Annotated in this window: 105 protein-coding genes (1 of these 105 running past the window's edge); 51 read left to right on the forward strand and 54 right to left on the reverse strand. The window is 62.9% G+C overall.

What is annotated here, in order from left to right; translation table 11 throughout:
• The 3 genes in view from Mame_RS03445 to Mame_RS03455 are tightly spaced (each overlapping or abutting the next) and all read left to right on the forward strand, a layout consistent with a single transcriptional unit that may run on beyond the window.
• A protein-coding gene (locus Mame_RS03445; protein ID WP_018065747.1) for an FGGY-family carbohydrate kinase crosses the window boundary here: on the forward strand, positions 1–839 show its 3' portion. 691 nt of this gene lie to the left of the window's left edge; the window shows 839 of its 1,530 coding nt (coding positions 692–1,530); its start codon lies beyond the left edge, outside the window; its stop codon occupies positions 837–839.
• Positions 836–1,612, forward strand: a complete 777-nt coding sequence (locus Mame_RS03450) for a DeoR/GlpR family DNA-binding transcription regulator (RefSeq protein ID WP_018065748.1) — start codon at positions 836–838, stop codon at positions 1,610–1,612. Before Mame_RS03445 ends, Mame_RS03450 begins: the two co-directional genes overlap by 4 nt.
• Positions 1,609–3,279, forward strand: coding sequence for a glycerol-3-phosphate dehydrogenase/oxidase (locus Mame_RS03455; protein WP_033410486.1), 1,671 nt, complete (start codon positions 1,609–1,611; stop codon positions 3,277–3,279). The genes Mame_RS03450 and Mame_RS03455 overlap by 4 nt, the downstream gene beginning before the upstream one ends.
• Positions 3,280–3,392: 113 nt before the next feature.
• Here the strand turns inward: Mame_RS03455 and Mame_RS03460 are convergent, their stop codons facing one another.
• A complete protein-coding gene (locus tag Mame_RS03460) occupies positions 3,393–4,322 on the reverse strand; it encodes an IS110 family RNA-guided transposase (protein WP_079920684.1) in 930 nt (309 codons plus the stop codon).
• Positions 4,323–4,762: 440 nt separating this feature from the next.
• On the opposite strand from Mame_RS03460, the gene Mame_RS03465 reads away from it, so the two are divergent.
• The gene (locus tag Mame_RS03465) at positions 4,763–5,701 is read left to right on the forward strand and encodes an IS110 family RNA-guided transposase (protein ID WP_079920685.1); all 939 of its coding nucleotides are present in this window, start codon (positions 4,763–4,765) and stop codon (positions 5,699–5,701) included.
• A 127-nt stretch (positions 5,702–5,828) separates the two neighbouring features.
• Here the strand turns inward: Mame_RS03465 and derI are convergent, their stop codons facing one another.
• Genes derI through Mame_RS03480 form a run of 3 tightly spaced genes read right to left on the reverse strand, consistent with a single transcriptional unit; the run spans position 5,829 to position 7,857 of the window.
• Positions 5,829–6,293 carry a D-erythrulose-4-phosphate isomerase gene (derI, locus tag Mame_RS03470; RefSeq protein ID WP_018067716.1) on the reverse strand — a complete coding sequence of 155 codons (465 nt, stop codon included), beginning with the start codon at positions 6,291–6,293 and terminating at the stop codon, positions 5,829–5,831.
• A 28-nt stretch (positions 6,294–6,321) separates the two neighbouring features.
• Positions 6,322–7,086: a triose-phosphate isomerase gene (locus Mame_RS03475; RefSeq protein ID WP_018067717.1), complete on the reverse strand. Its 765-nt coding sequence runs from the start codon at positions 7,084–7,086 to the stop codon at positions 6,322–6,324.
• Positions 7,087–7,089: 3 nt separating this feature from the next.
• Positions 7,090–7,857 (reverse strand): DeoR/GlpR family DNA-binding transcription regulator, encoded by a 768-nt coding sequence (locus Mame_RS03480; RefSeq protein ID WP_018067718.1) that lies wholly within the window; start codon positions 7,855–7,857, stop codon positions 7,090–7,092.
• Positions 7,858–8,089: 232 nt separating this feature from the next.
• Here Mame_RS03480 and Mame_RS03485 point away from each other — a divergent pair, with 232 nt between their 5' ends.
• Positions 8,090–9,670 carry a GMC family oxidoreductase gene (locus tag Mame_RS03485; protein ID WP_018067719.1) on the forward strand — a complete coding sequence of 527 codons (1,581 nt, stop codon included), beginning with the start codon at positions 8,090–8,092 and terminating at the stop codon, positions 9,668–9,670.
• Positions 9,671–9,951: 281 nt separating this feature from the next.
• On the forward strand, positions 9,952–10,962 hold the full coding sequence (locus tag Mame_RS03490) for a LacI family DNA-binding transcriptional regulator (protein WP_018067720.1): 1,011 nt from the start codon (positions 9,952–9,954) through the stop codon (positions 10,960–10,962).
• Positions 10,963–11,225: 263 nt separating this feature from the next.
• Here Mame_RS03490 and ispG read toward each other — a convergent pair whose 3' ends face one another.
• From ispG to Mame_RS03510, 4 genes are all read right to left on the reverse strand, one after another.
• Entirely contained in the window at positions 11,226–12,482 is a 1,257-nt protein-coding gene (gene ispG, locus Mame_RS03495) for a flavodoxin-dependent (E)-4-hydroxy-3-methylbut-2-enyl-diphosphate synthase (protein ID WP_026173974.1), read from the reverse strand.
• A gap of 53 nt (positions 12,483–12,535) precedes the next feature.
• Complete coding sequence (locus Mame_RS03500; RefSeq protein ID WP_018067722.1) at positions 12,536–13,714, reverse strand: MFS transporter; 1,179 nt, start codon at positions 13,712–13,714, stop codon at positions 12,536–12,538.
• Positions 13,711–14,496, reverse strand: coding sequence for a DeoR/GlpR family DNA-binding transcription regulator (locus Mame_RS03505; protein WP_018067723.1), 786 nt, complete (start codon positions 14,494–14,496; stop codon positions 13,711–13,713). The genes Mame_RS03500 and Mame_RS03505 overlap by 4 nt, the downstream gene beginning before the upstream one ends.
• Before the next feature lie 98 nt (positions 14,497–14,594).
• Positions 14,595–15,077 carry a MarR family winged helix-turn-helix transcriptional regulator gene (locus Mame_RS03510; RefSeq protein ID WP_018067724.1) on the reverse strand — a complete coding sequence of 161 codons (483 nt, stop codon included), beginning with the start codon at positions 15,075–15,077 and terminating at the stop codon, positions 14,595–14,597.
• 78 nt (positions 15,078–15,155) lie between these two features.
• On the opposite strand from Mame_RS03510, the gene Mame_RS03515 reads away from it, so the two are divergent.
• Positions 15,156–16,037: an EamA family transporter gene (locus Mame_RS03515; RefSeq protein WP_018067725.1), complete on the forward strand. Its 882-nt coding sequence runs from the start codon at positions 15,156–15,158 to the stop codon at positions 16,035–16,037.
• Between the two features lie 268 nt (positions 16,038–16,305).
• Here Mame_RS03515 and pyc read toward each other — a convergent pair whose 3' ends face one another.
• The 3 genes from pyc to Mame_RS03530 form a co-directional block, all read right to left on the reverse strand.
• The gene (gene pyc, locus Mame_RS03520) at positions 16,306–19,767 is read right to left on the reverse strand and encodes a pyruvate carboxylase (protein ID WP_018067726.1); all 3,462 of its coding nucleotides are present in this window, start codon (positions 19,765–19,767) and stop codon (positions 16,306–16,308) included.
• A gap of 159 nt (positions 19,768–19,926) precedes the next feature.
• Positions 19,927–21,195: an MFS transporter gene (locus Mame_RS03525; RefSeq protein ID WP_018067727.1), complete on the reverse strand. Its 1,269-nt coding sequence runs from the start codon at positions 21,193–21,195 to the stop codon at positions 19,927–19,929.
• Between the two features lie 74 nt (positions 21,196–21,269).
• A complete protein-coding gene (locus Mame_RS03530; protein ID WP_018067728.1) occupies positions 21,270–21,809 on the reverse strand; it encodes a gluconokinase in 540 nt (179 codons plus the stop codon).
• A gap of 147 nt (positions 21,810–21,956) precedes the next feature.
• Here Mame_RS03530 and Mame_RS26510 point away from each other — a divergent pair, with 147 nt between their 5' ends.
• The 11 genes from Mame_RS26510 to Mame_RS03580 all read left to right on the forward strand — a co-directional run bounded on the left by Mame_RS26510 (position 21,957) and on the right by Mame_RS03580 (position 30,370).
• On the forward strand, positions 21,957–22,271 hold the full coding sequence (locus tag Mame_RS26510; protein WP_155122018.1) for a hypothetical protein: 315 nt from the start codon (positions 21,957–21,959) through the stop codon (positions 22,269–22,271).
• A gap of 81 nt (positions 22,272–22,352) precedes the next feature.
• Entirely contained in the window at positions 22,353–22,928 is a 576-nt protein-coding gene (locus Mame_RS03535; protein ID WP_051085188.1) for an ActR/PrrA/RegA family redox response regulator transcription factor, read from the forward strand.
• Positions 22,929–23,107: 179 nt separating this feature from the next.
• Positions 23,108–23,527, forward strand: coding sequence for a DUF2852 domain-containing protein (locus Mame_RS03540; protein WP_018067581.1), 420 nt, complete (start codon positions 23,108–23,110; stop codon positions 23,525–23,527).
• 135 nt (positions 23,528–23,662) lie between these two features.
• On the forward strand, positions 23,663–24,388 hold the full coding sequence (locus Mame_RS03545) for a M48 family metallopeptidase (protein WP_018067582.1): 726 nt from the start codon (positions 23,663–23,665) through the stop codon (positions 24,386–24,388).
• Between the two features lie 38 nt (positions 24,389–24,426).
• The gene (locus Mame_RS03550; protein ID WP_018067583.1) at positions 24,427–25,083 is read left to right on the forward strand and encodes a phosphoribosylanthranilate isomerase; all 657 of its coding nucleotides are present in this window, start codon (positions 24,427–24,429) and stop codon (positions 25,081–25,083) included.
• A 12-nt stretch (positions 25,084–25,095) separates the two neighbouring features.
• Complete coding sequence (gene trpB, locus Mame_RS03555) at positions 25,096–26,316, forward strand: tryptophan synthase subunit beta (RefSeq protein ID WP_018067584.1); 1,221 nt, start codon at positions 25,096–25,098, stop codon at positions 26,314–26,316.
• A 3-nt stretch (positions 26,317–26,319) separates the two neighbouring features.
• Positions 26,320–26,601, forward strand: a complete 282-nt coding sequence (locus tag Mame_RS03560) for a hypothetical protein (protein WP_018067585.1) — start codon at positions 26,320–26,322, stop codon at positions 26,599–26,601.
• A gap of 11 nt (positions 26,602–26,612) precedes the next feature.
• Complete coding sequence (locus Mame_RS27600) at positions 26,613–27,077, forward strand: hypothetical protein (RefSeq protein ID WP_018067586.1); 465 nt, start codon at positions 26,613–26,615, stop codon at positions 27,075–27,077.
• A complete protein-coding gene (trpA, locus tag Mame_RS03570; RefSeq protein ID WP_018067587.1) occupies positions 27,074–27,913 on the forward strand; it encodes a tryptophan synthase subunit alpha in 840 nt (279 codons plus the stop codon). The genes Mame_RS27600 and trpA overlap by 4 nt, the downstream gene beginning before the upstream one ends.
• 42 nt (positions 27,914–27,955) lie before the next feature.
• Positions 27,956–28,903, forward strand: coding sequence for an acetyl-CoA carboxylase, carboxyltransferase subunit beta (gene accD / locus Mame_RS03575; RefSeq protein ID WP_026173959.1), 948 nt, complete (start codon positions 27,956–27,958; stop codon positions 28,901–28,903).
• A 123-nt stretch (positions 28,904–29,026) separates the two neighbouring features.
• The gene (locus tag Mame_RS03580) at positions 29,027–30,370 is read left to right on the forward strand and encodes a bifunctional folylpolyglutamate synthase/dihydrofolate synthase (RefSeq protein ID WP_018067589.1); all 1,344 of its coding nucleotides are present in this window, start codon (positions 29,027–29,029) and stop codon (positions 30,368–30,370) included.
• 6 nt (positions 30,371–30,376) lie between these two features.
• On the opposite strand, the gene Mame_RS03585 is transcribed toward Mame_RS03580, so the two are convergent.
• The gene (locus Mame_RS03585) at positions 30,377–30,880 is read right to left on the reverse strand and encodes an MmcB family DNA repair protein (protein WP_018067590.1); all 504 of its coding nucleotides are present in this window, start codon (positions 30,878–30,880) and stop codon (positions 30,377–30,379) included.
• A 162-nt stretch (positions 30,881–31,042) separates the two neighbouring features.
• On the opposite strand from Mame_RS03585, the gene Mame_RS03590 reads away from it, so the two are divergent.
• Positions 31,043–31,684 carry a L,D-transpeptidase gene (locus tag Mame_RS03590; RefSeq protein WP_018067591.1) on the forward strand — a complete coding sequence of 214 codons (642 nt, stop codon included), beginning with the start codon at positions 31,043–31,045 and terminating at the stop codon, positions 31,682–31,684.
• Positions 31,685–31,786: 102 nt separating this feature from the next.
• Here Mame_RS03590 and ahcY read toward each other — a convergent pair whose 3' ends face one another.
• The 10 genes from ahcY to gyrB all read right to left on the reverse strand — a co-directional run bounded on the left by ahcY (position 31,787) and on the right by gyrB (position 45,339).
• The gene (ahcY, locus tag Mame_RS03595; RefSeq protein ID WP_026173961.1) at positions 31,787–33,187 is read right to left on the reverse strand and encodes an adenosylhomocysteinase; all 1,401 of its coding nucleotides are present in this window, start codon (positions 33,185–33,187) and stop codon (positions 31,787–31,789) included.
• Between the two features lie 142 nt (positions 33,188–33,329).
• Complete coding sequence (locus tag Mame_RS26515) at positions 33,330–34,163, reverse strand: transferrin-binding protein-like solute binding protein (RefSeq protein ID WP_155122019.1); 834 nt, start codon at positions 34,161–34,163, stop codon at positions 33,330–33,332.
• Positions 34,164–34,292: 129 nt separating this feature from the next.
• The gene (locus tag Mame_RS03605) at positions 34,293–35,870 is read right to left on the reverse strand and encodes an FGGY family pentulose kinase (RefSeq protein ID WP_018067594.1); all 1,578 of its coding nucleotides are present in this window, start codon (positions 35,868–35,870) and stop codon (positions 34,293–34,295) included.
• A 28-nt stretch (positions 35,871–35,898) separates the two neighbouring features.
• Positions 35,899–36,573 (reverse strand): HAD-IA family hydrolase, encoded by a 675-nt coding sequence (locus Mame_RS03610; protein WP_018067595.1) that lies wholly within the window; start codon positions 36,571–36,573, stop codon positions 35,899–35,901.
• A gap of 19 nt (positions 36,574–36,592) precedes the next feature.
• A complete protein-coding gene (locus tag Mame_RS03615) occupies positions 36,593–38,074 on the reverse strand; it encodes a mannitol dehydrogenase family protein (RefSeq protein ID WP_018067596.1) in 1,482 nt (493 codons plus the stop codon).
• 80 nt (positions 38,075–38,154) lie between these two features.
• Positions 38,155–39,153, reverse strand: coding sequence for an ABC transporter ATP-binding protein (locus tag Mame_RS03620; protein WP_018067597.1), 999 nt, complete (start codon positions 39,151–39,153; stop codon positions 38,155–38,157).
• A gap of 11 nt (positions 39,154–39,164) precedes the next feature.
• Entirely contained in the window at positions 39,165–39,995 is an 831-nt protein-coding gene (locus Mame_RS03625; RefSeq protein WP_018067598.1) for a carbohydrate ABC transporter permease, read from the reverse strand.
• A 2-nt stretch (positions 39,996–39,997) separates the two neighbouring features.
• Positions 39,998–40,870 (reverse strand): carbohydrate ABC transporter permease, encoded by an 873-nt coding sequence (locus tag Mame_RS03630; protein ID WP_018067599.1) that lies wholly within the window; start codon positions 40,868–40,870, stop codon positions 39,998–40,000.
• Positions 40,871–41,095: 225 nt separating this feature from the next.
• On the reverse strand, positions 41,096–42,409 hold the full coding sequence (locus Mame_RS03635; protein WP_018067600.1) for an ABC transporter substrate-binding protein: 1,314 nt from the start codon (positions 42,407–42,409) through the stop codon (positions 41,096–41,098).
• A 494-nt stretch (positions 42,410–42,903) separates the two neighbouring features.
• The gene (gene gyrB / locus Mame_RS03640) at positions 42,904–45,339 is read right to left on the reverse strand and encodes a DNA topoisomerase (ATP-hydrolyzing) subunit B (RefSeq protein WP_018067601.1); all 2,436 of its coding nucleotides are present in this window, start codon (positions 45,337–45,339) and stop codon (positions 42,904–42,906) included.
• Between the two features lie 471 nt (positions 45,340–45,810).
• Here gyrB and osmF point away from each other — a divergent pair, with 471 nt between their 5' ends.
• From osmF to Mame_RS03660, 4 genes are all read left to right on the forward strand, one after another.
• A complete protein-coding gene (gene osmF, locus Mame_RS03645; RefSeq protein ID WP_018067602.1) occupies positions 45,811–46,728 on the forward strand; it encodes a glycine betaine ABC transporter substrate-binding protein OsmF in 918 nt (305 codons plus the stop codon).
• A gap of 231 nt (positions 46,729–46,959) precedes the next feature.
• Positions 46,960–48,150, forward strand: a complete 1,191-nt coding sequence (locus Mame_RS03650; RefSeq protein ID WP_018067603.1) for an ABC transporter permease — start codon at positions 46,960–46,962, stop codon at positions 48,148–48,150.
• Positions 48,147–49,085, forward strand: a complete 939-nt coding sequence (locus Mame_RS03655; RefSeq protein ID WP_018067604.1) for an ABC transporter ATP-binding protein — start codon at positions 48,147–48,149, stop codon at positions 49,083–49,085. The genes Mame_RS03650 and Mame_RS03655 overlap by 4 nt, the downstream gene beginning before the upstream one ends.
• 8 nt (positions 49,086–49,093) lie before the next feature.
• Positions 49,094–49,822: an ABC transporter permease gene (locus Mame_RS03660; RefSeq protein ID WP_412768657.1), complete on the forward strand. Its 729-nt coding sequence runs from the start codon at positions 49,094–49,096 to the stop codon at positions 49,820–49,822.
• 31 nt (positions 49,823–49,853) lie between these two features.
• Here Mame_RS03660 and Mame_RS03665 read toward each other — a convergent pair whose 3' ends face one another.
• The 5 genes from Mame_RS03665 to acs form a co-directional block, all read right to left on the reverse strand.
• Positions 49,854–50,630, reverse strand: coding sequence for a pyrroline-5-carboxylate reductase (locus Mame_RS03665; RefSeq protein ID WP_018067606.1), 777 nt, complete (start codon positions 50,628–50,630; stop codon positions 49,854–49,856).
• 249 nt (positions 50,631–50,879) lie between these two features.
• Complete coding sequence (locus Mame_RS03670; protein WP_018067607.1) at positions 50,880–51,455, reverse strand: NADPH-dependent FMN reductase; 576 nt, start codon at positions 51,453–51,455, stop codon at positions 50,880–50,882.
• Between the two features lie 90 nt (positions 51,456–51,545).
• Positions 51,546–51,923, reverse strand: a complete 378-nt coding sequence (locus Mame_RS03675) for a winged helix-turn-helix transcriptional regulator (RefSeq protein ID WP_018067608.1) — start codon at positions 51,921–51,923, stop codon at positions 51,546–51,548.
• 267 nt (positions 51,924–52,190) lie between these two features.
• Complete coding sequence (locus Mame_RS03680) at positions 52,191–53,267, reverse strand: ISAs1 family transposase (protein WP_079920686.1); 1,077 nt, start codon at positions 53,265–53,267, stop codon at positions 52,191–52,193.
• 176 nt (positions 53,268–53,443) lie between these two features.
• Positions 53,444–55,402, reverse strand: a complete 1,959-nt coding sequence (gene acs / locus Mame_RS03685; protein ID WP_018065390.1) for an acetate--CoA ligase — start codon at positions 55,400–55,402, stop codon at positions 53,444–53,446.
• 303 nt (positions 55,403–55,705) lie between these two features.
• On the opposite strand from acs, the gene Mame_RS03690 reads away from it, so the two are divergent.
• Positions 55,706–56,404 carry a DUF1013 domain-containing protein gene (locus Mame_RS03690; RefSeq protein ID WP_018065389.1) on the forward strand — a complete coding sequence of 233 codons (699 nt, stop codon included), beginning with the start codon at positions 55,706–55,708 and terminating at the stop codon, positions 56,402–56,404.
• Positions 56,405–56,494: 90 nt separating this feature from the next.
• Here Mame_RS03690 and Mame_RS03695 read toward each other — a convergent pair whose 3' ends face one another.
• Positions 56,495–56,833 (reverse strand): winged helix-turn-helix transcriptional regulator, encoded by a 339-nt coding sequence (locus Mame_RS03695; protein WP_018065388.1) that lies wholly within the window; start codon positions 56,831–56,833, stop codon positions 56,495–56,497.
• Between the two features lie 145 nt (positions 56,834–56,978).
• Between Mame_RS03695 and Mame_RS03700 the strand changes: the two genes are divergently transcribed.
• The gene (locus tag Mame_RS03700) at positions 56,979–58,109 is read left to right on the forward strand and encodes an NADH:flavin oxidoreductase (protein ID WP_018065387.1); all 1,131 of its coding nucleotides are present in this window, start codon (positions 56,979–56,981) and stop codon (positions 58,107–58,109) included.
• 69 nt (positions 58,110–58,178) lie between these two features.
• Positions 58,179–58,400: a DUF1413 domain-containing protein gene (locus tag Mame_RS03705; RefSeq protein ID WP_033410389.1), complete on the forward strand. Its 222-nt coding sequence runs from the start codon at positions 58,179–58,181 to the stop codon at positions 58,398–58,400.
• A gap of 6 nt (positions 58,401–58,406) precedes the next feature.
• Here the strand turns inward: Mame_RS03705 and Mame_RS03710 are convergent, their stop codons facing one another.
• A complete protein-coding gene (locus Mame_RS03710) occupies positions 58,407–59,072 on the reverse strand; it encodes a YggS family pyridoxal phosphate-dependent enzyme (RefSeq protein ID WP_018065385.1) in 666 nt (221 codons plus the stop codon).
• A gap of 165 nt (positions 59,073–59,237) precedes the next feature.
• Here Mame_RS03710 and leuS point away from each other — a divergent pair, with 165 nt between their 5' ends.
• The 3 genes from leuS to holA are packed head-to-tail and all read left to right on the forward strand — an operon-like array spanning position 59,238 to position 63,468.
• Entirely contained in the window at positions 59,238–61,868 is a 2,631-nt protein-coding gene (gene leuS, locus Mame_RS03715) for a leucine--tRNA ligase (RefSeq protein WP_018065384.1), read from the forward strand.
• Positions 61,855–62,415, forward strand: a complete 561-nt coding sequence (locus Mame_RS03720; protein WP_018065383.1) for a hypothetical protein — start codon at positions 61,855–61,857, stop codon at positions 62,413–62,415. The genes leuS and Mame_RS03720 overlap by 14 nt, the downstream gene beginning before the upstream one ends.
• 12 nt (positions 62,416–62,427) lie before the next feature.
• Complete coding sequence (gene holA / locus Mame_RS03725) at positions 62,428–63,468, forward strand: DNA polymerase III subunit delta (RefSeq protein WP_018065382.1); 1,041 nt, start codon at positions 62,428–62,430, stop codon at positions 63,466–63,468.
• 55 nt (positions 63,469–63,523) lie between these two features.
• Here the strand turns inward: holA and Mame_RS03730 are convergent, their stop codons facing one another.
• The 8 genes from Mame_RS03730 to hemE form a co-directional block, all read right to left on the reverse strand.
• Positions 63,524–64,396: a ParB/RepB/Spo0J family partition protein gene (locus Mame_RS03730; protein WP_026173574.1), complete on the reverse strand. Its 873-nt coding sequence runs from the start codon at positions 64,394–64,396 to the stop codon at positions 63,524–63,526.
• A 22-nt stretch (positions 64,397–64,418) separates the two neighbouring features.
• A complete protein-coding gene (locus Mame_RS03735; RefSeq protein WP_026173573.1) occupies positions 64,419–65,213 on the reverse strand; it encodes a ParA family protein in 795 nt (264 codons plus the stop codon).
• A 14-nt stretch (positions 65,214–65,227) separates the two neighbouring features.
• Positions 65,228–65,845, reverse strand: coding sequence for a 16S rRNA (guanine(527)-N(7))-methyltransferase RsmG (rsmG, locus tag Mame_RS27105; protein WP_018065379.1), 618 nt, complete (start codon positions 65,843–65,845; stop codon positions 65,228–65,230).
• 3 nt (positions 65,846–65,848) lie between these two features.
• Complete coding sequence (gene mnmG, locus Mame_RS03745; RefSeq protein ID WP_018065378.1) at positions 65,849–67,696, reverse strand: tRNA uridine-5-carboxymethylaminomethyl(34) synthesis enzyme MnmG; 1,848 nt, start codon at positions 67,694–67,696, stop codon at positions 65,849–65,851.
• Positions 67,697–67,828: 132 nt separating this feature from the next.
• Entirely contained in the window at positions 67,829–69,139 is a 1,311-nt protein-coding gene (gene mnmE / locus Mame_RS03750) for a tRNA uridine-5-carboxymethylaminomethyl(34) synthesis GTPase MnmE (RefSeq protein ID WP_018065377.1), read from the reverse strand.
• A gap of 336 nt (positions 69,140–69,475) precedes the next feature.
• Positions 69,476–70,741, reverse strand: coding sequence for a transcription termination factor Rho (gene rho, locus Mame_RS03755; RefSeq protein WP_026173571.1), 1,266 nt, complete (start codon positions 70,739–70,741; stop codon positions 69,476–69,478).
• Positions 70,742–70,940: 199 nt separating this feature from the next.
• Entirely contained in the window at positions 70,941–71,471 is a 531-nt protein-coding gene (hemJ, locus tag Mame_RS03760) for a protoporphyrinogen oxidase HemJ (RefSeq protein ID WP_018065375.1), read from the reverse strand.
• Positions 71,472–71,496: 25 nt separating this feature from the next.
• Entirely contained in the window at positions 71,497–72,522 is a 1,026-nt protein-coding gene (hemE, locus tag Mame_RS03765; RefSeq protein ID WP_018065374.1) for a uroporphyrinogen decarboxylase, read from the reverse strand.
• Between the two features lie 408 nt (positions 72,523–72,930).
• Between hemE and Mame_RS03770 the strand changes: the two genes are divergently transcribed.
• The 5 genes from Mame_RS03770 to dnaQ are packed head-to-tail and all read left to right on the forward strand — an operon-like array spanning position 72,931 to position 76,572.
• Positions 72,931–73,752: a pyruvate, water dikinase regulatory protein gene (locus Mame_RS03770; RefSeq protein WP_018065373.1), complete on the forward strand. Its 822-nt coding sequence runs from the start codon at positions 72,931–72,933 to the stop codon at positions 73,750–73,752.
• A 19-nt stretch (positions 73,753–73,771) separates the two neighbouring features.
• Positions 73,772–74,386: a Maf family nucleotide pyrophosphatase gene (locus Mame_RS03775; protein WP_018065372.1), complete on the forward strand. Its 615-nt coding sequence runs from the start codon at positions 73,772–73,774 to the stop codon at positions 74,384–74,386.
• On the forward strand, positions 74,379–75,239 hold the full coding sequence (locus tag Mame_RS03780; protein WP_018065371.1) for a shikimate dehydrogenase: 861 nt from the start codon (positions 74,379–74,381) through the stop codon (positions 75,237–75,239). The genes Mame_RS03775 and Mame_RS03780 overlap by 8 nt, the downstream gene beginning before the upstream one ends.
• Positions 75,236–75,859, forward strand: a complete 624-nt coding sequence (coaE, locus tag Mame_RS03785; protein WP_018065370.1) for a dephospho-CoA kinase — start codon at positions 75,236–75,238, stop codon at positions 75,857–75,859. The genes Mame_RS03780 and coaE overlap by 4 nt, the downstream gene beginning before the upstream one ends.
• Complete coding sequence (dnaQ, locus tag Mame_RS03790) at positions 75,859–76,572, forward strand: DNA polymerase III subunit epsilon (RefSeq protein ID WP_018065369.1); 714 nt, start codon at positions 75,859–75,861, stop codon at positions 76,570–76,572. Before coaE ends, dnaQ begins: the two co-directional genes overlap by 1 nt.
• Positions 76,573–76,796: 224 nt before the next feature.
• On the opposite strand, the gene Mame_RS03795 is transcribed toward dnaQ, so the two are convergent.
• Positions 76,797–77,687: an NAD-dependent epimerase/dehydratase family protein gene (locus Mame_RS03795; RefSeq protein ID WP_018065368.1), complete on the reverse strand. Its 891-nt coding sequence runs from the start codon at positions 77,685–77,687 to the stop codon at positions 76,797–76,799.
• A 236-nt stretch (positions 77,688–77,923) separates the two neighbouring features.
• Here Mame_RS03795 and Mame_RS03800 point away from each other — a divergent pair, with 236 nt between their 5' ends.
• The 3 genes from Mame_RS03800 (at position 77,924) to Mame_RS03810 (ending at position 81,419) form a co-directional block, all read left to right on the forward strand.
• Complete coding sequence (locus tag Mame_RS03800) at positions 77,924–78,877, forward strand: sugar-binding transcriptional regulator (protein WP_018065366.1); 954 nt, start codon at positions 77,924–77,926, stop codon at positions 78,875–78,877.
• 144 nt (positions 78,878–79,021) lie between these two features.
• Positions 79,022–80,116 (forward strand): carboxynorspermidine decarboxylase, encoded by a 1,095-nt coding sequence (gene nspC, locus Mame_RS03805; protein WP_018065365.1) that lies wholly within the window; start codon positions 79,022–79,024, stop codon positions 80,114–80,116.
• 58 nt (positions 80,117–80,174) lie between these two features.
• Positions 80,175–81,419 (forward strand): saccharopine dehydrogenase family protein, encoded by a 1,245-nt coding sequence (locus Mame_RS03810; protein ID WP_018065364.1) that lies wholly within the window; start codon positions 80,175–80,177, stop codon positions 81,417–81,419.
• A 42-nt stretch (positions 81,420–81,461) separates the two neighbouring features.
• Here the strand turns inward: Mame_RS03810 and Mame_RS03815 are convergent, their stop codons facing one another.
• Entirely contained in the window at positions 81,462–81,926 is a 465-nt protein-coding gene (locus Mame_RS03815; RefSeq protein WP_018065363.1) for a GyrI-like domain-containing protein, read from the reverse strand.
• Positions 81,927–82,131: 205 nt separating this feature from the next.
• Here Mame_RS03815 and coaBC point away from each other — a divergent pair, with 205 nt between their 5' ends.
• Positions 82,132–83,331 carry a bifunctional phosphopantothenoylcysteine decarboxylase/phosphopantothenate--cysteine ligase CoaBC gene (gene coaBC, locus Mame_RS03820; RefSeq protein ID WP_018065362.1) on the forward strand — a complete coding sequence of 400 codons (1,200 nt, stop codon included), beginning with the start codon at positions 82,132–82,134 and terminating at the stop codon, positions 83,329–83,331.
• A gap of 27 nt (positions 83,332–83,358) precedes the next feature.
• On the opposite strand, the gene Mame_RS03825 is transcribed toward coaBC, so the two are convergent.
• A complete protein-coding gene (locus Mame_RS03825) occupies positions 83,359–84,645 on the reverse strand; it encodes an ActS/PrrB/RegB family redox-sensitive histidine kinase (protein ID WP_018065361.1) in 1,287 nt (428 codons plus the stop codon).
• Positions 84,646–84,658: 13 nt separating this feature from the next.
• Positions 84,659–87,121: an ATP-dependent helicase HrpB gene (hrpB, locus tag Mame_RS03830; RefSeq protein ID WP_235726824.1), complete on the reverse strand. Its 2,463-nt coding sequence runs from the start codon at positions 87,119–87,121 to the stop codon at positions 84,659–84,661.
• Between the two features lie 407 nt (positions 87,122–87,528).
• On the opposite strand from hrpB, the gene Mame_RS03835 reads away from it, so the two are divergent.
• The gene (locus Mame_RS03835) at positions 87,529–87,723 is read left to right on the forward strand and encodes a hypothetical protein (protein WP_018065358.1); all 195 of its coding nucleotides are present in this window, start codon (positions 87,529–87,531) and stop codon (positions 87,721–87,723) included.
• Positions 87,724–87,783: 60 nt separating this feature from the next.
• On the opposite strand, the gene Mame_RS03840 is transcribed toward Mame_RS03835, so the two are convergent.
• The 3 genes from Mame_RS03840 to Mame_RS03850 form a co-directional block, all read right to left on the reverse strand.
• Positions 87,784–88,998 (reverse strand): sensor domain-containing phosphodiesterase, encoded by a 1,215-nt coding sequence (locus tag Mame_RS03840; RefSeq protein ID WP_033410337.1) that lies wholly within the window; start codon positions 88,996–88,998, stop codon positions 87,784–87,786.
• Between the two features lie 123 nt (positions 88,999–89,121).
• Entirely contained in the window at positions 89,122–90,237 is a 1,116-nt protein-coding gene (locus tag Mame_RS03845; RefSeq protein WP_018065356.1) for a Gfo/Idh/MocA family protein, read from the reverse strand.
• A gap of 11 nt (positions 90,238–90,248) precedes the next feature.
• Positions 90,249–90,956, reverse strand: coding sequence for a GntR family transcriptional regulator (locus tag Mame_RS03850; RefSeq protein WP_018065355.1), 708 nt, complete (start codon positions 90,954–90,956; stop codon positions 90,249–90,251).
• Between the two features lie 74 nt (positions 90,957–91,030).
• Here Mame_RS03850 and Mame_RS03855 point away from each other — a divergent pair, with 74 nt between their 5' ends.
• Genes Mame_RS03855 through smoA form a run of 3 tightly spaced genes read left to right on the forward strand, consistent with a single transcriptional unit; the run spans position 91,031 to position 93,655 of the window.
• Positions 91,031–92,188 carry an LLM class flavin-dependent oxidoreductase gene (locus Mame_RS03855; protein WP_018065354.1) on the forward strand — a complete coding sequence of 386 codons (1,158 nt, stop codon included), beginning with the start codon at positions 91,031–91,033 and terminating at the stop codon, positions 92,186–92,188.
• Positions 92,188–93,078: an aldo/keto reductase gene (locus Mame_RS03860; protein WP_018065353.1), complete on the forward strand. Its 891-nt coding sequence runs from the start codon at positions 92,188–92,190 to the stop codon at positions 93,076–93,078. Before Mame_RS03855 ends, Mame_RS03860 begins: the two co-directional genes overlap by 1 nt.
• 52 nt (positions 93,079–93,130) lie before the next feature.
• Positions 93,131–93,655 carry an NADH-dependent FMN reductase SmoA gene (gene smoA, locus Mame_RS03865; protein ID WP_026173568.1) on the forward strand — a complete coding sequence of 175 codons (525 nt, stop codon included), beginning with the start codon at positions 93,131–93,133 and terminating at the stop codon, positions 93,653–93,655.
• 20 nt (positions 93,656–93,675) lie between these two features.
• On the opposite strand, the gene Mame_RS03870 is transcribed toward smoA, so the two are convergent.
• The 4 genes from Mame_RS03870 to Mame_RS03885 form a co-directional block, all read right to left on the reverse strand.
• Positions 93,676–94,623, reverse strand: coding sequence for a hypothetical protein (locus tag Mame_RS03870; protein WP_018065351.1), 948 nt, complete (start codon positions 94,621–94,623; stop codon positions 93,676–93,678).
• A 172-nt stretch (positions 94,624–94,795) separates the two neighbouring features.
• Positions 94,796–95,425: a riboflavin synthase gene (locus Mame_RS03875; RefSeq protein ID WP_018065350.1), complete on the reverse strand. Its 630-nt coding sequence runs from the start codon at positions 95,423–95,425 to the stop codon at positions 94,796–94,798.
• Between the two features lie 115 nt (positions 95,426–95,540).
• Positions 95,541–95,885 carry a TfoX/Sxy family protein gene (locus Mame_RS03880; protein ID WP_018065349.1) on the reverse strand — a complete coding sequence of 115 codons (345 nt, stop codon included), beginning with the start codon at positions 95,883–95,885 and terminating at the stop codon, positions 95,541–95,543.
• Positions 95,875–96,741, reverse strand: coding sequence for an SDR family NAD(P)-dependent oxidoreductase (locus Mame_RS03885; protein ID WP_018065348.1), 867 nt, complete (start codon positions 96,739–96,741; stop codon positions 95,875–95,877). The genes Mame_RS03880 and Mame_RS03885 overlap by 11 nt, the downstream gene beginning before the upstream one ends.
• 210 nt (positions 96,742–96,951) lie before the next feature.
• Here Mame_RS03885 and Mame_RS03890 point away from each other — a divergent pair, with 210 nt between their 5' ends.
• Positions 96,952–98,172, forward strand: coding sequence for an argininosuccinate synthase (locus Mame_RS03890; protein WP_018065347.1), 1,221 nt, complete (start codon positions 96,952–96,954; stop codon positions 98,170–98,172).
• 72 nt (positions 98,173–98,244) lie between these two features.
• Here Mame_RS03890 and Mame_RS03895 read toward each other — a convergent pair whose 3' ends face one another.
• From Mame_RS03895 to Mame_RS03905, 3 genes are all read right to left on the reverse strand, one after another.
• The gene (locus Mame_RS03895; RefSeq protein WP_018065346.1) at positions 98,245–98,934 is read right to left on the reverse strand and encodes a hypothetical protein; all 690 of its coding nucleotides are present in this window, start codon (positions 98,932–98,934) and stop codon (positions 98,245–98,247) included.
• A gap of 76 nt (positions 98,935–99,010) precedes the next feature.
• On the reverse strand, positions 99,011–100,306 hold the full coding sequence (locus tag Mame_RS03900) for a multidrug effflux MFS transporter (RefSeq protein ID WP_018065345.1): 1,296 nt from the start codon (positions 100,304–100,306) through the stop codon (positions 99,011–99,013).
• 14 nt (positions 100,307–100,320) lie between these two features.
• Positions 100,321–100,758, reverse strand: a complete 438-nt coding sequence (locus tag Mame_RS03905) for a MarR family winged helix-turn-helix transcriptional regulator (protein ID WP_018065344.1) — start codon at positions 100,756–100,758, stop codon at positions 100,321–100,323.
• Between the two features lie 138 nt (positions 100,759–100,896).
• Here Mame_RS03905 and Mame_RS03910 point away from each other — a divergent pair, with 138 nt between their 5' ends.
• Complete coding sequence (locus tag Mame_RS03910; RefSeq protein WP_018065343.1) at positions 100,897–102,954, forward strand: M3 family metallopeptidase; 2,058 nt, start codon at positions 100,897–100,899, stop codon at positions 102,952–102,954.
• Between the two features lie 16 nt (positions 102,955–102,970).
• On the opposite strand, the gene Mame_RS03915 is transcribed toward Mame_RS03910, so the two are convergent.
• Both Mame_RS03915 and Mame_RS03920 read right to left on the reverse strand, forming a co-directional pair.
• Positions 102,971–103,897 (reverse strand): carbohydrate kinase family protein, encoded by a 927-nt coding sequence (locus Mame_RS03915; protein ID WP_018065342.1) that lies wholly within the window; start codon positions 103,895–103,897, stop codon positions 102,971–102,973.
• A 29-nt stretch (positions 103,898–103,926) separates the two neighbouring features.
• On the reverse strand, positions 103,927–104,622 hold the full coding sequence (locus tag Mame_RS03920) for an orotate phosphoribosyltransferase (protein WP_018065341.1): 696 nt from the start codon (positions 104,620–104,622) through the stop codon (positions 103,927–103,929).
• A gap of 390 nt (positions 104,623–105,012) precedes the next feature.
• Here Mame_RS03920 and phoR point away from each other — a divergent pair, with 390 nt between their 5' ends.
• The 7 genes from phoR (at position 105,013) to phoB (ending at position 112,537) form a co-directional block, all read left to right on the forward strand.
• On the forward strand, positions 105,013–106,248 hold the full coding sequence (gene phoR / locus Mame_RS03925) for a phosphate regulon sensor histidine kinase PhoR (RefSeq protein WP_018065340.1): 1,236 nt from the start codon (positions 105,013–105,015) through the stop codon (positions 106,246–106,248).
• 126 nt (positions 106,249–106,374) lie between these two features.
• On the forward strand, positions 106,375–107,418 hold the full coding sequence (locus tag Mame_RS03930) for a PstS family phosphate ABC transporter substrate-binding protein (protein ID WP_018065339.1): 1,044 nt from the start codon (positions 106,375–106,377) through the stop codon (positions 107,416–107,418).
• Positions 107,419–107,487: 69 nt separating this feature from the next.
• Positions 107,488–108,969: a phosphate ABC transporter permease subunit PstC gene (gene pstC / locus Mame_RS03935; RefSeq protein ID WP_026173566.1), complete on the forward strand. Its 1,482-nt coding sequence runs from the start codon at positions 107,488–107,490 to the stop codon at positions 108,967–108,969.
• Positions 108,966–110,294 carry a phosphate ABC transporter permease PstA gene (gene pstA / locus Mame_RS03940; protein WP_018065337.1) on the forward strand — a complete coding sequence of 443 codons (1,329 nt, stop codon included), beginning with the start codon at positions 108,966–108,968 and terminating at the stop codon, positions 110,292–110,294. Before pstC ends, pstA begins: the two co-directional genes overlap by 4 nt.
• A 1-nt stretch (position 110,295) precedes the next feature.
• Complete coding sequence (gene pstB / locus Mame_RS03945) at positions 110,296–111,099, forward strand: phosphate ABC transporter ATP-binding protein PstB (RefSeq protein WP_026173565.1); 804 nt, start codon at positions 110,296–110,298, stop codon at positions 111,097–111,099.
• A 12-nt stretch (positions 111,100–111,111) separates the two neighbouring features.
• Positions 111,112–111,831: a phosphate signaling complex protein PhoU gene (phoU, locus tag Mame_RS03950; protein ID WP_018065335.1), complete on the forward strand. Its 720-nt coding sequence runs from the start codon at positions 111,112–111,114 to the stop codon at positions 111,829–111,831.
• A 22-nt stretch (positions 111,832–111,853) separates the two neighbouring features.
• Positions 111,854–112,537, forward strand: a complete 684-nt coding sequence (gene phoB / locus Mame_RS03955) for a phosphate regulon transcriptional regulator PhoB (protein ID WP_018065334.1) — start codon at positions 111,854–111,856, stop codon at positions 112,535–112,537.
• A 105-nt stretch (positions 112,538–112,642) separates the two neighbouring features.
• Here the strand turns inward: phoB and Mame_RS03960 are convergent, their stop codons facing one another.
• Positions 112,643–114,247, reverse strand: coding sequence for a flavin-containing monooxygenase (locus Mame_RS03960; RefSeq protein WP_018065333.1), 1,605 nt, complete (start codon positions 114,245–114,247; stop codon positions 112,643–112,645).
• Between the last annotated feature and the right edge of the window lie 22 nt (positions 114,248–114,269).

Raw genomic sequence — 114,269 nt, forward strand, 5'->3', positions numbered from 1 at the left:
CCGGAACGCCGGTGGCCGCCGGCCTGCATGACGTAACGGCCTCCGCGCTCGGCATCGGCGCGCATAAAAGCGGCGTCATGGGCGTCGTCGCCGGGACCTATTCGATCAACGAAATCGTCTCGGACAGGCCGCTCACCGATCCGCGCTGGTTCTGCCGCAACGCCATCGAACCCGGCCAGTGGAACGCGATGTCGATTTCGCCGGCCTCGGCCGCCAATTACGACTGGTTCCTCGACACGCTCTGCCAGGGCGAGCACGACAAGGCCGCTGCCGGCGGACCGCCGATCCATGAGGCGCTTGCCGGCGACATCGAGGCCGCGATCGCGCGCCCCTCCAGCGTGCTGTTCCACCCCTATCTGTTCGGCTCGCCGCACGGGGGCGCAAGCAGCGGCTCCTTCGTAGGCCTGCACGGCTGGCACAATAGCGGCGACATGCTGAAGGCGGTGCTGGAAGGCATTGCCTTCAACCATCGCGAACATGTCGACGCGCTGGAAGACGGGTTTCCGTATGAGCAGGTGCGGCTCACCGGCGGCATTTCGCGCAATCCCGCCTTTGCGCAGATGTTCGCCGATATTCTCAACCACCCGGTCACCGTGACCGCGACCGAGGAGGCCGCCGCATGGGGGGCCGCCCTTTGCGCGGGTGCGGCCGTCGGCCTTTACAACAGCCCGACCGACGACCCCCGCGATCTCGATGCCATCAGCCGGACATTCCGGCCGGATGCCGAAAGGGCTGCGGCCTATGACCGCCGCTTCGCCGTCTACCGGGATATATCGGAAGCGCTCAAGCCACACTGGGCGAAGCTCGAAGCGCTTGGCGACAGGGAGAACGGACAATGACCACGGCAGACAGCCGACGCGAGGAAATCGCGGACTACGTCATCGCCCACGGCCAGGTGCGTATCGACAAGCTGGTCGAGCATTTCGGCGTGTCGCGCATGACGATCCACCGCCATATCGACCAGCTTGCCGCCAAGGGCGTGCTGCGCAAGCTGCACGGCGCGGTGACCGCCCAGCCCTCCGGCATCTATGAAAGCCTCCACCGCTACCGCGCCACCGTCGCCACCACTGAGAAACAGGCGCTGGCGAAAGCCGCGCTCGCCCATATCGAGCCCGGCCAGGTGATCTTTCTGGATGATTCCACCACCGTCGGCGCGATCGCGCCGTTTCTGAACGAGATCGATCCGCTGACCGTGATCTCGAACAGCGTGGCGGTCGCCAACGCGCTTGTCGATGCCGATGTCGTCGATTTCATCTGCCTTGGCGGCCAGTATCACCGCACCTATAACGCTTATATCGATCACATCTGCCTGCGCGCGATCGAGGCCTTGCGGGCCGATCTGCTGATCTGTTCGGCCTCCGCGATCGAGGGCACGACCGCCTTCATTCAGGATCAGCAGGTCGCGCGCGTCAAGCAGACCATGGTCGCCTCCGCCAGCAAATCCATCCTGCTTGCCGACCACACCAAGTTCGGCAAAGTCGCCCTCAACGTATTCGGCGATCTCACCGATTTCGATACCGTGATCGTGACCGACAGCCTCGATCCGGCTGAAGCCGCGCGGCTTAGCGCGGCAGGGGTCAATCTCCAGATCGTGAAGGGTTCATCCCGATGAGTAGTGAAGATACGCCTGCCGCTTTCGACGTGGTGATCATCGGCGCAGGCGTCAACGGCGCCGGCCTGTTCCGCGACCTCTCGCTGCAGGGCGTCAACTGCCTGATCACCGAGAAGGCCGATTTCGGCGCCGGCACCAGCGCCGCCCCCTCGCGGCTGATCCATGGCGGGCTGAAATATCTTGAGACCGGCGAGTTCGGCCTCGTCGCCCAGTCGACGCTGGAGCGCAATCTGCTGTTGCGCAATGCGCCCCATTGCGTCGAGCCGCTGCCGACCATGATCCCGATCTTTTCCTGGACCAAGGGTATCTGGGCCGCACTTCGCACGCTGTTCGGCTCCACCAGCGCGCCGCGCAGCCGTGGGGCAATCCTGGTGAAGATCGGGCTCTGGCTCTACGATTTCTACGGCGCGCGCCACCGGGTGATGCCGCGCCACAAGCTCGTCGGCAGACGCCGGGCGCTGTCCGACATGCCGGGGCTGACGGATACGATCGTCGCCGCCGGCACCTATTATGATGCCCGCATCACCCAGCCCGAACGCCTCGTCATGGAAATGATCCGCGACGGGCTCGCCGCCAATCCGAGCTCGTCGGCGCTCAACGCCACGACCATTCGCGCGGCCGATGCCGACCGGATCGTCTTCGAAACCGAGGCTGGCGAAACCCTCTCCGTCAAACCCGGCCTGGTGGTCAACGCCGCCGGCCCCTGGATCGATCACGTCAACGCCATGCTCGGCTTTCAGACCAAGCTGATCGGCGGCACCAAGGGCTCCCATGTGCTGCTGCGCAATGATGAACTGGTGAAGCGGCTTGCAGGCCGGATGATCTATTTCGAGGCCGATGACGGCCGCATCTGTCTGGTCTACGAATATCTCGGCCTCGCCCTGGCCGGCTCCACCGATATTCCCGCCGACAACCCCGACGACGTGCGCTGCGAGGATGACGAGATCGCCTATTTCATCAACAGCCTCAAGGCGCTGCTGCCCGGCCTCGAAATCGGCGAGGAGCAGATCGTCTACGCCTATAGCGGCATCCGCCCGCTGCCGGCCTCCGATGCCGATATTCCGGGCCTGATCAGTCGCGACCATTCCGCCCCGGTTCTGGAGGCCGACGAGGCGCGGCGTTTCGCGATCATCCCCCTGATCGGCGGAAAATGGACGACGTTCCGGGGCTTTGCCGAAGAGGTCGCCGATACAATTCTCCAACGGCTCGGCCGCGACCGGCGCATCTCCACCGAGAAAAGCCCGATCGGCGGCGGCAGGGATTTCCCGACCGACGCGGCGGCGCGGCGGGCATGGATTGCCGACGCGGCGCAAACAACCGGCCTTGCCGAAGCCCGGATCGACGAACTACTGACCCGCTACGGCACCACGGCGCGCGCAATCGCCGCCTATGAGGCGAGCTTCGGCAATCAGGAGCGCCTGCCGCAGGCCAGCGAATATTCGGTGGCGGAAATCGACTGGATCACCCGCAACGAATTCGTCACCCACCTCGCCGATATCGTGATGCGCCGCACCACGCTCGCCATCACCGGACGGCTGCACAAGAGCGATATCGAGCGGATTGCGGAAGTGACCGGAGATGTGCTCGGCTGGAGCGCGGAAACCCGCGCGGCCGAAATCGCGGCGGTGGAAGAGCATCTGCACACGGTAAACCGGGTGCGGCTGTAGTCGCGCTTTGGCAACCCGAAGACGGCGCAGCCAAAGATGGCAGTCCATGACAAGGGCTGTCGCATAGCCCCCCAATCCTCTCGCCCCGGAGGGGAGAGCGACTGTCTTGGCCGTCAAGCGCTTTTCCATGGTTTTTGATCCCGGATTATGGCGTTCAGGATGGTGAGCAGTTTTCGCATGGTTGCCACGATGGCGACGATCTTGGGCTTTCCGGCGGCGACGAGGCGTTCACGGAAGGCCTTGAGAACGGGGTTGTGACGGCTGGCCACGAGCGCTGCCATGAAGAGGGCCGAGCGCACCTTGCCCCTGCCGCCGCCGGTGAAGCTCTTGCCTTTCCAAGAACCCGATTGTCGTGTCCAGGGCGCAAGGCCGGCAAGCGAGGCGATCTGCCGCCGGTCGAGACGACCGAGTTCGGGCATCTCGGCCAGGAGCGTACGGGCTGTTGCCGCCCCCACCCCCGGCACCGAGGTCAGCAGGCTTTCGCGCACCCGCCACAGCGGCGACTTGCGGATGTGATCGTCGAGATCGGCGTCCAGGCTTTCCAGCTCGTGCCGCAGCGCACTCAGCAGGCGCCTGATACTCTTCTGCGTCTCCTTGGCCAACGCCATGCGTGCCCGGTTTTCCTCGGCCACGATCATTTGCACGATCTGCCGGCGACGCGCCACCAGAGCCGACAGCGCTTGGGTCTCCGCATCCTTGAGCGGCCGAAGCGTGGGCCTGGTGGCCATCACGAAGGCGGCGATCAAGGCCGCGTCAATCGGGTCCGTCTTGGCTTTGCGGCCGATCGCGTGGGCATAGGCGCGAACCTGGGCCGCATTGACCACGATGACGGACAATCCCGCCGAGGACAGCCCCGCCACGGCAGGCGTCTCGAAACCGCCCGTCGCTTCCAGCGCGACGACGTCGGCCTTGACCGACTGCAGGCGTGCTACCAGCTCATCGATCCCGGCTTGTGTATTGACAACCGCAAACGCCAGGCCGGACGGCGCCACGGCCACATCCAGACGATCTTTCGAAACATCGATCCCAACGACGATATCCATCTTCACCCATCCTTGCTTAAACGGACTTTGCTTGCGCAAGCGGCCCTGGCGACTGTTCGGGTTCGATGGAACGGCGGATGGAACCCCTCGCTCTCCCACGGGCTTGGTGTCCCGGATGCCGTTCGGCTTTCCATCCGCCACCGCGGGTGAAACAATATCACACGCAGCCGAATTCAAGTTACAAGATGTCGCGAAAGCGACAGTGAGGGGGGAGACCATCCTCGCGATCGCCCTCGCGGACTGAAAAGCTGCTTCACCCTTGTAACTTCGAATCCGCTGCTTGTGGTATAGAGCAGGTTGCGGTGGCGGACGGGAGACCGGTCACCCTGAGGGACACCAAGCCCGTGAGTGAGCAAGGGTCCTCGTCCGCCGTTCCATCGAACCCGAACAGTCGCTTGGGCCGCTCGAAGCGAAGCCCGCTTAAGCAAGGATGGGATCGGATGGACGCTCTTAACATCGGTATCGACGTCTCCAGGGATCGTCTGGATGTCGCCGCCAACACGTCTTCGATGGCCCCTTTTCATGTCCCGCGCGATCATGACGGGCTGGAGGACCTGATCGCGCGGCTGAAGCCGCTCGGGGCCGCACGGATCGCCATTGAGGCCACCGGCGGCTTCGAAACCGTGGTCGCGGCGGCGCTGGCTTCGGCCGGACTGCCGGTTGTCATCGTCAATCCGGCGCAGGTGCGGGCCTTTGCCCAGGCGCTCGGCAAGAGGGCCAAGACCGATCCGATCGATGCAGCCGTGATCGCCCGTTTCGCCGAGGCCACAAGGCCCGCCCTGCGGCCGCTGCCGGACGCCGAAACCCAGGCCCTGGGTGATCTCGTCGCTCGCCGGCGGCAGATCATCGCCATGATCGGCGCGGAAAACCAACGCCTGAAGCGATCGTCTCAGCGCACGGCCAAGAGCATCAACCGGCTCCTCAAGGCGCTGCAGAAGGAACTCACCGACATCGATCAGGACATTGACGACAGCATTCGCCGATCGCCCCATTGGCGGGCCAAGGTCGAGCTCATGAAGTCTGTCCCCGGTATCGGTGACCAGATCGCCCGCACCCTGATCGCCGAACTGCCGGAACTCGGTACGCTCGACCGACGTCAGATCGCCGCTCTCGTCGGTCTGGCTCCATGGACGCGTCAGTCCGGCCAATGGCGCGGAAGGAGCTTCATCGGCGGAGGACGCGCCGGCGTCAGAACGGCGCTCTACATGGGAGCCCTCGTTGCAGCGCATCACAATCCAAGCCTCAGGGCGTTCAGGGATCGTCTGGTCGCTCATGGAAAACCTAAACTCGTGGCCATCATCGCAGTCGCACGAAAACTCATCACCATCCTCAACGCAATCCTCCGGGACAATCATCCATGGCGCGAACAAAACGCTTGACCAGAAAGACAGTCGCTCACTCCCCCTTTCGGGGGTATCTCTCCCGCAAGCGGGAGAGAATATTGGGAGCACGCCGCAAGGACTGTGCGAATCGCTGCGCCGTCAGGGGCGCGTCGCCCGCTGGAGATCAGCCCTTCGCGTTATACTTCGCGTCCAGATCGTTGATCGCTTGGACATTGCCGGCGGAGCGGCCGTTGGGGTCGAACTCGCAGGCCAGATAGGCGTCGGCGATCGACTTGGCGAGTTCGGTTCCGATCACGCGCGCGCCCATGGTGATGACCTGGGCGTTGTTGGAGAGTGCTGCACGTTCCGCCGAATAGGTGTCGTGGGTCTGGGCGGCGCGGATGCCGGGGACCTTGTTGGCCGAGATCGCGACGCCGATACCCGTGCCGCAGCAGAGGATCGCCCGGTCATAGGTGCCGTCCAGAATGCCGGCGGTGACCCGGTCGGACAGGTTGGCGTAATATTCGTTGCCATTGTCGGGCGGGGTGCTGAGTTCGGAAACGGTGAACCCTTCGCGGCCGGCCAGATGCTCGGCGATGACCTTGGCGAGCGGCGCGCCTGCGCTGTCTCCTGCGACTGCAATTTTCATGGTATTTTCCTTTCGAGAGAATATTGGTTCAGATGACCTTCGCGACCCGCTCCAGAATGTCGAGATAGCCCTCGACATGCCAGGCAGAACGGCCGATGAACAGCCCGTCGACATGGTCGCAGGCGATCATTTCGGCGCAGTTTCCGGGGTTGACGCTGCCGCCGTAAAGGCACGGCAGTTCGCGGCCGGTCACAAGCCGCGTGGTGTCGATGATCTTGGCCTGCCGCGCTTCGGCATAATCGGGCGTGGCCGGATGTCCGCGCTCACCGATCGCCCAGACCGGCTCATAGGCGAAGATGATCTCGGCCTGTTTCTGCTGATCGTCAAGCCGCGAAAGCGCGGCTTCGACCTGGGCATGCAGCACATCATCGGCCCGGCCGGCATCCTTTTCCGCCTCGGTCTCGCCGATGCAGATCAGCGGGATCATGCCGTGGCGCACGGCCGCCTCGGTCTTCAGCCCGACAGTCTCGTCGGTCTCGCCGAAATTGGCGCGCCGTTCCGAATGGCCGAGCTCGACGATATCCATGCCGCAATCGGCAAGCATCACCGGGGAGATCTCGCCGGTCCACGCGCCGTGATCGTTCCAGTGCATGTTCTGCGCGCCGACCAGAACATCGGCATCCGAAAGCCGCGCCTTGACCTCGCGGATGGCGGTGAAGGGCGGAATGACGAAGCGCTGGATGCGGTCGTCGGCCTTGGCGACGGCGAGCGCATCGGCATAGGCGACGGCCTCGGACAGTGTCTTGTTCATCTTCCAGCTGGTTCCGACAAAGAACCGGTCAAACCGTGCCATCGCTCACTCTTCCTCTGCGAAATACAATTCTATGCCCTGGCTTGTGAGCTCCGCGGCCTGTTCTTGCGGCAGGGCGCGGCTGGTCACCACGCCGGCGAAAGCATCGAGGTCCGCCAGCCGGTGCAGGGCGGTGCGGCCGAACTTGTTGTGGTCGGCCATCAGATAGGATTTCTGCGCGACTGCCATCATCGCGCGCTTGACCTGCAGCACCTCCTGATCCTGGTGGCAGGCGATGCGGCCGTGGATCGAGGAACTGGTGATCAGCGCGATATCGGCGCGCAGGTCGGCAAGCGTGGCGGTTGTGATCACGCCGAAGAAGCCGTTGAATTTCTTTGAAAAATCGCCGCCAAGCGCGATCAGGCTAATGCCGCCCTGCCCCGAAAGCCCATTGATGATCGAAAGATTGTTGGTGATCACCGTCAACGGTCGTTTCTCGATCAGGAACGGGATCACCGCTTCCGACGTCGAGCCGTCATCGACCATCACGCTCATGCCCGGCTCGATGAAATCGGCGGCGCGCCGCGCGATCGCGCTTTTCAGCGCCGGCGCCATCTTCGCGCGGTAGCGATAATCGCTTTCGAACTGGCCGCTCGCCTCGATCGTCGCCCCGCCGCGCACCTTGCGCAGCAGGCCCTCGGCTTCGAGATCGTCCAGATCGCGGTGGATCGTCATCTTCGAAACGGCGAAGCGCGCCGCCAGATCGTCAAGCGAAACCGTGCCTTCCTCGACCAGCAGATCAACAATATCCCGACGGCGGTCATCAAGCTTCAACGGACGGCCCCTCGCATCTCATGAGCGGTGACTAACATCGCGATCTCTCATAATCAATCATTGTGAAGATAATATGTTATCTTTTAATGTGATTTTGCAAGAGCCGTCCAGTTGGGTGCGCAGGTGCGTTATTCACGGCAGTTCGAGAGCCATCGATCATCCCCGCCTGCGCGCGGAATTTATTTGGAACGTTCCTAAACATGTGCTAGATCGCCCTCGGGAGGATCATTGCATGGTCTATGATTTCATCATTGTTGGCGGCGGTTCGGCCGGGTGCGTGCTCGCAGCAAGGCTTTCCGAGAACCCGGAGGTTAAGGTTCTGCTGCTGGAAGCGGGCGGCGGGGACCGGCATCCGTTTTATACGCTGCCGGCCGGATTCGCCAAGATGACCAAGGGCATCGGCAGCTGGGGCTGGCACACCGTGCCGCAGCGGCATATGAACGACATGTCGATCCGCTTCACCCAGGCCAAGGTGATCGGCGGCGGCTCGACCATCAACGCCCAGATCTATACCCGCGGCAACCGGCTCGATTACGACGAATGGCGGCAAATGGGCTGCACAGGCTGGGGCTATGACGATGTGCTGCCGTTCTTCAAGAAGGCCGAGGACAACGACACCTACGACAACGACTATCACGGCAAGGGCGGGCCCCTTGGCGTTTCGAAGCCTTCGGCGCCGCTGCCGATCTGCGAAGCCTATTTCCGCGCGGCCGGCGAACTCGGCATACCCTTCAACCCGGACATGACCGGCGAGAAGCAGGACGGCGTCGGCTATTATCAGTTGACCCAGAAGCATGCGCGACGCTCCTCCGCCTCCAAGGCCTATCTCGGCCCGGCGCGCCATCGCGCAAACCTCACCATCCGCACCGGCGTCGAGACCCGCCGCATCCGGATCGAGAACGGCCGGGCGACCGGCGTGGAAACCGCCGCCGGCGAGGTGCTGACGGCGGGCCGCGAGGTGCTGCTGTCATCGGGCGCGATCGGCTCGCCGCGTCTGCTGATGCTCTCCGGCATCGGTCCGGCCGCTCATCTGCGCGCGGCCGGCATCGAGACGGTCTTCAACCATCCGGAGGTTGGCGAGAACCTGCAGGATCATCTTGATCTCTTCACCATTCTCGAATGCGCCGGCGATTTCACCTACGATAAATATGCCCGCCCCTTCTGGTCGGCGGTGGCCGGCCTGCAATATGTGCTGACCCGCAAGGGCCCTGTCGCCTCCAGCCTGTTCGAAACCGGCGGCTTCTGGTATGCGGAACAGGATGCGCGCTCGCCGGATATCCAGTTCCATCTGGGCCTCGGCTCCGGCATCGAGGCGGGCGTGGAGAAGATGATCAATCCCGGCGTCACGCTGAATTCCGCCTATCTCCGCCCCCGCTCGCGCGGTTCGGTGCGGCTGAAATCGGCCAATCCCGCCGATGCGCCGCTGATCGACCCGAATTACTGGGCCGATCCCCATGACCGGGACATGTCGATCCGCGGGCTGAAGCTGGCGCAGGAGATCATGCATCAGGACGCGCTGAAACCGTTCATCAAGCGCGAGATGCTGCCGGGGCCGGCGGTGAAGACGGATGACGATTATTTCGCCTATGCCTGCCGCCACGCCAAGACCGACCACCACCCCGCCGGCACCTGCCGCATGGGCGCGGACGAGCGCGCCGTGGTCGATCCCGAGCTGAAATTCAACGGCATCAACGGCCTGCGCGTCGCCGATGCCTCGATCATGCCGACTCTGATTTCCTCCAACACCAACGCCGCCGCCATCATGATCGGCGAAAAGGCCGCCGACATGATTGCGCGCGAGCATGGGTTGTGAGGGCTTGCGGAGAATACGGAAAGGCGTCATGACGGGCTAAAGCCAGTCAATGGCTACCGTCTTTCATGGCCTTTCCTTTCGGGAAGCCTTGCCGCCACCAATCTCCCCCCTTGAGGGGGAGATGTCGCGAAAGCGACAGAGAGGGGTAAAGGGCATAAGCAGCAAGCGCTGTGCTCTCGGAGAGGGTTCACCCCTCTCTGCCCCTGTCGGGGCATCTCTCCCTCAAGGGGAGAGATTACTTGTGGCGGGACGGAAGCCGATTGCGACAAAGGGAACAGGAAGTGGCGAAACGACCGACGATCATCGATGTGGCCCATCATGCGGGTGTGTCCAAATCGACGGTATCGCTCGTGCTGCAGAATTCGCCGCTGGTGAAGAAGGCAACCCGGACCCGCGTCGAGGAATCGATGCAGGCGCTGAACTATGTCTATAACCGCACCGCCGCCAACCTGCGCGGGGCGGAGGCCGGGCTGATCGGCCTCGTCATCAACGACCTGCGCAACCCGTTCTTCGCCGAGTTCGCGGCGAGCGCCCAGATGACCTTCGCCGAGCATGGCTTCGCCACCGTGATCGCCAATACCGACGAGGATATCGACATCCAGGCGCAGGTGATCGCCTCCATGGTGGAACACGGCGTGTCCGCGCTGATCATTTCGCCGGCCTATGGCGATGAGGGCGCGGTGTTCGAGCGGATCGGCCGCGCCGGACTGCCGGCGCTGCAGGTGCTGCGCATGGCATCTGCCGATACCGCCCGCTTTCCCTTCGCCTCGCTCGATTACGAGGCCGGAAGCCTCGAGGCGGCGCGCCATCTCGTCGAGAGCGGCGCGCAGAAGATCGCCTTCGTCGGCGGCCTGCCGGACCGGGCGGTAACGCAGGAGCGCATGGCGGGCTACCGCGCCGTTCTCGGCGATCGCCAGCCCATAACCCTCCTTGGCCGCCCGACCCGCGCCTTCGGCCGCGAGGCCGCGCTGAGGCTTTCCGCCGACCGTCAGGGCATCGATGCCGTGCTCTGCTTCAACGATCTGGTGGCGCTCGGCATGATGGCGGGCTTTGCCGAAGCCGGCATCGCCGTCGGCCGCGATATCGCGCTGATCGGCTTCGACGACATCGAGGAATGCGCCCTCGCCTTTCCCAAACTCTCCTCCGTCCATTGTGATATCGGCGCCTTCGGCCGCGATGCGGCTGCCACCATGCTCGCCTGGCTGGAAACCGGCGAGCGCCCGCCGGAACGGCATCTGTCGCCGGTGACGCTGATGGTGCGGGAGACGAGTGGGAGGAAGGTGATTCCGTAGACAGAACCTCGCCGCCCACCATCTGCCCTTGAGAGAAATCAATGGCCTTGGGGCTTGCACCCAATACTCTCTCCCGCTGGCGGGAGAGATGCCCCGAAAGGGGCAGTGAGGGTGGCGCAGCATTTCATGTCGTGAGGGCGTTCGCGGTGACAGACTCCCCCCTCACTGTCGCTGTCGCGACATCTCTCCCCTCTGGGGCGAGAAGGTTTGCGGGCTGTGCGGCCAGGCCAAGACGCGTATTTTAAGGCCCGCAGATAACCTCGCTATTCAGCCGCCTGCTTGCCCGCGCCGAAGCGCTGCTCGATATAATCGGCGACCATCGCCTCGAAATCGGCGGCGATGTTGGGGCCGCGCAGCGTCTTCGCCTTCTTGCCGTCCACGAAGACGGGGGCGGCGGGGGTCTCGCCGGTGCCCGGCAGCGAGATGCCGATATCGGCATGCTTGCTTTCGCCCGGACCGTTGACGATGCAGCCCATCACCGCGACGTTGAGCGCCTCGACACCTGGATATTTCTCGCGCCAGACCGGCATGTTCTTGCGCAGATCCGACTGGATCTTGGAGGCGAGTTCCTGGAATACGGTCGAGGTGGTGCGGCCGCAGCCGGGACAGGCGGCGACCACCGGCACGAACTGGCGGAAGCCCATGACCTGCAGCAGTTCCTGCGCTACCTGCACCTCGCGGGTGCGGTCACCGCCGGGCTCCGGCGTCAGCGACACGCGGATGGTGTCGCCGATGCCGTGCTGCAGCACATAGCCCATGGAGGCGGAAGACGCGACGATGCCCTTGGTGCCCATGCCGGCCTCGGTGAGGCCGAGATGAAGGGCGTGGTCCGAGCGTTCGGCAATCATCGAATAAACCGCGATCAGGTCCTGCACCTGGCTGACCTTGGCCGAGAGGATGATGCGGTTCCTCGGCAGGCCGATCTCCTCGGCAAGCTCGGCGGACAGCAGCGCCGACTGGACGATCGCCTCGCGGGTGACGTCGCGCGCCGAAAGCGGCGAGCCGGCGTCGGCATTCTCGTCCATCAGCCGGGTCAGCAGTTCCTGGTCGAGCGAGCCCCAGTTAACGCCGATCCGGACCGGCTTGTCGTAGCGGATCGCCATCTCGATGATATCGGCGAACTGCTTGTCGCGCTTGTCCTTGAAGCCGACATTGCCGGGATTGATGCGGTATTTGGCCAGCGCCTCGGCGCAGGCCGGGTGATCGGCCAGCAGCTTGTGGCCGATATAGTGAAAATCGCCGACGAGCGGCACGTCGAGGCCGAGATGTTCCAGCCGGTCGCGGATCTTCGGCACGGCGGCCGCCGCCTCGTCACGGTCAACGGTGATGCGCACCAGTTCGGACCCGGCCTTGGAGAGGGCGGCGACCTGGGCCACCGTCGCGTCGATATCGGCGGTGTCGGTATTGGTCATCGACTGGACCACCACCGGCGCGCCGCCGCCGACGATCACGCCGCCGACATCGACGGCCACGGAAGCGCGGCGCGGCAGCGGGTCGTAATTCGGACGGGCGAGCGACATGGTCTTCTCCGGATATTCCATTGCCCTTCAGGTGGTACAATGCCGCGCGCTTGTCAACTCTCGCGCTCGCGCTCGGCATAGCGCGCCAAGGGCGCCATGAAGAACACGATGACATGCAGCAATGACAGGCCGGTGAAGATCGGCGCGAAGCCGATATGCTCGGCGATGAAGCCGATCAGCGACGGCGCTGCCAGAATGCCGGAATAGCCGAGCATTGTGGTGACCGAAAGGCCGATGCCGGGCTGCAGCCCCGGCAAATTGCCCGCCGCCGAAAACGCCACCGGCACAAGGTTGGAAATCCCCGCCCCCGTGATCGCAAAACCGATGATGACCACCGCCATGTTGGGCGCAAGCCCCGCGCAGAGCAGGCCGGCAACCGAGGCGGCGGAACAGAAGCGCACCGTGTTGACCGCGCCGAAGCGATCGCGCACATGGTCGCCGGCAAAGCGCATGATCGTCATGGTGAGCTGGAACGCGGCATAGCCGAAACCGGAGGCGAACAGGGTGATGCCGAGTTCGTCGCGCAGATAGACTGCGCTCCAGTCCAGCACCGCGCCTTCCGGGATCATCGAAAACAGCGCCATGATGCCGATCAGCCAGGGCAGCGGCGACCGCGGCAGGCGAACCTTCTGCCGCCTGACGCTCTCCTCCGGGGCGTCGCCCAGAATCTTCGGAAAGGCGATCGCAAGCAGGAGGATCGCGATGACGGTGACGGCCAGCGCGTGGCCGAGCGGGCCGATGACCGAGAGCAACAGACCGCCAAGGCCTGCGCCCAGCAACCCGCCCAGGCTCCAAAACGCATGGCAGGACGACATGATCGCCCGGCCCTCGGCCTTTTCCACCGCCACGGCGTTGCCGTTCATCGCCACATCCATCGCCGCCATCAGCCCACCGAAGATGAACAGCGCAAGCACGGATAGCGGGATGGTGCCGACCAACGTCAGCAGCAGCAAAGTCGGCGTGAAGATCACCGCCGCGATCTTGACGGTCTGGGCGGAACCGAGTTTCGCGATCAGCACCCCGGTGAACGGCATCGCCAGGATCGAGCCGATGCCGAAGGTCAGGATCATCAGACCGAGTTCGCTTTCGGACAGGCCGAGACGGTCGGCAAAGACCGGAATTTTCGGCGCCCAGGAACCCATCACGAAGCCGTTCATCAGGAACAGCAGCGAGGTCGCAAGCCGCGGCTTCGACATGTAGCGCGGGCGCGGCGCGATGGTGGACATGGTCATCTGGCGGCTGTTCCGTGTGTCGTTTCAATCAGGTTCACGCCGGCCTGCAGCAGCGCGGCGCGGCTTTCGGGCTTCAGGCCCGGGCTTGTGACAAGGCCATCCAGCGCTTCCAGCGCGATCACGCTGCAGGGCGCGCGGGTTTCAAGCTTGTCGGCGGTCACCGCGGTGATCACCCGGCGCGCATGGAGCGCGATCTCGCGCTTGAACAGCGCGTCGTCATAGTGAAAGCAGGTCAGCCCCGCCTCGATATCGAGGCCGCAGGCGCCGATCAGGCAGAGATCGAAGTGGAAGCGCTCAAGCTCGGCGATTGCCTTGGCTCCGATCGCGCCACCGACCTCGGGGTGGATCATGCCGCCGATCATGATCACCGTCTGGCTTTCGCGCCCATCGAAGACGGTCGCGATCGCCGGCGCATTGGTGACGACCGTTACCACGCGATCCTCGGGGAGCGCGCGGGCGGCGGCGATATTGGTGCTGGAGGCGTCGAAAAACACCGTCATGCCGTCTTCGATCTGGGCGGCCAGCATCCGCCCAAGCATCTCCTTCTCGCCGGCATCGCGGCTCTTGCGGTGGCCAAGCGTTCCGCGGGCCGGTGCCACAGGAAGGGCCCCGCCATAGACCCGCTCGCACAGGCCACGGGCGGCGAGATCGCGCAGATCGCGCCGGATCGTGTCTTCCGAAACCTTGAATTCAGCCGCCAGATCGGCGGCCAGCACCCGCCCCGATGCCTTGAGGCGTCCGAGGATGATATCCTGCCGCTCGCGAATGAGATAATCGTTCATGGGTCAATCCAAATCGTGCAGAAACGTGCATAATATGGATTAAACGTGCGCGCAAGGAGAAACGAAGAGAGTGCGATTTTCCCCGAAATCAAAGAGCCCTACTCGAATGCCGCCAGCCACCGGGCCAGGAGGGTGTCGAGCGCCGCGCGCTCGGCCGGGTCGAGCGCGGCAATCAGCTTCTGCTGGTTTTCGACATGGGCGGTCACGGCCTCGTCGATCAGCGAGAAGCCCTTGTCGGTGAGCGCCACGGAGAAGCCGCGCCCGTCTTCCGGGTTGCGGCGGCGGGCGATGAAGCCGGCGGCTTCCAGCCGGTCGAGGCGGTTGGTCATGGTGCCCGAGGTCACCATCGTCCGGTCCATCAATGCCGAGGGCGAAAGGGCATAGGGTGGGCCGGAACGCCTGAGCGTTGCCAGCACGTCGAAGCTGGCGGCATTCAGCCCGTAGTGGGCGAAAACCGTTTCCAGGTTGCGCGCGAGATGCACCTGCAGCCGCTTCAGCCGGCCCATGACGCCCATGGGCATGGCGTCGAGGTCCGGGCGCTCGGCCTGCCACTCGGCCAGAATACTGTCGACATGATCCATGGCCAAAGCCTGTCGGAAAAATATCTTGACGTCAAGTTAATTCCAGATAGTTTGACGTCGAGATAAATGGAGGCGTGTATGCCCAAACCATCCGATTTCCTGCTGACCGCGCTGGCGCCGGCCATCTGGGGCACGACCTATATCGTCACCACCCAGTTGCTGCCGGACGGATATCCGCTTACCGTCAGCCTGCTGCGCGCCCTGCCGGCGGGTCTCATCCTGCTCTTGCTTGTCCGGCAATGGCCGAAGCCCGAATGGCTGCCGAAGCTCTTCATCCTCGGGTTTTTGAATTTCACCCTGTTCTGGGGCCTGCTGTTCGTGGCCGCCTACCGCCTGCCGGGCGGGGTGGCCGCGACGCTCGGCGCGACGCAGCCGCTGATCGTGCTGTTCCTGGCGCGGGGTCTCATCGGCGCGCCGATCCGACCGCTGGCCGTTGTCGCCGCGCTCGGCGGGCTTGTCGGCGTGGCCATGCTGCTTCTGTCATCGACGATCACGCTCGATCCGATCGGCATTGCCGCCGCATTCGGCGGCGCGCTGTCGATGGCGCTCGGCACCGTGCTTACCCGTCGGTGGCAGTTCCCTGTCGCGCCGCTGACGCTGACCGCCTGGCAATTGACCACGGGCGGTCTTGTGCTGCTGCCGCTGGCGCTTGCCATCGAGCCGGGCTTTCCGATGCCGGACGCCAGGGCCGTGGCGGGCCTCGTCTGGCTGGGCCTGATCGGCGCGGCGCTGACCTATTTCTTCTGGTTTCGGGGAATCGCCAGGATCGGACCGGGACCGGCGGCGCTGCTCGGCTTCCTGAGCCCGCTCAGCGCCGTTCTGCTCGGCTGGATATTCCTCGGACAGGCGCTGTCGCCGTTACAGGTCGCCGGCGCCGTTCTGGTCCTTGCCAGCCTCTGGATCGGCCGTTCCACCAGCCGCACCGCAGCACCCGCAAGCAAAAAAATCCCGGCCGAGTGACCGGGATCTCGGGCTGCTGACCAAGCCGCGAATTTCAGAGGTTCTGATCGGATGCTTCCGCCCAGAGGGGTCATGCTCGGGCTTGACCCGAGCGTCCATGCCGCACAAGCCATTGATCAGAATGGTTATTTTCGAGACCGTGCGGTCCGGCCTGGATCCTCGGGTCAAGCCCGAGGATGACACAGGAAAGAAAGGCGGATTTGCCAACACGCCGAGGTTCCAGGCAGATGAACGGAATCCCGCGCCAGTCAACCTGAAGACGGTTTTATCACCCCTCGTAGACCACCAGCAAATCCTTGGCGTCGATCTGGTCGCCGGCCTTGACGTGGACTTCCTTGATCACGCCGTCGCGGTCGGCGTGGAGCGCGGTTTCCATTTTCATGGCCTCGATCGAGACCAGAACGTCGCCGACGGAGACCTGCTGGCCGGCGGAGACGCCGACGGTGGAGATGACGCCCGGCATCGGCGCGCCGACCTGGTTGGCATTGGTCGGATCGACCTTCTGGTTGACGCCCGCGCCCGCGCCATGAGCGCGGTCCGGCACCTTGATCGAACGCGGCGCGCCGTTCAGTTCGAAGAACACGGTGACCATGCCCTTTTCGTCGGCGCTGGTGATCGCCTGGTTCTGGATCACCAGCGTCTTGCCGCGCTCCAGATCGGCGAACAGCTCGTCCCCTTCTTCGAGACCGTAGAAATAGGCGGGCGTCGGCAGAACCGAGACCGGGCCATAGGTTTCGCTCGCCATGGCGTAATCGACGAACACCTTGGGATACATCAGGTAGGAGGCAAGCTCGAAATCGTCGATCTCGCGGCCGACCTTTTCTTCTGCCTCCTTGCGCAGCGCCTCGAGATCGGCGTCCTCCAGCAGCGAGCCCGGCCGCACGGTATAGGGCTTTTCGTTCTTTAGAGCCTTCTTCTGCAGGCCTTCCGGCCAGCCGGCCGGCGGCTGACCGAGATCGCCCTTCAGCATGGAGATAACCGATTCCGGGAAGGAGATGTCCTTCTTCGGGTCCTCGACATCGGGAACTGTGAGATCCTGGCTCACCATCATCAGCGCCATATCGCCGACCACCTTGGAGGACGGCGTCACCTTGACGATATCGCCGAACATCTGGTTGGCGTCGGCATAGGCCTGGGCCACCTCGTGCCAGCGGGCCTCAAGACCGAGCGAGCGCGCCTGCTCCTTGAGGTTGGTGAACTGGCCGCCCGGCATCTCGTGCAGATAAACTTCCGAGGCCGGCCCCTTGAGGTCGCTTTCAAACGCGGCGTACTGGTGACGCACCGCCTCCCAGTAGAACGAGATGCGGCGGATATGGCCGGTGTCGAGCCCCGGATCGCGCTCATGACCCTTCAGCGCCTCGACGATCGAGCCAAGGCAGGGCTGCGAGGTATTGCCGGAAAACGCGTCCATCGCGGCATCGACCGCATCGACGCCGGCATCGATGGCTGAAAGCACGGTGGCCGCCGAAATGCCGGAGGTGTCGTGGGTGTGGAAGTGGATCGGCAGTTCGGTGGCGTCGCGCAGCGCCGTGAACAGCAACTTCGCCGCCGCCGGCTTCAGAAGCCCGGCCATGTCCTTGACCGCGATGATATGGGCGCCGGCCGCTTCCAGTTCCTTCGCCAGATTGGTGTAGTATTTCAGGTCATATTGCGGCCGCCTGGCGTTCATGATGTCGCCGGTGTAGCAGATCGCCGCCTCGCAGAGCTTGCCTTCCTCGGCCACCGCATCCATCGACACGCGCATGTTTTCCACCCAGTTCAGGCAGTCGAACACGCGGAACAGGTCTATGCCGCCCTTAGCCGCCTGGCGGACGAAATATTTCACCACATTGTCGGGATAATTGGTGTAGCCGACGCCATTGGCGCCCCTCAGCAGCATCTGCAACAGCAGATTTGGTGCTGCCTCGCGCACCAGCGCCAGCCGCTCCCACGGGTCTTCGGTCAGGAACCGCATCGACACGTCGAAGGTCGCACCGCCCCAGCATTCCAGCGACAGCAGTTCCGGCAAAGCACGGGCATAGGTCCCGGCGATCGACGCAATATCGTGGGTGCGCATGCGGGTGGCGAGCAGCGACTGGTGGCCGTCGCGCATGGTGGTGTCGGTCATCAGGACGCGCTTTTCGTGGCGCATCCACTTGGCGAATTTCTCCGGCCCCATCTCGTCGAGAAGCTGCTTGGTGCCCGGCATCGGATCGCCCTCGATATAGGGCACCACCGGCTTGGCGATGTCATCGGCGGGCTTCGGCCGGCCCTTGGCTTCCGGATGGCCGTTGACGGTGACGTCGGCGAGATAGGTCAGAAGCTTGGTGGCGCGGTCGGCACGCTTGACCTGGTCGAACAGCTCCGGCGTCTCGTCGATGAAACGCGTGGTGTAGCTGTAATCCATAAATTGCGGATGGGTGATGATCGCTTCGAGGAAGGTGAGGTTGGTGGCAACCCCGCGGATGCGGAATTCCCTGAGCGCCCGGTCCATGCGGCGCGCGGCCTCCTGCGGCGTCGGCGCCCAGGCGGTGACCTTTTCCAGAAGCGGATCGTAATAGCGGGTGATCACAGCGCCGGAATAGGCCGTGCCGCCATCGAGCCGGATGCCGAAACCGGTCGCGCCGCGATAGGCGGTGATGCGGCCGTAATCGGGAATGAAATTATGCTCCGGGTCCTCGGTGGTGATCCGGCACTGCAGCGCGTGGCCGCGCAGCTTGATCTCCTCCTGCGGCGGAACACCGGAGGCGGCCTCGTCGCCGATCGGATGGCCGTCGAGGATGTGGATCTGCGCCTTGACGATGTCGATGCCGGTGACGACCTCGGTCACGGTGTGCTCGACCTGGATGCGCGGATTGACCTCGATGAAGTAGAACTTGCCGGTATCGGCATCCATCAGATATTCGATCGTGCCGGCGCCGATGTAATTGGTCGCCCGGCCGATCTTCAGCGAATATTCTGCGAGCTCCTTGCGCTGTTCTTCGGAGAGATAGGGCGCCGGCGCGCGCTCGACGACCTTCTGGTTGCGGCGCTGGATCGAGCAGTCGCGCTCGAACAGATGCACGACGTTGCCATGGGTATCGCCGAGGATCTGGCTTTCGACGTGGCGGGCGCGCTCCACCAGCTTTTCGAGATAGACCTCGTCCTTGCCGAAGGCGGCCTTGGCCTCGCGCTTGGCCTCCGTCACCTCGCGGGCAAGGTCTTCCTTGGCGCGGATCACGCGCATGCCGCGTCCGCCGCCGCCCCAGGAGGCCTTGAGCATCACCGGATAACCGACTTCCTCGGCCATCCGCGCCACTTCTTCCATGTCGTCGGGCAGCGGCGCGGTGGCCGGCACGACCGGCACGCCGACTTCGATGGCGAGATTGCGCGCGGCGACCTTGTTGCCGAGCCGGCGCATGGTCTCGGCCTTGGGGCCGATGAAGGTCAGGCCCGCGGCCTCGCAGGCATCGACGAATTCGGGGCTTTCGGAGAGCAGGCCGTAGCCCGGATGGATCGCGTCGGCGCCGGAAAGCTTGGCAACGCGGATCACCTCCTCGATCGACAGATAGCTTTCGATCGGACCCATGTCGTGGTCGAGATGCGGCCCGCGGCCGACCTGATAGCTCTCATCCGCCTTGAAGCGGTGAAGCGCCAGCTTGTCTTCTTCCGCCCAGATTGCAACTGTCTTGATATCCAGTTCGTTTGCAGCGCGAAAAACGCGAATGGCGATTTCGGAACGATTGGCGACAAGAATTTTTGAGATCGGCAAGGGAGGGCCTCCAGGGGACATCTGCGGGAAAATCGCGATACTGAATTCATACCCAAACTCCGGCACGAGCGCAAACCCGACCGTGCATTCCGTGCAAGCGGAATTGACGATCTTACAGCTTCCCTTGCTACCCGTCCCTGGCGGTTGCCCGGAGCCCGTTCAGTCGCGGCCGGTTTTGCCGGAAGGCAGAACGTTGGACAGGAAGATCGCCACCGTCGCAAGCCCCGCGAACAGCGCCAGCAGGAAGCCGGGCGCCAGCATGAACCCGGTCTGCTGGATGATGAAGGTCGCCGTCAGCGGCGTCAGCCCGCCGACGATCGCAAAGCCGATATTATAGACGAAGGCAACGCCGGTATAGCGCACATCCGTCGGGAAGATCGCCGTCAGCAGCACCGGCCCGACGCCCCAGGCGAAGGCCGCGATCAGCGAGATCACGATCATCGCCGGCAGCAGTTCCGAAACGCCCTGATGCATCCAGACATAGGCCGGGATCGCCGCCACCGCCAGGATCAACGAGGCGATGAAGGCTGGAACCTTGATGCCGACGAAATCCGAGATCAGGCCGGCCACCGGCATCGGCAGCGAAAACAGCACGATGCCGACGAGAACGGCGGTCGCCACCTGATCGGGATCGTATTTGAGGAAATCGGTGAGATAGGAGTTCATGTAGAGATAGAGCAGCGGCACGGTCGCCGCCCCGAGCCCGGTGATGAACAGGCCGAGCCAGACGGCGCGGCCATTGTCGCGGAACAGCGCGGCGAGCGGCACCTTGTGGGCATGGGCTTCCATCTCCGCGAAGGCCGGGCTTTCGGAAAGCCGCGCGCGCAGGAAGAAGCCCGCGATCGCCACCAGCCCGCCGACGAAGAAGCCGATCCGCCAGCCATAGGAGAGCACGGCGGTCTCCGACATCAGGTGGGTGATCGCCCACTGCACGGCCTGGGCGGCCAGCATGCCGACATTGATGATCATGAACAGGAAGCCGCAGGCGAGCCCGCGCCGCTTCGGCATGGTTTCGGTGATCAGCGTCATCGCGCCGGGGATTTCGCCGCCAAGGCAGAGGCCCTGCACCATGCGCAGCACCACGAGCAGCACGGTGGCAGAAATGCCCCAGCTGGCATAGCCGGGCATGAAGGCGATCAGGAATGTCGCGCCCGCCATGCCGGCGATCGAGACCCTGAGCATGGCCTTGCGGCCGTGCCTGTCGCCAAAATGGGAAAACAGGATGCCGCCGAGCGGGCGCACGAGATAGCCGACGGCGAAGATCGCGAAGGCTGCCAGCAACCGCGCGGCCGGCGCCTCGTCCGGAAAGAAGGTCTTGCCGATCTGCGAGGCGAAGGAGGCATAGATCACGAAGTCATAGAATTCGAGCCCGCCGCCCATGCTCCCCAGAAAGAGAGCGCGTCTGCGCTCGCTGGCCGTCACCGTCATCCCGTTTCTCCACGCTTACACCTGAGCGACGTTCGCCGATGCATGCCGGAAAGGCAAGGTGGAAAACGCTCACCTCAGTCGAATGCGGTCACAAGGCCTGCAAGCGCCGCCTCGACGATCGCCTCCAGCGATTGATCGATGTCGACGACAACCACGCCGGGCTCGCCGTCGGGCCGCTCCAGCGTCGTAAGCTGGCTCTGGAGCAGCGAAACCGGCATGAAATGGCCGGTGCGATGGCCCATGCGCGCGCTCAGCAAGGCCTCGCTGCCGTCCAGAAACACGAAGGCCAGCGACCCGCCGGCGGTCTGGCGCAGCCGGTCGCGATAGGTTTTCTTCAGCGCCGAGCAGGTGACCACGACACCCACCTGCCGGTGGTTCGCGATCTCCGCGCCGATAAGCGCCAGCCAGGGCCAGCGGTCCTCATCCTGAAGCGGAATGCCGCGCGACATCTTTTCGACATTGGCGGCGGGGTGAAGTTCGTCGCCCTCGATGAAGTCATGGCCCGCGCGCTCGGCCAGACGCCGCGCGACCGAGGATTTGCCCGAGCCGCTGACGCCCATAACGATGATGGCGTCGGGGATCGCGCCCGGCTTTTCGATGTCATGATTGTTCATTCTGGTCCCGCTCCGCAAGTATGAGGGCATGGTCTAGAGCCGTTCAGGCTTAAATGGAAGCGTTCTGCGGCAAGGAATTTGCGCCAGGACCAAGGGCTTTGGCGCAGGGCATAGCCGTCGCTATGTCCAAGCCGAACACCGCCGGTAATGGCACAAATTCATGCCGCCCAGTTCAGCGCGCTTGACGCGCTGAACCGACTCAATCGCGGGCGTGTTCATTCCATGATCAGAAGATCATGGAATGCCGCCCTTGCGGGTTTGCCGAAACCGGCCATCCACTTTGTCGAAGCCCTTCGACATAGCTATGGCTATGCCGCGCGGACTTCTTCGCGTGGAATGACCGGTTTGGGCAAACAGAACGGATTCCATTTAAGCCTGAACGGCTCTAGAATGGTTCGTGCCGGATTGGAAGCGCGCAAGCCGTTTCGAGGGCGCGGGTCTGACCTGCTGGCGTTGTGGTGACGGTTTTGTGACGCGCAAGGGGTTTACCCCCGTCGCCCCCGGAGGCATAAGGGGTCAGGCATTACTTTCAGGCCCAATGAAATGAACGCATTGCAGACCCCCGATACGAATGACGAACTCGCCGGCCTCGGCGACGACCGCAGCCTTCTGCTTGTCGATGACGACGCACCGTTCCTGCGCCGGCTGGCGCGCGCCATGGAAACGCGCGGCTTCGATATCGAAACCGCAGGCTCGGTTGCCGAAGGGATCGCGCTTACCAAGGCGCGGCCGCCGGCCTTCGCCGTCGTCGATCTGAGGCTCGAGGACGGCAGCGGGCTCGACGTGGTCGCCGCCATCCGGGAGGCGCGGGCCGATACCCGGATCGTGATGCTGACCGGCTACGGCAATCTCGCCACCGCCGTCACCGCCGTGAAGCTCGGCGCGCTCGATTACCTCGCCAAACCCGCCGATGCCGACGATATCGTCCATGCGCTGACCCAGCAGCCCGGCGAAAAGACCGACCTGCCCGAAAACCCGATGTCGGCGGACCGGGTGCGCTGGGAGCATATCCAGCGGGTCTACGAGATGTGCGACCGCAATGTCTCCGAAACCGCCCGCCGCCTCAACATGCACCGCCGCACCCTGCAGCGCATCCTCGCCAAACGCGCGCCGCGCTGACGGGCGATCGGATCGGCTCTCGGGCCCGCTTCCGGTATCTGGCTAAACCTTCCAGAAGCCGTACCGTTTTCCGCAAAATCGTTCGATTCCTGTCGAATATATCTTGAAGCGGCATGCCGCCATTTCCATATCGGAAATATCGGCGGTCGATCGCCGAGACGAAACGAGGAAGAACCGAGATGAACGAGACTGCGTTACTGCGTCCGGCGTGGACGCCACTTACGATCGCCCTGATGGTGATCGGTTTTGTCGTGTTCTGGCCGCTTGGACTGGTGATGCTTGCCTATATTATCTGGGGCGATCGTCTGAACATGTCGCGCGGCGAGTGGAAGCGTTCCGCCGAACGCGCCTTCGGCTCCTGCAAGCGCAACATGCGCCAGGCCGCCGAGCCGATGGCCTCCACCGGCAATGCCGCCTTCGATGAATGGCGCCGCAGCGAAATGGAGCGGATCGAGGCAGAGCGCCGCAAGCTCGACGAGATGCGCGCCGAATTCGATCGCTACACCGACGAGCTGAGAAAGGCCCGCGACCGCGAGGAATTCGACCGTTTCATGCGCGAGCGCAACAACGGCAATTCCGGCGGAACATCGCAGGACTGACGCAATGCGCCGCGCCGTGAGGCGCGGCAGCCACCCGTTCGGCATCGCCCATATCCCCCGGGCGGTGCCTTTTTTTGTGGCCTGTCGGGGCCGGAACCCGGTATAGGAAGGCCATCGGGGCCGAAGAGACACGGAATGAACGCCAGGACAATCGACATCGGCGGAAGGGTGCTGCCGCTCAACGTCAGGACCAATGCGCGCGCGCGGCGGATGACGTTGAAGATCGAGCCGGGCGGGCATGCGGTGAGCCTGACCGTGCCGCCGGGGCTTGCGCGCCATCAGGTTGAAGGGTTTCTGCGCCGTCATCATGACTGGCTGATCGACCGGATCGGACGGTTCGAGGGCCGCGAAACAGCCATTGGCGACGGCGCGTCGCTGCCGGTGTTCGGCGTCGCCCACACTATCCGCCACAGCGGCAATCTGCGCGGATTGACCGAGGCCCGTGTCGAGAACGGCGCGCCCATTCTTCTGGTCTCCGGTCCCGCCGCCAGTATCGGCCGGCGCGCCAGTGATTATCTGAAGAAGGAGGCCAAGCGCGAGATCACGGAACGCGTGCGATACCACGCGGAGGCGAGCGGCAAGCGCTTTTCGGCGATCAGCTTCAAGGACACCAAATCGCGCTGGGGTTCGTGTTCGTCGGCCGGCAATCTCAATTTCTCCTGGCGGATCGCGATGGCGCCGCTGTTTGTCGTGGATTATCTGGCCGCCCATGAAGTGGCCCATCTCAGCGAAATGAACCACGGGCCGCGTTTCTGGGCGCTGTGCGAAAAGCTGTGCCCGAGAACCCCGGAGGCGCGCCGCTGGCTGAAGGCCGAAGGATCGTTCCTCCATGCAATCCGCTTCGACGCGCCAACCGTATAGAACTCGCGAAGTTTTTCGCGATATGTTAAGGACAGACCATGAAACGTCCGGCCATCAAGATCTGCGGGCTCAGCAGCGAAGACACGATCGATCACGTCATCCGTCGCGGGGCGAGCCATGTCGGCTTCATCTTCTTTGAGAAGAGCCCGCGCCATGTCGAGCCCGATGTCGCCGCCGGCCTGATCGCCCATGTGCGCGGCCGGGCGAAGACGGTTGCCGTTTCGGTGGATGCCGACAACGAGCTTCTGGAAGAGATCGTCTACGCCGCCCGTCCCGACATGCTGCAGCTTCACGGCCATGAGACGCCCGACCGGGTGATGACCATCAAGGCGCTGTTCGGCCTGCCGGTGATCAAGGCGTTTTCGCTGCGCGCGCCGGAAGACCTCGCGCGGGTTGATGACTATGACGGTGTCGCGGATCATCTGCTTTTTGACGCAAAGCCGCCTGCAAACGCGACGCTTCCGGGTGGAAATGGCGTGACCTTCGATTGGCGCTTGCTTGCCGGCTGGCGCCCGACTATTCCCTATTTCCTGTCGGGCGGTCTTTCGGCGGAAAATGTCGCCGCCGCGCTTCATGAAACCGGGGCGCACGGGCTCGATGTTTCCTCGGGCGTCGAAAGCGCGCCCGGCGTGAAGGATGCCGCCCGGATCGATGCCTTTTTTGATGCCGTTGACGCTGCCTATGCAACGGCCTGATGGAGAATGACCGTGAACGAGACCCCGAAGCTGAATTCCTTCAAATCCGGACCCGACGAGACCGGTCTGTTCGGCATTTTCGGCGGCCGTTTCGTCGCCGAGACGCTGATGCCGTTGATCCTCGACCTTGAGGGCGAGTGGGAAAAGGCGAAGACCGATCCGGCCTTCCAGGCGGAGCTTAAATCGCTCGGCAAGCATTATATCGGCCGGCCGAGCCCGATCTATTACGCCGAGCGCCTGACCGAACATCTCGGCGGCGCGAAGATCTATTTCAAGCGCGAGGAGCTGAACCACACCGGCTCGCACAAGATCAACAACTGCATCGGCCAGATCCTGCTCGCCAAGCGCATGGGCAAGACGCGGATCATCGCCGAGACCGGCGCCGGCCAGCACGGCGTGGCGTCTGCCACCGTCGCCGCCCGTTTCGGCCTGCCCTGCGTGGTCTATATGGGCGCGACCGATGTCGAGCGTCAGGCGCCGAACGTGTTCCGCATGAAGCTTCTGGGCGCGGAGGTGAAGCCGGTGACGGCCGGCCACGGCACGCTGAAGGATGCGATGAACGAGGCGCTGCGCGACTGGGTCACCAATGTCGAGGATACCTATTACCTGATCGGCACGGCCGCTGGCCCGCATCCCTATCCGGAAATGGTGCGTGACTTCCAGGCCGTGATCGGCACGGAAGCGCGTGAACAGATGATGGAGGCTGAAGGCCGGCTCCCGGATCTCGTCATCGCCGCCGTCGGCGGCGGCTCGAACGCGATTGGTATCTTTCATCCGTTCCTCGATGACGCCGATGTGAAAATCGTCGGCGTCGAGGCCGGCGGCAAGGGGCTTTCGGGCGAGGAGCACTGCGCCTCGATCACCGCCGGCGCGCCGGGCGTGCTCCACGGCAACCGCACCTATCTGCTGCAGGATGGCGATGGCCAGATCAAGGAAGGCCATTCGATCTCGGCCGGGCTCGATTATCCCGGCATCGGGCCGGAGCATTCCTGGCTCAACGATATCGGCCGGGTGAGCTACGTGCCGATCATGGATGACGAGGCGCTGGAGGCATTCCAGCTCATGACCCGGCTCGAAGGCATTATTCCCGCGCTGGAGGCGAGCCACGCGATCGCCGAAATCATGAAGCGCGCGCCGAAAATGGGCAAGGACGAGATCATCCTCGCCAATCTTTCCGGCCGCGGCGACAAGGACGTGCATACGGTGGGCAAGATTCTCGGCATGGAGATGTAGAGCATGAGCCGGGGGGATGTGATCGAGGAGATGTCGGAACTGGCGGAAGCGCTGTTCGAGATCATCGAGGAGGAGAACAGTGGCGACAACGAGGTGCGCGCCGCGGTGATCAAGGCGCTGGCGCATCAGAACCTGTTCAACATCGAACTGGTCTCGGCGCTGAACGCGCTCGCCTCCGGCGGCAATGCATCCGCCGAAATCGACAGCCTCGTGCTGAACATGAAGTCCGTTCACAAGTCGCTGGTCACCGCGATTTCGGCGTGGTCGGATGAGGAAACGGAATAGGACGGAAGATCATGACGGAAACACTGGCGGAAGCGGAGCTTTATCGCCCGCGAGAGGCCGGTTATCTGACATCGGTCGAGACGGATGACGGCACAATCAAGCTCAGCGGAATTGCGGCCGAGGGCGCCCCGGAATTCGGCGAGGATGTGCTGGAAGCCGCTATTTCCGTGCTGCGACAGGCGGTAGCGCCGAAGCCGAATTTTGGCGCCGGTTTTGCGGTGCTGCATCGCGGCGAGGAGGCCTGGTGGCTGCTTATGCACTGGTGGCTTCCAGGCGGCATCCTCTCTCACGGGCTCTGGCGCGCCGATCTCGGCATGACGCCGCCCGACTTTTCGCCCGTCCCGCCCGGCCCGATGGCCTGCGTATGGGAACTGGGCGTGATTGATTTCGAACGGCGCGCATTCATGGCAACCGCCATGGCCGGCGCACCGCTCGCCGATTATTTCGCATCGACGATGCCACGGAGTAGAGTATGACCGAACGCATGGAAAAACGCTTTGCCGCGCTGAAAGCCGAGGGTCGGCCGGCGCTGATCACCTATTTCATGGGCGGCGATCCGGATTTCGATACCTCGCTTCAAATCATGAAGGCGCTGCCGAAGGCGGGCGCGGACGTGATCGAGCTCGGCATGCCGTTTTCCGATCCGATGGCCGATGGCCCGTCGATCCAGATGGCGGGCTTGCGGGCGCTGAAGGGCGGCCAGACGCTGGCCAAGACCCTGGAACTGGCAAGAGAATTCCGCAAGAGCGATGCCGATACGCCGATCGTGATGATGGGCTATTACAACCCGATCTATATCTATGGCGTCGACAAATTCATCGCCGATGCGCTGGCTTCCGGCATTGACGGGCTGATCATCGTCGACCTGCCCCCGGAAATGGATAATGAGCTCTGCATTCCGGCACTCGCCGCCGGGCTGAACTTTATCCGGTTGGCGACGCCGACCACGGACGGCAAGCGTCTGCCGGCGGTTTTGAAAAACACCTCCGGCTTCGTCTACTATGTCTCAATGAACGGGATCACCGGCTCGGCGCTGCCTGACCCTTCGAAGGTCGGCGAGGCCGTTTCGCGCATCAAGGCGCATACCGATCTGCCGGTCTGCGTCGGCTTCGGCGTCAAGACCGCCGAACATGCGCGCCTGATCGGGGCAGCGGCTGATGGCGTCGTCGTCGGCACGGCGCTGGTCAACCAGATTGCCGGCAGTCTGACCGCCGATGGCAAGGCGGGCAAAGACACGGTCGACGCGGTTTCGACCTTCGTGAAGGGCCTTTCAAGCGGGGTGCGGGACGCGCGCCTTGCAGCCGCCGAGTAAATCTGGCACACGGCAGGCAAAGAAATTCAGGAGGTTCATGTGGTGAACTGGATTACCAATTACGTGCGGCCGCGGATCAATTCCATGTTCGGCCGCCGCGAGGTGCCCGAGAATCTGTGGATCAAGTGCCCCGAAACCGGCGCCATGGTGTTTCATACCGATCTGGAAGAGAACAAGTGGGTGATCCCGTCTTCCGGCTATCACATGAAGATGCCCGCGCGCGCGCGCCTCGCCGATCTGTTCGATAACGGAACCTATGAGGACCTGCCGCAGCCGAAAGTGGCGCAGGACCCGCTGAAGTTTCGCGATTCCAAGAAATATCTCGACCGGCTGAAGGAAAACCGGGCGAAGACCGATCAGGAAGACACGATCCTCGCCGGTCTCGGCACGCTTGAGGGGCTGAAGCTCGTTGCCGTGGTGCAGGAGTTCAAGTTCATGGGCGGCTCGCTCGGCATGGCTGCCGGCGAGGCGATCATCCAGGCTTTCCAGCGCGCGCTCGATGAGAAATGCCCGCTGGTGATCTTCCCGGCGTCGGGCGGCGCGCGCATGCAGGAGGGTATTCTCTCGCTGATGCAGATGCCGCGCGTGACGGTGATGATCGAGATGATGCGCGATGCCGGCCTGCCCTATGTGGTGGTGCTGACCAACCCGACCACCGGCGGCGTTTCGGCCTCCTACGCCATGCTCGGCGACCTGCATATCGCCGAACCCGGCGCCGAGATCGGCTTTGCCGGCCGCCGCGTGATCGAGCAGACCATCCGCGAACAGCTTCCGGACGGGTTCCAGACCGCGGAATATCTGCTGGAGCACGGCATGGTCGACATGGTGGTCAAGCGCCATGACCTGCCGGAAACGCTGGCGCGGCTTTTGAAGATCATGACCGGCGCGCCGGCAACGCCCCCGCACGGGCTTCTGGAAGGCCCGCATGCGTCGCAGGCGGAAGCCGAACCGGCGCTTGCCGCGGATGAAGCCCCGGCGCAGCAGGCCTGAGAAAGACAGAGAAGACCCCGTGCGGCCCAAGGCGGCGGCGGTCTTCCCGGTCGGCCACCTCCGGCGGACGATAAGGGCGCGCGAACGCCACGGGCGGGATAGGCCCGCAGAATCGGATCAATCATGGATAACCCCTCATTCGGCGCCGCCGAGCGCGTGATCGAGCACCTGATGCAGCTGCATCCCAAGGGCTTCGATCTGTCGCTGGATCGCATCCGGGTGCTTCTCGAAAAGCTCGGCAATCCGCATCTCTCCCTGCCGCCGGTGATCCATATCGCCGGCACCAATGGCAAGGGCTCGACCACCGCTTTCTGCCGGGCGCTGCTGGAGGCTTCGGGCCTTTCCGTCCATGTCCATTCCTCGCCGCATCTGGTGCGCTGGCACGAGCGGTTCCGCATCGGCGGGCCGGGCGGGGCGAGCGGCTATGTCGATGATCAGCTTCTGGCCGAGACGCTGCGGCGGGTCGAGGCGGCGAATGAGGGCGCGAAAGCCACCGTGTTCGAAATGCTAACGGCGGCGGCCTTCGTTCTGTTTGCCGAAATTCCGGCCGATGTGGTGATCCTGGAGGTTGGGTTGGGCGGACGCTACGACGCCACCAATATCATCGACAAACCAGCCGTTTCCGTGGTGATGCCGATCTCGCTCGATCATCAGGCCTATCTCGGCGACCGGGTTGAGCTGATCGCGGCCGAGAAGGCGGGGATCATGAAGCCGGGCGTGCCGGTGGTGATCGGCCAGCAGGAATATGAGGCGGCGGAAGAGGTGCTGATCGCCAGCGCCGACAGGCTCGGCTGTCCGCTGCATGTCTATGGCCAGGATTTCTCCGCCCATGAGGAACATGGCCGGCTGGTCTATCAGGATGGCGACGGGCTGATGGACCTGCCGCTGCCGGCGCTTCCGGGCCGGCATCAATATGCCAATGCCGCCGCCGCGATCTCGGCGGTCAAGGCCGCCGGCTTCGCGCTGGAGGAAAAGGCCGTCGAAACCGCCATGGGCTCGGTGTTCTGGCCGGCGCGTCTGCAGCGGCTGACGACGGGCGACCTGGTGACAGCGGCGCCCGCGGGTTCGGAAATCTGGCTCGACGGCGGCCATAATCCCGGCGCCGGCGAGGTGATCGCCGAGGCGCTGGCGGGGTTCGAGGAGCGCGATCCGCGCCCGCTCTATCTGGTGATCGGCATGATCAACACCAAGGACCCGTTCGGTTTCTTCGAGCATTTCGCGGGGCTTGCGACCTATGTCTATTGCGCGCCGATCAGGGGCACGGAGGCCTTCATCGATCCGGTCGCGCTGGCCTCCTCGGCGGCGGATGCCGGGCTTTCCGCAGAGCCGGTCTCCTCGATCGGCGAGGCGCTGGCCGCGATCTGCATGCGCGCGCGCGCCGATCAGCCGCCGCCGCGCATCCTGATCGGCGGTTCGCTCTATTTCGCCGGCAATGCGCTCGCCGACAACGGCACGCCGCCGCTTTAAACCCTCTCAGATTCGGACGTCCACGCCCTCCGCTTCCAGCTTTTCCAGCGCCAGCTCGGCATAGGTCAGCCGATCGGCGGCGGTACGGGCGAAGGCGAGGGTCAACACCTTGCGGCGGGCGGGCGCCAGCCTGTGTTCGGGGGCGGGGCGGATCATCTCGGCGCCGTAACGGTCCGCCAGTAGCAGGCCGCAATCCTCGGGGAAGATTTCGAGCGGCACATCGGCATGGGTGGCGAAGAACAGCCGGTCGCAAAAATCGCGATATTCCGGCCATTTCCGGTCGACGCGGAAATCCTCGATCGAGGTCTTGATCTCGATGATCCAGATCTCGCCCTTTTCCGAAAGGCAGATCAGGTCCGCCCGCCGTCCGCTTCGAAGCGTCATCTCGGCGATCGCGGAAACGCGCATATGCTTCAGCAGATGCTGGACGCCGCGACGGACCATGATGGCGCGATCCGACTGGCGGCCGTCCGCCGTCGGGTTTTTTCCATGCAGATCGACAATCGCCATGGAACTTCCTTTCATACGATGCATTTTCACAACAGCGCTGCTTTCCCGGAGCGCCTTTGCTCCTCCAACGATCACCCAGAGCTTGTGTTGCAACCAATTCTTAACCATAAGCTTTTATCAATTGACCATTATCACCTTTTGTTCCACGCCGTGAGACCGTCCATGCACATTCGATCCCTTTTTCTGGCACTCTCGCTGACGAGCCTGCTCGCAGCCGCCGGCTGCACCACCACGAACAGTTCGTCGACGACGATGGCGCCGATCTCCGCCTATGCGGCCACGAATGACAATGGCGTGGACCTGCCGCGCGTGCCGATTACGCAGGTCGACGACAAGTATCGCCGCCAGATCATCAATTACGAGACGGATGAAGCCCCTGGCACCATCATCGTCGATACCAAGCAGCGGCTGCTTTATCTGGTGCTGGAAGACGGCAAGGCCGTGCGCTATGGCATCGGCGTCGGCCGCGACGGCTTCCGCTGGTCGGGCGAGGCCTATATCGGTCGCCGCGCCGAATGGCCGACATGGTATCCGCCGCAGGCGATGATCAAGCGCCAGCCCGAGCTGAAGGAATATGCCGGCGGCATGGATGCCGGCATCATGAACCCGCTCGGCGCCCGCGCGCTCTATCTCTACAAGAACGGCAATGACACGCTGTTCCGCATCCACGGCAATCCGGACTGGACCTCGATCGGCCAGGCCGTGTCCTCCGGCTGCATCCGCATGATCAACCAGGACATCATCGACCTCTACGCCCGCGTCGACCCCGACAAGCGCACCAAGGTGGTCGTGCTCGAGGGGTGAGCGAAAGCCGTAAACTGATCGAAAAAGGCGGCTCCCGAGAGGGGCCGCCTTTTTCTTTGGTTGAGGCCGCCTGATCGCAGGCGGCCAATGCATATGGTGACGTCAGTAACGATAGTGTTCCGGCTTGAACGGGCCTTCCGGCGTCACGCCGATATAGGCGGCCTGTTCTTCCGAAAGCACCGTCAGCTTGGCGCCGAGCTTGTCGAGGTGGAGGCGCGCGACCTTTTCGTCGAGATGCTTCGGCAGAACGTGAACCGTGTTCTCGTATTTGGCGTGGTTCTGGAAGATTTCCATCTGGGCCAGCACCTGGTTGGTGAACGAGGCCGACATCACGAAGGAGGGGTGGCCGGTGGCATTACCGAGGTTCAGAAGACGGCCTTCCGAAAGCAGCAGGATGCGCTTGCCGTCGGGGAAGGAAATCATGTCGACCTGCGGCTTCACATTGGTCCAGGTGTAGTTGCGCAGCGAGGAAATCTGGATCTCGTTGTCGAAATGGCCGATATTGCCGACGATCGCCATATCCTTCATCTCGCGCATATGCTCGATGCGGATGATGTCCTTGTTGCCGGTGGTGGTGACGAAGATATCGGCGGTCGCGACCACGTCTTCCAGCAGTACGACCTCATAGCCGTCCATCGCCGCCTGCAGCGCGCAGATCGGATCGGCTTCCGTGACCTTCACCCGCGCGCCGGCGCCCGAAAGCGAGGCGGCGGAGCCCTTGCCGACATCGCCATAGCCGCAGACGACGGCGACCTTGCCGGCCATCATCACATCGGTGGCGCGGCGGATGCCATCGACCAGCGATTCCTTGCAGCCATATTTATTGTCGAATTTCGACTTGGTGACGGAATCATTGACGTTGATCGCCGGGAAAGGGAGCTGGCCCTTTTTGGCAAGCTGATAGAGCCGGTTGACGCCGGTGGTGGTTTCCTCGGTAACGCCGAGAAGGGCCTCGCGCTGCTTGGTGAAGAAGCCGGGAGAGGCTTCCATGCGCTTCTTGATCTGCGCGAACAGCACTTCCTCTTCCTCGGAACCGGGCTTGGACAGCACGTCCTCGCCGGCTTCGGCGCGCGCGCCGATCAGGATATACATGGTGGCGTCGCCGCCATCATCGAGGATCATGTTGGACTGGCCGCCATCGGCCCACTGGAAGATCTGGTCGGTATAGGTCCAGTATTCGGCAAGCGTCTCGCCCTTGACGGCATAGACCGGAATGCCGGCGGCGGCGATCGCGGCGGCGGCATGGTCCTGTGTGGAGAAGATGTTGCAGGAGGCCCAGCGGACCTCGGCGCCCAGCGCCGTCAGCGTCTCGATCAGCACGGCAGTCTGGATCGTCATGTGCAGCGAGCCGGAAATGCGCGCGCCCTTCAGCGGCTGGCTCTCGCCAAATTCCGCGCGCGCGGCCATTAGGCCCGGCATTTCGGTTTCGGCGATGTCGATTTCCTTGCGGCCATAATCGGCCAGCGCGATATCGGCGACGAGATAGTCGTTTGTGGTGCTCATCTGAAACTCCGGAAACATTTCGGCAGGACGAGCGCGACCGGCACCCGCAATTTGCCTGTTCATCTGTTCCGTTCGTATCAGCCTTGGCGAAAACTGGCAAGAAAGACATAAAGGTTTGTTTATGTCTTTCTGTGGCTGGAGTTTACGGTTGGATAGGTCCGCGACTTGCCGTGAACCCACCGATCATTTCGTTGTCACCATTGAAGAGATAAGTGCCTCCCATCGACGAGGCGTTATCGCCATAGAATGCTCCTTCAACTTTTGAGCCTGCCGGCAGGCTGTCCGAACTGAAGGTACTGCCTGTAATTGCGCCATCGAACTGGGCATTTCTGCCCCCTGTGGAGATATTCCCCTGCAACGAGGACGAAGCAAAATCGACCTCAGCCGAAAAAGTCCCTTCCTGGGAGCTAACGGTGCCAAATGAAACGGCGCTGTAACCAAATGCAGTTCCCTGATATTTGGCTTTGCCGCTAACCGGCATGTTTTCGGTCAGACCTTCCGTGAATCGATAAGCGTATAAAAAAGAGTCAGGATAGTTGCCCCTTTCCGCATCAATCACCGCTACAAGTGGCTGTCCATCTTCGCTGAGGACTCGCATATATTCGGATGCAGCATCGCTGGTCCCATCGGGCGAAAGAGGCGGCAAGATGAACTCCTGTCCTGCCAGAGGGCCGGCGGCAATCTTTATGGAGACATAACCATCGTCTTTTGTCTGAATTAACGCTCTGGAACTGCCACTTTCCCAATCTTTCGGATAGGCCGAAACAGCAGCAAATCCAGTCGCGTTCGAAGGTTCCCCGGTGTCTTTTCGGGGTTCACCGTCCTGATAATAACCCGGATCGACAGATGGAGGAGGAGTCTGAATTGAAATTCCGGGATCCTGGGCGATGACCGGTCCTCCGCCTCCCCCGCCACTGCACCCCGCAATTGCGGCAAGCCCAACCGTGCCCGTCAGTTTCACGAATGTATACTTCATTTTCAGTCCCCACTCCTGATCATATCGAGCATTGCCTGTGAATCACGTGTCGCAACCGGGGGGCGCAAGGTCAAGGAAAAATTAACCTTGAAGAGCGGGTCAAAATGCGAGAAGGATTTTGGAATCTGCTTATCCGGAGACCTGCTTCAAAGCCTCCCGACAAGCTTGCAGGATTTCCAACCGGCGATACTGGCGGGCGTAGTAATCCGCGAGTGCGGGATCGGGTGCGATCTCCAGCGGCGTCGCCTGCATGGCGCGCGCGGCCGCTCCGAGATCGGGGGCAAGACCCGCGGCGGTTGCGGCGTGGATGGCGGAACCGAGCAGGACGACGTCCTCGGTCGGCGAGACGAGCACCGGCAGGCCGGTGGCATCGGCGTAAAGCCGGGTGAGAAGCGGGTTGCGCCTGTGGCCGCCGGCCAGATGCAGGTTTGTGGCGGCGATGTCGTTCTCGGACAGCAGGGCAAGGATTTGGCGGAGCGACAGGGCGATCGCCACCGAGGCGCGCCAATAGAGCCGGCAGAGCCCGTCGAAACTGCCGTCGAGCGTCAGCCCGGCGACCATGCCGGTCATCGAGGCGTCGGCGAAGGGTGAGCGGCTGCCGTGAAAATCCGGCAGGATATCGAGCCCGTCGGCAAAGCCCGGGCCGCGCTTTTGCAGCATTTCCTCGATCCGGGCGATCACCCTTCCGTGCTGTTCCTCGGTGGCAGTACCGCCGGCGCTGTGGACCTCCAGCAGGTGGTTGAGCAGGCCGCCGGTGGCCGATTGGCCCGCCTCGAACAACCATCGGGCCGGGTAGAGCGCGGAAAAATAAGGCCCCCAGAGGCTTGGCGCGAAGACGGGCCGGTTTTCATAGCCGACGATGCAGCTCGACGTCCCGCCGATGAGCGCCAGTTCGCCATCGGCCTTGCGGTCCGGCGGCGGCAGAGCGCCGAGCGCGCCGGCATAGGCGTCGATCAGGCCTGCCGCGACCACTACCTCGCCGTCCAGACCGAGATCGCTGGCCGCGATCGCCGTCAGCCGACCCGCGGCATCGCCCGGCACCAGAATGAATTCCGGGATTCCCGCCTTTTCACGCAGATCGGTGAGGTCGGCCTGTTCCAGAAGACCGAGCGGCCAGGGAAGGACGTGATCGCCGCGATAGAACCATTTGGCCGAAAGCGTGGTGAGCGAGCGGCGATCGCTGCCGGTGGCGCGGAAGGTGAGGTAGTCGGCGAGATCGAAGATGCCGCCGGCCTGTTCCCAGAGTTCCGGGCGGTTGCGCTTCAGCCATACGAGTTTCGGCACCTGCATTTCCGGCGAGACCGAACCGCCGGAATGGAGCACGGCCTCATGGTCGAAACCGCTGAGTTCGGCCGCTTCCTGGGCGGCGCGGTGGTCGAACCAGGCGATGGTGTCGAAGGTGCCGGTCTCGTCTTCCGAAAGCGTCAGCGGCCGCCCGTCGCGGTCCAGAAGCACAAGCGAGCAGGTGGCGCCGAAGGCAAGGCCGGCAATCCGCTCCGCCGCGATACCGGCTGCCGCGCGGGCCGCCTTCACGGCCTCCACTGTGGCCTGCCATATGTCTTCGGAGGAATATTCGCCACGTCGGGGCGCCGGGCGTTTCAGGCGCAGCGGAGAGGACGCGCGGGCAAGCATCGCGCCCGCAGCGTCGAACACGGCCGCCCTGACACTCGCCGTGCCGACATCGACCGCAATCACATGATCGCGCATCCCGGTCGCTCCTACCCTTGATTTTCCGTCAGACTTTTGCCGCACGTTGGACGAGATTGTCCATGGCGTCAAACATTAGGTCGGGGTGAAGCGCAGCAATCTGATCGCGATAGCCCGGGGAACGGGCATGGGTGGCGCCGAGATAGGCGAAGACCCGCATGCCCGCCGCCTTCGCAGCGGAAATGCCCGCCGCGCTGTCCTCGATCACCAGGCATTCCTCCGGCTGCCGGTTCATCCGGCCCGCGGCGAAGAGGAAGAGATCGGGCGCGGGCTTGCCATTTTCCACCATCGAAGCGGAAAAGATCGGCGGCGCGAACAGTGGCAGAAGCCCCGCGATCTCGAGCGAAAGCCGGATGCGTTCGGGCTGGGAACTGGAGGCGACGCAAAACGCGTAACCCGCCGCCTCCAGCTCGGCCCAGGCCGCCGCAATGCCGTGTGTCGGTTTCAGTTCGGCGCGGAAGCGGGCATAGAGATCGCGCCGCAGCCCTTCCAGAAACCCGTCGCCGAGGGTCGCGCCGTAATCGTCCTTGACGATCGCAAGCATGGTTGCGAGCGAGCGGCCGAGGAAAAGCCGGCGCGCATCCTCATCGCAGATGCTGATGCCCTCGGTGGCGAGCGCCTCCCTCAACACCGCGAGCGAAATCGGTTCGCTGTCGACCAGCACCCCGTCGCAATCGAAAATGATGAGCGGCTTTGCGGGCATATGGCTCCTGATTGCGGCGTTACTCCAGGTCGCCGTCGATATAGCGCTTCAGTGTTTCAGCGGTTCCGTGCGCGCGCAGGCTTTCCAGCGCGCCTGTGAACCGCTTCACGAATTGCGGATTGTCGGCAACGCTGCCGAAGATATCACGCTCTTCAAGGAAACGGGTCGGCTTTTCCCGCGAGGCAAGTGCCGCCGCATGAAGCCGGTCGGCCGCCTCGTCATTGAACCTGATCTTGCGGCCGCTGTCGGACGTGCCCTCGAAATAGCGGCACCACAGCGCCGAAACCAGTGCCAGACCGGTGACGTCGAGGCCCTTCTCCAGCCGAGCGGCGGTCGAGGGAAGCACGAATTTCGGCTGGCGGTTGGAGCCGTCGAGCGCCAGCCGCTCGATCGTGTCGCCAATCTTGGGGTTGGCGAAACGCCGCGCGATCAGTTCGTAATAGTCGGTGAGATCGGTATCGGGCACCGGCGGCACGATCGGGATGATCTCGTCCTTTTCGAGCTTTTCGAGGAAGGCGGCGATCAGCTCGTTCTCCATCGCCTCGTGCACGAAGTGAATGTCGAGCAGCTCACCCGGATAGGCAATCGCGGCATGGCCGCCGTTGAGGATCCGGAGCTTCATGATCTCGTAGGGGCTGACATCCTCGACGAAGGTGACGCCGACCTCTTCCAGCGCGGGACGGCCGAGCGGGAAATCATCCTCCAGCACCCACTGCCTGAATTCCTCGCAGAACACCGGCCAGTTGTCGGCGATGCCGTATTCCTCCGCGGCGATCCTGCGCTCGCGTTCGCCGGTGGCCGGCGTAATGCGGTCGACCATGGCGTTGGGGAAGGCCACGTTTTGCCGGATCCAGCCGGCGAAATCCGGGTCCGAGAGTTCGGCAAGGCCGGCCACAGTGGCTTTGGTGACCGCGCCGTTATGGGGAATGTTGTCGCAGCACATCACGGTAAATGCCGGAACGCCCGCCGCCCGGCGCTTCTTCAGCCCGGCAATGATCAGGCCGAAAGCGGTCTTGGGCTGATCCGGGTTGTTGCCGTCTGCCACGATTGCCGGATGTTTGGGGTCGAATTTTCCGGTCGCCGGGTCGATGAAATAGCCGCCCTCGGTGACCGTCAGCGAGACGATGCGGATCGCCGGATCGGCGAGCCTGTCGATCATGGCGTCAAAATCCGGCGGCGCGATCATGTCGATCATCGCGCCGGTAATGGTGGCGCTGCTGGCATGGGCCTCCTGGTCGACCACCGTGGTCAGGAAATCCTGGCCCTTCAGCACGTCGCGCATCTTCGCGTCGCCCGGCATCACGCCCGCGCCGATGATCGCCCAGTCGTGATCGCGGCCCTTGTTGAAGAGCTCGTGCAGATAGACCGCCTGATGGGCGCGGTGAAAATTGCCGACGCCGAAATGGACAATGCCCGGCGAAAGATCGTCGCGCGCATAGGTCGGCACGGCCGCCTTGTCGGCGTGGTCCTTGAGAGTGTCGAGAGAAAGTGCCTTGGTCATTGTCCTGTCCGATCTTCGCATTCCGGGATGAGCGCCGCCAATGGCGCCCACCATTGTTTCGCGCTTCCGCGCCGCGCCGGCTAAAGCGCCAGGCCCTTGTCGTCGAAGCGGTAGATCCGCTCCGGATCGGGCGTGACATAGACGACATCGCCGTGGCGAACCGGAAAGTCGCCATTGGCGCGGGCGGTGATCTGGCCGATGCCGTCGACATCGATGTGCAGGAAGGTGTCGGAACCGAGATGTTCGGCGACCACGACCTTGCCCTGCCAGGTACCGCTTTCGGTCGACAGGGTCAGATGTTCCGGCCTGAAGCCGATCGTATGGGCCTTGTAGCCTTCGGCGTCCTTGCCGGTGGCGAAGTTCATCTTCGGCGAGCCGATGAAGCCGGCGACGAACAGGTTGGCGGGCTTGTGGTAAAGCTCCAGCGGCGAGCCGACCTGCTCGATATTGCCGGCGCGGAGCACCACGATCTTGTCGGCCATGGTCATGGCCTCGACCTGGTCGTGGGTCACATAGATCGAGGTGGCGTCGAGCTGCTGGTGCAGTTCGGTGATTTCAAGGCGCATGTTGACCCGGAGTGCTGCATCGAGGTTCGACAGCGGCTCGTCGAACAGGAAGCATTCCGGGTTGCGCACGATCGCGCGGCCGATCGCCACGCGCTGGCGCTGGCCGCCGGAAAGCGCGCGCGGCTTGCGTTCCAGATAGTCGGTGAGGTTCAGGATCTTCGCCGCGTCCTCGACCTTGCGGTCGATCTCGGCCTTGTCGACATTCGCCATTTTCAGCGGAAAGCCGATATTGTTCCTGACACTCATATGCGGATAGAGCGCGTAGGACTGGAACACCATGGCAAGGCCGCGCTTTGCCGGCGGCTTGTCGGTGGCGTCCTCGCCATCGATCAGGATGCGGCCGGAGGTGACATCCTCCAGCCCGGCAATCAGCCGGAGAAGCGTGGATTTGCCGCAGCCCGACGGGCCGACGAAGACGACGAACTCACCCTCGTTGATTTCGAGGTCGATCGAAGGGATGACCGCGTGCTCGCCGAAATGCTTGGAAACTTTTTCAAGTCTGATGCTGCCCATTGGTCCTGTCCTTATTTAACCGCGCCGAAGGTGAGCCCGCGCACGAGCTGCTTCTGCGAAAACCAGCCGAGAATGATGATCGGCGCAATCGCCATGGTCGATGCCGCGGAAAGCTTGGCGTAGAACAGGCCTTCCGGGCTCGAATAGGAAGCGATGAAAGCTGTGAGCGGCGCCGCTTTCGAGGCCGTCAGGTTCAGCGTCCAGAACGCTTCGTTCCAGGCAAGGATGATGTTGAGGAGAAGGGTGGAGGCAATGCCGGGGATCGCCATCGGCGTCAGCACATAGACGATCTCCTTGCCGAGCGTGGCTCCATCCATACGGGCGGCTTCGAGAATTTCGCCCGGGATTTCCTTGAAATAGGTATAGAGCATCCACACCATGATCGGCAGGTTGATCAGCATCATCACCACGATCAGGCCGGTGCGGGTGTCGAGCAGGCCGAGATCGCGGAAGATGATGTAGATCGGCACCAGAACGCCGACGGCCGGAAGCATCTTGGTGGAGAGCATCCACAACAGCACGTCCTTGGTGCGCGGCGTCGGCGAGAACGCCATCGCCCAGGCGGCGGGCACCGAGATCAGCAGGCCGATCACCGTGGAGCCGAGCGAGATCGCCACCGAATTCCAGAAATGGTGGAAATAGTTCGAGCGCGCCTGCACCTCGACATAGTTTTCCAGCGTCCACTGGAAGAACAGGAAGGAAGGCGGCGAGGAAACGGCCTCGCCCTCCGTCTTGAAGCTTGTCAGAAACGTCCACAGGATCGGGAAGAAGATCAGGAACGCGATCAACCACGCCAATGCGGTGAAGGCGACTTTCTTCTGCGTTGTTACCTGGCGTGCCATCGTCAGTCCTCCAGATTTTTGCCGATCATGCGAACCAGGAAGATCGCAACGATGTTGGCGAGAATGACGGCGATGATACCGCCGGCGGACGCACCGCCCACGTCGAACTGCAGCAATGCCTGCATGTAGACGAGGTAGGTGAGGTTGGTGCTTTCCGTGCCGGGGCCGCCATTGGTGGTGACCAGGATTTCGGCGAAGATCGAAAGCAGGAAGATCGTCTCGATCAGCACGACCACGGTGATGGCGCGCGCCATATGCGGCAGGATGATGTAGATCAGCCGGTTCCAGGCGTTGGCGCCGTCCATCTCGGAGGCTTCCTTCTGCTCCTCGGACAGCGACTGCAGCGCCGTCAGCAGGATCAGCGTGGCGAAGGGCAACCATTGCCAGGTGACGATCAGGCCGATCGATGTCAGCGGTATCGATGACAGGAAATCGATCGGCTGGATGCCCAGAAACCGCGCCAGCGAGGCGAACAGACCGTTGACCGGGTTCATCAGCATGTTCTTCCACACCAGCGCCGAAACGGTCGGCATGACGAAGAATGGCGCGATCACCAGAATGCGCACGATGCCCTGCCCGAAGATCGGCTGATCCAAAAGCAGCGCCAGCGCGATGCCGCCGACAACGGTGGCGAACAGCACGCCGCCCACCAGCATCAGCGTATTGCCGATCGCCTGGAAGAAGGCCGGGTCGGTCAGGAAGAACCGATAATTCATGAAGCCGGCGAAGCTTTCCGTGCCCGGCATCAGCAGATTGTAGCGCAGGAACGAGAAGTAGATCGTCATCGACAGCGGTATGATCATCCACGCCAGGAGCAGAATGACCGAGGGCGCCATCATCAGCCGCGCCGCATTTTTGGTATGGGTCGTCGCCATTTCGGTGTTTCCCCGCAAAGTGGATCGTCAGGACGCCCGGCCATGCCGGCGTCCAAATCCCGTTCGTTCCGCACCATGGTCGTCAGGCCGGTGTCGTATCTCGCCGTTGGCTGGTGCGTAAAACCGGTTTGGCCGCCGTCACTTCATGCGCGGCGGCCATCATCATGTCGGCTTGAACTCCGAAGGCGACCGGACCCTTGAGCCCGGCCGCCCCGCGGAGGAAGGTTACTTGATGTAGCCGGCCTTCATCATTTCGCGCTGGGTGAGTTGCTGCGCGTTGTTGAGGGCCTGGTCGGCGGTCACGTTGCCGGCAAGGGCTGCCGAGAACTGCTGGCCGACGGCGGTGCCGATACCCTGGAATTCGGGGATCGAGACGAACTGCGCGCCGGTATAGGGGATTTCCTGAACCGAAGGCTTGTTGGTGTCGACCGCATTGATCGATTCCAGCGTCATTTCGGCAAAGGGCGCTGCCTCCTGGTAGTCCGCATTCTCATAGAGCGAGGTGCGGGTGCCGGGAGGTGCCGCGCGCCAGCCATCCTGCTCGGCGACCAGATCGGTGTAGTGCTTGGAGGTCGCCCAGGCGACGAAGGCCTTGGCCGCATCGGCCTTGGTCGTCGAAGCCGGAATGGCGAGGTTCCACGACCACAGCCAATTGCCGCGGTTGCCGAGATCGCCCTTTTCCGGGAACAGCGCGAAGCCGACAGAGTCAGCGACCTTGGATTCCTTCGGGTCGGTTACGAACGAAGCGGCGACGGTGGCGTCGATCCACATGCCGCACTTGCCCTGCTGGAACAGCGCGAGGTTCTCGTTGAAGCCGTTGGAGGACGCGCCGGGCGGACCATAATTGTTCATCATGTCCAGATAGTCGGTGAGCGTCGCCTTCCACTCTTCGGTGTCGAACTGCGGCTTCCATTCCATGTCGAACCAGCGCGCGCCGTAGGAGTTGGACATCGCGCCGAGGAAGGCCATGTTCTCGCCCCAGCCGGCCTTGCCGCGCAGGCAGATGCCGTAAATGCCGGCATCCTTGTCGGTCATAGCCTTGGCAGCCGCCATGATCTCGTCCCAGGTCGGCTCGGCCGGAATGGTCACGCCGGCCTTTTCGGCGAGATCCGTGCGGTACATTACCATGGCGCTTTCGCCGTAGAACGGGGCGGCATAGAGTTTGCCGTCCACGGAAAGGCCACCGGCGATGGCGGGCAAAAGGTCTGCTTCGTCATAGTCGGACGGCATGCCGGAGAGTTCCAGAAGCCAGTTCTGCTTGGCCCAGATCGGCACTTCGTAGTTGCCGATGGTCAAGACGTCGTACTGACCGCCCTTGGTGGCGATGTCGGTGGTGACCTTCTGGCGCAGCACGTTTTCTTCAAGCGTGACCCATTCGAGGTCGATATCCGGATGATCCTTGGTGAAATCGTCGGTGAGCTTCTGCATGCGGATCATGTCGCCGTTGTTGACGGTGGCGATGGTCAGCGTTTCAGCAGAAGCAACGCCGGTCAGGGCGACCAGCGAGCAAGCGGCGAGCAGCGTCGAATGAAGTTTCATACTCGTTCCTCCCTCAGAATTGAGCAATAGCTTACGATGTGGGCAATTACTCACCATAATGACGCGCTCTGTCAAGTGGGCGAATGCTCATACTTTGGGCGAATGCCGCAATATGCTTGTTTCGAAAGGGTAATTTTTCGGCATGGAAGGACGATAAGGCTGCGCGCCGAAAGCGTCAGATACGCTGACACCTGATCGACGTGGTCAAATGCGCTGATGTTTTCCGGAACAAGCCAAGTGGCGTCCGGCTCACAAAATGTCGGTCACGACTTGCTCAACCGAGCTACTTTGTAGCCTATAGACACATCATGAAGCGGCGCGACATGAGCCTCGTGGCAACCGCTCGCGGCACATCGCCTTACGATCTGCCGCTTGGCCCCGGCCAAGGCGTTATTGGGCACGGAGCCTGTCGGGCGCGACAAACGCAATTATATCCCCGGCGCGCGGCCGGGGATGATGTCAAAACAAGAAACGGCGTATGCGCCGCCCAATCGTCAGATATCCAGGTTCGCCACCGACAGCGCGTTATCCTGGATGAAGTCGCGGCGGGGCTCCACCTCGTCGCCCATCAGGCGGGAGAACAGGCCGTCGGCGCTGGTGGCGTCGTTGACCTTGACCTGCAGCAGCGAGCGGACATTGGGGTCCATCGTGGTTTCCCAGAGCTGCTCGGCGTTCATTTCGCCAAGGCCCTTGTAGCGCTGCATGGTCAGGCCGCGACGGCCGGCCTCGAACACGGCTTCCAGCATGGCGCGCGGGCCGTAGATCGTGAGATCGCCATTCTTGCGCTTCAGCAGCGGCGGCTTCTCGTAGACCTCGAACAGGCGGCTCTGAAGCTGGTCCATGTAGCGGGCATCGACCGAGCCGATCAGGCCCATGTCGATATTGGCGACTTCCTTGACGCCGCGCACCGTGCGCTCGAAGCGCAGACCGCCATCCTCGCGCACGATCCCTTCCCAGCCGCGCTCGGTCTCCTCGGCGACCATGTCGAGACGCGCGGCGATATCGGCGGCCAGACGTTCGGCCTCGGCCGGATCGGTGACCCGCTCGGCGTTGAGCGCGCCGGCAATCGCCGCCTGCTCGACCACGTGGCGGTCATAGCGCGAATGGATGCCTTCCATCAGATTGCGCATCCGCACCGCATCGACGATCACCTGGCGCAGATCCGGACCGGCGCGGACTTCGCCGGAACCGAGATGCAGCGAGGCATCCTCGAGGCCCTGGTCGATCAGGTAATCCTCGAGCGCCTGCTCGTTCTTGAGATATTGCACCGACTTGCCGCGCGTGACCTTGTAGAGCGGCGGCTGGGCGATATAGAGATGGCCGCGCTCGATCAGCTCCGGCATCTGCCGGAAGAAGAAGGTGAGCAGCAGGGTGCGGATATGCGCGCCGTCGACATCAGCATCGGTCATGATGATGATCTTGTGATAGCGCAGCTTGTCCGGATTGTATTCGTCCTTGCCGATGCCGGTGCCAAGCGCGGTGATCATCGTGCCGATTTCCTGGCTCGACAGCATCTTGTCGAAGCGGGCGCGCTCGACGTTCAGGATCTTGCCCCGAAGCGGCAGGATCGCCTGGGTCTCGCGCGAACGCCCCTGCTTGGCGGAACCGCCGGCCGAGTCGCCCTCCACCAGCACCAGTTCGGATTTCGCCGGATCGCGATTGGAGCAGTCGGCGAGCTTGCCGGGCAGCGAGGCGATATCGAGCGCGCCCTTGCGCCGGGTCAGTTCGCGCGCGCGCCGGGCCGCCTCGCGGGCGGTCGCGGCCTCGGCGACCTTGGTGACAAGGATCTTTGCCTCGGTCGGATGCTCCTCCAGCCACTGGCTCAGCGCATCGTTGACGCAGCTTTCCACAACCGGGCGGACCTCGGAGGAGACCAGCTTGTCCTTGGTCTGCGACGAGAATTTCGGGTCCGGCACCTTCACGGAAAGCACGGCCGTCAGACCCTCGCGGCAGTCCTCACCCGTCAGCGTCACCTTTTCGCGCTTCAGGATGCCCGATGTATCGGCATAGGAGATCATCTGCCGGGTCAACGCGCCACGGAAGCCCGCCATATGGGTGCCGCCGTCGCGCTGGGGAATGTTGTTGGTGAAGCAGAGCACATTCTCGTGGTAGCTGTCGTTCCACCACATCGCCACTTCGACCGTGATGCCGTCCTTTTCGGTCGATATCGCGATCGGTTCGCTGACCAGCGGCTTCTTCGAGCGGTCGAGATAGGCGACGAAGGCCGCCAGCCCGCCATCATAATGCATTTCCTTCGCCACCGGTTCGGCATGGCGGTTGTCGGTCAGGAGAATGCGCACGCCGGAATTCAGGAAGGCCAGTTCGTGTAGGCGCTTTTCCAGCGTGTCATAGTCGAACTCGACCATGGTGAAGGTTTCCTGGCTCGGCATGAAGGTGAGCTCGGTACCGGTTTCGTCGCCGGCGTCGCCGATCACTTCCAGAGGCTTGTCGGCAACGCCGTGGGTGAACGAAATCTCGTGCAGCTTGCCATTGCGCTTGATCTTCAGCTTCAGCCAGACCGACAGCGCGTTGACCACCGAAACGCCGACGCCGTGGAGACCACCTGAGACCTTGTAGGAATTCTGGTCGAACTTGCCGCCGGCATGGAGCTGGGTCATGATCACTTCGGCCGCCGAGATGCCCTCGCCGGTGTGAATGTCGGTCGGAATGCCCCGGCCATTGTCGGTGACCGAGACGGAACCGTCGGGGTTCAATGTCACGGTGACAAGATCGGCGTAGCCGCCAAGCGCCTCGTCGATGGCGTTGTCGACCACCTCATAGACCATGTGGTGGAGCCCCGAGCCGTCATCGGTATCGCCGATATACATGCCCGGCCGTTTGCGCACGGCATCCAGCCCCTTGAGAACCTTGATCGAATCAGCGCCGTATTCGGCGGGAACGCCGACGGCAATTTCTGGGGTTTCGCTCATAAACAGGTCTTTCCAAACGTGTTGGAGTGTGGGCGCAAAACAAAGGCGCCGAATCACTGCCGTTTTCAGGCACCGATCCTAGGGGAAAAGCCCTTTTCACTCAAATCGATGGGCCCTCTTTTACAGTCAAATTGGGGATAAGCCCAGCCCGTTTCAATGGCGGACGCAGCGGGAGCGGAATTGGACCCGAGCGGCAGGGAACGCATGGCGGATATTTCCGGCAAACCGGGGGCGCGGCCACATAAATCTTGTGTATGCTATCGTTATGGAACGGCGGCGCACTATCTGAAAGTGAGGTCGCCTTTCACCATCGCTTCCGGGCGCGGTCCGGCGGTGGCGAAGCGACAGCTTCCTTGCCGGTCGCCGGAGATGCGGCCGGACGAATTTTCGCGGCTGCGCCATTTGCGGGGTAACGCCCGAAGGCGCGGCAACCGGCCCGGGACGGGCCGTTCCTAGAGAGAGGGAACCGATATGAAACGCATTCTCACCCTGACCGGCGCATTGGCGATCGCAGCCTTCGCCGCCGTCCAGACCGCCGCGGCAGCCCCCGTGGTCGTCTCCTCCAAGATCGACACCGAGGGCGGCGTGCTCGGCAACATCATCCTCCAGACGCTTCAGGCGAACGACATCCCGACTGAAAACAAGATCCAGCTCGGCGCCACGCCGATCGTCCGTCAGGCGATCACCGAAGGCCAGATCGACATCTATCCGGAATATACCGGCAATGCCGCCTTCTTCTACAACAAGGCGGACCTGCCCGTGTGGAAGAACGCCCAGGAAGGCTATGAGGAGGCCAAGAAGCTCGATTACGACGCCGAGAAGATCGTCTGGCTGACGCCGGCCAACGCCAACAACACCTGGGCGATCGCGATCCGCAAGGAAATCGCTGACGACAACAATCTGACCGATCTCTCCGAACTCGGCAAATATATCGCCGACGGCGGCGACATCAAGCTCGCGGCCTCCTCGGAATTCGTGACCTCGCCGTCGGCGCTACCGGCCTTCGAAAAAGCCTACGGCTTCCACCTCGAATCCGACCAGCTGATCACCCTTTCGGGCGGCGACACGGCGGCAACCATCGCGGCGGCCGCCAAGCAGACCTCCGGCGCCAATGCCGCCATGGTCTACGGCACCGATGGCGGCATCGCGCCGTCCGGCCTGAAGGTAATGGATGACGACAAGGGCGTGCAGCCGGTCTACCTGCCGACCCCGATCATCCGCGAGGCGCGTCTTGAGGAATATCCGCAGATCGCCGAAATCCTGAAGCCGGTCTTCGAGGCGCTCGACCTTGAGACCCTGCAGGACCTCAACGGCCGCGTCCAGGTCGGCGGCGAACCGGCCGATGCCGTCGCCAAGGAGTTCCTGACGCTGAACGGGTTCGTGAAGTAAGGTCGGAGTTTCAACCTAACCGCAAAGCCCCTCAATAATCTCCCCCCTTGAGGGGGAGATGTCGCGAAAGCGACAGAGAGGGGTACAGGGCATAAGCCGCAAGCTCCGAATTCGCAAAGAGGGTTCACCCCTCTCTGCCCCTGTCGGGGCATCTCTCCCTCAAGGGGAGAGATTGTTTGGAGCAAGATTGCCCGCTTCGGGGTAACACGACCGACAGCCAAAAGGCAGAACATGTCAGCCATCACCGAGACAGAGACGAGCGCTGCCAGAAGGCTCGACAAGCTTGGCGTCATCGTGGCCGCGATCGCGCTTATCGGCCTGTTCGCCCAGCCTTTCGCGCTGTCGCGGGCAAACCGCATCGTTTCCGCCGAGGGCGTCATGCTCTGGGCGGCGATGCCGCTGGCGCAGGCGATCGCGCTGATCGCCTTTCTGATGGCCGTGGTTGCCGTCATCCTGCTAAAAACCCCGGTGAACCTCCGGCTGGCCGCGGCGGTGGCCGCGATTGCGGTGCTGGCGCTGATGGTCGGACGCGCCGGCTACTACCTGATGCCGGACGACAATCCCTATGCCCGCGTTTCGCCGGGCGGCGGGTTCTGGATCATGCTGTTCGCGTTTTCGATCGCGATGGCCGATGCGATCGTGCGCAAACAGCTTTCGCCGCTTGCCAGAATCATCTTTCTCCTCGCCGCGATTGCCGCGATCGGGGCGTTGCTTTGGTCGGGGGCATGGAACGAACTTTCGATCATCAAGGAATATGAAAACCGCGCCGACGCCTTCTGGCGCGAGGGCCGCATTCACGTGGCGCTCGCCTTCGGATCGCTCGCGGCGGCGACGGTTATCGGCATTCCCATCGGCATATTGTGCTTTCGAACGCCGCCCGTGCGCGCCAGCATTCTGAACGCCCTGAATGTATTGCAGACCATTCCCTCGATCGCGCTGTTCGGCCTCCTGATCGCGCCGCTGGCCTGGATCGGCCGCACCGTGCCGGGGGCCGCCGAAATCGGGATCGCCGGGATCGGCTTTGCGCCGGCGATCGTGGCGCTGTTTGCCTATTCGCTGCTGCCGGTGGTCTCCAACACGGTCGCCGGCCTCGACAGCGTGCCGCGCGATGCTCGCGACGCCGCGCGCGGCATGGGCATGACCGGCCCGCAATTGCTGTTCCAGATCGAGCTGCCGCTCGCCTTCCCGGTGATCCTCACCGGCATCCGCATCGTGCTGGTGCAGAATATCGGGCTCGCCGTGATCGCCGGGCTGATCGGCGGCGGCGGATTCGGCACCTTCGTATTCCAGGGCATCGGCCAGACCGCGACCGACCTCGTGCTGCTCGGCGCGCTGCCGGTCGTCGGCATGGCTTTTGCCGCAGCCATCATTCTCGATGCACTCGTTGAAATCAGCCAGAAGAAAAAGGTTCGTCGCCCATGATCGAGATCGATGGCATCACCAAGGTCTATGGCAAGGCGCGGGCCGTGGACAATGTCTCGCTCACCGTGGAGCGCGGCGAACTCGCGGCCATCGTTGGGACCTCCGGCTCCGGCAAGACCACGCTGATGCGGATGATCAACCGGCTCGTGGAGCCCACCTCCGGCACGATCCGCATCGACGGGCGCGACAACCGCGACCTGCCGGCCTATGAGCTCAGGCGCGGCATCGGCTATGCGATCCAGGGCCACGGCCTGTTTCCGCATCGCACGGTCGCCGAAAACATCGCCACCGTGCCGAAACTTCTCGGCTGGGACCGCAAGAAGCGCGACGACCGCGTCGACGAGCTGCTGACCCTCTTCAACCTCGAGCCCGAACTTTATCGCGACCGCATGCCGCAGGAGCTTTCCGGCGGCCAGAAGCAGCGCATTGGCGTGGCCCGCGCGCTTGCCGCGGAACCGGCGCTGTTGCTGATGGACGAGCCCTTCGGCGCGCTCGACCCGATTATCCGCGCCAAGGCGCAGGAAGACCTGCTCAAGATCCAGCGGCAGTTCTCGACCACCGTGGTGCTGGTCACCCACGACATGGACGAGGCGATCCTGCTCGGCCACCGGATCGGCGTGATGCATGAGGGCAAGCTGCTGCAATATGCGCCGCCCGCCGAAATCATTGCCCATCCGGCCTCCGACTTCGTCAATGAACTGCTCGGCACCGGCGACAAGGCGTTCCGCATGCTGTCGCTGACGGCGGCGTCGAAAATGGTGGAGGAAGGCCCCGCCGAGGGACCGCCCATCGCCGATACCGCGAGCCTCAGGGATGCGCTGGCGCAGATCCTCTGGACCGGACGCGATGCCGTGCCGGTGGCGCGCGACGGCGTCATCATCGGCCGCATCACCCGCGAAAGACTGTTGCAGCGGGCGGAAGGTCCGGCTTCATGAAGCTTGCAATGCTCACAAGGCTGGCGCTTCTGGCGCTGCTCGTGGCCTTCATCGTCACGCCCGAGACCTTCGCGCCGGTGTTCGAGCCGTTCACGCAGAACAACGCGCCTGCGATCTACACCCAGTCAAGCATATTGTCGCTGACGCTCAGCCACCTTGCGCTTGTGGGGCTGGCGACGCTCGCCGCAACGCTGTTTTCGGTCAGCCTCGCGATCATCGTCACCCGGCCCTTCGGCGTCGAATTCCTGCCGCTGTCGCGCTCGATCGCCAATATCGGCCAGACCTTTCCGCCGGTCGCCGTGCTGGCGCTGGCCGTGCCGATCTTCGGCTTCGGACCGATCCCGACGCTGATCGCGCTGTTTCTCTACGGGTTGCTGCCGATCTTCGAGAACGCGCTGACGGGGCTGACCAACCTGCCGGGCAATGTCTCGGAGGCCGCGCGCGGCGCGGGCATGACGGGATGGCAGCGGCTGGCCCAGGTGGAATTTCCGCTGGCCTTCCCCGTCATCCTCGCCGGCATAAGGCTTTCGGTGGTGATCTCGCTGGCGACAGCCACGATCGGCTCGACGGTGGCGGCCAAGACACTGGGCGAGGTCATCATCGCCGGGCTGTTGTCCAACAACACCGCCTTCGTGCTGCAGGGCGGCCTCGTGGTCGGCGTGCTGGCGCTTCTGATCCATGACGGGCTGGTCATGGTCGAACGCGCCATGGCACGGCGCACCGGAAGGCTGGCATAAAGGAATAGAATCCTACGCCGCCCTCACCGCTTCAGGACTTCGCGTCCTCGAACCGCTGCCAGATGCCGTCCAGCGCCCTCGACAGCGCACGATAAGCCCCATCTTCCTTCAGATGCGCCAGCACCTGTTCATTGGTGCCGCCGCGGGTGGCGGATTCCTTTGTGAGATCGCCAAAGGAGTGCTCCGGTGCGTTTTTCGCGGTGGCGGCAAGGGCGTAGAACACCGCGCCGGAAAATTCCCGGGCCTTGTCGGCCGGCACGTTTTTCGCCGCCAGCCAGTCGGCGATCGTCTCGTAATAGGCGAACGCACCGGCAAGGGTGGCGGTGGCGACGCAGAGCGCCTGGTATTCCCCGGCGGTTTCGACCGCGACCGGCGTGCCGAGCGGCTCGAACAGGTCGACCACCTCCCGATGCGGCGGATGGATCGGCGTCGGGCCGCCATGAAAGGCGACGGCGGGCAGCGGCGTGACCAGCGTGACCTTCTGCGCCGGCGTCGTCAGCTTTTCGATCTGCTCCACGCCATAGGTCGCCATGAACGAGACGACATGATGCGCGGGGCCGAATTTCAGGCCTTCGAGAATACCCACGGCATCCTGCGGGCGCAGCGCCAGGCAGACCATCTCCGCCCCGTCGATGACATCCTGATTGCTGCCCGCGACCGCGACGTTTTCGAACCTGTCTGCAAGGTCGCGCGCGATCGCCTCATTGCGCGGCGAAACGAGGATCGCGGGCTTTTCGCCCTCGACCGTGGAAAGGCCGGTGACCACGGCCCGGGTGATTTCGCCGGTTCCGATAAATCCGATCGTCATGGCGGTCTCCTTTGCTGTTTGGCGCGCACCATAAGAACTACGCACCGGTTTGGAAACGGCGGAGCGAAAAAAGAAAGCCGCCGGGGGTCGCCGGCGGCTCAATCTCTTGCGAAGTTCTCTCACCCGGTCCCGTCATGCCGGCCTTGAGCCGGTATCCAGGCCTGCATTGCAATACATTGGCGACAGATAGGCGTCTCACCGCCCTGGACCCCGGATCAAGCCCGGGGTGACGGAGAATTATAGGGCCTTTCAAGCGGCGCGCGCCGTCTTCAGCGCATTGGTCCACCAGACGAGGTCATCGGTCATCGCCTTGGCGCCATCGATCAGATAGGGGAAATCGGCCATGGTCTTGCCTTCACGCAGGATGCCGAGCAGTTCCGTCATGCCGATATGGACATTGTATTTGAGCGAGGCGACCTGAAGCTCCGCCAGGATCAGGCGAAGCTGCTCGACGGCGCGCGCGCCGCCCGTGCCGCCATAGGCGAGGAAGGTGGCGGGCTTGCGGTTGAATTCCTTATAGGCGTAGTCGAGCGCATTCTTCAAAACGCCGGTGATGCTGTGGTTATATTCGGCGACCGTGAAGACGAAGCCGTCAAGGCTTTCGAGCTTCTCGCCCCAGCGGCGGGCGACGTCGTTTTCCGGCGGCACCCAGGCCGGCGACATCTTTTCCTCGAAGAACGGCATCGGATAGTCGCGCAGGTCGACCACCTCGAAATCAGCGTCGTCGCGGTCCTTGACGATGTCGAGATACCAGTTGAGCGGATGGTCGGCGAACCGCCCCTCGCGGGTGCTGCCGACGATGATGCCGATCTTGGGTCTGGTCACGGGAAACTCCTTGGTTATGAACAGTAACCAGCGAGTTAAACGTAACCGACCATGCCCGCAAGACGGCACTTTTTCATGCCTCGCTTACCTTCAGGTAACCGCCTTGTCTTTGGCCAGGTCGAAGGCGATCTGCGATTGATAGATGTCCCTGGCATTGTCCTTCGTCCACTCGAACAGGGGCACCATCGCCTGCTGCAGCCCGAGCCCACGCTCCGACAGTTCATATTCGACGCGCGGCGGAATGGTCGGGTAGACGGTGCGGATGACCAGGCCATCGCGCTCCAGATGCCGCAGCGTGACAGTCAGCATCCGCTGCGAGATGCCGCCGATGGCGCGGTGCAGTTCCTTGAACCGGATCGGCTCGCCCTGCTCCAGAACGCGCATCACCAGGATGGTCCACTTGTCGCCGATCCGCGACAGCAGGTTACTGATCGGACGGCAGTCCTCGGGCAGATGATCGGGATGCATGGCGGGCGCTCCGGTTACGTTCGGTGCGCAGGTTACCGGAATGCGGGGCGGAGTTCAAATTCCGGGGCACAATCGGGCTGCAGGAACTTCCGACAGTCTCCGCCCGCGCCTGTCGAAAAACCCATCCAAAACAATCTCTCCCCTTGAGGGAGAGATGCCCCGACAGGGGCAGAGAGGGGTGAACCCTCTCCGAGAGCATGGAATATGCGGCTTACGCCCTTTACCCCTCTCTGTCGCTTTCGCGACATCTCCCCCCTTGAGGCAGGGCTATCGCATATGAGCGATCATTGAGATTAGGAAGGTATCGTCCCATCCGGCTTTTTTCATTTTGCGCCGGATGGACGCCTTGTCCGGGTGGTGTCGGATGATGTTGAGAGCGAGCTTGCGAAGGATCGAGAGGTTCCGGGGCCCGTGATCCTTTCGGTTTCTGGCGGCGTCTTCGCAGAAGGCGACGTCGAGCACCCAGTGCAGTTGGTTCTCGATCGTCCAGTGCGCTCTGGCGATGTCCAGAAAGGCGGTAGCGCTGACTGACCTGGACAGCAGGAAATGTCGGATGTGACGCGTTTGCCGGCCATCGGGCTCCACCCGGATGCTTTCAAGCCGTGCGATCGCCTTGACGCCGGGAAAATCCATTCCTTCCGCCTTGACGATGACGGCGCGTCGGGTTTCGGTTCTGTCATGGGCCTTGCCATCGGCCTTTTCGGCTCTGTCGGGGTTGCTTTCCTTTTCAAGCAGGGCGATCGCCCGGTTGAGAAGGCCCGGTTGGTTGCCCTTGAGTGCAAGCGCATAGTCGGCGCCGGTCTTGAGAATGGCAGAGGCTGTGTCTGCCCTGCAATGCAGCGCGTCAGCCGTGACGATGCAGCCATCCAGCGACAAGCATGAAAGAGCTTGCAGAACGCCTTTGACTTCACTGCGGCCCGGCGCGAGCTGCTGGCCGATGACCATGCGCTGGTCGGCGGCCCAGATGTTGACCAGATGCAGGGGCGAGGCCTTGTCGCCGCGTTTGTAGGCCCCGCGCACGGCCTTGCCGTCGATGGCGATGACGCCGCTGATGGATTTTGCGAAAGCCTGCGCGAAGCGTGCAAAGACCGTTTCGAAAGCCTCAGGGTCGATATGTCTGAAAACATTCGAGAAAACGTCGTGACTGGGAGTGCCGTAAGGCAGAGGCACGATCTCCTTCAAAAGCTTGTGCTTGGAGACGCCAAAGTCGGCCATGTCCTGACAGGTTTCGGCCCCGCACAGCACCGCGGCCAAGGCAATGAACAAAACGCTGTTCAGCGAATAGCGGACATTGGCCGCCCGAGGGTCCGGAACCGACCCGAAAAGAGACGCAAATCCGTCCATCCAACCCTCCACAACAGAAAGGCTGAAGATGAATCGATTTGCGTCAAATATTCAATAGCTTAAAAGCCATACGCGATTCCCCTGCCCTCAAGGGGGGAGATTAGGGGTTGATACGCCCAATTCAAATGCGGTTGGACAGGGGTACCCACAAAGGATCAGCCCCGTTCCTACCTACCCTACGCCGCCTTCGACTTGTTCTGGCGGTTTTCGATCAGGTCGTCGACGACGCCGGGATCGGCCAGCGTCGAGGTGTCGCCGAGCGCGCCGAAATCGTCCTCGGCGATCTTGCGCAGGATACGGCGCATGATCTTGCCGGAACGGGTCTTTGGCAGGCCGGGGGCGAACTGGATCTTGTCCGGCGTGGCGATCGGGCCGATCTCGGAGCGGACCCACTTGATCAGCTCCTGACGCAATGCCTCGTCGCCCTCGTGGTCGCTCATCAGGCTGACATAGCAGTAGATGCCCTGCCCCTTGACCGGATGCGGATAGCCGACCACGGCGGCCTCGGACACGAAGTGGTGCGAGACCAGCGCGCTTTCGATTTCCGCCGTGCCGAGCCGGTGGCCGGAAACGTTGAGCACGTCGTCGACGCGGCCGGTGATCCAGTAATAGCCGTCCTCATCGCGCCGGCAGCCGTCGCCGGTGAAATACTTGCCCTTGTAGGTGGAGAAATAGGTCTGGATGAAGCGGTTATGGTCGCCATAGACCGAGCGCGCCTGCCCCGGCCAGCTGTCAGTGATGCAGAGATTGCCATCAGCCGTACCTTCCAGCACCTGGCCCTCATTGTCGACAAGCTGCGGCTGGACGCCGAAGAACGGCGTCGTCGCCGAGCCCGGCTTCAGGGCGGTCGCACCCGGGAACGGCGTGATCATCATGCCCCCGGTCTCGGTCTGCCACCAGGTATCGACGATCGGGCAGCGCTCCTCCCCAACGACGCGGTAATACCATTCCCAGGCCTCCGGATTGATCGGCTCGCCGACCGAGCCGAGCAGGCGCAGGCTTTGCCGCGACGACTTCGTCACCAGCTCGTCGCCGGCGCCCATCAGCGCGCGGATCGCAGTCGGCGCGGTATAGAGGATGTTGACCTGATGCTTGTCGACCACTTCCCAGAACCGGCCGGCATCCGGGAAGGTCGGCACGCCCTCGAACATCAGCGTGGTGGCGCCGTTGGCGAGCGGGCCGTAGACGATGTAGGAATGGCCGGTGACCCAGCCGACATCGGCCGCGCACCAGAAAATCTCGCCCTCGCGATAGTCGAACACATATTCGTGCGTCATCGAGGTCCAGACGAGATAGCCGCCGGTGGTGTGCAGCACGCCCTTGGGCTTGCCGGTCGAGCCCGACGTATAGAGGATGAACAGCGGATCCTCCGCCTTCATCTTCACCGGCGGGCAATCGCCCTTGACGGTCTTGATCTCCTCGTGATGCCAGAGGTCGCGGCCGCGCGCCCAGCCGACCTTGCCGCCGGTGCGGCGGATGCAGAGCACATGGTTGACCATGACATACTGCTTGGCGGCGATATCGATGGCGAGATCGACATTTTCCTTGAGCTGGATCGGCTTGCCGCCGCGCACGCCTTGGTCGCAGGTGATCACGAAAGTGCTCTCGCAATCGACGATGCGGCCTGCCAGCGCCTCCGGCGAGAAGCCGGCGAACACCACCGAGTGGATCGCGCCGATGCGCGCGCAGGCGAGCATCGCGTAGGCTGCTTCCGGCACCATCGGCATGTAGATCGTCACCCGGTCGCCCTTCTTGACGCCGTGCTTCTTCATCACGTTCGCCATGCGGCAGACCTGATCGTACAGCTGGTTATAGGTGATCTTCTTGTCGATATAGGGGTTGTCGCCTTCCCAGATGATCGCGGTCTCCTCGCCGCGGGTCTTCAGGTGGCGGTCGATGCAGTTGTAGGAGACGTTGGTCTGGCCATCCTCGAACCACTTGATCGAGACCCGGCCCTTGAAGGATGTGTTCTTGACCTTGGTATAGGGCTTGAACCAGTCGATCCGGCGGCCGTGACGGTCCCAGAAGATCTCCGGCTCCTCCACGCTTTCCTTGTACCATTTGTCATATTTCGCAGCGTCGATCTTTGCGCGCGCGCTTGCCGATTTCGGCACGGGATAGGTTTTTGACGACATCGTTTCCTCCTAACGGCAATTCCACGAGAACCGCTTAACCGGGCGGAATTGCGACACAATCAATAGATGGAGCGTTTTCGCCTTTCACGGAAAGGCGGAAAGGCTCAAAAAACCGGGGCTCCTCCATTGATTCCCATTCATACAGCCTGATTGGACGAGTTCAATAAGACATTGGTCAATTCCCGCCGGATCAATTGCAATTGCGACATTTTGCCTTTATATGAACGCCCATGATTTCCCGGAAATAGTGGCAAACACCCACGGACCGCGACACCGGCGCGGACGATAGAAGGACTATATCCAATGGCGCAAAAGCTGCTCATGCCCAAGGCGACTGCCGTATGGCTCGTGGACAACACGGCCTTGTCGTTCGACCAGATCGCCGAATTGTGCGCTCTGCATCCGCTGGAAGTAAAGGCGATCGCCGACGGCGAATCCGCCCAGGGCATCAAGGGCCTCGACCCGATCTCCACCGGCCAGCTTTCCCGCGACGAGATCGAGCGCGCGGAAAAGAACCCGAACCACAAGCTGAAGCTTTCCGAACCGAAGGTGCGGGTGCCGGAATCCAAGCGCAAGGGCCCGCGCTACACCCCGGTTTCCAAGCGCCAGGACCGCCCGAACGCGATCCTGTGGCTGGTGCGCAACCATCCGGAACTGAAGGACGCGCAGATCTCCCGCCTCGTCGGCACCACCAAGTCGACGATCGAGCAGATCCGCAACCGCACCCACTGGAACGCGGCCAATCTCGTGCCGATGGACCCGGTGACGCTCGGCCTTTGCAGCCAGATCGATCTCGACCTCGAAGTCAGCAAGTCCGCCAAGGACCGGCCCCTGCCCTCTGCCGACGAGATGGACAATGCGACGCTCGCTTCGGCTCAGGACACCGAAAACCTCGGTACGGACAATGACAAGGGCATGTCCGCCGACGAAGTGTTCTCCCGCTTCGCCTCACTCGGCAATTCCGTCAAGGATGACGACGAGAACGACGACGACGACCGCTAAGGCGTTTCCGGCCGAGGCCACATCATTGCGGAACGATCGAGGGGGCGCGAGCCCCCTTTTGCTGTCAGGCGGTTGTCGGAGACTGGTCGTTCAGGCGGCGCGCTCGTCAAATGCGGCCTGGGCGCGGGTAATTTCGTCGCCGTTTTCCTCGGTCCAGGTGTAGAGCGCGATGACATGGGCGCGTAGCGACTGACCGAGCGCCGTCAGCTCATACTCCACGCCAACGGGCGACGTGGGCAGAACCTTGCGATCGACGACACCATTGCGTTCGAGTTTGCGCAGCGTATCCGTCAGCGCCTTCTGGCTGACGCCCTCGAGCTGCTTCTTGATCGCGTTGAACCGATGCGGGCCGTAGCCGAGCATGGTCAGAACCATGATCGACCATTTGCCGGAAATCTGGTCGAGTATCTTCCGGTTGATGCAATCCACCTGAAATTTCGGGCAGTGGGACGGATCATGCGTCACAGGTCACCTCATCTATACCTAGGCAATACATAATGCCTTATTGACACTAAGTCCACAATTTATACCTACGCCGCCAGAACACCTCCCAAGGCTGCAAAGGAAACCCGAGATGTCAAATTCCGCCCATGAGGCCCTGTTCCGGCCTTTCAAGCTCAAATCGCTCGAATTGAAGAACCGGATCGTGATGGCGCCGATGACGCGCGGCTTTTCGCCGGACGGCGTGCCCGGCCAGAATGTTGCTGATTACTACCGCCGCCGCGCCGAGGGCGATGTCGGCCTGATCCTCTCCGAAGGCACCGTCATCGACCGGCCGAACTCCAAGAACCTTCCCGGCATTCCTGATTTCCACGGCGAAAAATCGCTCGCCGGCTGGAAAAACGTGATCGACACCGTGCATGCCGCCGGCGGCAAGATGGGCCCGCAGATCTGGCATGTGGCCAACACCATCGCCTCCGCCGATTATCCGCCGAACCCGGACGAGACCGAAAGCCCGTCCGGCTTCGTCAAGCCCGGTGAGAAGCGCGGCCACGCCATGAGCGAGGAAGACATCGCCGACACGATCGCCGCCTATGCCAGCGCCGCGGCGGACGCCGAGCGGCTCGGCTTCGATGTGGTCGAGATCCACGGCGCGCACGGCTATCTGATTGACCAGTTCTTCTGGCAGGGCCTGAACCTGCGCGACGACCGCTGGGGCGGCAAGACCATCACCGAGCGTACCCGTTTCGGCGCGGAAGTGGTCAAGGCCGTGCGCGCGGCGGTTTCCGATGACATGCCGGTGATCATCCGCCTCAGCCAGTGGAAGCAGCAGGACTACAATGCCCGCATCGCCACCACGCCCGACGAGATGGCCGAATGGCTGCAGCCGCTGGTGGATGCCGGCGCGGATATGCTGCATTGCTCGCAGCGCCGTTTCTGGGAACCGGAGTTTCCGGAGATCGACGGCGAGGAAGGCCTGAATTTCGCGGGCTGGGCGAAGAAGATCACCGGTGTTCCGACGATTTCGGTCGGCTCGGTCGGTCTCAACGGCCCCGATTTCCTCGGCTGGTTCGGCGGCGCGGAGGCCAATGCCAAAACGCCCGATCTCGACAGACTGGTTCGCCGTATGGACCGCGACGAGTTCGACCTGATCGCCGTCGGCCGCGCCTTGATTGCCGATCCGGAATGGGTCAAGAAGATCGAGGGCGGCGAGACCGAAACGCTCTCCACGTTTTCACGTGAAACATTGGGCGCGCTGGTCTAAGCCGGCCCTTTCATGCATCCGCCCGGAAAACCGCCAGCCGATTTTCCGGGCACGCAAACGCAAAAGACCATGCTTGACGAAGAAGACATAAAAACCCGGTTGCTGGGGCTCGAGCCCGGCGAGTTTCACTTTCCCGCACTCTATGGCGAGGGCTGGAACCGGCTTTATATCGGCGACAAGGTGAAGATCGGTCGCGAGTTCCTGAATGCCGTGCGCAAGGGAAAATTTCCCGAGGTGGAGGACACCGGCCGCAAGAAGGGCGGCGGACGGGTCTATCTCAAGCGCGGTTAAGACGCGTCAGTTCGAATAATCCCGCTCGCCGAAGATCGCCGATCCGACGCGCACGCTGGTGGCGCCGAAGGCAATCGCAATCTCGTAATCGCCGGACATGCCCATGGAAAGCTTATGCACGCTGTTTTCGGTCGCAAGATCGTGCAGCAGCGCGAAATGGGGCCCGGGATTCTCGCCAGCCGGCGGTATGCACATCAGGCCTTCGATCGTGAGGCCGAGCTCGTCGCGGCAGAGCGCGAGGAAGGCTTCGGTCTCGCGCGGATCGATGCCGGCCTTTTGCGGTTCGTTGCCGGTGTTGACCTGGACATAGAGCCTGGGCGCCCTGCCCTGCTTGGCGATTTCCTTGGCCAGAGCGCGGGCGATCTTCTCCCGGTCGACGCTTTCGATCACGTCAAACAGCTTGACCGCGTCCTCGGCCTTGTTGGATTGCAGCGGCCCGATGAGATGCAACTCGATATCCGGCGTTTCCGCCTTCAGCGCAGGCCATTTCTTCTGCGCCTCCTGAACCCGGTTTTCGCCGAACACGCGATGGCCGGCCTCGATCGCGAGGCGGATGGCATCGGCATCATGGGTCTTGGAGACGGCGACGAGGGTAACGTCCGTGCGCTCAGCCTCGTGTTCGGCGGCCTTTATCCGGCCAAGCACCTCTTCCAGATTCTCGCGCACACCCATGTCGTCACACCTCACATTTCCATTGCGGCGTCACCATATTGCAAAGGCCAGCAGCGAGGCAACGGTGGAAGGCCCCTTTCGGGGCCGTTTTGCTTGACGCTGAACCGCTTTCATGGTGAAGCTCACCGCCAAAATCCCCAAGAAAAAGAACCGAGCAAATCCGACATGGCATCCGAACGTTACAATCCGCGTAAAGTCGAACCCGAGTGGCAGAGCCGGTGGAATGACGGACACGTCTTCGTCACCGACAATGCCGACCCGCGCGAGACCTATTACGTGCTCGAAATGTTTCCCTATCCCTCGGGACGCATTCACATCGGCCATGTCCGCAACTATGCCATGGGCGATGTGGTGGCCCGCTACAAACGGGCGCGCGGTTTCAACGTGCTGCACCCGATGGGCTGGGACGCCTTCGGCATGCCCGCCGAAAACGCCGCGATGCAGAACAAGGTCCACCCCAAGGACTGGACCTACGAAAACATTGCCACCATGCGCGGCCAGCTGAAATCCATGGGCCTGTCGCTCGACTGGACCCGCGAATTCGCGACCTGCGATGTCGAATATTACCAGCGCCAGCAGCATCTGTTCCTGGACATGCTGGAAAAGGACCTGGTCTACCGCAAACAGTCCAAGGTGAACTGGGATCCGGTCGACATGACCGTGCTCGCCAATGAACAGGTGATCGAGGGCCGCGGCTGGCGCTCCGGCGCGCTGGTGGAACAGCGCGAGCTGACGCAGTGGTTCTTCAAGATCACCGATTACGCGCAGGAACTGCTGGACGCGCTCGATACGCTCGATCACTGGCCGGAAAAGGTCCGGCTGATGCAGAAGAACTGGATCGGCCGCTCCGAGGGCATGATGGTGCGCTGGGACATCGCCAGCGGCGATGCCGGCGGCATGGATGACATCACCGTCTACACCACGCGCCCCGACACGATCTTCGGCGCGTCGTTCCTCGCTATTTCCGCCGATCATCCGCTGGCGAAGGAAGCCGCGAAGCACGACGACAAGGTCGCCGCCTTCTGCGAGGAGACGCGGCGCGCCGGCACATCGCTGGCAGCACTCGAAACTGCGGAGAAGAAGGGCATCGACACCGGCATCACCGTGCGCCATCCCTTCGACGAAAGCTGGGAACTGCCGGTCTATGTCGCCAATTTCGTGCTGATGGATTACGGCACGGGCGCGATCTTCGGCTGCCCGGCCGGCGACCAGCGCGACCTCGACTTCGCCCGCAAATATGACCTGCCGGTGACCCCGATCGTGATGCCGAAGGACGGCGATGTCGCAAGCTTCACAATCGGCGACGAGGCCTATACCGATGACGGCGTGATGATCAATTCGCGCTTCCTCGACGGCATGAGCACCACGGAAGCCTTTGAAGCGATTGCGCAAAAGCTGGAAGCCGAGACGGTGCGCGGCGCGCCTCGCGGCGAACGCAAGGTCAATTTCCGCCTGCGCGACTGGGGCATTTCCCGCCAGCGCTACTGGGGCTGCCCGATCCCGGTGATCCATTGCGAGGATTGCGGCGTGGTGCCCGTGCCGAAGGCCGACCTGCCGGTGAAGCTGCCGGATGACATCGACTTCGAAAAGCCCGGCAACCCGCTCGACCGCCATCCGACATGGCGCGATGTCGCCTGCCCGTGCTGCGGCAAGGCAGCGCGGCGCGAGACCGACACGATGGACACATTCGTGGATTCGAGCTGGTATTACACCCGCTTCACCGCGCCGCATGAGGACGCGCCAACGGACCCGGCCGTGGCCGACCGCTGGCTGCCGGTCGATCAATATATCGGCGGCATCGAGCATGCGATCCTGCACCTCCTCTATTCGCGTTTCTTCACCCGCGCGATGAAGGCGACCGGCCATGTGAACCACGACGAGCCGTTCAAGGGCCTGTTCACGCAAGGGATGGTGGTGCACGAGACCTATCGCCTCGGCGGCAGCGGCACGTCGGGAAGCTGGGTTTCGCCGACCGATGTGCGGATCGAGGAAACCGACGGCACCCGCAAGGCCTATCTGCTGCAAACCGGCGCGGAAGTGACGATCGGCTCGATCGAGAAGATGTCGAAGTCGAAGAAGAACGTCATCGATCCGGATGATATTCTCGCCACCTATGGCGCCGATACCGCGCGCTTCTTCGTGCTGTCCGACAGCCCGCCGGACCGCGACGTGGTCTGGACCGAGGCCGGCGTGCAGGGCACGTTCCGCTTCGTGCAGCGCATCTGGCGGCTGATCTCCGAGGCAGCACCCGCGCTCGCCGGCATCGAGGCGAAAGCCGGGGCCGATGGCAAGGCGCTGGAGGTTTCCCGCGCGGCCCACAAGACGTTGAAAGCCGTTGCCGCTGACATCGAGGCGCTGGCCTTCAACAAGGCGATCGCCCGGATCTACGAACTGGTCAACGTGCTGGCAGCGCCGCTGACGGAGGCGGCCGAGGGCAAGGCGGATGCGCAAATGCTGGCCGCGCTGAAGGAATCAAGCCTGTTCCTGACCCATTGTTTCGCACCGATGATGCCGCATCTCGCCGAAGAATGCTGGAAGGTGCTCGGCGGTGAGGGTATGATCGCCATGGCCGCATGGCCGGCCTTCGATGCCGGGCTGACGGCCGACAATGAGATTACCCTGCCGGTGCAGGTGAACGGCAAGAAGCGCGGCGAACTGACCGTTGCCCGCGACGCCGATCAGGACAGCATCAAGGCGGCGGTGATGGAACTGGAAGCGGTGGCGCGCGCGCTGGAAGGTAAAACGCCGAAGAAAGTGATCGTCGTGCCGCAAAGGATCGTGAATGTTGTTGTCTGACCGTCTCTTCCGCACCGCTTTGCCGGCAGCGGCCCTTGCCGCGCTGATGGCGCTTTCCGCCTGCCAGGTCCGCCCGCTTTATGGCGGCGCGGAGGGCACGGCGCTGAACGCCAAGATGCACCAGCTCGCCTTCAACACGCCCACCACGCCGGTGGCCCAATATGTGCTGAACGACCTGATCTTCCTGACCGCCGGCGGGCTCGGCGAGAGCGCCGATCCGAAATACGACGTCAATGTCTCGGCCTTTGCGATTACATCCGAGGTTCTGGTCGACGATTCCTCCGATACCGCCAGCGCCGGGCGTACCATCGTGACGGCGGATTATTCGCTTCGCCGCCGCTCCGACAGCAAGCTTTTGGCCTCCGGTCGTCGCAAGGCGATTGCGCTTGTCGACTTCCCCTCGCAGGAATTCGCGCGCCTGCGCGCCATCCGCGATGCCGAACAGCGGGCCTCCAAGGAAGTGGCCGAGATCATCAACGCCGATCTCGCCATCGCGCTCAACAAGGAGCCGCCTGAGGTTCTGCCGCCCGCCCCTGCCCCGCAATAGATCACGGCGCCGATGACCGAGATAAAATCCCATCAGTTTGACGGCTTCCTCCGGCAGGATGCGCGCAAATACCGGGTTTTTCTGATCTACGGGCCGGATCGCGGCCTTGTCAGCGAGCGCGCCGCGCTGATCGCGAAGGGCACGGGCGTGCCGCTGGATGACGCCTTCGCGGTGATGAAGCTCGACAGCGGCGATATCGATGCCGGGCGGATCATGGACGAAATGGGCGCGATCGGCCTGTTCGGCGGCGAGCGACTCGTCTGGGCGCGCGCTGGCGGCAATGACAAGGCACTCGCGGACGTGCTGAAAATGCTGGCCGACAGCCCGCCGGAGGGCGCGTCGCTGATCATCGAGGCCGGAGAACTGCGCAAGGGCACGGCGATGCGCAAGGCCGCGGAAAGCGCCCGCTCCATCGCCGCGATACCCTGCTATGCCGATGATGCTCGCGCGCTTAACACATTGATCGATCAGGCTTTATCAGATGCTTCGCTGAGAATTACCCCGCCGGCGCGGCAATTGCTGCTGTCGCTGATCGGCGGCGACCGGCTGGCGACCCGCAACGAGATCGACAAGCTTGTGCTTTATGGCCGGGGCCTCGATGTGATCACCGAGGACCACGTCGCCGCCGTGATCGGCGATGCCAGCGCGATTTCCGCCGATGATGCGGTGGATGCCGTGCTTTCCGGCGATATGGCGGCGCTGCGCCACGCCATGGCCAAGACCGCCCAGTCAAAAACGCCGATTTTCCTGATCCTCAATGGCTGTATCCGGCAGTTTCACCTGCTCGATCAGATGCGCGCCGAGATGGAGAGCAAGCGCCTGCCGGCAAGCCAGGTGATGCAGACCCATGGGCGACACATCTTCTTCAAGCGCAAGCCGATCTTCGAACGCGCTCTTGGCGCCTGGAACAGCGCCGCGACGGCACGCGCGCTCAGGCTGCTCGCCGATACGGTGTTGAAGACCCGGCAATATCCCGAACTGGAAGAGAGCATCGCGATGCAGACGCTGCTTTCGCTCTCGCTTCGGTCAAACCGGGCAGCGACGCGGGCCTAGCGTCGGTCTGCTCTCTCTTCAAATACCTGAATCAGAATAGAAAAATTGTGTCATATCAATTTGGCGTGCGATCCAGACGACGGCACAGATCGTCGAGCTGGTCGAGCGTCTTGTAGCTGATCCGAATCTGCCCGCCATTGGATTTATGGTCGATCACGACCGACAGTCCAAGCCGATCGGAAAGCGTCTGCTCCAGCGCCAGCGTATCGGCATCCTTCTGGCGCGGCGCCCGGTTGCTCTGGCCACCGCCCTCGATCGCCTTTTGCGCCAGTTTCTCGGCGTCGCGCACCGAAAGGCCGCGCTCGACAATGGTCCGTGCCAGGCTTGCAGGATCGGGCGTGGAGATCAGGGCGCGGGCATGACCGGCCGACAAAGCGCCTTCGGCCAGCATTGTCTGGACCCCTTCGGGCAGCTTCAGCAGCCGCAGGCTGTTAGCGACATGGCTGCGGCTTTTGCCGATAATGTCGCCGAGATCGTTCTGGGTATAGCCATGTTCGGCGATCAGCAGCTCGTAACCATTGGCCTCTTCCAGCGGGTTGAGGTCGGCGCGCTGGACGTTTTCGACAATCGCGATTTCCAGCGCCGTGCGGTCATCGACATCGCGGATCAGCGCCGGTACATCGGCGAGACCTGCAAGCTGCGCCGCGCGCCAACGGCGTTCGCCGGCGATGATTTCATAGCGCTGGGTGCCGATGGTGCGCACCACGACCGGCTGGACGATGCCGTGCTGGCGTACGGAGGCGGCCAGATCACGCAGATCCGCTTCCTCGAAATGGCGGCGGGGATTGCGCGGGTTGCGGGTGATGAACTCGATCGGAATCCGGCGATCGGCCGTGACCGGCGCATCGGTCTCGGCAGGCTTTTCGATATCGCCGATCAGGGCGGCCAGGCCGCGGCCAAGACGCCGTTTGGAACTGTCATCACTCATCGCATTCACCATGTTTGTCGCGTCAGGCAGCCGCCAGCGCGCGCTCGCGCTGGATGATTTCCGAGGCAAGCTGGATATAGGCCTGGCTGCCCTGACATTTGAGATCGTAAAGGATCACCGGCTTGCCGAAGGACGGCGCCTCTGAGACCCGGACATTGCGCGGAATCAGCGTCTTGTAGACCTTGTCGCCCATATAGTCGCGCACATCGCTGACCACCTGCTGGGCAAGATTGTTGCGGCTGTCATACATGGTCAGCACCACGCCCTGGATTTCAAGTTTAGGATTGATGGTGCTGCGCACCTCCGAGACGGTGTCGAGAAGCTGGCTGAGGCCCTCCAACGCGAAAAATTCGCATTGTAGCGGCACGAGAATGGCATTGGCCGCACCCATGGCATTCATCGTCAGAAGATTGAACGAAGGCGGACAATCGCAGAACACATAGCGGTAATTGCTGATATCGCTGTGCGACAGCGCATCGCGCAGCTTGAACACACGGCGGGGATCGCTGGCGATCTCGAGCTCGAAACCCAGCAGATCGAGCGTCGAGGGAACGATATCAAGATTGGGCACGGCGGTGTGAACCGCGGCCTCGGCCACCGTCTTCTCGCCGATGAGCACATCATAGGCCGAAATTTCGCGCTGATTGCGCTCGATGCCAAGCCCGGTGGAGGCATTGCCCTGCGGATCGAGATCGACGATCAGGACCTTTTCGCCGATGGCGGCGAGCGCGGTCGCCAGGTTGATCGCCGTCGTCGTCTTGCCGACGCCGCCCTTCTGGTTGGCGACGGTAATGATCCGGGTTTTCTGGTTCATGATCGTCCCGCCTGTCTTCAAAGAACCGGTGCAAGGCGCGCGATTTCGAGGATTACGGAGCCGGGCTCGACCTTGCTTTCATGTTTTACCAGATCGAACGACCATCGGTCACGTGCTTTGTCGAGTTCGCGCTGATAATCCCGCCCCTTGTGGAAAAAGGCCCGAAAGGAAGGGTCTGCAGAGAACCAGGGCGCGGCGTAATCCAGCAGCTGATCGAGCGCAGCCAGCGCCCGGGCGGACATCAGCTGCGGGTGCTCGATCTCCGCCGGCGCGGTCTCGGCACGGATCGCATGAACGCTGGCGCGCGCGCCGGTCTCGCGGATCGCGGTGCGCAGGAACGAAGCCTTCTTGTTGTTGCTTTCGACCAGATGCACCCAGCCCTCATTGGCCTCGGCCAGAAAGATCGCCGTTACGATCCCCGGAAAGCCGCCACCGCTGCCGAGATCGATCCAGGTCCTGGGCCCCCGCGCCAGCTGAAACAGCTGCGCGCTGTCGGCGATATGCCGATCCCATATCTGCTGGCGCGTTGACGGCGCGACCAGATTGATGGCGCGCGCCCATTTTTCGAAGTGGCTGACGAAGCGGTCCAGCCGCGCCTCTGTTTCACGTGAAACATCGATGCCATTCAGCTTCATCGCTCAGGCCGCCCGCAGCTTCAGGCGCACGAGCAGCAACGACAGCGCCGCCGGCGTCATGCCGTCAATGCGGCTCGCCTGGGCAATGGTCGCCGGCCGCGCCGCCGAGAGCTTGCCCTTGAGCTCATTCGAGAGACCGGACAGGCTGTCGTAATCGAACTCCAGCGGTATCGCCCTCCCCTCGTCGCGTTGCACCTCGGCGATATCGGCCGCCTGACGATCGAGATAGACAGCATAGGATGCCTCGATTTCCAGCGCGGTTTGCACGGATTCCGGCATATCGCCAAGCTCGGGCCATATCGACGTCAACCCGGAAAAATCCTGCTCCGGATAGGCAAGCAGGTCATAGGCGCTGCGACGCTGACCGTCCTGATTGAGTTTCAACCCATGGCGCGCCGCCTCGTTGGGTGTCAGGGACCGGCCCTTCAGCGCCGCCCTGCCCTCATCGATCGCGGCCATATAGGAGGAGAATTTTTCCCGCCGCTCATGCGAGACAATGCCGAGCGCCACCGCCATCGGCGTCAGCCGCTGGTCGGCATTGTCGGCCCGCAGCGTCAGACGATACTCGGCGCGCGAGGTGAACATGCGGTAGGGTTCGGCGACACCCCGCGTGGTGAGGTCATCGATCATCACGCCGATATAGGAGTCCGTCCGCGAGAAGGTCACCGGCTCGGAGCCGGACGCCAGCATCGCGGCATTCAGTCCCGCCACCAGTCCCTGAGCGCCCGCCTCTTCATAACCGGTCGTCCCGTTGATCTGGCCCGCCAGAAACAGACCGCCAAGCTTTTTCAATTCAAGCGAGGCCGACAGTTCGCGCGGATCGACATGATCATACTCGATGGCATAGCCCGGCTGCAGGATCGTCACCTTCTCCAGACCCGGGATGGCGTGAATGAAGGCGTCCTGAACCTCTTCCGGCAGCGATGTCGAAATGCCGTTCGGATAGACCGTCGGATCGTCGAGACCCTCCCGCTCAAGAAAAATCTGGTGCCCATCCCGATCGCCGAACCGCATGATCTTGTCTTCGACCGAAGGACAATAGCGCGGCCCGACGCCTTCGATCTGGCCGGAATACATCGCCGACAGGCCGATATTCTTGCGAATGATCTCGTGCACCTTCTGCGTGGTCCGGGTGATGCCGCAATTGATCTGCGGATTCCGCACGCCCGTCGTCATGAATGAAAATGGCGTCGGGTCGGCATCCGCGCTCTGGCGCTCAAGCGAATCCCAGTCGATGGTGCGGCCATCGAGCCGCGCCGGTGTGCCGGTCTTCAACCGTCCAAGTGAAAGGCCAAGCCGCGATAGCGTGCCCGACAGGCCGACAGATGCCGCCTCCCCCACGCGACCCGCGGGGATCTTTTTATTGCCGATATGGATAAGTCCGCGCAGAAACGTGCCCGTCGTCAGCACGGCCGCGGCGCAAGCGAAGCGTTGACCATCACCGAGGATGACCGCCGAGACACGGCCATTGGCGGTTTCGAGATCGAAGACATCGCCTTCGAGAATGTCGAGATTTGCGATCTCAGAGAGCGCCGCCTGCATGGCCTGACGGTAGAGCTTGCGATCCGCCTGGCTGCGGGGTCCGCGCACGGCCGGCCCCTTGCGCCGGTTCAACATGCGATACTGGATCGCGCCGGCATCGGCGACGCGGCCCATCAGCCCATCAAGCGCATCGATCTCCCGCACGAGATGGCCCTTGCCAAGCCCGCCGATTGCGGGATTGCAGGACATCACGCCGATGGTTTCCCGGCGATGGGTGATCAACGCGGTCTTCGCGCCGGCGCGGGCCGCGGCGCTCGCGGCCTCGCAACCGGCATGGCCGCCGCCAATGACGATGACATCATAGGACATTCGTGACTCCATGGCTCGACGGGACGCTGCCCGGAGCCTTTCTCCGCCGCTTGCGCGGCTGGTCATTTTCAAAACGTTGTGCCGACTGTCGGCGCACGAGTCAAGATTGTTTCACGTGAAACAAAAACCGGGTCACTTGCCGACGCAGAACGAGGAGAAGATCACGTCCAGCAAATCCTCGACATCCACCCGCCCGGTGATTCTGCCAAGCGCGACAGCGGCCTGCCGCAAGGATTCAGCGGGGATCTCCGGCGAGTAGTCGCGGGCGTCCAATGCTGCCTGAATATGACGCAGCGTTTCCTTGAGATAACCGACCTGGCGATCGCGCACCGGCAGCGACAACGATGCGCCCGCAAGCCGGGCCTCAAGCCGCGCCTTTATCATCTCGACCAGACGATCCATGCCAGCGCCTGTGCGCGACGAAATCAGCAGGTCAAAGTCAGCCCCGGTTTGGTTGCCGATATCCGCCTTGGTGCCGATCCGAAGGCACTCGCCTTCGAAGCGCTCCGCCGGCTGGCCCGCCCCTATGTCACCGAGGGAAAGGATCAAATCCGCCTCCTCGAGCAGGGCCCTTGCCCGGCGCATGCCTTCCGCCTCGACGACATCATCGCTTTCGCGTAGACCAGCAGTGTCGCACAGCCGAACGGCGTAGCCATCCAGGTCGAGATAAACCTCCAGAATATCGCGCGTGGTGCCGGCGACGTCGGTAACGATCGCGACATCGCGCCGCGCCAGCGCGTTCAGAAGGCTGGATTTTCCGGCATTGGGAGGACCGGCGATTACCACGCGATAACCATCGCGAATGATCTCCCCTGCCCTGCTGCCGGCAATGTGACTTTCGATCTGGTGACCGACTTCCTCGACTGTGCCCCAGATCGTGGCAGAAACCGAACCGGGAATATCGTCCTCATCGGAAAAATCGAGTTCGGCTTCGATCATCGCCCGCGCATGGGTCAGTTCGCGCGCCCAGCCGTCATAGAGCTCGGAAAGGCCCCCGCCTGCCTGTTCCAGCGCCAGCCGGCGCTGCATCTCGGTTTCGGCGCCAATCATGTCGGAAAGCCCTTCGGCCTCGACCAGATCGATCTTGCCGTTTTCAAAGGCCCGGCGGGTAAACTCTCCGGCCTCGGCATGCCGCAGCCCCAGACCGGCCAATCGATCGAGCAGCGCCCGCACCACTGCGCGCCCGCCATGAAGCTGGAACTCGATGCAATCCTCGCCGGTGAAGGAGGCCGGCCCCGCAAAAACCAGAACCAGAGCCGTGTCGATGGGCGAACCTGCCGCGTCGACAAGCCTCATCAGGCGCGCCTTGCGCGGCGCGGGCACTTCGCCGGTAATCGCTCGGCAACAGGAAAACGCGTCTTTTCCCGACACCCGCACCACCGCCACGCCGGAAGGCAAGGCGCCGCTCGATAGCGCGTAGATGGTGTCGCCGGCAGCGGACATTTTAGAGAAACCTGTTTTATTTCAATATCTTATCAGTATGGAGCGACGCGCCATTAATCCGCTGCCGCATGGGCAAGGCGTTACCGCTTGCTCCTAATATTTTCTCCCGCTGGCGGGAGAGATGCCCCGAAAGGGGCAGTGAGGGTAAAGCAGCATTTCAAATCGTGAGGGCGTTCGCGGGGATAGGCTCCCCCCTCACTGTCGCTTTCGCGACATCTCTCCCCTCCGGGGCGAGAAGATTTGGGGGCTATGCGGCAACGCCATACTTAATCGTCTGGGCCTAGCGCCATCATACGTCGATCTTGCAACGAAGCTTCCCTGCGGAACAGCCCCCGCTCAGGTATTCATCGATTCGAAGAATTCGGCGTTGTTCTTGGTCTGCTTCAGCTTGTCGATCAGGAATTCGATGCCGTCCGTGGTGCCCATGGGCGCGAGGATGCGGCGGAGGACGAAGATCTTCTGCAGGTCCTGGCGCGGCACGAGCAGGTCTTCCTTGCGGGTGCCGGACTTGAGAATGTCCATGGCCGGGAAGATGCGCTTGTCGGCCACCTTGCGGTCGAGCACGATTTCGGAATTGCCGGTGCCCTTGAATTCCTCGAAGATCACCTCGTCCATACGGCTGCCGGTATCGATCAGCGCCGTTGCGATGATCGTCAGCGAACCGCCCTCCTCGATATTGCGCGCGGCACCGAAGAAGCGCTTCGGCCGCTGCAGCGCATTGGCGTCGACACCGCCGGTCAGCACCTTGCCGGAGGACGGAACGACCGTGTTGTAGGCGCGGCCGAGACGGGTGATACTATCGAGCAGGATCACGACATCGCGGCCGTGCTCCACCAGGCGCTTTGCCTTTTCGATAACCATTTCAGCAACTTGCACGTGGCGTACGGCCGGTTCGTCGAAGGTGGATGAGACCACTTCGCCCTTCACCGAACGCTGCATGTCGGTCACTTCCTCGGGCCGCTCATCGATCAAGAGCACAATCAGGAAACATTCGGGGTGATTGGCGGTGATCGAATGGGCGATATTCTGCAAGAGTACCGTCTTGCCGGTGCGCGGCGGGGCGACAATCAGGCCACGCTGGCCCTTGCCGAGCGGCGCGACCAGATCGATGACGCGGGCGGAGTTGTCCTTCGAGGTCGGGTTGTCGAGCTCCATCTTGAAGCGCTCATCGGGATAGAGCGGCGTCAGATTGTCGAAATGGACCTTGTGACGGATCTTTTCCGGATCGTCGGAATTGATGGTGTTGACCTTGAGCAGCGCGAAATACCGCTCGCCTTCCTTCGGTCCGCGGATCGGCCCTTCAACCGTGTCGCCGGTCTTCAGCGCGAAGCGGCGGATCTGGGAAGGCGAAATATAGATATCGTCCGGGCCGGGAAGATAGTTGGCATTGGCCGAACGCAGGAACCCGAAACCGTCCTGAAGGACCTCGACAACGCCCTCGCCGATGATCTCGACGTCCTGGGCCGCAAGCATCTTGAGGATGGCAAACATGAGTTCCTGTTTGCGCAAGGTGCTCGCGCCCTCGACTTCGACAGATTCGGCAAAGGCAAGGAGATCGGTAGGCGTTTTACTCTTCAGTTCCTGAAGCTTCATTTGAGACATGAAGAAAACCGTGATGTTGTCATGATGATAGCAAGGCCGGTTGCGCTGGTAGAGCAGTGCCAATTCGGATTGGCAAAGGGGGATACTTTCGCACAGCCTTTTGGATGAGTGGCCGGAAGATACTGATTTGCCGCTGACGTTACAAGAGCAAAAACCGCATTTTTATCGCTGAAACCGGCCTAATCCGTTCATCAAATGATTAAAACGGCTTCAAAACCACCATTATGACGATAATGATCATCAAAACGGTCGGCGCCTCGTTCACGATCCGCCAGTGTTTCGCGCTCTTTATACGCTTGTCGGCCGCAAAATCCTTCATCGCCCTGCTGAAATAGCCATGCACCCCGGATAGCACAAAAACCGCCAGAATCTTGACATGCAGCCAACCGCCGGAAAACCGGTATCCCTCCCAGGCGAGGTATAGACCGAAGATCCATGTCAGAATCATGGCCGGGTTCATGATTGCCTTCATCAGCCGGTATTCCATGACCTTGAAGGTTTCCGAGCTTTCCGAACCGGGCGTTGTATCGGCATGGTAGACGAACAGGCGCGGCAGATAGAACATGCCGGCCATCCAGGCGATCACCGCCATGATGTGGATTGCCTTGGCCCAGAGATAGAAATTATCGCGGTCAAAGATGTAGATGCCAAGACAGAGCGCCAGAAACGCCAGCAGCGCCGTCATGGCCCGTCCTGCCGCCTTGCTGCCGGCATTGTTCTGCTCTGCCATCAGGCATCCTCCCTCTTGAAAAAAATTATTCTTCGCCTCTCACGAGCCGGACAAGCGCTGCCACATGCTCCGGATCGGCCTCGGGCGTGATTCCGTGGCCAAGATTGAAGATCAGCGGTCCGTCCGCAAGCGCTTCGAGAATGGCAAGGGCGCGGCTTTTCATCGCATGGCCGCCGGCGACCACGGAAAGCGGGTCAAGATTGCCCTGCACTGGCCCATCCTTCTGCAGGTCTCTGGCGATGGCAAGAGGCACCGTCCAGTCGAGGCCGATCGCGTCCGCGCCAGTCTTGGCGCGATACGAGGCGAGGTTGGGGCCCGCGCCCTTGGCGAAGGCGATGATCTTCGCCTCCGGATGCGCCGCCCGCACTTTCGCAACGATCCGCGCGACGGGTGCCGCAGCAAAGTCGGCAAAATCCTCCTCGCCGAGCACACCGGCCCAGCTGTCGAAGATCTGCACCGCGCCGGCGCCGGCCTCAAGCTGGCGGATCAGGTAATCGGCCGAGAGATCGGCAAGGTAGTCGAGCAGTTTCAGGAATTCGCGTCTGTGGCGATAGGCAAACAGCCGCGCCGGCGCCTGGTCGGGGGTGCCGCGTCCGGCAATCATATAGGTCGCCACGGTAAAGGGCGCGCCGCAGAAACCGAGCAGCGCCGTTTCCTCCGGTAACTCCCGGCGTATCCGCCTCACCGCTTCGATGACCGGATCGAGCCGGCCTGCGTCATAGCTCTTTTCAAGAGCCAAGATGCCGTCTGCGTTGATCGGATCAAGTCTCGGTCCTTCCCCGGCCTCAAAGCGGACATTGCGCTTCAGCGCATCGGGAATGACCAGAATGTCGGAAAACAGGATCGCCGCGTCAAAGCCATATCGCCTGATCGGCTGCAGCGTCACTTCCGTTGCAAAATCCGGATTATAGCAGAGGTTCAGAAAGCCTCCGGCCTTCTCCCGCACGGCGCGGTACTCCGGCAGATAGCGTCCTGCCTGGCGCATCAGCCAGATCGGCGGCGGGTTTACGGTTTCGCCATCCAGCACCCGTTCCAGTGCTCTTTTCGCCATATCCCCAGCCTCGCCTCTAAATGAATCTTGTTATCTTCGGTTTCTTTTATTTCTTAGAGTCTGTGACGATCAAGGATTAAAGCTTTTGCCGCAGTTATGAGTCATTTCCCCGGTTTCCAGTTTCGCATCGATGATTTTTGGAACCGTGATTTCGGCAAACCGGGGATTTCGCTGTTCACCTCAATGGATTCAACGCCTCCCGGCTCTGGCGCAAGACGGAAACCCTGTGTAAAACCCACGGCAAAGCGGTGCGATGGTCGGCATTGTCCCCGTTTTCAACAGGCTGGATTTCACGCTTCCGTCATTTGAGCATATGTGGATAAACACGCGCACTGCCCACAGGCGAAAACCGGATGAGATTTTTCGTCCCGGTTTCTCCAATGTTATGAACAGCAGGCGAAGGACATCGTGGAAAACCGGAAAAACTTCTTTCACCTGCATCTGATCTCCGATTCGACGGGCGAAACGCTGATCTCGGCGGGCCGCGCGGTATCCGCCCAGTTCGGCGGTCATGAGCCGATCGAGCATGTCTATCCGCTCATCAGAAGCCGCAAGCAGCTGCTCACCGTGCTGCGCGCGATCGATGATGCGCCGGGCATCGTGCTTTATACCGTGGTCAACGAGGAGCTTTCCGCCCTGATCCACGAAATGTGTCGCGACATGGGCGTGCCGAGCGTCAATGTGCTGGAGCCGGTGGCCGCCGTCTTCCAGTCCTATCTCGGCACCACGCTGCAACGCCGCGTCGGCGCCCAGCACAGCCTCAACGAGGATTATTTCGCCCGCATCGAGGCGCTGAATTTCACCATGGAACATGATGACGGCCAGATGCCCGAGACCTATGACGAGGCCGATATCGTCATACTGGGGATCAGCCGGACATCGAAAACGCCGACATGCGTCTATCTCGCCAATCGCGGCGTCAAGGCGGCCAATATCCCGATCGTGCCGGGGGTTGCCCTGCCGGACAGTCTCTACAGCGCTGAAAAGCCGCTGATCGTCTGCCTGATCGCGTCCACGGGGCGGATTTCGCAGGTGCGCGAATATCGTGAATTCGGCGCCGGCGGCGATCACGGCAAGAGCGATTATACCGACCGCGCCGTCATTGCCGAGGAGCTGAAATATGCCCGCTCGCTGGCCGCCCGAAACGACTGGCCGATCATCGATGTCACGCGCCGCTCGATCGAGGAGACGGCGGCCGCCATCCTCGCCCTGAAACACCAGCGCGGCTGACAAGGCCGGAAGGAGAGACATGAGCGCTACCTATGAAAAACCCGCGATCGTGCTTGCCTCGACCAGCCCCTCGCGCCGGGCGCTGCTCGCAAATGCCGGACTCGTCTTCACCGCCAAAAAGCCCGATGTCGACGAGCGCGCCGTCGAAGCGCCCTATCTGAAGACGGGCGCAACACCCGCCTTCCTGGCGGCTCTGCTGTCGCGCGAAAAGGCGCTCGCTGTTTCGGCGCGGGCGGAAAATGCTTTTGTGATCGGTGGCGACCAGGTCATGGAATTCGAAGGCCGGCCCTATTCCAAGCCGGAAAGCCGGGAAGAGGCCCGCGATCATCTCAAGCGGCTTTCGGGCAAAAGCCATTCGCTGATCAGCGCATTCGCCATCGCCAGAGACGGCGAAATTGTCTTCGAAGCCGCGGAGACGGCGCGGCTCACCATGCGCACACTCGGTGAGGCGGCGATCGATCGCTATCTCGCGCTGCTACCGGATGAGGTGCTTTTTTCCTCCGGCGTTTACCAGCTTGAAGGACCGGGCGTGCAACTGTTTTCGAAAATCGAGGGCGACTTTTTCACGATACTGGGCCTGCCGATGCTGACGCTTTTGAAGGCCTTGCGCAAACTGGGAGCGATTGATGAATGATTCACGTGAAACGGCAAAGCCAAGGGCCTGCGTCATCGGCCATCCGGTGGATCAATCGCGCTCGCCGCTGGTGCATGGCTACTGGCTGAAGAAATACGACATTGACGGGGACTATGTCCGCCAGGATGTCGCGCCCGGCGCAATCGGCGAATTCATGGAAAAGTTGCGTTCCGGCGAGGCCGGCTATGTCGGCTGCAATGTCACCATGCCCTACAAGGCCGCGGCCTTCGAGCTTGCCGATGAGCGCGACGAGCTTGCCACCACGCTCGGCGTCGCCAACACGCTGTGGGTGGAAGACGGCCGCATCCACGCCACCAATACCGATGGATTCGGCTTTGCCAGCAGCCTCGACGCGCTCCATCCCGGCTGGGATTATGCCGAGCGCGCGGTGGTGCTGGGCGCCGGCGGCGGGGCGAGCGCCGTGGTGCTGGCGCTGAAGAACCGCGGCTTTTCCCATGTCCATATCGTCAACCGCACGCTGGCGCGCGCCTCCGAACTCGCCTTCAGGCTCGGCGACCGGGTCCATGCCCACGACATGGACAATCTCGAGGCGGTGATGGAAGGCGCGGGCCTGTTCGTCAACACCACCTCGCTCGGCATGAAGGGCGGCGCGGTGCCGGATTTCGATTTTTCGCCACTGCATGAAAACGCGATCGTCGCCGATATCGTCTATGTGCCGCTCGAAACGCCGATCCTCAAACAGGCGAAACAACAGGGTTTCAGGACCGCCGAGGGGATCGGCATGCTGCTTTATCAGGCCGTGCCCGGTTTCGAGAAATGGTTCGGCAGGACGCCCGAGGTCGATGACGGGCTGATGACCGAAATCCTCGCCGATCTCGGGGAAACCGCATGATCGTGCTCGGCCTCACCGGATCGATCGGCATGGGCAAGTCGACCACGGCGGGCTTTTTCGCCGAGGCCGGCATGCCGGTCTTCAATGCCGATGACGCCGTGCACCGGCTTTATCGCGGCCGTGCTGTCGAACCTGTGGAAGCGGCCTTCCCCGGCGTCGCCGTCAATGGCGCGATCGACCGGCAGAAGCTCAGCAAAGCGCTTGCCGGCAAGGCCGAGAACTTCAAGCGGCTCGAGGCGATCGTCCACCCGCTGGTGCGCGAGGAACGACGCGCCTTTCTGAAACAGGCCAGCGTCGATGGCGCGCCGATCGCGGTGCTCGACATACCGCTGCTTTACGAGACCGGCGGCGAGCGCGATGTCGATTATGTCGTGGTCGTCACCTGCGATCCGGAAATCCAGCGCCAACGCGTGCTGTCGCGGCCGGAAATGACGGTGGAAAAACTCGAAACCGTGCTGAAACAACAGTTCCCCGATGGCGAAAAACGCGCGCGGGCCGATTATATTGTCGACACTGGCAATGGCATGGACGCGGCGCGCGCGGCGGTTGGCGCGATCATTGCCGAACTGAAAACACGGGGCCCGCGGGCGACAAGAGACAGCACAAGGGACAGCATCTGATGAAGGCGCAGCGCGATATCATCTTCGATACCGAAACCACAGGTATGGACAAGAATGACGATCGGATCATCGAGATCGGCGCGGTCGAACTGATCGACCATTTTCCGACCGGGCGCACCTTCCACGTCTATATCAATGCCGATGGCAAGACCGTGCATCCGGAAGCCCTGCAGGTGCATGGAATCACCGACGAGTTCCTGCAGGACAAGCCGAAATTCTCGGAAATCGCCGATGATCTTCTGGCCTTTTTCGAGGGTGCGCGCTGGATCGCCCACAACGCCGCCTTCGATATGGGCTTCATCAATGTCGAGCTCGGTCGCCTTGGCAAGGGACCGATCGCCGATGACATGGTTCTCGACACGCTGGCACTGGCGCGCCGCAAGCATCCGATGGGCCCCAACAGCCTCGACGCGCTCTGCAAGCGTTATTCGATCGACAATGCCCACCGCACCAAGCACGGCGCGCTGCTCGATGCCGAACTGCTGGCGGAAGTCTATATCGAGATGTCGGGCGGCCGGCAGGCGGCGTTTCGCCTCGTCAATGCTGGCGATGGCGACCAGTATGACGCCGACGGCAATGTCCGCAAGCTCCCCCCCCTCGTCCGCCCCCGCCCCCTTGCCCCGCGCATTCACCCGGAAGAACTGGAAGCCCACGCGAAAATGGTCGCCGAGATCGGCGACAAGGCGTTGTGGCATTCGGTGGCGGTGGAGTAGCGGGCACGGCTTCGCCGCTTGCTCCCAATACTCTCTCCCGCTGGCGGGAGAGATGCCCCGACAGGGGCAGTGAGGGTGGCGCAGCGTATCAAGCCGTGAGGGCGTTCGCGGTGATGGACTCCCCCCTCACTGTCGCTTTCGCGACATCTCTCCCCTCCGGGGCGAGAAGATTGGGGGCTATGCGGTCAAGCCATACGCGACAGCCGTTTTCTTTCCGCCACGCCTCACCTCACATATTTGCGCCAGTCATGCTCTTCCTTGAACCCGAGAACCTCGCGGATCTTGCGGTTGGAGAGCGGGGCCTCGTATTCGTCCAATTCGCGCGTGATTGGCGTATTGGGCGCGTATTTGGCGAGGAAACTCCTGGTCGGTTCGTTGGCGGTGATGGTGTCGTTGGTGGCGTTGAACACCTGAAAGCCGAGGCCATCCTTTTCGAGGCAGAGATCGACGATCTGGCCGAGATCGCGGGCGTCGATATAGCTCCAGGCATTGCGCTTGCGCGACGGCGGGTCGGCGAGGAAGCCCGGGAAATTGACGTAGTCTTCCGGCGAGATCACGTTGCCGATCCTGAGGGCGTAAATGTCGGCGCCAAAGCGCATGGCGAAGGCACGCGCGGTCTTTTCGTTGCAGACCTTGGAAAGCCCGTAGCTGTCCATCGGGTCGACATCGTAATCCTCTTCCAGCGGGAAGGACTTGAAGTCCTTGTCGCCCTCGGTGAAGCAGACGCCATAGGTGGTTTCGCTCGACGCGATGATCACCTTGCGCACGCCAAGTTTCATCGCCGCCTCAATGACATTGTAGGTCGAGACCACATTGGTCTCATAGGTCACATTGTCGGGCTGCAGCAGCACCCGCGGCACGGCGGCGAAATGGACGACCGCGTCCGGCGCCTCCGGCAGCGCGCCGCTCTCATAGCCCTCAAAGCCGAAATGCATCGAAAGCGCGTTGAAAACCTCGCCGCTCTTGGTGAGATCGGTGGTGAGCGTGTTCACGCCGGGATGGTCGAACGGTTTCAGGTCGAGATTGAGGACGGAATGCCCCTTGTCCAGAAGATAGGGTATGACGTCGCGGCCGGCCTTGCCGCTGCCGCCGGTGAAAACGATACGCTTGCTCATGGTTCCTCACTGTCCGCCGTCTGGAAATGGCGGCTTTTCCCGATCCGTTCGGGCGGCGCGAAACCGCCGCTGCCTGCTTTTATCGTCATCGCCCCCCGATCGACAAGCGCCCGCGTGCCGAAAACCGGTTTCCGGGGAATGAGCGACGGCAAGCGCCGGGACTGGTTCCCTTCAGGCGCAGCAGACACTAAGCTGCCGGTTGACGAAGGCTCAACCAAGGAAGATGGCGGCCCGCAATGGCGAAAAAAATCGGCAAAACTTCCCGTCTCGACGATGCGGCGCGCGCCGGCTGGCTTTACTATGTCGCCGGGCGCACCCAAGACGAGATTGCCGCCGCCATGGGCATTTCCCGCCAGAGCGCCCAGCGCCTGGTATCGCTCGCCATGTCGGAACGCCTGATCAAGGTCCGCCTCGACCACCCGATCGCCGAATGCCTGGCGCTTTCAAGCGCGCTTCAGCAGGAATTCGGGCTGAAACAGGCAGTGGTGGTGCCGAGCGATCCGGGCTCCGACAGTTCCGTCGCCGGCATTGCCGAGGAAGGAGCCGCCGAAATCGAGCGCTGGCTGAAACGCGCCGAGCCGACGGTGCTTGCCATGGGCACCGGGCGCACGCTGCGCGCCGCCGTGGAACAATTGCCGCCGATGGATTGCCCGCAACACCGGATCGTCTCGCTCACCGGCAATATCAGCCCGGATGGCTCCGCGGCCTATTACAACGTCATCTTCCTGATGGCCGACGCCATCAATGCCCGCCATTTCCCGATGCCGCTGCCGGTTCTGGTATCGACGCCCGAGGAGCGCATCCTGTTTCACGCCCAGCCGCTGGTGAAGCCGACGCTGGAGCTCGGCGCCACGGCGGATGCGACATTCGTCGGCATCGGCGAGCTTGGCGCGCACGCGCCCCTTCTGGTCGATGGCTTCCTGACGGCCGGCGAGATGGAGGAACTGCTTGCCGCAGGCGCCGCCGGCGAAATCTGCGGCTGGATCTTCGACGACAACGGCCAGCTTCTGGACCACCCGATCAACCAGCGCGTCGCCAGCATTCCCATTCCGGTTCATGAGGATACCACGGTATTTGGCCTCGCCCGCGGCGCGCGCAAGCATCGCGCCATCCGCGCCGCCGTCCGCGGCGGACAGATCAACGCGCTGATCACCGATGAGGACGCGGCCCGCTATCTGTTGAAGGGCTGAGAGCGTTGCGGCCGGGGCTTTATGCTGTCGACCCGGCGAAATCCCCGCTTCGAGGTTGATTTTACCGTCCGCTTGAATATGTAGACCTCGACAGCCCGTCGCGCCCGGGCGCTTCTTTGACGCCGCCTGAAAGAGGTCACGCCGATGCAAACGCCCTATTATCTCATCGACAAGCAGCGCCTGACGGCGAATATGGAAAAGATCGCCTGGCTGCGCCAGGCCTCCGGCGCGAAGGCCCTGCTCGCGCTCAAATGCTTCGCCACCTGGTCGGTGTTCGACCTGATGAGCCAGTATATGGACGGCACCACCTCGTCATCGCTCTACGAGGTCAAGCTCGGCTACGAGAAATTCGGCGGCGAGACCCATGCCTATTCGGTGGCCTACGGCGAAGACGAGATCGACGAAGTGCTCGCCAATTGCGACAAGATCATCTTCAATTCGGTCGGTCAGCTTTCCCGGTTCGAGCGTCAGTCGGCTGACAGGATCCGCGGCCTGCGCGTCAACCCGCAGGTCTCGAGCTCGGATTTCGACCTCGCCGATCCCGCCCGGCCGTTCTCGCGGCTTGGCGAGCACGATCCGGCGGTGATCGAGCCGGTGCTCGACAAGGTTTCGGGCTTCATGTTCCATAATAATTGCGAAAACGAGGATTTCGAACGTTTCGACGACATGCTCGGCGTGATCGAAGAGCGTTTTGGCCATCTCCTCTCGCAGCTTGATTGGGTCAGCCTTGGCGGCGGCATCCATTTCACCGGCGAAAACTATCCGCTGGAAAGGCTCGCCGACCGGCTGAAGGCGTTTTCGGAGAAATACGGCGTTCAGGTCTATCTGGAACCCGGCGAGGCGGCGATTACGGGTGCCGCGACGCTGGAAGTGACGGTGCTCGACACGCTCAACAACGGCAAGGATCTCGCCATCGTCGATTCATCGATCGAGGCCCATATGCTCGATCTGCTGATCTATCGCGAGCGCGCCACGATTTTGCCCGATACCGGGCCGCACAAGGTTATGATCTGCGGCAAGTCCTGCCTTGCGGGCGATATTTTCGGCGAGTTTTCCTTCGAGCAGCCGGTCAGGGTCGGCGATCGTCTTTCGATCGAAAACGCCGCCGGTTATACGATGGTCAAGAAGAACTGGTTCAATGGCGTGAAAATGCCGGCGATCGCCCATCGGGAGCTGGATGGAACCATCCGCCCCGTGCGCCAGTTCGGCTATGAGGATTATGTCGCGAGCCTTTCGTGACGCTTGATTTTTCACCGGCCCAGCGGCCACAACGGACGAAACCGGAGACGTTGTCCTGATGAAGAAGAATGTCCTGATTATCGGCGCCGGCGGCGTCGCCCAGGTGGTGGCTCATAAATGCGCCCAGAACAATGATGTGCTCGGCGACATTCATATCGCCTCGCGCACCAAGGCGAAATGCGATGCGATCATCGAAAGCATCATGGAAAAGAAGGCGCTGAAGCAGGAAGGCGTCCTTCAGGCGCACCAGCTCGACGCGCTGGATATTCCCGCGACCGTCAGCCTGATCAAGGAGACCGGCGTCGAGATCGTTATCAATGTCGGCACGGCGTTTCTCAACATGTCGGTTCTGGAAGCCTGCCTCGAGACGGGCGCCGCCTATATCGACACCGCCATCCACGAGGAGCCGGACAAGATCTGCGAAACCCCGCCGTGGTATGCGAACTACGAGTGGAAGCGGAAGGATCGCTGCGCCGAGAAGGGCGTGACCGCGATCCTCGGCGCCGGCTTCGATCCGGGCGTCGTCAACGCCTATGCGCGGCTTGCCAAGGACGATTATGTCGACGACATCACCGATATCGATATCGTCGACATCAATGCCGGCAGCCACGGCAAGTATTTCGCCACGAACTTCGACCCGGAAATCAATTTCCGCGAGTTCACCGGCGTGGTCTATGCCTGGCAGAACAATGAGTGGACCACGAACAAGATGTTCGAGATTGGCCATGAGTTCGATCTGCCCGTCGTGGGCAAGCAGAAGGCCTATATGTCCGGCCATGACGAAATCCATTCGCTGGCCAAGAACATGGGCTCGCCCAATGTGCGCTTCTGGATGGGCTTCGGCGATCACTACATCAACGTCTTCACCGTGCTGAAGAGCCTCGGCCTGCTCTCCGAACAGCCGGTGAAATTGGCCGACGGCCAGGAAGTGGTGCCGCTCAAGGTGGTCAAGGCCGTGCTGCCCGATCCCTCCTCTCTTGCGCCCGGCTATACCGGCAACACCTGCATCGGCGATTTCGTCAAGGGCACCAAGGACGGCAAGCCGGCCGAAGTGTTCATCTACAACGTCTCCGATCACAAGGAAGCCTATAACGAGGTCGGCTCGCAGGGCATTTCCTACACCGCCGGCGTGCCCCCAGTTGCCGCCGCCATGCTGGTGGCGTCGGGCGAATGGGACGTGAAGACCATGGCCAATGTCGAGGAACTGCCGCCCAAGCCGTTCCTGCACATCCTGAACCAGATCGGCCTGCCGACCCGGGTGAAGGACAAGGATGGCGACCGGGCGCTCGATTTTTCGAAGTAAACTGAGACCCGGCGCGGCCTGTCGAAACAGGCCGCGCCGGCTTCAGCGCGCAAGGCCGAACTGAATCTCGATCCGGTGATAACCGGCCTTGGCGCCGTTCCATGCATGATAGATTTCCCGGCTCTCTCCAGAGAAGACATGGCGCGATACGCTGATTTCCTCAACCAACGGCGCATAGCCCTTGGTGAACAGGCCCCGCAGCGTACCCTGATAGGTGCGGGTCGCGACCATGATCGGCTCGAATGCCTTGAGCGCGAAGTCGTCCTGATGGCGGTATCCATCGGGTACCGTCACCGGGCAGCAGATCGTCCAGTCGAACAGTGTCTTGCCGTCATGGGGCAGGTTCTGCGCCATGAATATCCATGGACCGGCGATCGCGAGGCCACAGGCCGCCGCCTCGTTTTCAATCTTCGGCGACAGCTCCGCCGCCGCCGCCTTGACGTCAGGGATGGCAAGGCGGCGCGATGCCGTCAGTCCCTTGAATACTTCCGTCTCGATAATTTTCATCTGGACCACCCTCTTTCGACAGGCGTGATAAACCCGCATTCGTTTGGAACCAACGAAATCTGTAGAAGATTTTTTCTTTCTGTGCCTTCAATCAGCCACCAGGCAGACGAATTTTTCTCCGGCCGGGCTCCCGCCCTTCAAGGGAGGTTTTCCGGCGCAGCATCCATGCTAATGGTAGCGGCAGAATGGTAGGGAAAGCACGCTCATGTCGCTTCGAGATAAACGCATCCTTCTGATCATCACCGGCGGCATCGCGGCTTACAAAAGCCTCGACCTGATCCGGCGGCTGAAGGAGCGTGGCGCGGCGGTGACGCCGATAATGACCGCGGCGGCGCAGGAATTCATCACGCCGCTTGCCGTCGGCGCGCTGACGGGCGGGCATGTGTTCACCGATCTGTTTTCGCGCGAGGACGAGCAGGATGTCGGCCATATCCGGCTCGCTCGCGAGCATGACCTGATCCTGGTCGCGCCCGCCACCGCCAGCCTGATGGCGAAGATGGCGGCAGGGATCGCCGATGATCTCGCCGGCGCGGTGCTTCTGGCGCGCGATTGCCCGGTGATGATCGCGCCCGCGATGAATCCGAAAATGTGGACTGCCGCGCCGACTTCGCGCAACCTCGCGACCCTCGTCGGCGACGGCGTCATGACCATCGGCCCGATGGCGGGCGAAATGGCCGAGCGCGGCGAGGCCGGCACTGGCCGGATGGCCGAGCCGCTCGAAATCGTCGCTGCCGTCGAAGCCTTTTTTGATGAAGCGCCGAAGCCGCTTGCCGGCCGCCGCGCGATCGTCACCTCCGGTCCGACGGTCGAAGCGATCGATCCCGTGCGCTATATCGCCAACCGCTCCTCAGGCCGGCAGGGCCACGCGATTGCAGCAGCCCTTGCCCGGCTCGGCGCGGAGGTGACGCTGGTCGCAGGTCCGGTCAATATCGCCGATCCCGCAGGCGTCACCGCCGTGCATGTCGAAAGCGCGCGCGAGATGCTTGCCGCCGTGGAGGCCGCCCTGCCCGCCGATATCGCGGTCATGGTCGCGGCGGTATCGGACTGGCGGGCGGAAGATGCGGCCCCGCAGAAGATGAAGAAGAAGCCCGGCGAGGCGCCGCCGCCGCTGAAACTGGTCGAAAATCCCGACATCCTGAAGACGGTCGGCCATCATAGCGATCGCCCGGCGCTGGTCGTCGGCTTTGCCGCCGAAACCAACGATGTCGCCGCCTATGCCCGCGACAAGCTCGCCCGCAAGGGCGCCGATCTGATCGTCGCCAATGACGTGTCGGAAGAGGGCGTCATGGGCGGTCAGCGCAACCGGGTCACGCTGGTGACGAAGGATGGCGCGGAGGATTGGCCGGATATGGACAAGACCGACGTCGCCGAGCGGCTCGCCGCATGGATCGCAGGCCGGTTTTAGAACCCTTCCCCATACGCAAAGCTGTCCTCACTCCGTCTCCATCCGCCAGCGCGGCCAGGTGATGGTGATGCGGGCGCCGCCGTCGTTTTCGAAGGTCAGCGTCGCGCCGGCGCGCTCCAGCAGCGTCTTGGCGATGAACAGGCCGAGACCCAGCCCGCCTGCCCGGTTGGCGCCCTCGCGATCGGTTTGGCGGTCCGAGACGAAGGGATCGCCGATACGCGCGAGAATGTCCGGCGCGAAGCCGCCGCCATCGTCGCTGACGGTGATGGTTACGCGCGTGGCATCGTGCCGCGCCCTGATTTTTACCGCGCGGCCGGCATGCTCGACCGCGTTTTCGATGATGTTGCCAAGGCCGTAAAGCACTGCCGGGTTGCGCTGGCCGACCGGTTCCGGACCGTCGCCCTCGATGCTGATCTCCATTTCCGCGACAAACGGCCGGTGGGGGGCCGCGGCCTCCTCCAGCAGCGAGGACAGCGGCAGCCGGCGCATATGGCTCTCGTCCTCCTTGGAAAGCGAGGCGAGCCGGGAAAGGATGTCGCGGCAGCGCTGGCTCTGGCTGACAAGCAGCTGCACATCCTCGCCATGGTTCGGATCATCGCCGAGCGCGCGCGCCATCTCCTTGGCCACGACCGAGATCGTGGCGAGCGGCGTTCCGAGTTCATGGGCGGCGGCGGCGGCCAGACCGTCGAGCTGGGACAGGTGCTGCTCGCGCTGCAGCACCAGTTCGGTCGCCGCCAGCGCATCCGAGATCTGCTCGGCCTCCAGCGAGATCCGGTGGGCGTAGAAGGCGGCGAAGCTCAGCATCGAGACGATCCCGATCCAGATGCCGAATTTCAGCACCGGCTCGATCTGGAGCGAAAGCCCCTCATACCAGGGCAGCGGAAACGGCTCGATCGCCAGCACGGAAACGCCCGCGACCGCCAGCACCAGAAGCGCCATGGCATGGCGCAGCGGCAGCGCGGTGAAGGAAATGATCACCGGCACCGAAATCAGCGGGACGAACGGATTGGCAAGCCCGCCGGTCAGATAAAGCAGGGCGGTAAGCTGGGCGAGGTCGAAGCCGAGCAGGGCGAAGGCGAAGCGCGGCTCCACCCGCTGCGTCGCCGGAAACCTGAGCGTCAGGATCAGATTGCCGAGCGCGAGCGCGGCGATCAGCGCGAAGACGGGGATGATCGGCATCGAGAAGTCGATCCCGAAGGCCACGAAAGTCGCGGTCGTGGTCTGGCCCGCAACCGCCAGCCAGCGCAGCCGCACCAGCGTCTGCAGGCGCAGGCTGCGGCGGCGTTCCTTCTCCAGCAATTCCGGCGCCCTCATGGCCTGTCTCCTGTCACGTTCCGCGCGGCTTTGCCCTGCGCGTTGCTTCGGCCTCGGCCGGGTTTTCCGGCCAGAGATGTTTCGGATAGCGCCCACGCATGTCTGCGCGCACATCCTTCCAAGACCCGGCCCAGAAACCGGGAAGGTCGCGCGTCGTCTGGATCGGTCTGCCGGCGGGCGAGGTCAGTTCCAAAAGCAGCGGCACGCCGCCGGCAATCGTCGGATGAACCTTCAGCCCGTAAAGCATCTGCACCCGGATCGAAAGCACCGGCTCGTCGCCATCATAGCGGATCGGCAGCCGGTCGCCGGTGGGCGCGGTGAAATGGGTGGGCGCCAGCCGGTCGAGATCGGCGGCAAGCGGATAGGGCAGCAACGATTTGAGACCGTCCGTCAGGCTTTTGGACGTAACCGCCGCAAGCGATGTCTGGCCGGTCTGGAACGGCGTGAACCAGGCATCGAGGCTGTCGAGCAACCCGTCATCGCTGACGTCTGGCCAGGGCGGGCCAAGCTTGCGGTGCAGAAAGCCGATGCGCTCTCTCAGATGCGCCGCCTCCTTCGGAAAAGCGATCAGCGCCAGCCCGTGCTCGCGCAACCCCTCGGCAAGGGCCCCGGCCGCCTGCTCGCCCGCGGGCCTCTTCACCGCGCGTTCGGAAAGCACCAGCGCCCCGAGCCGGCGGACGTGGCGCGCGCGCACCGACAGGCTGTCACGGTCGAACACGCATTCCTCCAGCGTCTCGATCCCCGGCTGCGCCTCGATGACCGCGCGCGCGAGCGGGCAGGCGGCCAGAATGCGTCCGCGCGCGGCCGATCCGGTCAGATCGGCGATCACCAGAAAATCCTGGCCGGCAAGCGGATCGTCCTCGGCAAGCTCCGCCCCGCGCCCGTTCGCCATCAGATAGCGCCCGCGACCCCCACGCGCCATCGCGATGCGGTCGGGAAAGGCATGGATCAGCGCTTCGCCGGGGTCGAACGGGCCGTCCGCACGCCCGTCGCCCGCCGCCTTCGCAATCCGGTCCGCAAGGCCGCGCGCGGCCTCGGCGCGTGGTGATCGGTCGGCGGCAAACCGTCGCAGCCGCTCCGACAGATCGATGCCGGTGCCGCCAAGCCCCTGCTCGCTCATCAGCATGGCAAGCCGCGCGGCGTCTCGGGCATGGCCCTCGCGGCCGGCCTTGATCACCATGGCGGCAAGGCGCGGCGGCAGCGATAGCGCGCGGATGCGTTCGCCGGTTTCGGTCAGCCGGTCATCCTCTCCCAGCGCTCCGAGCGACTTAAGCAACTTCCTCGCCTCGGCAAGGGCCGGCGCGGGCGGCTGGTCGGGAAAGGCAAGCTGCGCGGGGTCGGTGACGCCCCAATGGGCGAGGTCGAGCACGAGGCCGGAGAGATCGGATTTCATGATTTCCGGGGGGCTGAAGGGGGCAAGCGCGGCCGTCTGGCCCTCATGCCAGAGCCGCAACGCAATCCCCGGCGCGGTGCGCCCCGCGCGGCCGGCGCGCTGGTCGGCGGCCGCGCGCGAGACCTTCACGGTTTCCAGCCTTGTGATGCCGGTTGCCGGCTCATAGGCGGGCTGGCGCTGCAATCCGCTGTCGATGATGATGGTGACGCCGTCAATGGTGATCGAGGTTTCGGCGATCGAGGTGGCGAGCACCACCTTGCGGCGACCGGCCGGCGCGGGCTTTATCGCGGCATCCTGTTCGGCGCGGGTGAGATTGCCGTAAAGCGGCGCGATGTCGGTGTCGTCGCCCACCCTTCCCTCCAGCCGCTCGGCGGTGCGGCGGATTTCGGCCTGGCCCGGCAGGAAGGCGAGGATCGAGCCCTCTTCCGTCGCCAACATGGCGCGCACAGCGTCGGCGACGCTGTCCTCGATGCGCGCTTGCGGCGGCCGGGCCTGATAGCGGATTTCGACCGGATAGGCCCTGCCCTTGCTTTCGATCACCGGCGCATCGCCGAGAAGGGCGGCGATCCGGGCGACATCCAGCGTCGCGGACATCACCAGCACTTGCAGATCCTCGCGCAGACCGGCGCGGATATCGAGGGCCAGCGCCAGCCCGAAATCGGCATCGAGCGAGCGTTCGTGGAATTCGTCGAAGATCACCGTCGAAATGCCGGAAAGCTCGGGGTCTTCTAGCGCCATGCGGGCGAACACGCCCTCTGTCACCACCTCGATGCGGGTTTTGGCCGAGACTTTGGTGTCGAGCCGCATGCGATAGCCGACGGTGCCGCCGGGCTCCTCGCCGAGAAGGGATGCCATGCGAAAGGCGCTGGCGCGGGCGGCAAGCCTTCGCGGCTCCAGCAGAATGATCCTGCCCGGCGGGCCGCGCTCCAGCAGGTGCAGCGGCACCAGCGTGGTCTTGCCGGCGCCGGGCGGCGCGGACAGAACCGCGCGGCCGTGGCTCTTCAACGCCGCCGTCAGCGGTTCCAGCACGGCGGTGACGGGCAGCGCCTTGGTTTCATCCTTCATGTTCGCGCGGTCCTGCATTGCATCCGCATCCTGATAGAGCAAAAGCGGCTTTCGGGCAAAGCGCGGTTTGGTCGCGTTCTATTGATCCACTCGGTGTGGACCGACCAGCCTCATTTTTCAGTGAGCCGGCGAATTTCAGGTGGGTTGCGTGCGCTTCCGGCGGTCAGCTGTACGCCGCTTCCTCAAAGGCCTGCCGAATTGCGCGCAGGCCGGCGGCCACGCATTCTCCGAGTATAACAACGTTGTTATCTATCGGTGTTTCGATCATGAGTTGCATAATCTACTAAAATATAAATTCCTTCAATAGTTAAAAAATAGACAATCATTAGCGTTGTCTATATAAGAAGTATTATGTATATTATTTAAAACTAATAATTATTGTGCTCTGGGCGCGCCCCAACGAAAATAATAAATGAGGTGAGGGAATGCATGATATTAGTGCGGATAGTCAGGAGCGCATTGGCCGCTTGCTGATTTCGGAATCAAAAAAGATACGGATGGTGCGATCCATAGAAGCCACTTTGGATCTTGCCATGAAGCTGGGCTACAGCGCGGCGGCGGTCCGCCTCTATGGTGCGCTTGAGCTGATCCATAATGAAGACGACCTCGGTGAAGGTTGAAAACGCCAGACATGGCGCGCCGCTACGGGAAACCTTTGCGGCGCGTTTTTTCGATAAACCCTAACGTCTTTCCGCCAACCATTCCTGCGCACTGCCGATCTCCATCGGCTTGGCGAAAAGGTAACCCTGACCCAGATCGACCTTCAGGCGGAGCAGGGTCGCGTATTCCTCCTCGGTTTCCACGCCTTCGGCGATGGTAAGCGCGCCGGTCTGGCGGGCGAAATCGACCATACCCAGCACAAGCGCCTGTTTGGCGAGGTTGGAATTGATGTCGCGCACCAGTTCGATATCGAGCTTGAGGATATCGGGGCGCATGCGCAAAAGCGCGATCAGGCCGGAAAACCCGGCCCCGACATCGTCGGCGGCGGTGCGTATGCCACGCCGGCGCAATGTTTGGAGCGCGGTTGCGAGCTCGTCGAAGTCCTCCGCCACGTCGTGCTCGGTGATTTCCACCACAAGGCGCTCCGCCGGTATATGGCCGATCGCTTCAAGCAGAGCGTCGCTGGTAATGGTCTGCGGTGAGGCATTGAAGCCGATCGCCATCTCTTCCGGGAGCTGGCCGGGCAATGTCAGCGCTTTCTCAATGGCTGCGATTTCGAGTTCGATCTGCCGGCCCACCTGCCGGGCCTCCTCGAACCAGATATTGGGCGGACGGCCATCGGCAAACCGTGACAGCGCCTCGAACTTGATCGGACGCAGGGTTTCGAGATCCACAACCGGCTGCAGCGCGATCCTGAAGCCGTCCGCGACAAGCGCGCTGTCCAGGCGGGCATTGATGTCGGCGATCTCGGCGCGGCGGCGCAGGCCGTCATTGATCTGGTTGCCGGCAAGCCCGGCAAAGGTCTCCATGACCGCAAGATCGCGCTCGCCAAGGCTTGGATGCGGCGTGCTGCGCAGGCAGCAGAGCATGCCGTAGACCTGGCCATTGTCGCGGTAGACCGGCAGGCTCAGATGCGCGCCGATCGGCACGTTGCGCGTTATCGGCATGGCCACGGCGAGTGGATGCTGGCTGGTATCGGTCATCAGGTTCGGCAACACGCCGTCGAGAATGTGCTGGCAATAGACCTCGGAAAGCGGGATCACCGATCCCGGGCTGATAACCGCCTCGAAACCCGGCGCACTGACCGCGCGGAAAACCGACTGGCCATCGACGATCTCGGAAAGATAGGCGACCTCCATGTCGAAATGCTTGCGTACCGTCTCAAGGATAATATCGACGGCGTCCCTGGGCTGGTCTATCGGGTCCAGGGTAAGGTTCAGGGGTAGGCGACCCATCGTTTTGCGTCCGCTGTTTCGTGCTCATCAACATGCTACAGCGGTTCTTGTGTTGCCGTCCAGTTTGAAGGTGCGTCTTGCGCGGCAAGGCGTCCGCTTTGGCCTTGAATTTCTTGCCTTTTGTCAAGTCTGGACCCTGAAATGGTCGCCTTCGAGCTTCACCGCATGGCCGCTCATGGCCGATTGCTGCGCGGCATGGCCCATGGCGACGGCCCACCAGCCATCCTCAAGGCTCACCTCCACCGGGCGCGCGCCGGATATCGCGGCGACGAAGCTTTGATGCTGGTAGAAGGTCGAGCCATTGTGGTCGCCGGCCATTAAGAGCGTCGGATCGACCGGGATCACGGCCTCGCGCGGCCCCTTGGGGTTGCGCGGAGAATAGACCATGCGGGGATCGGGCGGCGCGCCGAGTTCGACCGGCCAGAAGCGGGTCGGGCCGGGCACGTGGCATTCGATCTTGCCGGCCGGTCCGATCGCGGAAATCTCCTCCTGAAAGCGCGAGCCCTCCGCGAACATGCAGAGCTCAAGCGCCGCGCGGGTTCCCGAGGCGAAATCGACGATGACATAGGCGTGGTCCCAGACATCCGGCCGCTCATGGCCGTCGATGATCTCGTCGCGGTGGTTGAAAGCCTGGCCGCCGCTTGCCATGATCCGCACGGGGTCGCTTTTCATCACCAGCCGCATCAGATCGAAGAAATGGCAGCATTTTTCCACCAGCGTCCCGCCGGAATAGCGGTTGAAGCGGTTCCAGTTGCCGACCTTGGTCAGAAACGGAAAGCGGTGTTCGCGGATCGTCAGCATTCGCACGCCGCCGGTTGCGCTTTCGGCCTCCTGAAGAAGCCGCGCGATCGGCGGCATGTAGCGGTATTCCATCGCCACCCAGACAGGGGCGGGGTAGTTCGCCTTGAAGGCGCTTACCCGCGCGGTATCGCCAGGATCTGTGAAGAGCGGCTTTTCCACCATCAGCGGCAGCGGCCGCGTGCGGGCGATCTCCTCCATCTGCGATAGATGGAGGTGGTTGGGGCTGGCGATCAGCAGGCAGGTGATCGCCTCCACCGCGAGCAGATCGGCGAGGCTGTCGCAGAGCTTCGCTTCAGGTGCAAGCGCTGCCGCCTTTTCGCGCATATCCGGATCGGGTTCGAAGATCGCGCCGATTTCCGCATCAGGCAGAAGCGCGATATTGCGCAGATGCTCCTGTCCCATCATACCGCAGCCGATAATGCCGTAGATTGCCTTCACCTCAGCCTCTCCTATTTGAGCCGCGCGACGTAACGCACCACCGCCGGGTCAAACCATGTGTATGAAAATTCTGCACTTTCGCCGTCCCGGTCGAAGGAGATGCGCTGCACCTCGGGCACGGGTGCGCCGGACGCAAGCCCGAAATCATCCGGCGTCCAGTCCGGCACGCGGCCAAGCCCGATCCGGTCCTCGGCCCGCGTGATCCAGAGCCCCAGCCGGGTGCGGTAATGGAGATAGAGGCTTTCCGAAAGATCGGTCATGGTGAGCGTCTCGGCATAGGCCGCATCGAGCCAGATTTCCTCCAGTGCCGCGAACCGCTTGCCGACGAAGCGGCGGCGGCGGATCCGGTGGGCCTTTGCGGACGTCCCGAAATCCGGCAGGACGTCCGGCTTCGCCATAAGATCCACCGAAATCGTCCTCGCCGTCGGTAGGCTGCCGCCTTCGATCAGTTCCAGCCGGAACATGGTGTAGACGCTCGCCGGATCGGCGATCGCGCGCACGTAATTGCCCGAGCCGTGCCGGCGTTCCAGCAGCCCGCGCGTCTCCAGTTCGGTGAGCGCCTTGCGCAGCGTCCCGACCGCGACGTTCAGTTCGGCGGCCAGCTTGCGTTCGGGCGCGAGCTTCTCGCCGTCGACCAGCCGTCCGGCCGCCAGATCGCGCACGATCAGTTCGACGATCTGAAGATAGACCGGCAGGCTGCCGTCATTGCGGGTTTCCATCGTCACCTCAAAATTGATACACTATTGATTTACTCAAAATTTGATGATACGCAAGCAAAAAATGGGAGAAACGCATGACCGTCGTGCCCGTCACATCCGCCGAACTGAACGCTGCCGAAGTCTCGTGGTTTTCCGCGCTGTGTTCGGATGACTACGCCTATCTCGGCGTGCCGGACGGCAGTCTGCGTTCGTCCTTCGAACATTGTTCGGCAATCGTGCAGAAGGCGGAGAGCCATGGCTTCCGCAACATCCTGTGCCCGTCCTCCTATCAGGTGGGGCAGGACACGCTGAGTTTCGTGGCCGGTTGCGCGCCCATTACGGAAAAACTCAATTTCCTGGCGGCGATCCGCTGCGGCGAGATGCAGCCGATCATGTTGGCGCGCACGGTCGCCACACTCGACCACATGCTGAAGGGCCGGCTGACGCTGAACGTGATCTCCTCCAATTTTCCGGGCGAGGAGGCCGACAGCGCCTATCGCTATCGCCGCAGCCATGAGGTGGTGGAGATACTGCGCCAGGCCTGGACCCGCGACGAAATCAATTACGACGGCGAAATCTACAAGTTCAAGAATGTGACGACTGAGCCCGCGCGGCCCTATCAGCAAAATGGCGGGCCGCTGCTTTATTTCGGCGGTTATTCGCCGGACGCGCTGGAGCTTTGCGGCGCGCAGTGCGATGTCTATCTGATGTGGCCGGAGACGAAGGACCAGCTCGCCGAGCGGATGAAGGCTGTCCACGCCCGCGCCGCCGCCCATGGCCGCACGCTCGATTACGGCCTGCGCGTCCATGTGATCGTGCGCGATACCGAGAAGGAAGCGCGCGAATACGCCGATCATCTGGTCTCGAAGCTTGACGATGAATATGGAAGGCTGATCCGCGACCGCGCCCATGATGCCGCCTCGCTCGGCGTTTCGCATCAGGCGCGCGCCCGCGAACTGGCCGACCAGTTCGGCTATATCGAGCCCAATCTGTGGACGGGGATCGGCCGTGCCCGCTCGGGCTGCGGCGCGGCGCTGGTCGGCTCCACCGATCAGGTGCTGTCGAAGCTTGCCGAGTATCGCGACATGGGCATTCGCGCCTTCATCCTCTCCGGCTATCCGCATCTCGATGAGGCCGATCATTTCGGAACAAAGGTCCTGCCGGCGCTTGAGACCTGTTCGCTGCCGCATGTATATGGCCGCGTACCAGAAACCACACCGGCAACGCCGCTCGGCGTTGGAGAGAGGCATTGATGCAACGGGTCGATATCGCGAAGGATTTGAGTTTCAGCCGCCTGGTCTACGGCCTGTGGCGGATCGCCGAGGGCGACGCATCGCCGAAGACCGTTCAGGCCAAGATCGAAGCCTGCCTCGCGCAGGGCATCACCACCATGGACAATGCCGATATCTATGGCGGCTACACGGCTGAAGCCGTGCTCGGCGGCGCGCTGAAGGCGTCACCCGGCCTGCGCGACCGGATCGAGATCGTCACCAAATGCGGCATCGTCGTGCCGATGGGCCGGCATTCGGCCAAGCGGGTGAAGCATTACGACACGTCGGCGCAGCATATCCGCGCCTCGGTCGAGGCCTCGCTTCGGGACATGGGGACGGATCATGTCGACCTGCTCCTGATCCACAGGCCCGATCCGATGATCGATCCGGAGGAGACCGGCCGGGTGCTGGACGATCTGGTGGCCGAGGGCAAGATTGTTGCGGCGGGCGTCTCCAATTTCCGCCCGCATGATTTCACCCTGCTGCAATCCAATATGGAAACTTGGCTCGCCACCAACCAGATCGAGCTCGGCCTGCTTGCGACCGACCCCTTCACCAATGGCGATCTGGCCTTCCTGCAGGAGCGCAAGCTGCCGGTGATGGCATGGTCTCCGCTTGGCGGCGGCCGGCTGTTTTCAGAAGCCGGCAAGCCGCTGCTTTCCGCGCTGGAGGTGATCGGCCAGCGCTTCGGCGTCGATGGTTCTGCCGTCGCCATCGCATGGCTGCTGGCGCATCCGGCCAATATCCTGCCGGTGCTCGGCACCAACAATCTCGACCGGATTGCCGCGATTGCCGATGCGGAAAAGGTCGAGCTCGACCGGCAGGACTGGTTTGCCCTGTTCGAGACCGCGCGCGGATACGAGGTTCCTTAGCGCATTTCGCAGTCACGCCGGACGTTCGCGAAAATGCGACAAGACATGGAGAATGACGTTGCACCGGATGGCGATCGCAAAAGACAATGTTTTCGTGCCCGACCCGGCCGATAGCCGCCGCTATCGCCACGCGCTCGGCGCGTTCTCCACCGGGGTCACCGTGGTCACGCTGCAGGGCGATGCCGGGCCGCAGGGCATGACGGTCAACAGCTTCGCCTCGGTCTCGCTCGATCCGCCGTTGGTGCTGTGGTCGCCGGCCAAGTCTTCGCGCCGTCACGACCTGTTCGCCGGCGCGCGCCATTTCGCCATCCATGTGCTCGCGGCCGACCAGCACGATCTCTCCGCCCGCTTCACGCGTGGCGGAGTGGCGTTTGAAGGGCTCGACCATCACTTTAACGAAGAAGGCGTGCCGGTGCTCGCGGGAACGCTGGCGCGGTTCGAATGTGCCCGCGCCGAATGTCATGATGCCGGCGACCACACCATCGTCATCGGCCGGGTGCTGCGCGCCGCCCACGGCGAAGGCGAACCGCTGATCTTCTCGCGCGGCACCTTCGGCCGGTTTGCCCATCACGGCTGAGACGCCGCCCGCCCGCCGGTTCAGTCTTCGAAAAGCCAGGGCGCGTCGGGCGTCCAGAAAATGATATCGACGCCAAGATAGTTCTCGGCGAAATCGACGAACTCCGCCCTGGTATAGGGCTTGCCGGTCTCATCGTTCCTGTATTTCAGCGTGGGCTCCTGAATGGCCATCGCGACCACCGGCAGGCGGTCGTGATAATCGTGGAAGAACGGATAGGCGTTCTTCATCTGCCCCTTTCGATATGGCGCGATGTCGGGACCGCCAAGGCCGATGCCTTCCGCTGCCGCCGTGTCGAACAGCCGCTCCATATAGCCGTGGTCGTTGTTCCATTCGCACGGCCAGAAATTCACATACTGCACCACATTGCTCTCGGCGAAAACGGATCGGGCGTGGCGGAGATTGTCGAGTTCGGCATCGAAATAGGCATCGCAGGAAAAACCGGTCGTGTCGGCCTCCATATCGATATCGATCGCGGTTTCCGGGAGGTTGATGCCGGCAATGCGGCCGTCGAACTCCTCGGCGAGGGCCGTCAGCAAGGCCTGGAAGCGCGTCCGCAGCGCGTCGTTCCACTGGATCGCGGCCCAGCCCTGCTGAAAGGCCAGTTCCTCGCCATTGCCGTCCATCTGGGCCACGAGGCCGCCCTCATAGATCGGATCGGTCAGGATATAGTCGGGCAGGCGACGGGCTTCGTTGGAAAAGAATCGGTCCTGGATCTGGATGAAGAATTGCTTGCCCAGCGTTTTGGTGCGGGCGAGATCGGCCTCGATCTCGGAGAAGTCATACACGCCTTCGCCGGGCTCGAGTTGCCGCCAGCTGTAGATCTGCTGGAGCCCCTCGATATCGGGCCGCTGCAACAGGCGCGTCAGCGTCACCTCATCGGCATCGCCCGAATAGATGAAATTCGCGGGCTCGGCCGCGGCGGAGGAGGCTGCCAGGTATGCCGCCGCCAGTAGAAACCTGAATGTCATCGCTTGTCCTCGAATGCCGGATCTGCCCGACTGCTTTGATCACGAGGAGTATAGCGCCGAATGTGAAGTCCGGACGAAGGGGTGGGGCCGAGAGGAAAAAATGGTTACCGGCCTGTTAACCCCGTTCGGCAAGCGCCCGAAAGCGTTTGAAATTGCCACGCGGGCAACCCGGTCAGCGCCCGGCCACCAGTCCCGGCAGGACGCGCGTCACCGTGCGTTCGATGACGTCGACCAGCACCATGGTCTGGTGGTCGACTTCGATGTTCAGAAGGTCGCCGGGTTGGTAGCGGGTAAACGTGGTCTGGCGCAGCGTTTCCGGGATCAGGTTGATGGTGAACAGACTGTCCTCGACCTCCGCCACCGTCAGGCTGCAGCCGTTGACGGCCAGATAGCCGCGCGCAAATATATATTTCGCCCATTCCTCCGGCACGCGGAAACGGATGAAGGCCCTTTCCTCCGCGGTGCTGATTGCTTCCACGGTGGCCGTGGTCGCCACATGGCCGGCGATCACGTGGCCGCCGTTCTCGTCTGTCATCTTGGCCGAGCGTTCCAGATTGACGCCGTCTCCCGTGGCAAGCGCGCCGAGATTGGTGCGCTCCAGCGTCGCGTTCATGGCGTCGAAGGTGACATTGTGGCCGGAAATCCCGGTGACCGACAGGCACACGCCCTCGATATTCACGCTGGCGCCGAGCTTTAGCCCTTCCAGCAATTCATCGGTGAAGGCGACCGTGAAGGTCTTGCCGCCGGGATAGCGGGTGATGTCGGAAAGCGGCCGGACGGCCTGGACGATGCCGGTATACATGGAAGAACGCTCCTGCTGACGCATCGCGGGTCGGGCGACGCTTTCGGCAATATGAGAGGATGAAGCCGTCGGGACAAGGGGCGCGGCGGCGACAATGCGTCTACATCCCGGTCCTTTACGCCTTTGGCGGCAGGGAGAACGCGTTTTCGACGGCGACCGAAATCCATTCCTCGAAATGGGCATCACTGACGTCGTCGGCATCAACGTAATAGAAGCCGGACATTTTTCGGCCGCCATGAACCATCGGCTCCGACCTGCCGAGCTTTTTGGCGGCATCGGCATTCTCCTTGCCGATGCGGAACAGGTAGCTGCCCTCGCCGGATTTCCGCCGGCTGACGGCGACCACCATATGGCCGTTCACCAGAAAGCAGAGCCCGCCGAACATCTTCTTCTCGCCGAGCCCCTCAAGGCCTTCGAGACGGTCGCGCACCCTGGCGCTCAGTTCCTCGTCAATGGCCATGTCCGTCGCCGTTCAGATAGGCCTTGAAGGCATCGCCGTAATCGGGGTGCCAGCGCGACAGCGGCGGACGGTTCTCGACGATGTCGCCGATCGCCCACATCATCCGCTTCTCGTCGGTGGCGCGGTCGACCTCGCCATCGGGGCACAGAATGTAGAAATCGCCCGCCTCCAGGCTTTTCAGCATGAAGTCCACGGTCTGTTCGGGCGTCCACGCGCCCTCGGGCTTTTCATCGCGGCCATTGGCCGTCAGCGGCGTGAACACGAAACCCGGGATCAGCAGATGCGCCTCGAGCCTGCAGCCTTCGATATTGCGCAATTCATGCTGCAGCGCCTCGGTGAACGCCTTCACCCCGGCCTTGGCGACATTATAGGCCGGATTGCCGGGCGGCGTGGTGATGCCCTGCTTGGAGCCGGTGTTGATGATCATCGCCGGCTCGCCATGGGCGCGCATTTCGGGCGCGAAGATGCGGGTGCCGTTGATGACGCCCGTAAGATTGACGCCGATGATCCGGTCCCACGGCATCTGCTTGCCGAAAACGGCGGTGCCGGGCTGGATGCCGGCATTGTTCATCAGCACATGGATGTTGCCGAAGGCGCGGTTCGCGGCGCACTCGAGCTCCTCCAGTTCCGAGAGATCGGAGACATCGGTGGCATGCGCCAGCGCCTTCACGCCCTTCTTTTCGGCAAGTTCGGCCAGTTCGTCTCCGGCCCGCTTCAGCTTCTCGCCCTTCAGGTCGGCGATCATGACATTCATGCCGAGTTCGATGAAGGCTTTGGCGGCGGCAAGGCCGATGCCGGATGCGCCGCCGGTGATGACGGCGGAGTTGCCCGCTTTCAGTGCAGGATGCTGGCTCATGATTTCCTCCCGTTTTCCGCTTTTTGCCGGGTCGCCGGGGCGATTTGGCGCGCGGTTTGGCTTTGCTCATGACTTTTTGGCAGATGAAACTTCGTGTCAATGCGCAATTTGGCCAGACTGCGCGGCGCTTCGCCACGGTTTTCCTTGCGTGGCCGCGCAAAGCCGCTAAAACGGCTCACACATTCAAACACCATATGGACCTGAACTCACATGGCAACGCACAAAGACGTCAAGAAGGTCGTGCTCGCCTATTCCGGCGGACTCGACACCTCGATCATCCTGAAATGGCTGCAGACCGAACTCGGCGCTGAAGTCGTCACCTTCACCGCCGATCTCGGCCAGGGCGAGGAGCTGGAACCGGCGCGCCTGAAGGCCGAGCAGGCGGGCGTGAAGGAAATCTTCATCGAGGATGTGCGCGAGGAATTCGTCCGTGATTTCGTGTTCCCGATGTTCCGCGCCAATGCCGTCTATGAGGGCGTTTACCTGCTCGGCACCTCGATCGCCCGGCCGCTGATCTCCAAGCACCTGATCGAGATCGCCGAAAAGACCGGCGCCGACGCGATCGCCCATGGCGCCACCGGCAAGGGCAATGACCAGGTCCGTTTCGAAATGTCGGCCTATGCGCTGAACCCGGATATCAAGATCATCGCGCCGTGGCGCGACTGGACGTTCAAGAGCCGGACCGACCTTCTGGCATTCGCGGAAAGCCACCAGATCCAGATCGCCAAGAACAAGCGCGGCGAAGCGCCGTTCTCGGTCGACGCCAACCTGCTGCATTCCTCCTCCGAGGGCCGCGTGCTGGAAGACCCGGCCGTCGAAGCGCCGGAATATGTCCATATGCGCACGGTGTCCCCGGAGGCTGCCCCCGACAAGGCGACGATCATCAAGGTCGGCTTCGAGAAGGGCGACGCCGTCTCGATTAATGGCGAGCGTCTGAGCCCGGCGACGGTCCTCGCGAAGCTCAACGATTATGGCCGCGACAACGGCATCGGCCGGCTTGATCTCGTCGAAAACCGCTTCGTCGGCATGAAGTCGCGCGGCGTCTATGAGACTCCCGGCGGAACGATCCTTCTGGCCGCTCATCGTGCGATCGAGAGCATCACGCTCGACCGGGGTGCCGCGCACCTCAAGGACGAGCTGATGCCGAAATATGCCGAGCTGATCTATTACGGCTTCTGGTTCTCGCCGGAACGAGCGATGCTGCAGGCCGCGATCGACAAGAGCCAGGAGCATGTCGAGGGCGAGGTGACGCTGAAGCTCTACAAGGGCAATGTCATGGTCATCGGCCGCGAGAGCCCGAAATCGCTCTACTCCGAAGCCCTCGTCACCTTCGAGGACGACCACGGCGCCTACGACCAGAAGGACGCCGCCGGCTTCATCAAGCTCAATGCGCTGCGCCTGAGGACGCTCGCCAAGCGCGACCGGAGCTGAGCAGTCTTGCAAGACGAGGTGGCAGTCCCGCCGCCTCGTCGACCTCCCCTTGGGGATATTACCCAGACGGCGTCAGACGAGTTTCTCGAGCGTCACATAGGCTTGGCAGAGCGCGACCGCGATATAGACATTGACGAACCAGTTGATGACGGCGGTGATTGGAATGATGACGAGCCAGTAGAGCCATATCGCATCGGAGAGTCCGAGCGGGCCGTCAATCTGGACGAGCGCGAAACCGATGGCGAGCACCGCCAGCGATAAAAGCGTGAACCGCCATGCAAGGGAGCCGAAACTCGCCTGACCGCGCTTTCGCGCTGCCCGGAATGTCGGGTTTTGGCCATAGACATATGCCGGGAGCCATGTGCCGAAATAGGCAATACCCCAGACCACGAAAAGCTCGAAAAGCACGGTACTCCCGTAGATCAGGGCGATGCTGACGTTCACATTCGTCAGGTCGATCAGGGTCACGATGAAAAGCAGCATGGTCGGAATGGCCGCCGACATGGCCACGATGACAAGGTCGCGCCAGACGAAACCGAACAGTTCCGCAGGCGCGATCCCCGCGCCAGGGCTGAAGGGGTTCAAGGAGGCCTGTCGCAGGAGCCGCCTGTAGATGAGAAAGAGAACCGCGCTGCTTGCGACGACCTCCAGCAGGCTCGCGATGGCGGCGGGCGCGAGCGAGGGAAGAACCGCCGTCGCGACGATCACGATCGCAAAGAACCTGACATTGGCCCGCATGAAATCGAGCGCATTGCGCAACATGATCTGTGCCCCCGGAATGACGATCTCAACCTTAGCGGGCTTGCGCGGGGAATACCAGTAAAAGGCGATATGTCCGTTATTTTATCGCTGCGGAACGCTGGGGGTCCTTGTTCCAGTCATCGCCGGCTGCAGGCGGTTCGGCCGGCTCCCGGATTTCCGGAGTTGCCGGCTCCCGCGTTTCGATCAGGCGGAGCCAGAGATAGCAGGCGACGGCGATCGCGCCCATTGCCGGCACCATGATCTGCATGGCCAGTACCGGGGAACCGAGAAGGGCGGCGATCATGCCGGTGACGAGGCCGGAGCCCATCTGCATGAAGCCCATCATCGCCGAGGCCGAGCCGGCGATATCTGGAAATGGCAGCAGCGCGGCGTTGGTGATATAGGGTATCAGGAAGGCGATGCCGAAGGCGAAGCAGCCGACCGGCAGCATCACCGAAAGATAGGAGATCGGCAGAACCTCCGTGGAAATGGCAAGCGCGACCGCGCCGATGCCGACGAAGGAAAGGCCGAAGGCCACCTGCGCCTTCGACGTGAACCAGCGAAGCAGGATGCGGAAGACCACCGAGCCGGAAAAATAGCAGCCGGTCTGCATCAGCATGCCGATGCCGAATTGTGATGGCGTCAGGCCCGCAAGATTGATCATCACGAAGGGCAGGATCGATGCCAGCGCGTAGAGCGACCCGGTCGAGGTTGCGATGATCAGGGAGGAGGCCATGAAATGCTGGCTGCGCAACAGCCGGCCATAGGCCTTCAGCAGCGGCAACGGCCTGGCCTTGGCGCGATCCGGCTTGCCGGTCTCCTCCATCAGCAGCAGCACCAGCGCGCCGAGCGTGAGGCCGAAACCGATCATGGCGACAAAGATCGCCTTCCAGCCAATGAGATAAAGGATGATGCCGCCGAATGTCGGCGCGATCGCCGGGCCGACAGCGAGCATGATGCCGAGCATGTTGAGTATCCGCGAGGCCGGCTCGCCGGTGAACTGGTCGCGCACGATCGCGCGGCCGACGGTCAGCCCCACCGAAGCGCCGATGCCTTGCACCAGCCGGCCCGCCAGCAGCATCGACACGCTGCCCGCGAAGGCGGCGAGGATGCTGCCGAGCAGATAAAGCGCCAGAAACCACACAACCGTGCGCCGCCGCCCGAACGCATCCGACAGCGGTCCGGTGGCGAGCATCGCGAAGGCGAAGCCGCCGAAATAGAACGACAGCGACAGCTTGATCGCCGCATCCGTGGTGGCGAAGGCCTCCGTCAGCGCCGGCATGGCGGGCGTATAGAGCGACAGCGAAATCGGCCCGAGCATGGAGAGCGCCGCGCCCAGCACGCTTGTGCGTCCTTCGCTCATCAACGGTCGGGTTGCGGAATTCTGGCTCATCGTCGCGTCATCTCTCACAGTCGCGCGAAATTGTTGCGCATGGTTCTGAGCGCCCGTGAAAGCGCCTGCCTGTCGCCTTCGGGAAGGTCTGTCTGCAGGCGCGCCAGCAGATCGTCGGAATGCGCGCGGATGGCGGATACCACGGCGTCGGCTTTCTCGGTCGTGGTCACGCATTTGGCGCGTCCATCTCTCGGGTCGGCGGTGCGCTTTATCAGCCCTGCCTTTTCCAGCCCGTCGACATAGCGCGACAGCGTCATCGGCTCGATGCCGAGCGCCACCGCGATCTCGCTCTGCCGGCCACCGTTGATGGCAGCGATGCGGGCAAGCGCGCGCGCCTCGCCAGGCGTCACGCCGAGCCCGCTTTTCGCGATCTCGCGTTCGAAGGCCGCGCGAAACAGCCGTGCGACGTCGTTCAGCAGGAAACCGATCCTGTCGGTCGGTGCTTGCGTCATTGGGGTTTTCTCGTGGTCGGCAATTTAATAAGCATTGCTTACTATTTTTTAAGCGGTCGATCAAGGCCCTTGCCTTGAAGCCGCGTCTGCCGCACACACATGATAGGCCGCCAGCCAGCATGAAAGGACCGATGCGACATGACCGATACGATCAACAGCGCTCTCATCCGCTGGGAGGGTTTTGCGGGCCTGCCCGAATTCGACCGCATCGCGGACGGCGATTTCACTGCTGCCTTCGACTGGGCGATGGCCGACCATAATCGCGAGATCGACGCGATCGCGGCCAATCCGGATGCCCCCGATTTCGCCAACACGGTCGATGCGCTGGAGGTTTCCGGCGATGCGCTGTCGCGGGTCAGTGCGGTGTTCTTCACGCGCGCAGGCGCCGACACCAATCCCGAGATCCAGAAGATCGAGCGCGAGATCGTGCCGAAGCTCTCCAGCCACTATTCCGCGATCGGCGCCAACAAGGCGCTGTTCCAGCGCATCGACACGCTCTGGCAGGCGCGCGAGGGGCTGGGGCTCACCGGTGAGCAATGGCGTGTGCTGGAGCGCCACTGGAAGGGCTTCGTCCGCTCCGGCGCGCAGCTTGAGGGCGCGGAGCAGGAACGGCTTGCCGCCGTCAACCGCCGGCTTGCCGAACTCGGCGCGGCCTTCGGCCAGAACGTGCTGGCCGACGAAAGCGACTGGGCGATGTTTCTGACGCAGGAAGACGAGCTTGCCGGCCTTCCCGATTTTCTGATCGACGCGATGGCGGGCGCGGCCAGCGAGCGCGGCCGCGAGGGCGCGTATGCCGTCACCTTGTCGCGCTCGATCGTAGAGCCGTTCCTTACGCTCTCGGCCCGTCGCGACCTGCGTGAAAAGGCATTCAAGGCCTGGACCGCACGCGGCCTGTCCGGCGGGGAGCACGACAACCGCGACATCATGAAGGAAACGCTGGCGCTGCGCGCGGAAAAGGCTGCACTTCTCGGCTATGAGAATTTCGCCGCGCTGAAGCTCGACAACACCATGGCCAAGACCGCGAACGCCGTCGATGCGCTGCTGATGGATGTCTGGGAAAAGGCCGTGAAGGCGGCGGCGGCCGATGAGGCGGAACTGCGAGAGCTTGCCGCCGAGGAAGGTTACAACGGCGAGATCGAGGCCTGGGACTGGCGCTATTACGCCGAGAAGCTCAAGGCCCGGAAATTTGATTTCTCCGAAAGCGAGGTGAAGCCCTATCTTCAGCTCGAAAAGATCATCGAGGCCTGTTTTGCCGTGGCCGAGCGCCTGTTCGGCATTCGCGCCGTGGCGAAGCCGGATGTGAAGGCCTATCATCCGGATGTGCGGGTCTATGAAATCCGCAATGCCGATGACGAGCTGATCGCGCTTTTCCTCGGCGATTATTTCAACCGCACCTCGAAGCGCTCCGGCGCGTGGATGAACGCACTGCAGAGCCAGCACCGGCTGACCCTGCCGAATGGCGAGCAGGGCGAAATCCCGATCGTCATCAATGTCTGCAACTTCGCCAAGCCCGCCGCCGGAAAGCCGGCGCTGCTGTCGCTCGACGACGCCCGCACGCTGTTCCACGAATTCGGCCATGCGCTCCACGGCATGCTGTCGGATGTCACCTACCCGTCCGTCTCGGGCACCGGCGTCGACCGCGATTTCGTCGAACTGCCCTCACAGCTCTACGAACACTGGCTGACCACGCCGGAGGTGCTGAAGACCTATGCGCTGCACGCCGAAACCGGAGAGGCGATGCCGGAGGCGCTGATGGACAAGGTGCTTTCCGCCGCGACCTTCGGTCAGGCCTTCGCGACCGTCGAATACACCGCCTGCGCGATTGTCGACATGCGCCTTCACACCGCCGAACACCCGCCGGCCGATCCGGTGGCGTTCCAGGATGGGGTGCTCAATGCGATCGGCATGCCCAAGGCGATCGCGATGCGCCACGCGATCCCGCATTTCCTGCACATCTTCGCAGGCGATGGCTATTCGGCAGGATATTATTCCTACATGTGGTCCGAAGTGCTCGACGCCGACGCCTTTGAAGCCTTCGAGGAGGCGGGCAACGTCTTCGATCCGGCAACCGCCGGCAAGCTCAAGTCTGAAATCCTCACCAAGGGCGGATCGGTCGCGCCGGAAGCGGCCTATCAGGCGTTTCGCGGCCGCATGCCCGGCCCCGAGGCTATGCTGAAGGGACGCGGGCTGGTGTAAGTTACCAGACGGCGGATCAAAGCCCGATTTCGTGGGCGAAGGGCGGATTGGCGCCGGCGCGCGAGACGGTGACGGCGGCGGCCTTTGCGCCAAGCGCCAGCGCGTCGCGGATGGCGTTGGCGGAAAGCGTCCTCACCTTGTCCTTGGTCAGCAGGCCGGCGAGGTCGAGCGAGGCGAGGATGCCGGCATCGAAGGTGTCGCCGGCGCCGACGGTGTCGACCACCTCGACCTTTTCGCTCGCCACCTCGACCTTTTCCGTGGCTGTATAGCCGATCGTGCTGTCGCTGCCGCGGGTGACGACGACGAGGCTGGCGCCGGCCGCAATCCAGTGGCGGGCCTTGTCGTCGAGCGAGCCTTCGAGCCCGAACCAGTCGAGATCCTCGTCGGAGAATTTCAGAATATCGGCCTTCGCCGCCATCCGCTCGATTCGGGCGCGGTGCTTGTCGGCGTCGGTGATGAAGCTCGGGCGGATGTTGGGGTCGAGCGAGATCACGCGCTTTTCCGCCTCGCGCATCAACAGCGCCTCATAGGTCGAGCCGCAGGGCTCCGGGATCAGGCTGATCGCGCCGAAATGCATGGCGCGGCAGTCATCGCCGATTTCCGGCAGGTCGGCCTCGGTGATCATCCGGCCGGCGGTGTTCTCGTCATAGAAGGCGTAGCTCGCCGCACCGTTCACCAGCTTGACGAAGGCCAGCGTGGTGGGGCGGTCGGAGGTCGCGACATAGGAATGGTCGACATTGGAGGCGTCGAGCTTTTCGCGGATGATATCGCCCATCAGGTCCGATGACAGGCCGGAGAAGAAGCCGGTTGGCCGGCCGAGCCTTGCGAGCGCCACCGCCGTGTTGCAGACCGCGCCGCCGGCATAGGGCGAAAACGCCGGCTCGCCCTTTGTGGTCTCACGGGGCAGCATGTCGATAAGGGCTTCGCCGCAGCACAGAATCATTATGTTCTCCCAGTTGTTTTCAGCGCGTCTCAGGCGGACAGTCGGTCGACGCCGCCGCGCGCCTTCGACCAGGCCATCGGCTGGTCGAGAAAATCGGCGACGGAATCGAGCGCCTTGTCATCGAACAGTTTCTTCTCCCGCGCCACCGCCAGCACGTTCTGCCATGTCGCGATATAATGAAGGTCAACGCCGCCATCGGCGAAACGTTTCCCGGCCTCGGCGAAAATATCGTAGTAGAACAGCGCCATGCCGTGATTGACGATGCCGCCGGCATTGCGGATCGCGTCGATGAAGTTGAACATCGAGCCGCCGGCCGTGGTCAGGTCCTCGATCACCAACACCCGCGCGCCTTCCGGCATATGGCCCTCGATCTGCGCGTTCTTGCCATAGCCCTTCGGCTTCTTGCGGCAGTAGATCATCGGCAGGTCGAGGCGTTCGGCCAGAAAGGCGGCGAAGGGAATGCCCGCGGTCTCGCCGCCGGCCACGCAGTCGAACTGCTCGAAGCCGGCCTCGGCCATGATCTTCGCGGCCGCGAAATCCATCAGGGTGGAGCGGATGCGCGGAAACGAGATCAGCCGGCGGCAGTCGATATAGACCGGGCTCACCAGGCCGGAGGAGAGCTTGTAGGGCTCGTCGGGCGAAAAATGCACCGCCTCGATTTCCCACAGCATCCGGGCCATCAGGTCGGCCATCACTTGCGGCTCGGCAAAACTCGCGCTGGTCATCTCGGTTCCTTTCGTCTGGCCGCCCTGTCTGTGGCCTGTCTGTGGCTTGTCCGTGCCCTGTCCGGAGGGAAAAATCAATCGCCTGCCGCGGAAAGAGAGGGGGGCGGCGGGCCGAAGATAGCGAAATGGCGGGCCGCTGCAATGATGTTGGCCGGTTTTCAGGAATTTCCAACAGTGAAGAGCGAGGGCGTGGGGTGGGGCTCGACGACCTATAATCTCCTCTCCGGGCGGAGAGGTCGCTATTGCAAGGGCCCTGCAAAGCGGAGGCCTGCGACTGTTCTCGGTCCTGCCCCGCCATCCCCCGATTATTTTCCCGTCATCAATATTCCTGTTACAAAATGCGTATAGTAGGCGCAGTTCAGGAGATTTCGGGAGCATCGGGTGAACCGTGTGGAAGGCATTCTGAGCGGCATTGCCTCGCGCATGGCCGCGGCGTGGTTCGTGTTGCTTGCAACGACGGCGGTGGCGCTGCTTGCGCTCTATGACGGTGCGCTCCCGGCCCTTGCCGTCATTTCCGCCTGGCTCATCGTCTGCGCTGCCGCCATTGCCGCCATCCGGCCCAGGCTGGCCGCGGAGGAGGAGAGCGTTCCCGACAGTCTGGAGACCGTGCTCGCCTTCGATTTCGGCGACCTTCCCGGCCTGCTCGATGAAATCGACCTTGCGATCTATCTTCTGGCCCCCGACGGCACGGTTCTGTTCCAGAACCGCTCGGCGAGCGACACGTTCGGAAAATTCCCGCTCGGCTCCCACATCTCGGCGCGCATGCGCGCCCCCGGCGTGCTCGACATCATCCGCGATACGTTGGCGAACGGCCGCGTCAACCAGATCGAATATTCCGAGCGACTGCCCTCCGAGCGCGTCTATCTGGTGCGCAGCGCGCCGGTTTCCGATGCCGAGAAGCCGGTGTTCATGCTGGTGCTGCGCGATGTCTCCGAGGCGCGCCGGATCGATCGCATGCGCTCCGATTTCGTCGCCAATGCCAGCCACGAACTCAGAACCCCGCTCGCCTCGCTGCGCGGCTATATCGAAACGCTGCAGGGCCCGGCCAAGCACGATGTGAAGGCGCAGGAACGGTTCCTGCCGATCATGCTCGACCAGGCGACCCGGATGAGCCGTCTGGTCGACGACCTGATGAGCCTGTCGCGGCTGGAGGCCAAGGCCCATCTGCCGCCGGACCAGACGGTCACGCTCAACGCCCTGCTCGGCCATGTCCGCGACAGCCTGCTGCCGCTGGCTGAGGATCTGGAGGTGTCGATCCACCTGTTCATGCCCGAGGAGCCGGTGACGGTGAACGGCGACAAGGACGAACTGGTGGAAGTGTTCGAGAACCTGATCGAGAACGCCTGCAAATACGGCTCAGAAGGCGGCAAGGTCGAGGTCTATCTCAAGCCGCTTTCGCCTTCCGGCGCCGAGGTTTCCGTGGTCGATCACGGCCCTGGCATCCCCTCCGAACACGTGCCGCGACTGACCGAACGCTTCTATCGCGTCTCGGTCGCCGACAGCCGTTCGAAGAAGGGCACCGGCCTTGGCCTCGCCATCGTCAAGCACATCCTCACCCGCCATCGCGCCCGGCTCTCGGTAAAATCCGAAGTCGGCCAGGGCACGACCTTCACCGTCCGGTTCTGACGGCGTCCGAAAAGTGAAACCCTTAATTTTTTCATAGGGATAGACTGTCATAAAACTGAAGTAAAAATGACATAAAACCGGGTCAACCCGAGAGGGCACCGCAAAGCCGCAAGAGGCGAGCCAGCCATGAAGCCATTCATCCTGCCGATCGTGACGCTTGCCGCCGCGCTTGCCTTTGCCGCGCCGGCGCTGGCGCGCAGCCAGATCCAGATCGCCGGCTCCTCCACCGTGCTGCCCTATGCCAAGATCGTGGCGGAAACCTTTGGCGAGATCTATCCCGACTACAAGACGCCGATCGTGGAATCGGGCGGCTCGTCGGCCGGGCTCAAGGAATTCTGCAAGGGCGTCGGCCCGCGCACCATCGATATCGCCAATGCCTCGCGGCCAATGCGCGAGGGCGAGCGCGAAAACTGCGCCAAGAACGGTGTTACCGGCATTTCCGAGATCGTGTTCGGTTATGACGGCATCGTGTTCGCCACCGACGCCGCGATGGAACCGATGGCGCTGACGCCGCTCGATCTCTATAAGGCGCTCGCCGCCGAACTGGTGATCGACGGCAAGCTCGTGCAAAACCCCTATACCCGCTGGGCGCAAGTCAATCCGGCGCTGCCCGATGTCGAGATCACCGCCTATATTCCCGGCGAAAAGCACGGCACCCGCGAGGTGTTCGAGGAAAAGGTGCTAGCGGTCGGCTGCGAAGAGTCGGGCGCTGTCGAATTTCTCACGAAAGAATTCGGCGAGAAGCAGGGCGAGAGCAAATGCATTGCGGTGCGCAAGGATGGCCGCGCGCCGGGCATTGACGGCGACTATACCGAAACGCTGGCGCGGGTCGCCGCCAACCGTTCGGCGCTCGGCGTCTTCGGCCTGTCCTTTTACGACAACAATACTGACAAGCTGAATGTGGCGACGATCGACGGCGTCACGCCGACGCTCGAAACCGTCGGCTCCGGCGAATACCCGGTCTCGCGACCGCTCTATTTCTACGTCAAGAATGCCCATGTCGGAGCGATCGCGGGCCTCAAGGAATATGTCGATTTCTTCCTCTCCGACGACATGGCCGGGCCCTATGGCCCGCTTGCCGAATATGGCCTCGTGCCGGCTTCGGAAGCGGAACGCGCGGCAACCAAGGCCGCTTTCGATGCGGGCGTGACGCTGCAGCAGACACAGTAGCGACCGCTATGAATGACAATCGCCGCCGCCGGCGGCAACAAGGGGCCTGAAGCCCCGGATGGTCCGGATATGCATGTGTTTTTGATCATACTGGCGCTCATCGTGCTTCTCAGCGCAGGCGGTTTCTTCGCCGCCCGCGCCAAGGCCTATGCGCTGGCCGATGCCGGGCGGATCAACTCACGCCCCAGCCACCACGCAAGCTTCGTCACGATCGCGACCGTCGTTCCGGCCGTGCTCCTGATGGCGGTATGGATGGTGGCGAGCCCGCTCCTGATCGGCGCGGAGATCCGTGAAGGTTTTCCCGATAGCGTGAAGGCGCAGCCGGCCTCCGCCCAAAGCCTGACCTTCAACACCGTCACCTCCGTCGCCTACGGCCTGCGCCAGCTTCCCGATGCCGCGCGCGAACGCGTCGCGGAAGATTCCAGCCAGCTTCGCGCGGTGCTTGCCAAAAGCGGCATTCCGCTGGCCGCCAATCCGCAGCCCTTCGTGCTCAAATCGGCGGAGCGGATGAACGCGCTTTCGGCGAAAAGCAGCTACGCCATGGCGGCCGCCGTGCTGGCCGTCGCTCTCGTCTCGCTGGCGCTGTCCTTCCGCGCGGTCAGGCCGCAGTTCCAGGCCCGCAACCGCGTCGAACAGGTGGTGCTGGGGGCCCTGCTTCTGGCCTCCACCATCGCGATCCTGACGACCGTTGGCATCGTGCTGTCGATGTTGTCGGAATCGCTGCGCTTCTTCGCCCAGGTCTCGCCGATCGATTTCTTCTTCGGCACGGTGTGGGACCCGCGTTTTGCCGCCGCCGGCGAGACCGGCTCGCCCGGCCAGTTCGGCCTGATCCCGCTTCTGGCCGGCACGATCTATATTTCCGCGGTGGCGATGGCGGTTGCGGTGCCGATCGGGCTCTATGCCGCGATCTACATGTCGGAATATGCCAGCGGCCGGCTGCGTTCGATCGCCAAGCCGCTGCTGGAGGTGCTCGCCGGCATTCCGACCATCGTCTACGGCTTTTTCGCGCTGATCACGGTCGGCCCGCTGCTGCGCGATATCTCGGTGGAGCTGAACGGGCTGTTCACCGGCAATTACCGCAATTTCATCGAGGCGCAGTCGGTGCTGACGGCGGGCGTGGTGATGGGCATCATGCTGATTCCCTTCGTTTCGTCGCTCTCCGATGACATCATCAACGCCGTGCCCGACAGCCTGCGCAAGGGCTCGCTGGGGCTTGGCGCGACGCAGTCGGAGACCATCAAGCGCGTGGTTCTGCCGGCGGCGCTGCCGGGCATTGTCGGCGCGCTGCTTTTGACGGCCTCGCGCGCGATCGGCGAGACCATGATCGTGGTGCTTGCCGCCGGCGTTGCCGCCAATCTGCAGATCAATCCGTTCGAGCCGATGACGACGGTGACGGTGAAGATCGTCAACCAGCTCACCGGCGACCTCGAATTCAACACGCCGCAGACGCTGGTGGCCTTCGCGCTCGGCCTGACCCTGTTCGTGATCACGCTCTGCCTCAATGTCTACGCGCTCTATGTCGTGCGCAAATACCGGGAGCAGTACGCATGAGCGAGACATTCACCAATCCGAACGAGGCGGGGGATTTCCGCCGCAGGGTCACCGAGACCCGCCGCAAGGGGCTGAAACGCCGCCACCGCGCCGAAAGGCGGTTCCGCGTATTCGGTTTCCTTGCGATCTTCGCCGGCCTGTTCTTCCTGGCGGCATTGCTGTTCTCGGTCGCCGGCAAGGGCTTTTCCGCCTTCCAGCAGACCACGATCACGCTGCCGATCACGTTTTCGGAACAGGTGGTCGACCCCGAGGGCCTGCGCGACGAAAACCCGCGCCTGCTGCTGACCGCGAACTATCCGGCTCTGGTGCAGGACGCGCTGGCGAAAACGCTCGATCTCGACCCCGCCAATGCCGCCGAGATGCGCGAAGCCATGCGGCTCGTCTCGCGCTCGGCCCGCGTCGACCTGCGCGACGTGGTGATGGACGATCCGTCGGTGATCGGAAAGACCGTCGACGTGAAGCTCTTGGCCGCCGCCGATGTCGATTCCGCCAACAAGGGCCAGATCGATCTCTCGCTGCCGGAAACCAGCCGCCGCGTCTCAGATCAACAGGCCGCATGGATGGCGGAGTTGAAGGCGGAAGGCCGGCTGCACAAGAGCTTCAACGCCGGCTTCTTCACCCATGGCGCATCCTCGCGGCCGGAATCGGCGGGCATCGGCGTCGCCTTCGTCGGCACGCTCTACATGATGGGCATCGTGCTGGTATTGTCCCTGCCGCTCGGCGTGGCGTCCGCGATCTATCTCGAGGAATTCGCGCCGAAGAACCGGTTCACCGATGTCATCGAGGTCAATATCAACAACCTCGCCGCCGTGCCGTCGATCGTCTTCGGCCTGCTCGGCGTGGCGCTGTTCATCGGCTTTCTCGGCCTGCCGCGCTCGGCCGCACTCGTTGGCGGGCTGGTGCTGACGTTGATGACGCTGCCGACGATCATCATCGCCACCCGCTCGGCGCTGAAGGCGGTGCCGCCCTCGATCCGCTCGGCGGCGCTCGGCGTCGGCGCGTCGAAGATGCAGGCGGTGTTCCACCACGTGTTGCCGCTCGCCATGCCCGGCATTCTCACCGGCACGATCATCGGCCTGGCCCGCGCGCTCGGCGAAACCGCGCCGCTGCTGCTGATCGGCATGGTCGCCTTCGTGGCGGATTATCCGGCAAGCCCGCTCGATCCCTCGACCGCGCTGCCGGTGCAGATCTACATGTGGGCGGGCGAAGCCGAGCGCGCCTTTGTCGAGCGCACCTCGGCGGCGATCATCGTGCTGTTGGTATTCCTGATCCTGATGAACCTGACCGCAGTCATTCTCCGCCGCCGCTTCGAGCGGCGCTGGTAGAATGACCCTTGATGCGAAAAGAACAATGAGCGGAAACATGAACGAACAAACCTACAAGATGGTCGGCAAGGATGTTTCCGTCTATTACGGGCAGAAGCGGGCGCTGTTCGACGTCAACCTGAACATCCGCCAGAATGCCGTCACCGCGCTGATCGGCCCGTCGGGCTGCGGCAAGTCGACCTTCCTGCGCACGCTCAACCGCATGAATGACACGATCGACAATTGCCGGGTGACCGGCACGATCACGCTCGACGGCGAGGATATCTATACCTCCGGCATTGATGTGGTGGAACTGCGCGCCCGCGTCGGCATGGTGTTCCAGAACCCGAACCCGTTTCCGAAATCGATCTACGAGAACGTCGCCTACGGCCCGCGCATCCACGGCCTTGCCCGTCATCGTTCGGATTTCGACCGGATCGTGGAGACCAGCCTGCAGAAGGCGGGCCTCTTCAACGAGGTCAAGGACCGCCTGCAGGAACCCGGCACCAGCCTTTCCGGCGGCCAGCAGCAGCGGCTTTGCATCGCGCGCGCCATCGCCGTCAGCCCGGAAGTGATCCTGATGGACGAGCCGTGCTCGGCGCTCGACCCGATCGCGACCGCCCGCGTGGAAGAGCTGATCAGCGAATTAAAGCAGAACTACACCATCGTGATGGTGACCCATTCGATGCAGCAGGCCGCGCGCGTGTCAGAGCGCACGGCGATGTTCCATCTCGGCTACATGGTCGAGGAGGACGACACCGACACGATTTTCACCAATCCCGCGGACCAGCGCACCCAGGACTACATTATGGGCAGGTTCGGTTAAGGAGACGCACAGATGGCACACTCGCATATCATATCGGCCTTCGACGAGGAGCTGAAATATCTCCAGCGCCGGATTTCCGAAATGGGCGGCATGGCGGAAGAGATGGTCTCGCAATCCGTCGTGGCGCTGGTCAACACCGATACCGAACTCGCCGAGAAGGTGATCGCCGAGGATCTGGCGCTGGACGAGGCCGAGCGCGAGGTCGGCGAAAAGGCGATCGTCACCATCGCGCGGCGCCAGCCGGTGGCGGCGGACCTGCGTGAAATCATGGGTGCGATCCGCATCGCCGCCGACCTCGAGCGCGTTGGCGACATGGCCAAGAACACCGCCAAGCGGGTGATCTCGGTGCAGGGCACCGGGGTTCCGCGCAAGCTCGCCCACGGCATCGAGCACCTGTCGGAACTGGCGCTGCTGCAGCTCAAGGAAGTGCTCGACGCCTACACCTCGCGCCAGGCCGACAAGGCCAATTCGATCCGCGAGCGCGACGAGGAGATCGACGCGATCTACACCTCGCTGTTCCGCGAGCTTTTGACCTACATGATGGAGGATCCGCGCAATATCACCACCTGCACGCATCTTCTGTTCTGCGCCAAGAACATCGAGCGCATCGGCGACCACGCCACCAATATTGCTGAAATGATCTACTACATCGCCACCGGCTCGCAGCCACAGGGAGAACGCCCGAAGGACGACATGTCGCCCTCGGTCGGCTCCGGCGAGAGCAAGTCCTGAAACCATTTGACAGAGGCACGAGATGGTTCCGAAGATTGCAGTTGTCGAAGATGAAGAAGCGCTGAGCGTCCTGCTGCGCTACAACCTTGAATCGGAAGGCTATGAAGTCGAGACGATCGCGCGCGGCGACGAGGCCGAACTCAGGCTGCAGGAGCGGGTGCCGGACCTCCTGCTGCTCGACTGGATGTTGCCGGGCGTTTCCGGCATCGAGCTTTGCCGCAGGCTCCGGATGCGGCCCGAGACCGAGCGTCTGCCGATCATCATGCTGACGGCGCGCGGCGAGGAAAGCGAGCGGGTGCGCGGTCTTGCGATCGGCGCCGACGATTATGTCGTCAAGCCGTTCTCGACCCCGGAACTGATGGCCCGCGTCAGGGCGATCCTGCGGCGCGCCCGGCCGGAAGTGCTTTCCAGCGTGCTCAAATGCGGCGATATCGAGCTTGACCGCGAGACCCACCGCGTTCACCGCAAGGCCAAGGAAGTCCGCCTCGGGCCGACCGAGTTCCGGCTGCTCGAATTCCTGATGACCTCGCCCGGCCGGGTGTTCTCCCGCTCCCAGCTTCTCGACGGTGTGTGGGGCCACGACATCTATGTCGACGAACGCACCGTCGACGTCCATGTCGGGCGTCTCAGAAAGGCCCTCAACTTCTCGCAAATGCCCGACGTGATCCGCACCGTGCGCGGCGCCGGCTATTCGATGGAGGTGTGAGGGGCCGCATGGCCCCGCCAATCTCCGCCCTTGAGGGCGGAGATTGCGCGCCGGAGCGTCCATTGTACCGAAGTCCGGGCGATCCCGTGTTTTCGGCGACCGGGATCAGCGGACTTCGAAACCGCGGTAATTGTCGTCGCGGATGGCGTTCATTTCGGTCATGTAATTGCCCATGCCGCCCATGTACCACATCGAGGTTCTGGGCTTGCCGGGAATGTTGGCGCCGTTGATCCAGCTGTCCGTCACTTCGAACAGCGTGCCGGCCATGCCTTCTTGGCACACCCGCACCCAGTCGTCCTGGGCCTCTCTCGTGGTCTCGATGATGCTGTTGCCTTGTTCGGCCTTCTCGATCAGGTCGCACAGGAAGTCGACCTGCCATTCATGCACCAGCGGCTGGCTGGTGAACGGGCTGAAGGGTCCGAATACCATCAGAAGGTTCGGGAAATCGGCGATGGACATGCCGGCATAGGCGCGCGGACCGTTCTTCCAGGCATCCTTCAGCCGTACGCCGTTGCGCCCGATCGTGTCGATCTTCAGATAGTTGCCGGTCATCGCGTCGAAGCCGGTCGCCATGATCACCACGTCGAGTTCCAGCTCCTTGCCGCCGACGATCAGCCCGTTTTCGGTGTATCGCTCGATCGGCTCCGCCTTGACGTCGTGGAGGGTGACATTGTCGCGATTATAGGTCTCGTAGTAATTGTCGGCGGCCAGCGGACGCTTGGCGTAATAGTCGCGTGGGGTCAGTTTGCGGGCGACTTCGGGGTCGGTGACGATGGCGTCGATCTTCGACTTGATGAAGTCGGTCGCCGTCTTGTTGGCCTCTGCGGTCACCGGAATATCGGAGAAGGTTTCGAGCAGGAAGCTGAAGCCATTGCCTTTTTTCCAGGCCTTTTCGTAAACGCGTTTGCGCTCTTCATTGTCGACCTCAAGCGCGGAAACGGTGCTTTCGTCAAAGCCGAAAACCGCCGCCGTGCTCAGCGCCCAGTCGCGGAAGCCGTGCGGATCGGCCTTGATCTTCTCGCGCGTTTCGGCCGGGAAGGGGCCGATGCCGAGCGGCACCACCCATTGCGCGGTGCGCTGTAACACATGCAGATGGCCGACCTTGTCGGCGAGCGCGGTGATGATCTGGATGCCGGTCGAGCCGGTTCCGACCACGCCGACGCGCTTGCCCTGAAGGTCGGGCGCGTTGTCCGGCCATTTCGAGGCGAGTAGCACCTCGCCCTTGAACTTGTCCTGATCCGGGAATTGCGGGGCATAGGAGGAGGAGAGAAGCCCCACGGCCTCGATCACATATTTTGCCTTCACCGTATCGCCGGCCGTGGTGGTCAGGAGCCAGCGGCCCTCGTCCTCTTTCCATTCGGCGCTGGCGATGCGGGTGTTGAAATGGATCGAGCGCTTCAGGTCGTGCTTGTCGGCGACCGCGTTCAGATAGTTCAGCACTTCAGGCTGCTTGGCATAGCGCTCCGACCATTCCCAGTTCTGGAACATGTCGAGGTCGAAGGAATAGGTGTAGACGGTCGATTCGGTGTCGACCCGGCAGCCCGGATAGCGGTTCCAGTACCATGTGCCGCCAACGCCGCCGGCGTCATCGAAGGCTTCGGCCTTCATGCCGAGCACGTTGCGCGTCTTGTGCAGCGCGTAGAGCCCGCCGACGCCCGCGCCGATGATGGCGACATCGAGCTCAAGCTGTTTGTGCGATACCGCGTTCATTGTGAAACCTCCCATTCTCGTC

Source organism: Martelella mediterranea DSM 17316 (genome assembly GCF_002043005.1).
Classification (GTDB): Bacteria; Pseudomonadota; Alphaproteobacteria; order Rhizobiales; family Rhizobiaceae; genus Martelella; species Martelella mediterranea.

Bases quoted from the DNA above. Each gene is read 5' to 3' on its own strand.
- Mame_RS03450 (WP_018065748.1), top strand. From the start codon at position 836: ATGACCACGGCAGACAGCCGACGCGAGGAAATCGCGGACTACGTCATC.
- Mame_RS03455 (WP_033410486.1), top strand. From the start codon at position 1,609: ATGAGTAGTGAAGATACGCCTGCCGCTTTCGACGTGGTGATCATCGGC.
- Mame_RS03460 (WP_079920684.1), bottom strand. From the start codon at position 4,322: ATGGATATCGTCGTTGGGATCGATGTTTCGAAAGATCGTCTGGATGTG.
- Mame_RS03465 (WP_079920685.1), top strand. From the start codon at position 4,763: ATGGACGCTCTTAACATCGGTATCGACGTCTCCAGGGATCGTCTGGAT.
- derI (WP_018067716.1), bottom strand. From the start codon at position 6,293: ATGAAAATTGCAGTCGCAGGAGACAGCGCAGGCGCGCCGCTCGCCAAG.
- Mame_RS03475 (WP_018067717.1), bottom strand. From the start codon at position 7,086: ATGGCACGGTTTGACCGGTTCTTTGTCGGAACCAGCTGGAAGATGAAC.
- Mame_RS03485 (WP_018067719.1), top strand. From the start codon at position 8,090: ATGGTCTATGATTTCATCATTGTTGGCGGCGGTTCGGCCGGGTGCGTG.
- ispG (WP_026173974.1), bottom strand. From the start codon at position 12,482: ATGTCGCTCGCCCGTCCGAATTACGACCCGCTGCCGCGCCGCGCTTCC.
- Mame_RS03500 (WP_018067722.1), bottom strand. From the start codon at position 13,714: ATGACCATGTCCACCATCGCGCCGCGCCCGCGCTACATGTCGAAGCCG.
- Mame_RS03505 (WP_018067723.1), bottom strand. From the start codon at position 14,496: ATGAACGATTATCTCATTCGCGAGCGGCAGGATATCATCCTCGGACGC.
- Mame_RS03510 (WP_018067724.1), bottom strand. From the start codon at position 15,077: ATGGATCATGTCGACAGTATTCTGGCCGAGTGGCAGGCCGAGCGCCCG.
- Mame_RS03515 (WP_018067725.1), top strand. From the start codon at position 15,156: ATGCCCAAACCATCCGATTTCCTGCTGACCGCGCTGGCGCCGGCCATC.
- Mame_RS03525 (WP_018067727.1), bottom strand. From the start codon at position 21,195: ATGACGGTGACGGCCAGCGAGCGCAGACGCGCTCTCTTTCTGGGGAGC.
- Mame_RS03530 (WP_018067728.1), bottom strand. From the start codon at position 21,809: ATGAACAATCATGACATCGAAAAGCCGGGCGCGATCCCCGACGCCATC.
- Mame_RS26510 (WP_155122018.1), top strand. From the start codon at position 21,957: ATGGCACAAATTCATGCCGCCCAGTTCAGCGCGCTTGACGCGCTGAAC.
- Mame_RS03535 (WP_051085188.1), top strand. From the start codon at position 22,353: ATGAACGCATTGCAGACCCCCGATACGAATGACGAACTCGCCGGCCTC.
- Mame_RS03540 (WP_018067581.1), top strand. From the start codon at position 23,108: ATGAACGAGACTGCGTTACTGCGTCCGGCGTGGACGCCACTTACGATC.
- Mame_RS03545 (WP_018067582.1), top strand. From the start codon at position 23,663: ATGAACGCCAGGACAATCGACATCGGCGGAAGGGTGCTGCCGCTCAAC.
- Mame_RS03550 (WP_018067583.1), top strand. From the start codon at position 24,427: ATGAAACGTCCGGCCATCAAGATCTGCGGGCTCAGCAGCGAAGACACG.
- Mame_RS03560 (WP_018067585.1), top strand. From the start codon at position 26,320: ATGAGCCGGGGGGATGTGATCGAGGAGATGTCGGAACTGGCGGAAGCG.
- Mame_RS27600 (WP_018067586.1), top strand. From the start codon at position 26,613: ATGACGGAAACACTGGCGGAAGCGGAGCTTTATCGCCCGCGAGAGGCC.
- trpA (WP_018067587.1), top strand. From the start codon at position 27,074: ATGACCGAACGCATGGAAAAACGCTTTGCCGCGCTGAAAGCCGAGGGT.
- Mame_RS03580 (WP_018067589.1), top strand. From the start codon at position 29,027: ATGGATAACCCCTCATTCGGCGCCGCCGAGCGCGTGATCGAGCACCTG.
- Mame_RS03585 (WP_018067590.1), bottom strand. From the start codon at position 30,880: ATGGCGATTGTCGATCTGCATGGAAAAAACCCGACGGCGGACGGCCGC.
- Mame_RS03590 (WP_018067591.1), top strand. From the start codon at position 31,043: ATGCACATTCGATCCCTTTTTCTGGCACTCTCGCTGACGAGCCTGCTC.
- ahcY (WP_026173961.1), bottom strand. From the start codon at position 33,187: ATGAGCACCACAAACGACTATCTCGTCGCCGATATCGCGCTGGCCGAT.
- Mame_RS26515 (WP_155122019.1), bottom strand. From the start codon at position 34,163: ATGAAGTATACATTCGTGAAACTGACGGGCACGGTTGGGCTTGCCGCA.
- Mame_RS03605 (WP_018067594.1), bottom strand. From the start codon at position 35,870: ATGCGCGATCATGTGATTGCGGTCGATGTCGGCACGGCGAGTGTCAGG.
- Mame_RS03610 (WP_018067595.1), bottom strand. From the start codon at position 36,573: ATGCCCGCAAAGCCGCTCATCATTTTCGATTGCGACGGGGTGCTGGTC.
- Mame_RS03615 (WP_018067596.1), bottom strand. From the start codon at position 38,074: ATGACCAAGGCACTTTCTCTCGACACTCTCAAGGACCACGCCGACAAG.
- Mame_RS03620 (WP_018067597.1), bottom strand. From the start codon at position 39,153: ATGGGCAGCATCAGACTTGAAAAAGTTTCCAAGCATTTCGGCGAGCAC.
- Mame_RS03625 (WP_018067598.1), bottom strand. From the start codon at position 39,995: ATGGCACGCCAGGTAACAACGCAGAAGAAAGTCGCCTTCACCGCATTG.
- Mame_RS03630 (WP_018067599.1), bottom strand. From the start codon at position 40,870: ATGGCGACGACCCATACCAAAAATGCGGCGCGGCTGATGATGGCGCCC.
- Mame_RS03635 (WP_018067600.1), bottom strand. From the start codon at position 42,409: ATGAAACTTCATTCGACGCTGCTCGCCGCTTGCTCGCTGGTCGCCCTG.
- gyrB (WP_018067601.1), bottom strand. From the start codon at position 45,339: ATGAGCGAAACCCCAGAAATTGCCGTCGGCGTTCCCGCCGAATACGGC.
- osmF (WP_018067602.1), top strand. From the start codon at position 45,811: ATGAAACGCATTCTCACCCTGACCGGCGCATTGGCGATCGCAGCCTTC.
- Mame_RS03650 (WP_018067603.1), top strand. From the start codon at position 46,960: ATGTCAGCCATCACCGAGACAGAGACGAGCGCTGCCAGAAGGCTCGAC.
- Mame_RS03655 (WP_018067604.1), top strand. From the start codon at position 48,147: ATGATCGAGATCGATGGCATCACCAAGGTCTATGGCAAGGCGCGGGCC.
- Mame_RS03660 (WP_412768657.1), top strand. From the start codon at position 49,094: ATGCTCACAAGGCTGGCGCTTCTGGCGCTGCTCGTGGCCTTCATCGTC.
- Mame_RS03665 (WP_018067606.1), bottom strand. From the start codon at position 50,630: ATGACGATCGGATTTATCGGAACCGGCGAAATCACCCGGGCCGTGGTC.
- Mame_RS03675 (WP_018067608.1), bottom strand. From the start codon at position 51,923: ATGCATCCCGATCATCTGCCCGAGGACTGCCGTCCGATCAGTAACCTG.
- Mame_RS03680 (WP_079920686.1), bottom strand. From the start codon at position 53,267: ATGGACGGATTTGCGTCTCTTTTCGGGTCGGTTCCGGACCCTCGGGCG.
- acs (WP_018065390.1), bottom strand. From the start codon at position 55,402: ATGTCGTCAAAAACCTATCCCGTGCCGAAATCGGCAAGCGCGCGCGCA.
- Mame_RS03690 (WP_018065389.1), top strand. From the start codon at position 55,706: ATGGCGCAAAAGCTGCTCATGCCCAAGGCGACTGCCGTATGGCTCGTG.
- Mame_RS03700 (WP_018065387.1), top strand. From the start codon at position 56,979: ATGTCAAATTCCGCCCATGAGGCCCTGTTCCGGCCTTTCAAGCTCAAA.
- Mame_RS03705 (WP_033410389.1), top strand. From the start codon at position 58,179: ATGCTTGACGAAGAAGACATAAAAACCCGGTTGCTGGGGCTCGAGCCC.
- Mame_RS03710 (WP_018065385.1), bottom strand. From the start codon at position 59,072: ATGGGTGTGCGCGAGAATCTGGAAGAGGTGCTTGGCCGGATAAAGGCC.
- leuS (WP_018065384.1), top strand. From the start codon at position 59,238: ATGGCATCCGAACGTTACAATCCGCGTAAAGTCGAACCCGAGTGGCAG.
- Mame_RS03720 (WP_018065383.1), top strand. From the start codon at position 61,855: ATGTTGTTGTCTGACCGTCTCTTCCGCACCGCTTTGCCGGCAGCGGCC.
- holA (WP_018065382.1), top strand. From the start codon at position 62,428: ATGACCGAGATAAAATCCCATCAGTTTGACGGCTTCCTCCGGCAGGAT.
- Mame_RS03730 (WP_026173574.1), bottom strand. From the start codon at position 64,396: ATGAGTGATGACAGTTCCAAACGGCGTCTTGGCCGCGGCCTGGCCGCC.
- rsmG (WP_018065379.1), bottom strand. From the start codon at position 65,845: ATGAAGCTGAATGGCATCGATGTTTCACGTGAAACAGAGGCGCGGCTG.
- mnmG (WP_018065378.1), bottom strand. From the start codon at position 67,696: ATGTCCTATGATGTCATCGTCATTGGCGGCGGCCATGCCGGTTGCGAG.
- mnmE (WP_018065377.1), bottom strand. From the start codon at position 69,139: ATGTCCGCTGCCGGCGACACCATCTACGCGCTATCGAGCGGCGCCTTG.
- rho (WP_026173571.1), bottom strand. From the start codon at position 70,741: ATGTCTCAAATGAAGCTTCAGGAACTGAAGAGTAAAACGCCTACCGAT.
- hemJ (WP_018065375.1), bottom strand. From the start codon at position 71,471: ATGGCAGAGCAGAACAATGCCGGCAGCAAGGCGGCAGGACGGGCCATG.
- hemE (WP_018065374.1), bottom strand. From the start codon at position 72,522: ATGGCGAAAAGAGCACTGGAACGGGTGCTGGATGGCGAAACCGTAAAC.
- Mame_RS03775 (WP_018065372.1), top strand. From the start codon at position 73,772: ATGAGCGCTACCTATGAAAAACCCGCGATCGTGCTTGCCTCGACCAGC.
- Mame_RS03780 (WP_018065371.1), top strand. From the start codon at position 74,379: ATGAATGATTCACGTGAAACGGCAAAGCCAAGGGCCTGCGTCATCGGC.
- coaE (WP_018065370.1), top strand. From the start codon at position 75,236: ATGATCGTGCTCGGCCTCACCGGATCGATCGGCATGGGCAAGTCGACC.
- dnaQ (WP_018065369.1), top strand. From the start codon at position 75,859: ATGAAGGCGCAGCGCGATATCATCTTCGATACCGAAACCACAGGTATG.
- Mame_RS03795 (WP_018065368.1), bottom strand. From the start codon at position 77,687: ATGAGCAAGCGTATCGTTTTCACCGGCGGCAGCGGCAAGGCCGGCCGC.
- Mame_RS03800 (WP_018065366.1), top strand. From the start codon at position 77,924: ATGGCGAAAAAAATCGGCAAAACTTCCCGTCTCGACGATGCGGCGCGC.
- nspC (WP_018065365.1), top strand. From the start codon at position 79,022: ATGCAAACGCCCTATTATCTCATCGACAAGCAGCGCCTGACGGCGAAT.
- Mame_RS03810 (WP_018065364.1), top strand. From the start codon at position 80,175: ATGAAGAAGAATGTCCTGATTATCGGCGCCGGCGGCGTCGCCCAGGTG.
- Mame_RS03815 (WP_018065363.1), bottom strand. From the start codon at position 81,926: ATGAAAATTATCGAGACGGAAGTATTCAAGGGACTGACGGCATCGCGC.
- coaBC (WP_018065362.1), top strand. From the start codon at position 82,132: ATGTCGCTTCGAGATAAACGCATCCTTCTGATCATCACCGGCGGCATC.
- Mame_RS03825 (WP_018065361.1), bottom strand. From the start codon at position 84,645: ATGAGGGCGCCGGAATTGCTGGAGAAGGAACGCCGCCGCAGCCTGCGC.
- hrpB (WP_235726824.1), bottom strand. From the start codon at position 87,121: ATGCAGGACCGCGCGAACATGAAGGATGAAACCAAGGCGCTGCCCGTC.
- Mame_RS03835 (WP_018065358.1), top strand. From the start codon at position 87,529: ATGCATGATATTAGTGCGGATAGTCAGGAGCGCATTGGCCGCTTGCTG.
- Mame_RS03840 (WP_033410337.1), bottom strand. From the start codon at position 88,998: ATGGGTCGCCTACCCCTGAACCTTACCCTGGACCCGATAGACCAGCCC.
- Mame_RS03850 (WP_018065355.1), bottom strand. From the start codon at position 90,956: ATGGAAACCCGCAATGACGGCAGCCTGCCGGTCTATCTTCAGATCGTC.
- Mame_RS03855 (WP_018065354.1), top strand. From the start codon at position 91,031: ATGACCGTCGTGCCCGTCACATCCGCCGAACTGAACGCTGCCGAAGTC.
- Mame_RS03860 (WP_018065353.1), top strand. From the start codon at position 92,188: ATGCAACGGGTCGATATCGCGAAGGATTTGAGTTTCAGCCGCCTGGTC.
- smoA (WP_026173568.1), top strand. From the start codon at position 93,131: ATGACGTTGCACCGGATGGCGATCGCAAAAGACAATGTTTTCGTGCCC.
- Mame_RS03870 (WP_018065351.1), bottom strand. From the start codon at position 94,623: ATGACATTCAGGTTTCTACTGGCGGCGGCATACCTGGCAGCCTCCTCC.
- Mame_RS03875 (WP_018065350.1), bottom strand. From the start codon at position 95,425: ATGTATACCGGCATCGTCCAGGCCGTCCGGCCGCTTTCCGACATCACC.
- Mame_RS03880 (WP_018065349.1), bottom strand. From the start codon at position 95,885: ATGGCCATTGACGAGGAACTGAGCGCCAGGGTGCGCGACCGTCTCGAA.
- Mame_RS03885 (WP_018065348.1), bottom strand. From the start codon at position 96,741: ATGAGCCAGCATCCTGCACTGAAAGCGGGCAACTCCGCCGTCATCACC.
- Mame_RS03890 (WP_018065347.1), top strand. From the start codon at position 96,952: ATGGCAACGCACAAAGACGTCAAGAAGGTCGTGCTCGCCTATTCCGGC.
- Mame_RS03895 (WP_018065346.1), bottom strand. From the start codon at position 98,934: ATGTTGCGCAATGCGCTCGATTTCATGCGGGCCAATGTCAGGTTCTTT.
- Mame_RS03900 (WP_018065345.1), bottom strand. From the start codon at position 100,306: ATGAGCCAGAATTCCGCAACCCGACCGTTGATGAGCGAAGGACGCACA.
- Mame_RS03905 (WP_018065344.1), bottom strand. From the start codon at position 100,758: ATGACGCAAGCACCGACCGACAGGATCGGTTTCCTGCTGAACGACGTC.
- Mame_RS03910 (WP_018065343.1), top strand. From the start codon at position 100,897: ATGACCGATACGATCAACAGCGCTCTCATCCGCTGGGAGGGTTTTGCG.
- Mame_RS03915 (WP_018065342.1), bottom strand. From the start codon at position 103,897: ATGATTCTGTGCTGCGGCGAAGCCCTTATCGACATGCTGCCCCGTGAG.
- Mame_RS03920 (WP_018065341.1), bottom strand. From the start codon at position 104,622: ATGACCAGCGCGAGTTTTGCCGAGCCGCAAGTGATGGCCGACCTGATG.
- Mame_RS03930 (WP_018065339.1), top strand. From the start codon at position 106,375: ATGAAGCCATTCATCCTGCCGATCGTGACGCTTGCCGCCGCGCTTGCC.
- pstC (WP_026173566.1), top strand. From the start codon at position 107,488: ATGCATGTGTTTTTGATCATACTGGCGCTCATCGTGCTTCTCAGCGCA.
- pstA (WP_018065337.1), top strand. From the start codon at position 108,966: ATGAGCGAGACATTCACCAATCCGAACGAGGCGGGGGATTTCCGCCGC.
- pstB (WP_026173565.1), top strand. From the start codon at position 110,296: ATGACCCTTGATGCGAAAAGAACAATGAGCGGAAACATGAACGAACAA.
- phoU (WP_018065335.1), top strand. From the start codon at position 111,112: ATGGCACACTCGCATATCATATCGGCCTTCGACGAGGAGCTGAAATAT.
- phoB (WP_018065334.1), top strand. From the start codon at position 111,854: ATGGTTCCGAAGATTGCAGTTGTCGAAGATGAAGAAGCGCTGAGCGTC.
- Mame_RS03960 (WP_018065333.1), bottom strand. From the start codon at position 114,247: ATGAACGCGGTATCGCACAAACAGCTTGAGCTCGATGTCGCCATCATC.